We start from the raw sequence: 112426 nt of genomic DNA, 5'->3' as shown, positions 1-112426 counted from the left end.
TATCTGCAGTCGCTCACGCCGTAGTGGCAGCGCGCAGCGCGGACCACTGCAGGACGGCGAAGCCGGCGACGGTCAGCGCCTGCAACGGGATCCAGACGGCACCGGCGGTCGTCGGCTCGAGCCAGAGCGCGAGCGCGGCGATGCTGAGGACGGCCCACAGCAGATTCGCGTCGACGACGAGCTTCACAGGCAGCTGCGGCGGCTCCCGGCGGGAGGCGAGAAAGCCGACTCCGGCCCCGAACAGCACGAGAAATACGCCCAGTTCGACCAGGACGGTGGTATCGACGCCGAGGAACCGCCCCAGAGGGCCGAACGCCGCGACGTACGCCAGTCCGTTGACGCCGGTGACGAGGGCGTCGAGAGCGAGGAACCGGCGCAGCATCGTCTGCGGCTCGGTGGTGCGGGAGATCCCGGCGAGCAGAGTTGCGGACATGGCTGATCAGCCTCCATCGAGGTCGTACGGGCTGGTCGGGGACCCGGAGCTCGGACGGAGTACGCCGCCCGAGTTCCGGTACCGCAAGGGTGCCGAGCGAAGCAGGGGGCGTCGATTACTCGCGAGGTAATGACGAGAGGATGGAACGCCCAAGGGCGAGCGGAGGCGAACCACGCTCCTAGCAGGCGTACGCCGCACGGGCAACGGTCCGCGCACCGCCGTCCGCGGCCCTCGCTATGGGTCGTGTCACCATTCCGCGGGCAACCGGCCGGTTCCTACTGTGACCGGCACATCGGTACGCCTGCGGGAGGTCTCGGATGCGGTCATGCAAATACCCCAAGCCGGCCGGCATGGGCACTGTCCTCGCTCTGCTCGCGGCCCTTGTGTGGTTTGCCCCCGCGCCCGCCGCGCATGCGGCCGTTCCCCTGGAGAAGGTGGGCAACTTCGGTGCCAATCCGGGCGGTCTGAACATGTACGTGTACCGGCCGGCCGCCCTCCCCGCGCATCCCCCGGTCGTGGTCGCCCTGCACGGCTGCACCCAGAGCGCCCAGGTCTACGCCGACAACTCCGGACTGACGACGTTCGCCGACCGGCACGGGTTTGTGCTGGTGCTCGCCGAGACGACGCCGGCGAACAACATCAGCAGCTGCTTCAACTGGTTCCAGACGACCGACAACCGGCGCGGGCAGGGCGAAGCCGCGTCGATCCGGCAGATGGTCGCCCATGCGGAGAGTGCGTACGGGGCCGATGCGGCGCGTACGTACGTCACCGGGCTCTCGGCCGGGGGCGGCATGACCGCGGTCATGCTCGCCGCCTACCCCGACGTCTTCGAGGCGGGCGCGGTGATCGCCGGGCTGCCGTACGACTGCACCAAGGACACAGGGGCCCTCACCTGCATGGACCCGGGTGTGGACCGCACGCCGGCAATGTGGGCCCAGCGGGTCCGCGACGCCTATCCCGGGTACGCCGGGCCGTGGCCCCGGGTGGCGGTCTGGCACGGCGACAATGACCCGAAGGTCGTCCCAAGGAACGCGGATGAGCTGCGGGACCAGTGGACCGCTGTGCACGGCGTGGACCAGAATCCGGACCGCACGTCCACGATCGGGCCCGACCAGACGCGCCGGGAACAGTATCTGGGGACCGACGGCAGGGTCGTCGTCGAGGTCGACCGGGTGCCCGCCATCGGCCACGGCACGCCGGTGGATCCGGGCAGCGGGCCGCAGCAGTGCGGGCAGACCGGCACCGCGAACTTCATCGCTTCGATCTGCTCCAGCTACTGGATCACCGAGTTCTTCGGTCTGGGCGGCTCCACGCCGGATCCCGGTGGCCTGCCGGCCCCGGCCGGGCTCGCCGCCACGGGAGCGACCGACACCTCAATCACCTTGAACTGGAATGCGGTTGAGGGCGCGGCGGGCTACGCGGTGTACCGGGACGGGGCGCGTGTCGCCACTCCGGCGGGCTCGCCCTTCACGGACACGGGGCTGAGCCCGGGCACGGGCCACGGCTACAACGTGGCCGCCCGCGACGCGACAGGGACCGAAGGCGCACGCTCCGGCCTGGTCACGGCTGCCACCACGGGCTCCGCTGCGGCCTGCTGGACGGCCGACAACTACCGCCAGGTGGCGGCGGGGCGGGCCATCACCGACGGCAGCTATGCATACGCCAAGGGGTCCGCGCAGAACATGGGCCTCTACAACACCTTCGTCACCCACACGCTGAAGGAATCCCCGGCCGGCTACTACGTCGTCGACGGCAACTGCCCCTGACCCGAGGGTCCGTACACCCCCAGGAGGTTTCCCCGTGCGCTTCGCCCTTCCGTACGCGGCCGCGCTGCTGCTCGCCGTCACCGCCGCACCGGCCGTCGCCCGGCAGCAGCCGGAGACGGAGACCCACTGTGCGCGGATCGCGCGGCTGCACGTGCCCGGCGCCGAGCACCAAGAGGTCTCCTGTCTGGGCGAGTTGACGACGGCGGGGACGGTCGCCTCCGGCCATACCGATCAGGCCGACTGGGCCGGGCTGACCCCGGCGGGACTGGCCACGCCCAGCGGGGTGCCCGGCATCCAGATCGACGGCTATTTCTCCGACACCTCGACCGGCAACTCCAACCACGGCTGGAGCCATGACTCGCAGTTCGTCGTCCGGCTGCCCGACCGCTGGAACGGCGGCCTGGTCGTCGCGGGCTCCCCCGGCGTGCGCGAGCAGTACGCCAACGACCGCGCCATCGGCGACTGGGTCCTCTCCCGCGGCTACGCGTTCGCGGCCACCGACAAGGGCAACACGGGCGCGGGCTTCTACCGCGACGGCGCCGCCCCGGGCGCCGCGATCGCCGAATGGAACGAGCGGGTCACGCAGTTGACCAGGGCCGCCCGCGCGGTCGTCGCCCAGCGCTACCACCGCCCGCCGTCCCGCACGCTCGCCACCGGCATGTCCAACGGCGGCTATCTGGTGCGCTGGCAGCTGGAGAACCACCCCGAGCTGTATGACGGCGGCGTCGACTGGGAGGGGACACTCTGGCGGGCGAGCGGACCGCATCTGCTGACCTTCCTGCCGCCCGCGCTGCGCCACTATCCCGTGTACGCCTCCGGCGGCCCTGGCGCCGACGAGGCGCACAGAGCAATGGTCGCCGCCGGGTATCCGGCGGGGTCGGAGTTTCTGTGGCCCTTCCATCATCAGTACTACTGGGACCTGACCCAGCGGATCTACCGGGAGGAGCTGGATCCGGGTTACGACGGCACGACCGAGGCGGGGACTCCGTACTGCGCACCCGGCACGCCCGCGTGCGACGCGGACTACGACTACGCGTCCCGGCCGCCCGAGGTGCGCCGGGCCGTCGCGTCGATCGGGCTGACCGGCCGGATCGGCAAACCGCTGATCACCCTGCACGGCACCCTCGATGTGCTGCTGCCCATCGGCCGTGACTCCGATGTGTACGCAAAGATGGTGCGCAACGCCGGACGCGGCGGGCTCTTCCGCTACTACCGCGTCGAAGGCGGCACGCACGTCGACTCGCTCTACGACGTCTTTCCGGACAGGCTGCGGCCGTTGACGCCCTGCCACCGATCGGCGTTCACCGCCCTGGAGGGCTGGATCGGACACGGGAGGCAGCCGGTGTCCAGCCGCACGCTGGCCCGCCCGGAACCGGCCGATCCGCGCACGCTGCTCACCGACTGTCCGCTCGGCCGCACAATGGCCGGATCCTGAGCAATCCGGAGCTCGCCCGGCCCCGAATACCAGTCGTGCGGCAGCGCACCGGTCCGCGGTGCGCCGGACCCGGCTGCTGGGGGCACAGGTGCGAGCGACCATACGGGTACGAGTACTGGCGCTGGACGGGCCACAGGTGTGGATCGCCGTGAGCGGCCGACTGGCCAGGTCCACGGCTCCGATGCTCAGGCAGTTGCTGCGGCTCCGTGAGGCCGAGGGGTTCAGCGCGCTCTTCGTGGATGTCAGCAGCCTCGCCGACGACTGGGAGCTGACCCTCGATGAGATACGGGACGTGTTTCCGAGCGGCAAGAAGCTGACGTTCCACGTCATCGGCCCGGCCGGCGGCCTCCGATGGGAGCCGGACCACGATCCACGGTTCGTCTTCCATACAGGAGCCGCGGCGGCGTGGCATGCGTGGGAGAACGGGCCCTCGACGCGGGGAGTGGCCACGGCAGGGGTGTGGTGGCCACTCCCCGGCTTCAGGCTGCCGGCGGTGGGCGCGAGAGGCGGCGCGACCCCCGGGTGAGGGAGTGCCCGCCGATGGCCGCAGGGTTCAGGGGGCGCCGTCGTCTGATGTCGCGCGGCGTTCGTCGGATGCCGATCCGCCGGCTTCGGTATCGGGACCGGCGGCATGGGGCCCGTCCTCAGGTTCCGTGGAGCGGGCGGCTTCGGCGCGGATCATGGCGTTGAGCGCTGCGAGAGGGTCGATGGGCATGGCTGTGCACCTCGCGGTGTGAAGTGGCTGATGGCTGCGGACGGCTGTCGGTGGTTGTCAGCAGCGCAGGATCACACAGCGCACGGCGCGCAGCGGGAGGGCGAGTTCCGCCCACCGGCTCCTGCCGGGGCGGTACGGGACGGGCTCGGCCGTCGCCGGATCCGTATGGGTGTCCGGCGCGACGTACCGTGCCGCGGGACGGGCCCGGACCGGGCCCGAGGGCGACACGTCGGTGTCGGCCTCCTCCGGCTGGTCGCCGCCCGCCGGGCCGGACGGCACGGAGGGGGGCGCCCAGGTCGTGGCGCCCCCGGCCGCCGCGACGCCGGAGCCGAATGACGTACCGAGAAGAGCCAGCAGCACCAGCACGACGACCGCCACGGTCCGGCGCGTGGCCGTGCGGGCCGCGAACGCGGCGAGAGGCTGGGAATGGGGCTGGTTCATGGCGACGCGACCTCCTGGATGCGTCCACTGCCCCATGCCTGCCCGGGAAGTGCCCCGCCGTGCCGCGGTAGGGCCGAGATCCGCCCTACCGGGGTACACCCATTACGCCGAATTCACCGCCGCGTGCGGGGTGATCACGGTGACGCCGGTCCCCGAGGCGCTGCCCAGGCCCGCCAGCGCCGCGGGCACATCGTCCAGGCCGATCGCCGTCGTCACCAGCAGGTCGGGACGGAGAGCGCCGGAGGCGACCATCGCCATCATCTCCGGGTAGGCGTGCGCCGCCATGCCGTGGCTGCCGAGGATCTCCAGCTCCAGCGGGACCACCCGGTCCATCGGCAGGTGTACGCCCTGGGGCAGCAGGCCGACCTGCACATGGCGGCCCTGGCGGCGCAGGCTCTGGACGGAGTTGACGCAGGTCACCGGTGCGCCAAGGGCGTCCAGCGAGAGATGCGCGCCGCCGCCGGTCGCCTCACGGACCGCGTCGGCGACGCTTCCGGTCAGCGCGGAGGCGTCCACGCACACCTGGGCGCCGAACGTCCGGGCCAGCTCCAGCGCGCCCGGCGAGACGTCGACCGCGACGACCCTGGCCCCGCACGCCGCGGCGATCATCACCGCGGACAGGCCCACTCCGCCACAGCCGTGCACAGCGACCCACTCCCCCGGCCGCACCCGGCCCAGGCCCACAACGGCCCGGAAGGCGGTCGCGAACCGGCAGCCCAGACTCGCGGCCGTGGCGAACGACATCGACTCGGGCAGGGCCACCAGATTGGTGTCGGCATGGTGGACGGGAACGTACTCGGCGAAGGAACCCCAGTGGGTGAAGCCGGGCTGCTCCTGGCGCTCGCACACCTGCTGGGCACCGCGCGCACACGCCGCGCACCGGCCGCAGGCACAGATGAACGGCACCGTGACCCGGTCCCCGGGGAGCCAATTGGCGACGTCGTCGCCCACGGACTCGATCACTCCGGACAGTTCGTGGCCGGGGACGTGCGGGAGGGTGATGCCGGTGTCGTGGCCCATCCAGCCGTGCCAGTCGCTGCGGCACAGCCCCGTCGCCTCGACCCTGATCACGGCACCGTCGCGGGACGGCACGGGCTCGGGCACCTCTTGTACCTCGAGCGGCTTCCCGAACTCCTCGAACACCACAGCACGCAACGGGCCAACTCCTTCGTACGGGGGATTTTGCCTGGGCTCAGCCGTCTCAACGTATCCGGACGGATGGTTCTACGTCAGCCCCTGACCTGGCCCGTCCTGCCTGGCCGCCTCCAGCGGCCCGACCGGCACCTGCGGACCCTGGCACTCGCGCAGCCAGCGCCGCAGCACCCGGTGCACCCGCTCGGCGCCGACCAGTTCCGCGCCCGCACCCGGCGCACCCTGCGCACCCGCCGAGAGGGGCGCCGACAGGTCGAGCGGCGACAGCAGGAAGGGCTGGGACTGTTCGCCTCCGAGCCCGCCGTGCGAGCCGATCTGCTCCTCGAAGGCGTGCACGTTGCCCCTCCCGGGGTCGTACATCGAGTTGACCATGATGTCGGCGACGTGCGGGAAGCTGTCGGTACGGCGTACGGCTTCGGCCACGCCCGGGCCGAAGGCCGCCAGCGGCCCGTCGTCCAACAGCTCGGTGACGGGCACCTCCGCGCCGCCGGGGCAGAGCACCAGCGAGCCGTGCTCCTCGCTGCCCACCAGCAGGAAGCCGATGCCCGGGTGGTTGGCGAGCGTGCTCAGCAGCGCCGGGTGGCGGCGCTCGATCTCTTCGCGGCTGAGGCGCTCGGTCGCGTCGGGGAAAGAGATCAGCGCGAGGTTCCCGGAGGCGAGCACGATCGGGTCGGAGCCCGGCTCCGGATGCTCGTCCTCACCATCCGCAAGCCGCCGGTGCAGCGCGCTCCGCAGGGCGTCGCCCGCCGCGTCGCGGGCCTCCGCGCCGCTCTTGGAACGTTCCGCCCGGCGCGAGACGGGCAGCCCGCAACCCGCGCGCACGAGGTCCTTGAGGGTCAGTCCGTATGCGCCCTCGAAGGTCTCCCCCGGGCTCTGGCCGTGGTCGGAAAGCAGCACGATCCGGTAGCTGCGGGGCGCATGTTCGGCGACCTTCGCGATCAGCGCGATCGAACGGTCGAGGCGTTCGAGCACCAGCGACGCGTCCCGGCTGTGCGGCCCTGAGTGGTGCGCCACTTCGTCGTACGCGACGAGGTCGGCGTAGACGGCGGTGCGTCCGGCGAGCATGTCCCCCATCACCGCGGCGACCACCACATCCCGCTCGACGACTGTCGCGAACGCCCGGATGAAGGGGTAGAGCCCGCCGCGCCCGACCCGCGGCCGGTCGCCGCGCAGCCGCGACCGCGTCGACTGGCCGATCTCACGGGCTACTTCGGCGACGAAGGACAGCGCAGTGCGTACGGCGTTGGCGGGGTCGGAAAAGTACGCGAAGTAGCCGGCTCTGGAGCGGTTGGCCCGGCCGCGTCTGGCGGCCATGGACAGCACGAGCGCGAGCTCATCGGCGCCGCCGCTGAAGAGATTGCCGCGGCTGGCGCCGTCGACGGTGAGCAGCCCGCCGTCGCCGGTGCGCTCGATGGCGCGGCGCTGGAGTTCGGCGGCGCTCGCGGGCCGGTTGCAGACCATTACCCGGCCGCTGTCCTTCTCGTACCACCGGAAGGCCGGGACGTCGTGGTTGGAGCCGTGCAGGATGCCGAGCTGGCTGGCGCCGGTCTGGCTGGACCAGTCGGTGCGCCAGGGCGTGAGCCGGTGGGTCGTGCCGATCCAGCCGGCGACGGTGGGCATCACACCGTCCTCGGCCGCGCCCCGCAGGACCTCGTGCCCGACCCCGTCGAGCTGCAGAAAGACCGTGCCGGGCGGTCCCGCACGGCGGCCGTCCTCACCGCGGCGCCGTCTGCGCCGGTCGGCGAGCCGGGAGAGCCTGCGCCGGTAGGCGTTGTCGTCGCGGACGGCGAGCGCGGTGGAGGTCGCGGATGCGACGGCGGACATCACGGCGGCGACGACGACAGCGGTCTCCGGGTCGGCCGCGCCGCGCCCGTCGGGGATCAGCCAGAGCGCGATCAGCAGCAGCGAGCCGTTGAGGAAGAACACCAACAGGCCGAGCACCAGGGCGGATACGAGCAGCAGGGCCCGTACGACGACCGGCCAGACCAGCGCGGTCAGCAGACCGAAGGCGCCCGCGCCCCAGGCGGCGGTGACGGCGGTCCTGGTGATGCTGTCGCCGTCGTCGGACTGCAGCTGGAAGTCGGGCAGCAGCCCGGCGAGCGCCAGCATCGTCAGCGTGGACACCGCCCACACCACGATCACGCGCAACAGGGCTCTGCCGGCCGTACGCCATCGCCCTTCGCCCACGCTGTCTTCACCTCACCCTGTGATCAGGCCTCCAGCCTGGCACAGGGGCGGGCGCGATCCGGTGGCGCGCCCGGCGGCACCTTCAGCAGCCGTTGTAACCGGCCGTCGGCATGGAGAGTCTGCGATGGACACTGGCCTTCATCGCCGCGTCGTACGCCGGCTCGTCCAGGCCCGCGGTCTCCAGCGGCACGCCTCTGCGCTCGCACTCGGCGACGAAGCCCCGCACCGACGTCAACGCCCGTGCGAGCACTCGCTCGTTGGGCGCGACGAACATGTCCACGTGGCCGGCCGCGACATCGGTCCACAGCCCGCAGTGGTCGGGCCGCAGCCCGTAGAACAGTAGCTGCCGGGTGACGACGAAGCCCTTGTCGGCGGCCCAGCGGGCGCACATCGCGTGCTGCCTGCGGGTGTCCACCAGAAATGGATCGCGGTCGAGTTCCTCGAGGGGCGTCAGGCTGGCGATCGCCGCCACTTGTAAGCCGCCCATGGACATCCCCCCGTACGCTCGCCGTCGCCGCCGACCCTACTCCGCATCTACGCTCGTACGAGTACGAGGAACGGGACGGGCGAGCGGGATCGGCGAGCGGTAATCGGCGAGCGGGAACGAGGAGGCACTGCGTGCCGGTGGAGGTCACCTGGTGGGGTCATGCCACCTGCACGGTCGAGGACTCCGGCGTCCGGGTGCTGACCGATCCGCTGTTCGTTCGCCGGCTCGCGCATCTGCGCAGGCGGCGCGGTGAGCTGCCGCCGCCCGAGGCCGCGAGGGCCGAGGCCGTCCTCGTCTCCCATCTGCACTCCGACCATCTGCATCTGCCGTCGCTGGCCCGGCTCGCGCCGGGAACCCGTCTGGTGGTGCCGAGCGGTGCGGGGCGCTCGGTGCCGGGGCTGCGGCGGCTCGTCAGCTCCGCCGGGCTGCGGGTCACCGAGATGGCGCCGGGCGACGAGGTGCGGGTCGAAGACCTGGTGGTGCGGGCCGTGCCGGCGCTGCACGACGGGCGGCGGCTGCCGGTCGGGCCGCACCGTTCGCCCGCGCTCGGCTATGTGATCAGCGGTGAGGCGCGTACGTACTTCGCCGGGGACACCGGGCTCTTCGACTCGATGGCCGACGAGGTCGGCCCGGTGGATGTGGCGCTGCTGCCGGTCGGTGGCTGGGGGCCCTATCTCGGGCACGGGCATCTGAACCCGGACCGGGCGGCGCAGGCGCTGGCCTCGCTCGCGCCGTGCGCGGCTGTGCCGGTGCACTACGGCACGTACTGGCCGATCGGGATGGACGGGATCCGGCCGCACGAGTTCTACGCTCCGGGCGAGGAGTTCGTACGCAAGGCGGCGCGGCTGGCTCCGCAGGTGGCGGTGCACCGGCTGGTCCACGGCGAGCGGGTCAGACCGGAGGCCGCCCGGTGAGTTCGACGCTGTCGGATGTCCTCGGGCAGTTCTCGGAAGTCGTGGGCGGGCTGCCGCCGGAGTCGACACAGCAGGCCGTCGGCTACCCGTCGCTGTTTCTGCTGGTGGCGCTGGGATCCCTGGTGCCGGTGGTGCCGACCGGGGCCGTGGTGAGTTCGGCGGCGGTGGTGGCCTTCCATCAAACGGCTCCGCTGTCGTTGCTGTTCGTCTTTCTGGTGGCGTCGTTCGCCGCGTTCCTGGGGGATGTGACGCTCTACTGGCTCGGGCAGCGCGGGACCCGGTCCAAGAACGGCTCCCGGTGGCTGGCCGCGCTGCGCGACCGTGCCGCGCCCGACCGGATCGAGCAGGCGCAGCGCAAGCTGGACGAGCACGGGGTGACGGTGCTGGTGGTCTCCCGGCTGATGCCTGCCGGGCGGATACCGGTGATGCTGGCCTGCCTGCTCGCCAGGATGCCGCTGCGCGGGTTCGTCCGTGGGGACGTCCCGGCGTGCCTCGCGTGGGCGGCGACGTACCAGCTGATCGGGATTCTGGGCGGCTCGCTGTTCGACGAGCCGTGGAAGGGCGTGCTGGTGGCCGTGGCGCTTACGGTGGTGATCAGCGGGGCTCCGGCGCTGTGGCGCAGGGTGCGGCGGTCACCCGGCCAGCAGGCGTGAGCCGCCGACCGGCAGGTCCCACAGCTGCTCGCGCGGGCGGCCGGTGCGCTCCCAGGCGGCCTGCACCCGGGTGAGGGGCTCAAGGACCGGCTCGGCTGAGAGCACGAACGTCGCCCAGTGCATCGGGGCCATGTTCCGCGCTCCGAGGTCCTCGAAGGCGCACACCGCCTCCTCCGGATCGGTGTGCACATCGCTGAGCCACCACCGCGGGTCGTAGGCGCCGATCGGCAGCAGCGCCAGGTCGAGGTTGGGGTGGCGGAGGCCGATCTCCTTGAACCAGTGGCCGTAGCCGGTGTCGCCCGCGAAGTAGACGGACTGGCCGAGCGGGTCGGTGAGCACCCAGCCGCCCCACAGCGAGCGGCAGGTGTCGATGAGGGTGCGCTTGGACCAGTGGTGGGCCGGTACGAAGTCGAAGCGGACGGCGGCGAGTTCCGCGCCCTCCCACCAGTCGAGTTCGGTCACCCGGGTGAAGCGGCGGTGCCGGAACCAGCGGCCGAGCCCGGCCGGGGCGAACACCGGCGTATGGCGCGGGAGTCTTTTGAGGGTGGGGGCGTCCAGATGGTCGAAGTGGTTGTGGCTGATGACCACCGCGTCGACGGGCGGCAGGTCCTCCCAGCGCACCCCGACGGGCGTGATCCTGGCCGGGGTGCCGAAGATCCGGCGTGACCAGACGGGGTCGGTGAGGACGGTCAGCCCGCCGATGCTCAGCACCCAACTGGCGTGTCCGGCCCAGGTGACGGCGACGGTCGTGGTGTCCACGACGGGCAGCGGCCCCGGAGCGAAGGGCAGCTGCGGAATGTCCCTCAGCCCATCGGGGCCGGGGCGCACCGCGCCCTCCCTGGCGAGGCGGGCCATGGCCCGTACGCCGGGGAGCGGAGCGGTCAGCCGGTCGGCGAAGGATCTCGGCCAGCGGCGGATCTCGCCGAGGGGGCGGGGACGGGAACGGGGCCGTACGCCGCCCGGTGTGCTTGTCGTCTGTCCCGAGTGCTCTGTCTGCTCCGTCTGTTCCGTCATCCGGGGCTCCGTTCAACGCAGTTCGTCGAAGGCCGTTCCAAGAATGCTCAACGCCCCGGCCACATGCGGCAATTCCAGTGGTGCCGGTGAGGTGAGAGATTCCAGCCGCTGCTCGGGAGTCGCTCCCAGCAGCGGTCCGGTGGCCAGCCGCACCCGCAGCGCGCCCAGTTCGTCGCCGAACCGGTGTCCGCCGGGCACGGGCGCCCCTAGGCGGTGGGTCAGATACTCCTCCAGCTCCATGGAGTCGGTGACGCCCCGGTCGGCGAGACGGGCGCGCAGCGGCCCGAGGTCCGCGTACAGATGGCGGCCGGCCTGCGGAGGGCGCGCCAGCGCGCCGGAGACGAGCACCGCGTGGTGCGCCGCGGCCGCCACGCGCGCGTGCAGCGCGGCCGCCTGCTCTGCCCTGTCGGTGACCGGTCCCGGCTCGTCCAGTGCGTGTGCGGCGGCTGCGGCGATCGGTTCCGCCACCACCGCGCCGAGTGCGGTGAGGATGTCGAGGGTCCTGGCCCGCCGGACGGCGCCCTCCTCGGTGGGCGGGAAGCGGGCAACGGCCACCGGCCAGGAATCGGGCGTGAGCCCGCCCGCCAGATCGCTGATGACGGTGACGTCGCCGGGGCACATCTCGGCCGGGCTGACCAGCACCGTCTCGTGCGGCTGGTGGATGGTGTCCCGCCAGGTCTCGTCGCTGATGATGTGCAGCCCCTCGCCGACCGCGGCCTCGCACGCCTCGCGCACGGTCTCGGGCGGGGCAACGGTCGCGGTGGGGTCGTCGGCGACGGAGAGCAGCAGCAGCCGGGGTCTGCCGCCCTCGGCGCGAACTCTGCGTACGGTCTCGAGCAGCGCGTACGGATCGGGCACGCCGCCGCACTCCGCCGGGGTCGGCACATGGTAGGCGGGCCGGCCGAGCAGCCGGGCCTGCGGAGTCCACCAGGCGGGGCACGGGCGGGGCATCAGCACATCCCCGCCGTACGCGCCGATCAGCGCGAGCAGCAGGGGCTGCGCGCCGGACGCCGCCGCCACTTCCTCGGGGTGGGAGCGCAGCCCGCGCCGCCACCAGTAGCCGCAGGCCGCCTCGCGCAGCTCGGGGCCGCCGCCGGGCGGCTCGCCGACAGCCCGGTCCGATGCGGCCGCGAGCACCGCGGCGAGCTCGGGCAGCACGGGCAGTCCGGACTCGGGGGCGTGCGGTCCGTATCGGACGGGGCCGCGGTCTTCCGGATCCGTCCGCTGCATGCCGTCACCTCCGCTGCTCGCATCCCGGAACCACTGCCCGGCCCACGAGCCCTTTATACGGAGGTTTGCGCGACCTCGCCGCGCGGGAGCGTCGGACGGGCGGGCGTCAGACCACCGCCCGGGTGCGGTAGGTCGCCAGCCCCCACTGCTGATCCACGATCAGCGCCAGTCCGTGGTCGGCGAAGACGGGCAGCAGCCGTTGGATCCGCGCCTTGAGTGCCCGAAGCGTCATGGGAAGGCAGGGTGTTCCCAGGAGCAGTCTCAGATGGTGGCAGCAGACGGGAGCCTGCGCTCTGGTGATCACGTTGAACAGGAGGCGCTGGCTGGCGGTGCCCCCTGCGGACGTGCGCGGCACCGGCATTGGCGGGCAGCGTCTCAGGTCGGCATGGATGCGCCAGGCCAGCTCAGCGGCCGGCTTCTGCCGGTCGAGGACATCGAACGCCCCGGCGGTGAATGCGGCGACGGCATCCCGCCCTTCGTGCCGCAGGACGGCGACGGGGGCGATCAAAGACGCTGCCCGGACGAGCCTTGCCAGCCCGTCGGCCTCCGTCGTGGGCAGATCGAGCAGGATCATCGCCGGTCTTCGTTCCAGCATGGAGGCGCAGGCCGACTCGCTTCCCCAACGCGCAGCGGCGCCGAGGTCGAGACCCGCGTGCGCCACTCTCAGGGCCAACGTCGAACTCGAGGTCTCATCAACCGATACGAAGGCCGGCAGGTGTGCGCGGACCGGTGGGTCGGGATGGATGCGCCGTATTGTCTGGGTTTGCATCGTTTACGGGGCGATGTCGGTGGCGGCGGTGGAACCGATGTGCGGGTTCACGGCGGTGACTAGGCCGATGGAGTGCTCAACCGCAGCGCCCATGGCGCCGGTGTCGGCTGGGATTCCCGCCGCACAGCGTTCGGCGAGCATGAGGCAGGCGGCCCGGTGGCGGGTGATGGTCTCCGAGAGCGAGTGGAAGATGACCGGCTCGAAGACGTCGAGCTGGAGCTGTCCGTCCTCGGCGGCCATCGTGATGGCGGCGTCGTTGCCGATCGCTTCGAAGCCGACCTGGTCGACGACTTCCGGGATGACCTCGTCGACCTCGCCCGGCATGATGCTGGAACCGGCCTGCATGGCTGGGAGGTTGATCTCGTTCAGCTCTGCGCGGGGGCCCGAGGAGATCAGGCACAGGTCGCCGCAGCTCTCGGAAAGCATCACGGCGATGCGCTTGAGCACGCCCGGCAGACGGCCGAAGACAGCGCAGTCCTGGGTAGCTGCCACCAGGTTGCCGGTGGTCAACGCGGGCAGGCGGGTGATGTCGGCCAAGTGGCGGTGGGCGGCCTCGGCGTATCGGGTGGGAGCTTTGAGCCCCGTGCCGATGGCGGTGTATCCCAGGTTGATCTCGTGCACCGGGCTGACGGCCTCGGCGAGCAGACTCCGGTTCTCCTCCAGCATGGCCGCGTACGCCGAGAATTCCTGGCCGAGGGTCATCGGCTCCGCGTCCTGCAGCTGGGTGCGCCCCGTCTTGGCTACGTCGCGGAACTCCTCGGCCTTGGCGGTGAAAGCCTCACACAGGACGGACATCGCGGCCAGCAGTTCACTCACGGCGTTGATGGTGGCGACCTTGATCGCGGTCGGGTAGGCGTCGGCGGCGGAGTGACTGAGGTTGACTTCCTCGGTCGGGTGCAGGCTCTCGTAGTCGCCCTTGGCGTGACCGAGGATCTCCAGCGCCCGGTTGGCGATCACCTCGTTGGCGTTCGTGTTCGCCGAGGTCCCGGCTCTGCCCTGGATCACGTCGACGACGAATTGGCCGTGCAGGTGCCCGTTCCGGATCTCTCGGCAGGCGGCGACGATGGCCTGTGCCTTCTCCGGGGCGAGCAGGCCGAGTTCTTCGTTGGCGCGGGCCGCGGCCTCCTTCACCGCTGCAAGCGCGTCAACGAGGTCGGGGTAAGCGGAAATCGGCGTTCCGGTGGTGGGGAAGTTCTCGCACGCGCGCAGGGTCCGGATGCCCCAGTACGCGCCTGCGGGCACCTCGCGGTCCCCGAGCAGGTCGCGTTCGGTGCGGTGGCCGGGAGTCATCGGTGCAGTCCTCCTTGATCGGGTGTAGTGCGAGTGCTGCGCGTGCGGTGCTGCGGGCGGGTCCTGCACCCGCGGGTCTGTGCCTACGTCCAGAGGCCGGCGGTACGGCGGGGCCAAGGGCCAGTGCCCCGAGAGTCCTCAGGCTGCCGACCGTGGTCGCGCTGCTCATAGGGAAAACGCCGACCGGCGTGCCGGTCCCCACCTGTCTGGCTGTCTGACAGGTTTCGAGGCGATCCTGCGGGTCATCAGGAGGCGCTGTCAAGGGCTACGGCGGCGAGATCACGCCATCTCGGACCTCGGCGCCGCGGTGGCTGCGGCACCCGTCCCGCGTGGCGGCCGCGTCCACGGGGTACCCGCGATGCATGTCCGACGCTTACGCACACACAAATCCCCAGGTCCGGGTGCGCGTTGCGGCGCTGCTCAGGGGCTGGGACCGGCAACTCCTGCACGCCGTCGCCTCCCGTCACTGGCCCGGCGCCGAGCCGGTGCTGCCCCTGCTGAGCCGCAGCGCCAACCACGGCCTGCTGTGGTTCGGCGCGGCAGCCGGCATGGTGGCGCTGGGACGCGGGACACGCTCGCGCCGCGCCGCCGTACGGGGTGTGGCGTCCCTCGCGCTCGCCTCCGCCACCATCAACACCGTCGGCAAGCGTTCGGTGCGCAGGGCGCGGCCGGTACTCGACGCGGTGCCGGTGATACGGCGGCTGAAGCGGCAGCCGTTCACAACGTCGTTCCCGTCCGGGCACGCCGCGTCGGCGGCGGCCTTCGCGACCGGCGTCGCGCTCGAGTCGAAAGGCTGGGGCGCGGTCGTCGCGCCCGTGGCCGCCGCCGTCGCCCTCTCGCGCGTCTACACGGGCGTGCACTACCCGAGCGATGTGCTGGTGGGCGCGGCGCTGGGCGTGGGTGCGGCCTTCGCGGTACGGGGCGCAGTGCCGACCAGGTCGCAGCTGCCCACCCCGGGCCGGCCGTTGGCCGACGCGCCCGCGCTGCCCGGCGGGGAAGGGCTGGTGGTCGTGGTCAACCGGCATGCGGGCTCGGCGGGTTCGGCGGTTCTCGTGCGCGAGACGATGCCGCTCGCCGAGGTCGTGGAGTGCGCGCCCGACGAGTTGTCGGCGGAGCTGGAGAAGGCGGCGGGCCGCTGCCGGGCGCTGGGCATCGTGGGCGGAGACGGCACGATCAACAAGGCGGCGACCGTCGCGGCCGCGCAGGGGATTCCGCTGGCTGTCTTCCCCGGCGGCACGTTCAACCACTTCGCGTACGACCTGGGCATCGAGTCGGCCCACGACACCTGCCGGGCCGTCGAGGGCGGCGAGGCCGTCCGGGTCGACCTGGGGCGCTTCACACCAGGCCCGGACGGCAGGCAGGCGGGCCACTTCCTGAACACCTTCAGCCTGGGCGTCTATCCGGAGCTGGTGCGCATCCGCGAGCGCTGGTCGCCGCGGATCGGCGGCTGGTCCGCCGGGGTGCTCGCGGCGGCGATTGTGCTGCGCGGCGAGCATCCGCTGGAGGCCGAGGTCCAGGGTCAGCGACGCCCGATGTGGCTGCTGTTCGCCGGGAACGGCATCTACCAGCGGGTGGGTCCGACGCCGGGCCACCGGCTGGATCTGGCGGACGGCCTGCTCGATGTCCGGGTGGTGCACGGCGGCCGTTGGCCGGGGCTGCGGCTGCTGGCCGCCGCGCTCGCCGGTCCGCTGAGCCGCTCGCCTGTGCATGCGGCGCAGAAGCTGCGACAGTTGCGGATCTCCGGGTTCGCGCCGGGCACTTTGCTGGCCTACGACGGTGAAGTCGCGGTGGCTCCGCCGGAGTTGGTGGTGGACAAGGAGGTCGAGGCGCTCACGGTCTACCGCCCGCAAGCCCTGCTCTGAGCACTCGCAAGCCCCGCTCCGAGCGCTCGCGGGCCGCTGCGGACTTTCGCGGAAAACCCGATCGACGGGCTCAGGCTGCTTCGCGCACCATGAGCGCATGCAGATACGCCGCGCACAGACCCATGACGCAGCGGGCATCGCCGCGGTCCACGTACGGTCCTGGCAGGCGGCGTTCACCGGTCTCGTACCGCAGGAGCATCTCGACGCGCTCACCCCCGCGCGGGAGGCCCTGGTCTGGACGGGCCGGCTCACCGAGCCCCGCAGGCCGGACGCGGGGGTTCTGGTCGCCGAGACCGAGCAGGGGATCGTCGCCTTCGCCGGTTACGCACCGGCCCGCGCCGAAGGCACAGCGGAGATCGGCACGCTCTACGCCCTGCCCGAACTCTGGGGCACGGGGGTCGGCAGGCGTCTGCTGGCGGCCGTCGTGGACGAGCTCACCACGGCGGGCTGCACGCGCGCGCAGCTGTGGGTGCTGGAGGCCAATGACCGCGCCCGGCGGTTCTACGAGGCCGCGGGCTGGCGTGCGGACGGCGCGGTCGAGGTGGACACGACCGGCGGCCGCCCGCTGATCAAACTGCGGTACCAGCGGCCCCTGTTGCGGGCCGTCAGGGCCGAGCCCATCCGTAGCGAACGGCTCGTTCTGCTGCCGCTCGCCGTCGCCCACGCGGACGAGATGGCGAAGGTCCTCGCAGACCCTGCCCTGCACACCTTCATCGGCGGCGGGCCGGAGAGCGCCGATGCGCTGCGCTCGCGGTATGCCGGCATGCTCGCGGGCGCGCCCGATCCCGCCGTGTCCTGGTGCAACTGGGTCATCAGGCTGGAGGCCGAGTCCTGTCTCACGGGCACGGTCCAGGCGACGGTCGGCCCGTCAGGGCGCGGCCGCAGCGCGGAGATCGCCTGGCTCGTCGGCATGCCCTGGCAGGGGCGGGGCATCGCCACCGAGGCGGCGCGGGCGCTCGTCGGCTGGCTCGCCGGGCGGTCGGTCCACACGGCGGTCGCCCATGTGCACCCGGACCATCTCGCCTCGGCGGCCGTCGCCGCCGCGGCCGGGCTGACACCGACCGACCGGGTACAGGACGGCGAGGTGAGGTGGCAGGCGGCTCTCCCCGTGGGCACCCGGGCCTAGAGCCGTCGGCCGCGGCGAGTCTCGTCCATATGGCAAGACTCAGGTCTCGCAATGCGGAACATCCGCGTACCGTTGCCGTACCCGCTTCAGCAGAAGGAGTCCGGCCATGTCCAAGGAAACCGCCGTCTACACCCATGGGCACCACGAGTCGGTGCTGCGTTCGCACCGCTGGCGGACCGCCGCCAACTCCGCGGCGTACCTCATCGGTGAACTTGGCCCGGGACTGGACGTGTTGGACGTGGGCTGCGGGCCCGGCACCATCACCGCGGATCTGGCCGAGCTGGTCGCGCCGGGACAGGTGACGGCCGTCGACACCGCCGAGGGCGTACTGCACCAGGCGCGCGAGACCGCCGGCGAACGCGGCCTGGACAATGTCCACTTCGCGGTCGCCGACGTCCACGCACTGGACTTCCCCGACGACTCCTTCGATGTCGTCCACGCCCACCAGGTGCTGCAGCACGTCGGCGACCCGGTGCGGGCGCTGCGTGAGATGCGGCGGGTCTGCCGGCCCGGCGGCGTCGTCGCGGCGCGCGACAGCGACTACGGCGCCTTCACCTGGTTCCCCGAGGTCCCTGCGCTGGACGAGTGGCAGGAGCTCTACCAGCGGGTTGCCCGGGCGAACGGCGGTGAGCCGGACGCCGGTCGCCGGCTGCTGTCCTGGGCGCGCGCCGCGGGCTTCACCGACATCACCGCCACCGCCGCCGCCTGGTGTTTCGCCGCGTCGGACGAGCGTGCGTGGTGGAGCGGACTGTGGGCGGACCGTACAACCGCGTCGGCGTACGCGAAGCTCGCGGTCGACGGCGGTCATGCCACCGCCGGGCAGCTGGCGGCGATCGCCGACGGCTGGCGGGAGTGGGGCGGCCGGGCCGACGCCTGGTTCATGGTTCCGCACGGCGAATTGCTCTGCCGCGCATGACCGCAGGGTCAACGGCGTGCCGCGTGGGGACCGCTACGCGTCATGGCCGGCTGACGTCGGCCGGTTTGCGGGCCGGCAGGAATGCCTGTGGCGTCTTCTCCGGAAAGTCGCCGTCGTCGTCGGGCTCGCGCATCACCCGGGCGCGCACGACCAGCCCGGACCGAGTACCACGCCATGATGCCGACGAGAGCGCCGTCCGGCAGGTCCAGGGTCGGCATCGAACCCACGTCGAAAGGTTCGGTCACGGTCGGGCACCCTACTGCGCGGGTGCCCGAGCCACCCACAATCGGGCAACTGATTTCGCCTCCCGCCGCCGCCAACTACGCTCGCCCGTATGGAGATCCTCGGAACCACGCTCCGCATCTGCGTCGACGACCTGGAGGCCGCGGCAGCCTTCTACGAACGCCTCACCGGCGCCACACCACTGCGCTTCGAGCGCGGCGGGGTCTCGGTCGCCGCGGTCGGCTGCTTCCTGCTGATGAGCGGCCCGGAGTCGGAGCTGGAGGTGCTGCGCAAGGTGACGGCGACGATCGCGGTGAAGGACGTGGACGAGGCGTACTCCACGCTCTCCGAGGTCGGCGCCAGAATCGTCGCGGGCCCGGTGCCGACCCCGGTGGGCCGCAATCTGATCGCCGTCCACCCGGACGGGTCGGTCTTCGAGTACGTCGACCGGAAGGCGGCCGAATGACCACGCTGGGCGCCCCTCAGCTGTGAGAGGCCGTTGCCACTGGCTCGTTGCCGGTTGCCGGAGAACGCGTGCCCGCGATCTCCTCCGGGCGCAGCAGGGCAGCGAGCCGATCGGCCGGGAGCAGCCCGCGCTCCAGCACCAGTTCGGCAACGCCGCGCCCCGTGGCGAGGGCTTCCTGGGCGATTCCGGTCGCGGCGGTGTAGCCGATGTGCGGGTTGAGGGCGGTGACGAGCCCGATGGAGTTCTCCACGGTCGCGCGCAGGGTCTCGGTGTTGGCGGTGATGCCGGATACGCAGCGTTCGGCGAGGGTGAGGCAGGCGGCCCGCAGGTGGGTGATGCTCTCCGACAGTGAGTGCAGGATGATCGGTTCGAAGGCGTTGAGCTGCAGCTGCCCCGCCTCGGCTGCCATGGTGATGGTGACGTCGTTGCCGATCACCTCGAAGGCGACCTGGTTGACGACCTCGGGGATCACCGGGTTGACCTTGCCCGGCATGATGCTGGAACCCGCCTGGACCGGCGGCAGGTTGATCTCCGCCAAGCCCGCACGCGGGCCGGAGGAGAGCAGGCGCAGGTCGTTGCAGCTCTTGGAGAGCTTGACGGCGATGCGCTTGAGCACACCGGACAGATGGACGAAAGCCCCGCAGTCCTGGGTGGCCTCGACGAGGTTGGCCGCGGTGACCAGAGGGAGGCCCGTGATGGCGGCGAGGTGGCGGCGGGCGGCTTCGGCGTAGCCCGTGGGGGCGTTGAGGCCGGTGCCGATGGCGGTCGCGCCGAGGTTGATCTCGTGCACCAGGCTGACGGCCTCGGCGAGTCGGCTGTGGTCCTCCTCCAGCATCACCGCGTACGTGGAGAACTCCTGGCCCAGGGTCATCGGCACCGCGTCCTGCAGCTGGGTGCGCCCCATCTTGAGTACGTCGCGGAACTCCTCGGCCTTGGCTGCGAAGGCTTTACCCAGGACGCCCATCGCGTCGAGCAGTTCACGTACGGCGATGATCGTGGCGACCTTGACGGCGGTCGGGTAGACGTCATTGGTGGACTGGCTGAGGTTGACGTCCTCGTTCGGATGCAGGTGACCGTAGTCGCCCTTGTCATGGCCCAGAATCTCCAACGCCCGGTTGGCGATCACCTCGTTGGCGTTCATATTGGTCGAGGTGCCGGCGCCGCCCTGGATCACGTCGACGACGAACTGGTCGTGCAGGCGGCCGTCGTCCCGGATCTCCCGGCAGGCGGCGGCGATGGCGTCGGCCTTCCCCGGTGTGAGCAGCCCGAGTTCTTCGTTGGCGCGGGCTGCGGCTTCCTTGACGGCGGCGAGCGCGTTGATCAGATGCGGGTACGCGGATATCGCGGTACCGCTGATGGGGAAATTCTCCGAGGCACGCAGGGTGTGGACGCCCCAGTACGCATCAGCGGGTACGTAGCGGTCGCCGAGCAGGTCGTGTTCGCGGCGGTGGGCGACGGGATTCATGGTGCTGGTGTTCCTTCGTGAGGTGATGAGGGTGGTTGCCGCGGATGCAGGGCGGCACTGGGCGAGGGGCGTTACGCCAGGGGCGTTACGCGGCGGAAGAGGGCACTGGAGCGGACGGGGCGGAAAGTGTGGCCAGCGCGCCCACCGCCCGCAGGCTCCCGACCGCCGTCCCTCCCCCGATGACCGGCGTTTGGGCGAATTCGGCAAGAATCCGGGGGTCGACTCCGCACAGCGCGAGCGCCGCTGCTGTCACCGGCATCCGGGCACGGTCGGCGCCGTCGGCTATCTTCACGCCGACGGCCCGCCCATCCGGCAGCGCCGCGACCTGCACACCCTCGAACCCGTCCTTGGCAAGCAGGCCCGGCACCGCTTGCATCAGCCTGGCGACGTCCCGCCCGCTGCCGGAGGCCATCTCCGGGTGCTCGCGCATAGCGTGGGCGACCCGGCCCTCGTGAGTGTCGGGCTCGGCGGTCGCCAGCCGGGCGATGGCTCGGGTGAGGCCGTGCAGGGATACGGAGAACAGCGGCGCACCGCATCCGTCGACCGTCACCCGTGCGATGCCCTGCCCGGTGAGGTCCTCCACGGTCGCGGCGACGGCCCACTGCAACCGGTGCCCGGGGTCGAGGTAATTGTCCAGCGACCAGCCTCGGGCCCGGGCCGTAATCAGCATGGCGGCGTGCTTGCCCGAGCAGTTCTGAGCGAGCCGGGTGGGGCCGAGGCCCCGGCGGATCCACTCCTCGCGGACCGCCGGGCCGTACGGCAGATCGGGGACATTGCGCAGGTCGTCCTCGGTCAGCCCGGCGGTGTGCAGCATGCGCAGGGCCGTGGCCAGATGCCGTTCCTCACCGGAGTGGCTGGCCGCGGTGAGGGCCAGCGACTCGTCGTCCAGCGGCGGCAGTCCCGCACGCAGCAGGCCGACTGCCTGGACCGGCTTGAGCGCCGAGCGCGGGTAGAACGAGGCCTCGATGTCGCCCGCCCTGAACTCCACGCTGCCGTCCGCCGCCAGCACGACGACCGAGCCGTGGTGAACTCCCTCGATGATGCCTCCGCGCACTACATGGGCGAGGGGGACATGGGCGGGTTCGCGGACGGCGGGCGGCTCTGCCGGGGTGCGGCGCGGCGTGGAGATATGACTCATACTCAGCTCTCAAGTGCTATCGGTGCTGTTGTGCTGGGTGTTGTTGTGCTGGGTGATCTGACGCTCGTGCGCCGCCGACTCTCGTACAGTCCCGACCCGGCCCCGTACAAGGAACCAGCCCGCGACCAACGCCGCCCCGATCACGGGCAGGGACAGGACAGTCGTGCGGCCGGCCCCGCCGTCGGCCCACATCAGGACCAGTACCGATGCGAGGAAGACCAGCGTGACGATCTCGGTCCACGGCGAGCCGGGGAGCCGGTAGCCGGGGCGGCGGAGCTGCCCGGCCTCTGCCTTCCGCCAGAAGAGGAGATGACAGACCATGATCATGGCCCAGGTGCTCAGAATGCCGATCGCCGCGAAGTTCAGCACGATCTCGAAGGCCTCGCTCGGCACGACGAAGTTGAGGCCCACGCCCAGCACACAGAAGGAGGACGTGAGCAGGATGCCGCCGTACGGCACCTGGTTGCGGTTCATCACGCCGGTGAACCTCGGCGCGGATCCGGACATCGCCATGGAGCGCAGGATGCGCCCGGTGGAGTAGAGCCCTGAGTTGAGGCTTGACATCGCGGCGGTGAGGACGACGAGGTTCATCACGCCGCCCGCCGCCGGCACCCCGATGTTGGACAGCACGGTCACGAAGGGGCTCTCGCCGGCCGAGTACGCGTTCCAGGGAAGCAGCATCGTCAGCAGTACCACTGAGCCGACGTAGAAGAGAGCCACCCGCCACATGATGGAGTTGATGGCTTTGGGCATGATCTTCTCCGGTTCCGCCGTCTCACCCGCCGTGACGCCGACCAGTTCGACCGAGGCGTAGGCGAAGACGACGCCCTGGATGACCAACAGCATCGGGAGCGTCCCGGCCGGGAAGATGCCGCCGTTGTCCACGATCAGCGAAGGGCCGGGGGTGTGGCCGTCGACAGGCTGCTGGGTGACCAGCAAAGCGATGCCGATCAGCATGAACAGGACCAGCGCCCCGACCTTGACGATCGCGAACCAGAACTCCAGTTCGCCGAATATTTTCACGGATATGAGGTTCACGGCCAGCACGACCGCGAGCGCGATCAGTGCGATCACCCACTGCGGGACATCGGTGAACATGCCCCAGTAGTGCGTGTAGGTCGCCACCGCCGTGATGTCGGCGATTCCGGTGGTCGCCCAGTTCATGAAGTACATCCAGCCCGCGACGAACGCCCCCTTCTCGCCGAGGAATTCACGGGCGTACGAGACGAACGCTCCGGACGACGGCCGGTACAGGACCAGCTCCCCCAGGGCGCGCACAACGAGAAAGGCGAAGACGCCGCAGAGCGCATACGCCACGGCCAGAGACGGCCCGGCGCTCGCGAGCCTGCCGCCCGCGCCGAGAAACAGCCCGGTGCCGATGGCCCCGCCGATGGCGATCATGTTGACGTGCCGCGATTTCAGGGACTTGCTGTACCCGGCGTCGCCCGCATCGACGTGCACACCGTCGCGCCGCTGCCGTTCGTACTGCCCTTCCTGCTGTAACTCCTGCTGCCGTTGCTGTTCCGTCTTTCGGAGGGATTGCTCGCTCACGCCTGATCTTCGCCTTCCGTGAAGGGGTCGGTGCGGTGTGGCGGCCGCACGATGCTGGTCAGGGTCGACTCGACGCGGGCCAGATGGTGCGTCATGGCTTCCACTGCGTCTTGCTCGGAACGGTCGACAAGCGCCTCGACGATCGCCCGGTGCTCCTGGTTCGACTGCTCGCGCCGTCCGCCGAGCTCGTTGAGGAACGCGGACTGGCGGGCCAGCGCGTCGCGGATCTCCTCGATGACTCTGCGGAAGACCGGGTTCTGGGCCGCCTGGGCGACGGCGAGGTGGAAGAGGGTGTCCATCGCCACCCACGCGGTGGTGTCGGTCTCCTGCTCCATCCGTTCCAGCAGGTGAGAGAGGTGGTCGAGGTCTTCGGGGGTACGACGCGCGGCCGCGTACCCGGCCACCGGGATCTCCACGTGCCGACGGACCTCGAGGAGGTCGCTCGCCGAGTAGTCGCCGAAGGTCGGGTCCTCCACCGGGCCGTTGGAGAGGACGAAGGTGCCCTTGCCGGTACGGGAAGCCGTGAGCCCCATCGTCTGCAAGGCGCGCAGAGCCTCACGGAGCACAGGTCTGCTCACTTCCAGGCGGCGGCAGAGCTCCGCCTCGGAGGGCAGCTTCTCCCCCACCGCGTAGTCGCCCCGCTCGATGGCGCCGCGGAGATGGCTCAGCACCGCTTCCATCGCGCTGATCCGCCGAGGAACATCGCCAGCTGTCTGGCTGTCTGACAGGTTCACTCGGGGATCGTCTTCCGTGCAAGGGAAAACTGTCAAGGGCTGTGGATGAAGTCGAGTGAGCCTGATCGCGACCCACTACCCTCTGCGCGCCCCCACTGCCTCTTCGTGACCTCGCACGGGAGAGGGCGGGGCGAGGCACCGCCCCGCCCCGCCCCGCCCACTCCGGCTACGGCTACGGCGTCCGAGGCCGCATCCGGTAGTCGTACGCGTCGGGCAGCGGCTCGTCGGTGAACTGCGACCACACCTCGCCGAGGATTTCCGCGCCCTCGCGCAGGTCCGCCACCTCGAAGCCCGCGTCGAAGACGGCGCGGGCCTGCTCCGAGCGGCCCTCGGCGATGAGCAGTCGGGCGTCGATCAGGCGGAAGCGGCCGCGCTGCCGGACCGCCGGGCGGAGCCGGTCCCAGACCGCGCGGGCGTCCGCGGTGCGGTGCACGGCGAGCAGGGCGTCGATCGCCTCGCGGCCGAGGGCGGCCGTGGCCGATGTCCAGGTCTCGCCGTCGTCGCGGCGCTCCTGGCACAGGTCGTCGAAGGCCTCCGCGTAGCGGTCGGCGGCGCGCTCGGCATTGCCGCCCTCCTGGTCCGCGACGGCGAGGCAGCGCAGCAACGGCCAGCGGGATGGGGCGAGCCCGAGGCCGCGCTCCCAGCTGCGTACCGCCTGGGCGAGGTCGCCCGCGTGCCACTGGGCGACGCCGAGGTGGTACTCGGTGAGCGGTTCGGCGGGAGCGGTCTCCAGCATGTCGCGCCAGTGCGGCGCGACGAGCGAGGGGCCGGGCGGGGTGACCTTGCGGGGTGCGGGGAAGACACCGGTCTTCAGTAACTCCCGCCAGGGCTCCTGCTCTTCGCCGAGCGTTGCCTCGTCGAAGGGCGTGCCGGGCAGCTTGTGTCCGCCGCGCAACACCTCCAGCGCGCCCCACCCGGATCCGGTGGCGAGCAACTCGCCCGGTTCGGCGTCGGCGCAGGTCCGCCATGCCTCGTACGCGGCGTCCACCGCCGCCCGCGGCAGGGCGTCCGCCAGCCGCGCCTCGGCCTCGGCGCGCGCCGCGCCCCAGTCGTCGCCGTGCACCGCCGTGGGGTCGGCGGCGAGCGGTCCGTACGACTCCAGCCAGCTGAACTCCCCGCCCCCGTCCAGCCGTATGTGCTCCAGCTGTGTGCGCGCGAGCCCCGCCTGGATCTCGGCGTAGCCGCCCGTGCCCGGCTCGGTCAGCCACTCCTGCCAGCGCCGCCCGCCGCGCCCCGAACCCCAGAGGAAGAGCTTGCGGCCGCGCAGCGCATCGGTCGAGGTCTGTACGAGGCCCCGCCCGTCCGCATCGAGCGAGGCGATCCACTTACGTGCCCCGGCCGGCACCTCGTAGAAGTAGTCGGCGGGAAACTCGCTGCGCAGCGGGTACGTACGGTCCGCGCCGCGGAACTCCGGCACGGGCACCCGGCGCAGGCTCCGCTCGTAGCCGATGGGGGTACCTCCCACGCCCGCAGGGCTGTGGGGGAGCCAGGCTTCCTCGGCCGGTGCAAGCACGCGGGTCGTCTCATGCTCTTCGACGGCGATGTTGGACCACCAGTAGACCGGCGCGGGCCGCTCGTGCGGATTGCGTATCCGTACACCGACATGGAGGAAGTCGGAGTCGGCGGGCAGCCACAGGTCCACCTGGAAGGGCAGATCGCGCAGCCGCTCCCACTCCCAGAGCCTGACCATCTCGCCGCCGTCGGGCGCGGGCACGAGGGCGGCGTGCAGCGGGGCGCAGGACAGGGTGGTGTGGCCGGTCGCGCCGATGTTCCACTCGATGCCGCCGGAGTACCAGGCACCGTTGAGCGCGAAGTCGGCGGGCTGGAACACCGGGTTGCGGTAGAGGAGTTCACGCCCGGTGGGCTTGTGGTGCAGCGAGTGGATGCGGCCGCCGAGGCCCGGCAGCACGGTGACCCGCAGCCTTTCGTTCTCGATCACGATCGCGTCGAGACCGGTCCCGGTGCGCTCGCGGCCGTAGCCGTCGAGCACCCGCACCGGCAGCAGCGTGCGCAGCGGCTCGTATCCGATCTGCCGTGCCATCTCGCGCGGCAGTTCCTGCTTGGCGCGCTCGTCGATCGAGTGCATCTCGTCCAGCGGCCGCAGGGCGGGCAGCGGGTTCGGCGGCCCCACCGGGGCTGCCGGCAAGGTCAGTACGGTACGCCGCACGGTTGTGGCCAAGGCAACCTCGCTCCTCGCGCGGGCCGTCGGCAGCTCCTTTGGCCGGCGCCCCCCCCGTTGACCATGGAACACGGTGGGCTCCGGCCTGGCCAGGGGCTCCGTGGGTCAGCGTTCGGCAAAGGCGGCCGGCGGGCCGCACGGGTGAGGCGTGTGGTGCTCAGCCGATCGCAAGCGGTGTGAGGGCCGCACACCTGGTCCACCTTGTCAGACAAGTCTGCTCATCCCGACTGCGCTCTACCCGCGTAGAGTACCAAGTCCTTCACGCCGTGAATTGCGGATAAACAACAAATCGCAGGTCATCCCGGGTCCAAGCAACGTTGCCCTGTCGCGCGGGCTCGCATAGCTTGCTGACAAGTGAGCCGAGGAGGGCCAGTGGCAGTCAGCGGGCAGCAGCGGAGACCGGTCGTCGTTCTGTACGAGCGGATCGCGGACGCCATCCACGAGGGCACCTATCCGCCAGGCTCCACACTGCCGTCGGAGCCGCGGCTCGCGGCCGAGCTCGGGGTCAGCAGGCCCGCCCTGCGCGAGGCGCTGCTGCTGCTCCAGGAGGACGGGCTGCTCTCGGTACGCCGGGGGGTCGGCCGGACCGTCAACGACCGCCCGCCGCGGCGTGGTTACGAGCACATCCAGCCGCTGGAGAAACTGCTGTCCACCGGCTCGCCGCTCCTGGTGCGGCCGCTGCTGCGCGCCGTGGAGGAGCCCACCGACTTCACCACCCAGCACCTGCTCGCGCCGGCCAGGTCCGAGCTGCGGTTCTGGGAATCGCTGCTGGCCGGGGACGGCACGGCGGCGGCGCTCAGCCAGGAGTGGGCGGCCGCCGAGGAGGTACTGGACCGGGCACATCCGGCTTTCGCCGAGTCACTGCGGACCACGCCCGAGCCGGCCACCTCGATGCTCGCCGTGCTGGTCGCGGCCTCCCGCGGGGTGGCGCTCACCGGTCACAGCGGGGTGACCGCGACCCTGCTCGGACAGCGGCGCGGCGAACAGCTGGGCCGGGCGCCCGACACCCCCGCGGTGCTGGTCACGCAGGTGGTACGGGTCGGGGACACCCCGATCCTGGCGGCCAAGCACATGCTGCCGACGGGTGCGCCCGGCATGCCCGTACTGCAGTCGAACTGAGCGCTGCGCCGGAGCGGAGACCGCCGTCACGGCGCATCCCTCAGACGTGCCGTACACTTCCGGCGCATGCACTTGTCTGACATCCTCCGCGCACCCAAGGCGGTCCTCCACGACCACCTCGACGGCGGCCTGCGCCCCGCCACGATCATCGAACTGGCCCGGGAGTGCGGCTACCGCGAGCTGCCCACCGAGGACCCGGCCGCGCTCGCCATCTGGTTCCGCGACGCCGCGGACTCCGGCTCGCTGGAGCGCTACCTGGAGACCTTCGCCCACACCTGCGCGGTGATGCAGACCCGCGAGGCGCTGGAGCGCATCGCGGCGGAGTGCGCCGAGGACCTGGCGGCGGACGGCGTCGTCTACGCGGAGGTGCGGTACGCCCCCGAGCAGCATCTGGAGCGCGGCCTGACCCTCGACGAGGTCGTCGACGCGGTCAACGCGGGCTTCCGCGAGGGCGAGCGCCGCGCCGGCGGCCGGATCACGGTCCGCGCCCTGCTCACCGGCATGCGCCACACCGAACGCTCCCTGAAAATAGCAGAGTTGACGGTAGCCCACCGCGAGCGCGGCGTCGCCGGCTTCGACATCGCGGGCGGCGAGATCGGCAACCCGCCGGCCCGCCATCTGCCGGCCTTCCAGCATCTGAAGCGGCACAACTGCCACTTCACGATCCACGCGGGCGAGGCCGTCGGCGCCGAGTCGATCCACGAGGCGGTGCAGATCTGCGGCGCCGAGCGGATCGGGCACGGCGTCCGCATCACGGATGACATCACGGTGCACGACGACGGCACGGCGGACCTGGGTCATCTGGCCGCGTACATTCGCGACAACCGCATCACCCTGGAGGTCTGCCCGACGTCCAACCTCCAGACGGGCGCGGCGAAGGACTACACCACGCACCCCATCGATCTGCTGCGCCGCCTCGGTTTCCGTATCACGCTGAACACGGACAACCGCCTGGTCTCCGGCACCACCATGAGTGAGGAGTTCCAGCACATGGCGGACGCCTTCGGATATGGCCCCGAGGTCTTCGAGGAGTTCACGGTCGCCGCGGTCGAGTCGGCATTCCTGCCGCTGCCGGAGCGCCGCCGACTGATCGACGAGGTGATCCTGCCGGGGTACGCGGCACTGCTGGAGCAGGGCACGGTCCAGGAGCAGGGCACGGTCCAGGACCCGGGCACGGTCCAGGACCCGGGCACGGTCTAGGACCCGGTGTCGGCGGAAGCGGTCCGGGCGGAAGCGGTCCGGGCGGCGATGCCAGGTCCTTCAACGAAGGGGTCCCAGGAGGCGAGCGGCAGGACGACCGGGACTGGCGCGCGGAGTCGTCCGGGTCCAGCAGCTCGCGGGCGAAGCGCAGCGCCAGCACGGATTTGCCGGCTCCCGCGCCGCCCAGCACCACCCGTCTCGGCCCAACGCCCCGCGTACCACTGGTAGTTCAAGGACTCGCCGTCCCCCGGGCACGCGGCAACAGGTACGGGCTGCCCGCGAGGTGCCGGCCAGGCCCGCGGCCGACCCGCCTCCGGCCCGCAACCGGCTTCAGAGCAGCGCGGGCTCGTCCAGCGTCAGCGTCCTCGCCTCCGCGTCCAGCACCGCCGCAACCCCCAGCGGCATCGTCAGCGCCGTCTCACTGTGCCCGAACCCCAGCTCCTCGATCACCGGGACGCCCAGCCCGCCGAGCCGGTCGAGCAGCACCGCGCGCACCTGTTCGTACGGGCCGCACTCGGCCCAGGACCCGAGCGCGACCCCCGCCACCCCGTCCAGCCAGCCGGAGCGCAGGAGTTGGGTGAGGATGCGGTCGAGGCGGTAATCCTCCTCGCCCACATCCTCGATCAGGAGCAGGCCGCCGCGGGCGGACTGCCTGGCGTGCGGGGTGCCCAGATCCGCGGCGAGCAGGCTGACGCAGCCGCCGAGAGTGATGCCCCGGGCGCGTCCCGGCACCATCGTGCGGGCGGTGTCCAGGCCGAGGGTGCGTACCGACTCGGGCTCGAAGAGGGTGGCCCGCAGCGACTCCTGGGTGGGGGCGTCCTTGAGGAAGGTGGCGGCGCCGACCATGGGGCCGTGCAGGGTGGCCAGACCCGTCCGGACGGCGAAGGCTTCGTGGAGGGCGGTGACATCGCTGTAGCCGACGAAGACCTTGGGGCCGGCCGCGCGTATCGCGGTCCAGTCGAGTAGGTCGACCATGCGCTGGGCGCCGTAGCCGCCGCGGGCGCAGATGACGGCGGAGACCGACGGGTCGCACCAGGCCTCCGTCAGATCGCGGGCGCGGTCCCGGTCGGCCCCCGCGAGATACCAGAACCCGGGGTGCTGGTCGCGGACATGGGGCAGTACGACCGGGTCCAGGTCCCAGCCGCGCAGGATCTCCAGGCCCGCGTCGAGCCGTTCGCCGGGTACGGGGCCGCTGGGCGCCACGACGGCGACCTTGGCCCCGGGCCGCAGTCGCGCCGGGCGGGTCAAGGGCGTCAGGGGCGTGTGGGTCACTTCTTGAGCTCCAGCAGCGGGACGTCGGGGCGGCGGATGCCGAACGTCTGGGCGTACAGGGACAGTTCGGACTCCAGCGCGCGGATCACGGTCTCGGCTCTGCGGAACCCGTGGCCCTCGCCCTCGAAGGCGATGTACGCGTGCGGGATGCCGCGCCCCGCCATCCGCGCCAGGAACCGCTCGCACTGCACGGGCGGGCAGATCACATCGTCCAGGCCCTGGAGCAGCAGGAACGGTGTGCTGATCCGGTCGCTGTGCTGCAGCGGCGAGCGCTCGCGGTAGCGGCCCGGGACTTCGGCGAGCGGACCTATCAGCGACTGAAGATACTGCGACTCGAAGTCATGGGTCTCGTCGGTGGCCCAGCTCACCAGGTCGAGGACGGGATAGATGATGGTGCCGCAGGCGTAGACATCGGTGGTGGTGAGGGAGGCGGCGGTGGTCCAGCCGCCCGCACTGCCGCCGCGGACGGCGAGCCGCGCCGGGTCGGCCGTGCCCTCGGCGGCCAGCGCCTCGGCCACGGCCGCGCAGTCCTCGACGTCGACGACGCCCCACTGCTCACGCAGCCTGTCGCGGTACTCCCTGCCGTACCCGGTGGAACCGCCGTAGTTGACCTCGGCGACGCCGATGCCACGCGAGGTGAAGTAGGCGATCTCCAGATCGAGGACGAGCGGGGCATGGCTGGTGGGGCCACCGTGCGCCCACACCACGAAGGGCGGCAGCTCCTCGTCGGGCGCGATCCGGTCGGGGCTGTGGGGTGGATAGATATGGGCGTGGATCTCCCGGTTGTCGGGGCCGGTGAAGGTGCGGATCTGGGGCTCCGGGTAGTACACCGGGTCCACCGGGTCGTCGTGTGCCGAGCCGATGACCCGGGTCCGCCCGGTGGCGGTGTCGAGCTCGACGACCTCGTACGCGCTGCGGGGGCTGGCGGCGACCCCGATGACCCGGTCGCCGTGCACGGCGAGGGTGGACGCCCATTCGGTCCATGGCCCCGCGGCGTCGACGAGCTCGCCGGTCTCCGGGTCGAGTATCCCGAGGGCAGTGGCGCCCTTGCCGTGGATGACGGCGATCAGCCCGTTGTCCAGCGGGTGGAACCACTTGAGGCCGATCTTCCACAGCGGCCCGCCGAACTCCTCGCCGCGGCCCGGGCAGAGGCCGGTGCTCGGCACGACGCCGGGCGCGACGCCGGGGACCAGCGCCTCCGGCCGGATCCGCTGCAGCTCCCACCAGTTGCCGAGGTCGGAGACGAAGAGCAGCGAGCCGTCCGGGGCCCAGTCGACCTGGGCCACCGACTCGTCCGTGTCCCCGACGACCGGCCGCACGCCGCTGAACGGTGCGCCCGCCGTCACCTCGCCGAGCATCACGACCGTGCCGTCCCAGGGCATCTGCGGATGGTCCCAGGCGATCCAGGCGGCGTGCCTCCCGTCCGGCGAAAGCCGCGGCCCGGTGACGAAGCGGTGCCGGTCGTCGGAGAGCTCCCGCACCGCTCCCCGGTCCTCGGCAGCCGAGCCGTCCAACGGCACGGCTGCGATCACCCGGCGTACATCCGTGGGTGCTTCGCCGGTGAACTCCTCCAGTACGCACCAGACTTCGCCGCGCTCCAGCCGCAGCTGCGGGTCGACCCAGCGCAGCCCGTCGCCCAAGGCCGACACCGGGGTGAGCGGACGCGGCACGGCGTCGGGCACGTCGGGCTCATAGGCATACAGCCGCTGGTCGGGGAAGTGGACGAAGACGACGAGCGGGCCGCCGTCGGCGCGGCCGGCCCCGGCCCAGGGGTGCCCGCCGTACTCGATGACTCTGCTGCGAACATTCCACGGGGCGGGGAGCACCGACTCCTCGCCGCCGTCGGCCCGCCGGCGAATCAGGGCTCGTCTGCCGCCCTCGGTGGGGCGTGGCGCGGTCCACCACACCTCGTCGGCGACCATGCCGAGGAACTCCGGGCGCCCTTCGTGCGAGGCGGCAAGCGCCGCGTCGATGGGTGACGGCCAGGTTCCGTAGGCTCCCGTGGGTACCATTACCGACTCCCCCTATGCGGACCGCAGATAGTGGTCGAGAACCTTCACGCCGAAGTGCAGCGCCTCGACCGGAACGCGCTCGTCAACCCCGTGGAACAGTGCCGCGTAGTCGAAGCCGACCGGGAGCTTCAGCGGCGAGAAGCCGTAGCCCGTGATGCCGAGCCGGGAGAACTGCTTCGCGTCGGTGCCGCCCGGCATGCAGAACGGCACGACGTGCCCGTCCGGGTCGAAACGCTCGACAGCCGCGCGCAGCTTGGCGAATGTCGGGGAGTCGACGGGAGCCTGCAGGGCCACCTCGCCGTGGTGGAACTCCCACTCGACGTCCGGTCCCGTCAGCCGGTCCAGCGTTTCGCGGAACTCGGCCTCGCCGCCGGGCACCATCCGCCCGTCGACGTACGCGGTGGCATGCCCCGGAATCACGTTGATCTTGTAACCGGCCTCCAGCATGGTCGGGTTGGCGCTGTTGCGCACAGTCGGCTCGACCAGTGCGGCGGCCGGCCCGAGCTTCGCCATCAGAGCGTCCACGTCGAAGTCGTCAGCGTCCACATCGGTCTCGATGCCGTGCAGCACGGCCAGTTCGGCCAGAGCGGCCCGCACCGTCGGCGTGAGCCGCACCGGCCACTGGTGCTCGCCGATCCGGGCGACGACAGCGGCGAGCCGGCTCACGGCGTTGGCCCGGTTGACCTTGGAGCCGTGTCCGGCCCTGCCGTGCGCGGTGAGCTTGAGCCAGGCTGTGCCACGCTCCCCGGCCGCGATCGGGTAGAGCGCCATCCCGGGTCCGGCGTGGAAGGTGAAGGCCCCGGACTCGCTGATCCCTTCCGTACACCCCTCGAAGAGACCGGGGTGGTGGTCGGCGAGGAAGCCCGAGCCGTCGATGGCGCTGGCCTCCTCGTCGGCGGTGTACGCGATCACGATGTCGCGCCGGGGCCTGATGCCGGCGCGCGCCCAGGCCCGGACGACGGCGAGGACCATCGCGTCCATGTTCTTCATGTCGACCGCGCCGCGGCCCCACACCACCCCGTCCCGGACCTCACCGGAGAAGGGGTGCACGGACCAGTCGGCGGGCTCGGCGGGCACCACGTCCAGATGCCCGTGGACGAGCAGGGCATCGGCGGACGGGTCGGTGCCCTCGATCCGCGCGACGACATTGGTACGCCCCGGGGTGCGCTCCAGCAGGGTGGGCTCGATGCGGGCGCCGGCCAGCCGCTCGGCGGCATACTCGGCGGCGGGCCGCTCCTTGCAGTCGCCACCGCCGCGGTTGGTGGTGTCGATGCGGATCAGCTCGGAGGTGAAGGTCACCACCTCGTCGAGTGCCTGGCCGTCGATGTGCGTTGTCACGTCAGCCATACTGCTCCTCCACTGCCGCCGAGACGATCGTCGTGACCGCTTTGAAGGTGCGAATGCCCTCGTACATAGTCTCGCTGGTGTACGCGACGCGCCGCTCACCGCTGCCCGCCACTCCCGGCACTACGGTGGCGGCCGCCGCGAGATGTTCCGCGTCGAACTCCAGCTCCACGGTGAACGGGCCGCCCCGCACCGGCTCGTGCCGCATGGCGAGAGCCGCCGCTTCCTTCGCGGCGCCGCGGATGTCGGACGCGGTACGGCCGGGAGTGCGGCACACCGCCGCGTACCGCGAGACGTAGTCCTTCACCGCGACCTTGCGGGCCTGCGGCGCATAGCCGTCGGCGTCCACGCAGGTGAGATCGTCACCGGTCACCAGCACCACCGGCACGCCGTACTCCGCGACCACATGGGCGTTGAGCAGGCCCTCGCTCGCCCGCGCGCCGGCGAGCCAGACCCCCGTGATCGAGTTGGCGAGGTAGGTGTGGGCGAGTACCCCCTCCGTGCCGGCACCCGTGTGGTAGCCGACGAACGCGATGCCGTCCACGTCACCGTGCTGCACGCCCTCCACCATCGACAGCGACTTGTGCTTGCCGGTGAGCATCTCCACCCGCTCGTCGAGCCGCTCCAGCAGCAAATTGCGCATGGTCCAGTGCGCTTCATTGATGAGCACCTCATCGGCGCCGCCGTCGAAGAAGCCGAGAGCGGCTGCGTTCACATCGGAGGTGAACATGGTCCGGCAGCGCTCCCACTGGGGAGTGCCGGGCAGCACGTCGGCCGGCCAGGTCACACCGGTGGCGCCTTCCATGTCGGCGCTGATGAGGATCTTCATGCCCGGAACGTTACGCGGCGCCTCCCACCCCCACCAGGCCTGTGGATAAGTGGCGGGAGCGCCCGGAACACCGCTCAGGACCGCCCGACCACGAACCACCGCGCCGGCAGCTCGATCCGGGTGCCGTTCGCCAGATACTCCGTTTGCGCGAGTGCCGTGTCGCCGCTCGTGAAGATGTCCAGGCCCGCCTCCGCCAGCAGGGCGGGTACCTCCTCGTCCGAGGCGTCCGCGGGTTTCAGCCCGTGTGCGAAGACCCTACGCAGTTTGGGGGGTGGCCCGTCGGGTCCCTCGGCCGCCTGGCGCAGTACGTCCCTGGACGCCGAGACCAGCTCGACGACGAAGGCGCGCCCGCGCGTGCCCACGAGTTCGGCGACCGCATCGGCGACCGCCGCCCGGTTCTCCGGTCTGCTCTGGTGGATCACCGCACGCATGTAGATGTGGCAGTCCCCGAGGCGCCGGTGCAGTTCCCTGACCGCCGCCCCATCCACCAGATCGAGCTGCTCGAACTCGGCGACCCCCGCGGCGTCGGCGCGGCGTGCGTGCTCGATCGCCGCATGCGAGAGGTCCACGCCGACCGCCTTCGCGAACCGGCCGGCCAGATAGCGGGTCTGCGTCCCGTTCCCACAGCCCAGATCCACTATGGGCAGCGCGGTGTAGGCGTAGGGCAGCAGCAGTTCGGTGTGCGGCTCGGCGGTCAGCGACGGGGCGGAGTCCCAGATGGCCTCGCCCGGCGCGTCGGTCGTCTCGCGCCAGTAGCTTTCCCACGCGTTCCTGTAGTCCTCTGGCACATTCATGCGTGCGCTCCCCGGGTCCGGCACGGATGACGACGACGTACGGATACGACGGCGGCGTACCGATGTACGCCGGTACATCACGTTAAGATCGTTCTACCGTCCGGAAGTTGACCGTACAAGGGACCTCGCGCGTTCCCTTTCACCCTCGGCGTCCGCCCCGCGGCGCACGCGGGAGCGCCTGCTCGAACCACACGGCCTTGCCGGCCGCCGTGCGGCTGCTTCCCCATTCCGTCGCCAGGCTGCTCACCACCCGTAGCCCGCGCCCGAACTCGTCCCCAGGGCTCGCGCTGAGCAGTGTCGGCAAGGCGTGATCGTCGTCGGAGACCTCGCACAGCAGGGTGTCGGAACGCACCAGACGCAGCTCCACATGGCCCTCGTGCGCATGCCGCACCGCGTTCGTCACCAGCTCGCTCACCATGAGCTCGACGTTCCAGGACAGTTCCGCCAGACCCCAGTCGGCGAGCTGTTCGCGGATCAGCCGCCGGGCCCGCCCCACCTCGTGCGGCTCGGGCGACAGCCACCACTCGGCGACGTCCTCGGCGGCGATGCCGTTGAGCCGCGACATCAGCAGGGCCACGTCGTCGTTGCGCCCGCCCCGGGTGTTCAGCGCCCGGATGATGGTGTCGCAGGCGTCGTCCATGGAGGCGGCGGGGTGAGCGGCGGACTCGCACAGCGTGGCGAGGCCGACTCCGATGTCCTCGCCGCGCACCTCGACCAGTCCGTCGGTGCACATCACGAGGCGGTCGCCGGGCGCCACCTGGACTCGGACCGTCTCGAAGGCGACCCCGCCGACGCCGATGGGCGCGCCGGTGGGCAGCTCGAGCAACTCGCTGCGGCCGTCCTCGGCCCGGACCAGCACGGGCGGGATATGGCCCGCGTTGGCGATCTGAAGCTCGGAACGGATCGGGTCGTAGACGGCGTACAGACAGGTCGCCAGATACTGCTCGCCGAGTCGACGTGCCAGGTCGTCGAGGTTGCGGAGCAGTTGCGCGGGCGGCAGCTCCATGGCGGCCATGGTCTGTACGGCGGTGCGCAACTGTCCCATCATCGCGGCCGAGTTGAGGCCGTGACCCATGACGTCGCCGACGACGAGCGCGGTGCGCGAGCCGGACAGTTTGATGGTGTCGAACCAGTCGCCACCGACCCGGCCGAGCCGGGTGCCCGGCAGATAGCGGGTGGCGGCGTCGCAGCCCGCCCTGCGCGGGGCGACCTGCGGCAGCATGCTGTCCTGCAGCGTCTCGGCGACATTCTCCTGGTACGTGTACATGCGGGCGTTGTCGAGTACGAGACCGGCGCGGGCGGCGAGTTCGGCGCCGGTCGTCCGGTCCATGTCGTTGAACGCCTCCCGGCCCGGCCGCCGCATCAGCACCATGAAGCCGAGGACGACATTGCGCGCCTTGAGCGGCACGATCAGCATCGAGCGGTGGTTGATGAGGGGCCGCAGATCCCGCTTCTCGAACTGCCCCGAGATGCGGTTGCCCATCTCCTCGCTGATGAGCGGGATGAGCACCGGCTCTCCGGTGACCATGCACTGGAAGAACGGCGTGTGCTCGGGGAAGGCGATGGCTTCGCCGACCGGAACGGTGTCGTCCCAGCGGTTCGGTTCGTCGTTGTGCTCGACCCACACGCGGTGCCAGATGGTCCTCACGCCCGGCGGACCGTCCGGGAACCCCTCGCCCGCCAGCACCGCCGCACGCAGATGCGTCCCGGCGAAGTCCGCGAAGCGGGGCACGGCGGCGCTGGTGACCTCGCGGATGGTCCGGGCCAGGTCGAGCGACGTACCAATGCGCCCGCTGACCTCGTTGAGGAATTCGAGCCGCTCGCGCACCGCGGCATACTCGAGATCCTGTTCGAGGTCGGCCGTGTTCACCGGCCGCCCAGCCGCTGCGGCCGCTTCGGCGGCGCGCTGTCGCGCCTTGCGCTCCGCGCGCCGTGGCACGCCCCAGTCGGGGGTCACAGGCACCCGGTCGTGATGGCTGAACTCCAGCACCGGATAGCCCAGATCGAGGACCTGGGAGACGATCCGCGTCGACTCCTGGACGCTCATGTTCGGCAGGATCTCGGGGAGCTTGCGCGCCAGCTCGTCGAAGCCGGGAAACTCCGTGAATTCAGTGTGCAGGGCGAATCCGGGCGCGATGCGCTCGATGCTCTCGTCCTCGCCCCTGAACTGCACGGCGTCCGCGGCCAGTACCAGCAGGCGCTCGGGGCCGGGCCCGACCATGGGGTACGCCCACCACAGCACGTCGACCTGGTCGCGCCCCGGCTCGGAGAGGCGGGCCCGGCCGGCCGCCGGGTAGGCGGTGAGGCCGTTCAGCGAGGCGTCGAGTCCGGGGCCCAGACCGCCGTAGGCGTCGTACCCCTCGTACTCGCCGTCCCTCGCCAGCGCGCCGGAGATGGGGAGTAACTCGATGACGGGCTCTCCCACCGCCTCCTCCCGGGTGGGGCCGAAGAGCCGCCGCGCGCCCGTCGACCAGTGCGACACCAGGCCGTCGCCGTCCACGACGACCACGGCAAGCGGAATTCGGCCGGCCACTGCGTACTGCTGTGGCGGTGTCGGCGGAACACCACTGTCCATGGGTGTCAGGCTCCTTCCCCGCCGCCAGGATCTGCGGCCTTGTCACCACGGTACGGCGCTGTGCACGCCGTGCGCGGGGCAACGGCGGAATAGGCGGAACAGGTCGTGCGCCCGCGCCAACTGACCAGTAATCAGTCCTCGTGCCCCAGCTGGAGGTCGCGTTCGGTGCGCCCGCCCCCGGCGACCTGCAGGACTGTCGCCACCGGCGGGTAGCCGGCCGCGATCACCGTGTACTCCCCCGATGACAGGTCGACGAACCGGAAGGTGCCGTCGGGGCCCGTGGTGAGGGTGTCCATCACATTGCCGGCCGCGTCGAGCAGCGTGACGCGCGCCTCCTCGACCGGGCGGCCGTCGCCGGCCCGCACCGTGCCCCGCAGCACGGCTCCGCCCGCCAGCTCGACGTCCTGCCGGGTCTCGCGGGCCGCCTGCACGCTCACGGGGAGCGCGGCGGGCCTGAAGGCGGGGGCGCTCGCGGCGAGGGTGTACTCCCCCGCCACCAACTCCGTGATCACATAGCCGCCTTCACGGCCGCTGCGGGCGGTGGCGACGACATCGCCGCGTACGTCGGTGAGAGTCACCGCCGCGTCCCGCACGGGCGCGCCGTCCGCCGTCACCACGGTCCCGGCGAGCCGGCCCGCGCCGCCGAGGACCACATCGAGCTCGACCGGCCGCTCTCCGACGGTGACGGTGACTGCCTGTGGCTGGTGCCCGCCGGCCGCCGCGATCATGACGTACGAGCCGGCTCCGGGCACGCTCAGCGCATACCGTCCGTCCTCGCCGCTCGCGCCGCGTCCGATCTGGTGTCCCTGTACGTCGATGAGGGTGAGGGCGGCGCGCGGGACTGTGCTGCCGTCGTGGTGCTGGACGATGCCGCAGACCGGGACGCCCGAGGTGTACGCCGGTGCGCTGCGGGCCTGCGGTACGGATGCGGTCTCGGCGGCGGATGCGTTGTAGGACACCAGCGGTTTCTCCTTGAGGAAGAAGGCGATGAAGAGGCCGAGCGCGAGCACCGGCACCAGATGGAGGAAGATCCGCGGCATCGCGTCTGCGTACGCCTGGATGTAGCCGTCGCGCAGGGCGGGCGGCATGGCGTGAACCAGTTGCGGAGTGATGGATTGCGGGTCGGGCAGGCCGACGCCGGCCGGGAGGCGGTCGGCGAGCGCGTCGGTGAGGCGGTCGGCGAAGAGCGTGCCGAAGACGGCGGCGCCGACGCTGCCGCCGATCTGCCGGAAGTAATTACTGGCGCTGGTGGCGGCGCCGAGGTCGGCCTGCGGCACGGCGTTCTGCACGGCGAGGATGAGGACCGGCAGCACCAGTCCGATGCCGACGCCGAGCACGGCCTGCCAGATGCTGTATTCGAGCCGGGGCGTGTCGGCCTCGAGCCGCGACAGCAGCCACATACCGGCCATCGAAATCGCGCTGCCGAGTACGGGATAGATCTTGTAGCGGCCGGTACGGCTGATGAGCCGGCCGGAGACGATCGAGGCGACGACGATGCCGCCCATCATCGGGAGCATCAGCAGCCCGGACTCGGTGGCGCTGACGCCGTCGACCATCTGCAGGAAGGTCGGCAGATAGCCGGCCGTGCCGAAGAGCGCGACGCCGACGACCGCGCCGACGAGGCTGGTGATGTTGAAGATCGAGTCGCGGAACAGCCGCAGCGGGATGATCGGTTCGGGCGCGTAGTGCTCAACGACCGTGAAGAGCAGGATGGTTCCTGCCGCGCCGGCCGCCAGTCCCAGGATGACACGCGAGCCCCAGGCGTACTCCGTGCCGCCCCAACTGGTCAGCAGCACCAGACAGGTGGAGGCGGCGGCGAGGAACAGCGCGCCGAGAACGTCGAGCCGGGCGCGCGCGGCGGGCTTGGGGAGCTTGAGCACCACGGTGACGACGAGCAGGGTCACCACGCCGAAGGGGACGTTGAAGTAGAAGCACCAGCGCCAGGAGACATGGTCGGTGAAGAAGCCGCCGAGCAGCGGGCCCGCGACGGACGCGAATCCGAAGGCCGCACCGATGAGTCCCATGAACCGGCCGCGCTCCCGGGCCGGGACGATGTCCGCGATGATCGCCTGCACGCCGATCAGCAGACCGCCGGCGCCGATGCCCTGGATGGCGCGGAACGCGATGAGTTCGTCCATGCTGCGTGACCAGCCCGCAAGAGCGGAGCCGATGACGAAGACGACGATCGCGAACTGGAAGACGCCCTTGCGGCCGAAGAGGTCGCCGAGTTTGCCGTAGATCGGCAGGCCGATGGTGGCGGTGAGGAGATAGGCGGTGATCGCCCAGGGCATCCGGTCCAGGCCCTGGAGCTCGCCGACGATCTTCGGCAGGGCGGTGGCGACGATCATCTGCTCGAGCGCGGCGAGCAGCAGCGCGAGCATCAGGCCGAAGAAGACGAGGCGTACGCGGCGCGGGCTGAGTGCGGTGGCCTCTGCCGGATCGGTATGCGGAGGCGGTGCGGCCGCGGCCGGAGCCGCCCGCTCGTCCTTCACCAGAGTGATCCCGCCCACGTCCCTGCTCCCCTCGTCGCGCCTGCGCGGGCCCATTTCTCGCATTACGCGACAACTGCGGGCAAGCGCGACGAGCTGCCGCGGGAGACATGAGTGAGCGGCTTATGCGCCGGTCGGAGCCCCTACGGCGTACAACAAGCCCCGTACGGAAAACCACTCGAAACGGTGAGCGGGAGAATAATCCCGACGGGCTACTTCTCGACCTCGGCGGCGAGCTTGGCGAGCACCTCGTCGTAGATCCGCCCAAGTCCCTTGGGGGCGAAGGTCTTCTCGAAGAATCCGCCGATGCCGCCGGCGCCGTTCCAGACGGTGGTGACGACGGCTTTGGACTTCCCCTCGCCGGCCGGGGTGACGGTCCAGGTGGTGACCATCGAGGAGTTGCGGTCCTTCTCGACCAGCTGGCCTTCGGTCGGCTCGGCCACTTCGAGCAGGCAGTCGCGGACGCGCTTGCTGGTGGCCTGGAGCTTCCAGTGGACGAGCGTGCCCTCGCCGTCGCCGCCCTCCCGGACCTCGTACTCACTGAAGTGCTCGGACAGGAGCTTCGCGCGGGTGTTCTCGTAGTCGGCCAGCGCGTCGAACACCTTCTCCGCGTCCGCCGAGATGATCCGTTCCGTGGTGGCCTCGACCTGCGCCATTCCTGTTCCTCCAGCACTCGGTTCTTCGGGGGGTGCGGCTAGCCAACCACCTCGGGTGCGGCCGACAGAAATTGGGGTTGCAGCGATCAAGGGAACAGGTGTTCTATTCTGGGGTCACTGCTACCCAGGAGGCGCCATGCGCTGGGACAATCTGGTCGAGAACCCCACCACGGCCGGGGACACCGCGCTTTTCGGTACGTCAGCGGTGACGACCCGGACCTTCGACACGCCCGAATTCCGCGGCATCACCTTCCACGAGGTCCGCGCCCGCTCGATCCTGAACCGGGTGCCGGGCGCCTCACGGATGCCGTTCGAGTGGACCGTCAACCCCTACCGGGGCTGTACGCACGCGTGTGTGTACTGCTTCGCCCGCAAGACACACAGCTATCTGGACCTCGACACCGGGCTCGGCTTCGACTCCCAGATCGTCGTGAAGATCAACGCGCCGGAGCTGCTACGCCGGCAGCTGGCCTCACGGCAGTGGCAGGGCGCGCATATCGCGATGGGGACGAACGTCGACTGCTATCAGCGCGCGGAGGGACGCTACCGACTGATGCCGGGCATCATCACGGCCCTGCGCGACCACGCGAATCCGTTCTCGATCCTCACCAAGGGCACGTTGATCCTGCGCGATCTGGATCTGCTGCGGCAGGCGGCACAGGTGACGGAGGTCGGGATCTCGGTCTCGGTCGGCTTCACGGACCCCGAGTTGTGGCGCACGGTCGAGCCGGGCACGCCGTCGCCCGAGCGCCGTCTCGATGTCGTACGCACGCTCACCGATCACGGCATCGGCTGCGGGGTGCTGATGGCGCCGGTCATCCCCTTCCTCGGCGACCATCCTGACCAGCTGCGCGCGACCGTACGCGCGATCGCCGCGTCCGGGGCGACGTCGGTGACCCCGCTGGTGCTGCATCTGCGGCCCGGCGCGCGTGAGTGGTTCACGGCATGGGTGGCGCAGCACCATCCGCATCTGGTGCGGCGGTACGAGCGGCTGTACGCGGAGGGGGCGTACGCGCCGAAGTGGTACCAGCGCCGGATCACCCGCCATGTCCACGAACTGGCCGCGGAGTTCGGGATAGGCCCGGCGGACCGGGGCGTGCCGCGGCGTATCCCGATGCCGCCGGAGCCGGATCCGGTGGGGCCTGAACCGACCCAGCTCACCCTGCTCTGAGCCTGGCGGCCGGATTGTCAGTGGCGTGCGCAAGGATGCCCGCATGACTGTTCAGCTCACCCACGTGAGGGCCCCCGAAGGCGTCGCCCCCGGCACCGGCTACAGCCATGTCGTCTGGGGGACCGGGCGGTTCGTCGCGATATCGGGGCAGTGCGCCTTCGACGAGGACGGCAACGTGGTGGGCGAGGGCGACCCGGCGGCTCAGGCGCGGCAGGTCTTCGAGAACCTCCGCCGCTGTCTGGCGGCGGCGGGCGCGACCTTTGACGACGTGGTCAAGCTGACGTACTTCGTCACCGATGTGGCACACCTCCCGGCGGTCCGGGCAGCGCGCGACGAGGTGATCGACGCCGGACGGCTCCCGGCGAGTTCGGCGGTCCAGGTCGCCGCGCTGTTCCGGCCCGGACTGCTCGTCGAGATCGAGGCGTTCGCGCTGCTCGGGGAGGAGGGCTAGCGGATCGTCCAGAGGCGGGCCAGCGACGCCTCCGCCGCTGCCGTGAGTCTGGGGTGTGTGCTTGCCAGTCTCAGCACGTCCCCCGCTCGCTTGTCGCCCAGGGCGCCGAGACCCTCGACGCAGGCCAGGGCCAGGCGCCAGTGGGGGTCGCCCGGGGTCAGGCGGCGGCGGAGGACCGTGATCAGCGCTGGGACCGACTCCGGGGCCCGTAGGCGGGTGAGCAGCCGGACCGGGACCAGGGCGTAGGCGACGCGCAGCTCATTCGTGGCAAGCGCCGCCGCCGCGCGGGGGGTGCGGGGGTCCGCCAGGCGGGACAGGGCGTGGGCCGCCGAGACGCAGCGTTCCGGGTCTCGGTGGTTCAGGAGCAGCACCAGCGCTTCGAAGGCCCGCCGGTCCCCCGCGCAACCCAGCCGGAAGGCGGCAATCTCCCGTGCCCACAGGGGCCGTTCATGTTCGGTGAGGACTCCCGCGAGCTCCTCCCGGTCCTCCGTGGCCAGCAGCCGTTCGTACGCAACCGAGCCGCCCGATTCGCCCCGCAGCCGCCGCGCCACCGACCGTAACTCCTCATCCATGGTGGCCAGCGTATCGGCGACGCCAGCGATCCAGATCACACCCGCCCAGGTCTGGCGCGCTCGTTACCCGCGGGTTAACCTCAATTGAGCGGGTAACCCCCGCACAGCTCACGGTGGCCTGGTGACGCAGCCGCCGCGAGCGCGCCGCGAGTGTTTGTCGGTTCGGTAGTTCTGCACACGCGTGGGTACGACGCGACTCCGGGACAGAGTCCGTCGGCTCCGCACCACGACACGCAATTGGCGTGCGCCTCAGCGTTCTCGCCCGCGCCCCTCATCAGTCGTCACTCATCCCTGGAGTCCCCCGATGGACACCCCTCTGCACACCATTGCCGTCGTCGGCCTCGGCACCATGGGCACCGGCATCGCCGAAGTGCTCGCCCGCGCCGGCCGTGAGGTCATCGGCATCGACATCAGCGACGCCGTCGCCCACCAGGCCGTCACCGCGCTCGAAGCCTCCACCGCCCGCGCCGTGGAGCGCGAGCGGATCACCGAGGAGGAGCGGCGTAACACCCTCGCCCGCTTCCGCACCTTCTCCGATCTGCAGGCCGCCGCCGACGCCGATCTCGTGATCGAGGTCGTGTCCGAGTCGTACGAGGCCAAGCAGCAGGTCTTCCGTGCCCTGGACTCCATCGTGCGCCCCGGCACCATCCTCGCCACCGGCACCAACGCCCTCTCGGTGACCCGGCTGGCCGCGGACTCCGCCCACCCCGAGCGCGTGCTCGGCCTGCACTTCTTCAACCCGGCACCGGCGATGAAGCTGGTCGAGGTCGTCTCCTCGGTGCTGACCTCGCCGAAAGCCGTGGAGGCCGTCACCGCGCTCGCCCGCGAGCTCGGCAAGGAGCCGGTCGCGGTCGGCGACCGGCCCGGTTTCGTCGCGGACGGGCTGCTGTTCGGCTATCTCAACCAGGCCGCCGCGATGTACGAGGCGAAGTACGCCTCCCGCGAGGACATCGACGCCGCAATGAAGCTGGGCTGCGGGCTGCCGATGGGCCCGCTCGCGCTGCTCGACCTGATCGGCATCGACACCGCGCGTACCGTCCTGGACGCGATGTACGCGGAGTCCCGCGACCGGCTGCACGCCCCCGCCCCCATCCTCAAGCAGCTCAGCGAGGCGGGCCTGACCGGCCGCAAGTCGGGCCGCGGCTTCTACACCTACGCCGCCCCCGGCACCTCGGACCTGGTCCCGGACGCCCTCACCCCGCAGCCGGCGGCCGAGGCGGCAGCCGGCCGCGAGGTCAGCTCGGTCGGCGTCGCCGGCTCCGGCACGATGGCGAGCGGCATCGCGGAGGTCTTCGCCAAGGCCGGTTACGAGGTGGTGCTCGCCGCCCGCGGCCTGGAGAAGGCTGAGACGGCGAAGTCCCGTATCGCCAAGTCTCTCTCCCGCTCGGTCGACAAGGGCCGGATGACGGCCGAGGCCCGCGATGCGACGCTGGCCCGCATCGCCCCGGCCGGCTCGCTCGACGCGTTCGCCGAGGTCGACCTCGCAGTGGAGGCGGTGGCCGAGGATCTGGAGGTCAAGCAGCAGCTCTTCGCCACCCTCGACAAGATCTGCAAGCCGGGCGCGGTGCTCGCCACCACCACTTCCTCGCTGCCCGTCGTCGCCTGCGCCCGCGCCACCTCGCGCCCGCAGGACGTCATCGGCATGCACTTCTTCAACCCCGCGCCGGCGATGAAGCTGGTCGAGGTGGTCCGTACGGTCCTGACCTCCGACGAGGTCCACGCCACCGTCCGCGCGGTGACCACGAAGATCAAGAAGCACCCGGTGGACTGCGGCGACCGGGCCGGTTTCATCGTGAACGCCCTGCTCTTCCCGTACCTCAACAACGCGATCAAGATGGTCCAGGAGCACTACGCCACGCTGGACGACATCGACGCCGCGATGAAGCTGGGCGGCGGCTATCCGATGGGCCCCTTCGAGCTCCTCGACGTGGTCGGGCTCGACGTCTCGCTCGCCATCGAGAAGGTTCTGCACCGCGAGTTCCGCGACCCGGGCCTGGCACCCGCGCCGCTGCTCGAGCACCTGGTGGCCGCGGGCTGCCTCGGCCGGAAGACGGGGCGTGGCTTCCGCGAATATGCCCGGCGCTGATCACACCGCGGGCTGGGGCGGGCTGCTCGATCCTTCGGACGGCCCGCCCCCCGCCTCGGGCGGGGGCGTCCCCGGCCCGCAGGCGCGCTCGGCTGCACGAATGCAGTACGTTCAGCTCATGCCCCAGCCCGCCAAGCCCACCCGTGCCAAAGCCACGTCAGACGCTCCGGAAAGTGCCGCAGGCAGTCGCGCCGCCGCGCAGCGCCTCAAGATGCGGCGCGAGCTGGCGGCCGCGGCGATGGAACTGTTCGCGACGAAGGGGTACGAGGCGACGACCGTCGACGAGATCGCCGCCGCGGCCGGGGTCGCCCGCCGGACCTTCTTCCGCCACTTCCGGTCCAAGGAAGAGGCGATCTTCCCGGACCACGACGACACGCTCGTACGCGCCGAGGCGGTGCTGAACGCGGCACCGGCCCACGAGCACCCGCTGGACACCGTGTGCCGGGGCATCAAGGAGGTCATGCGGATGTACGCGGCCTCCCCGGCGGTCTCCGTGGAGCGCTATCGCCTCACCCGTGAGGTGCCCACCCTGCGGGAGCGGGAGATCGCCTCGGTGGCTCGCTACGAGCGGCTGTTCACGCGCTATCTGCTGGGCCATTTCGACGAGCGCGACCACCACGACGGCAACGACGACCCGCTGCTGGCGGAGGTGGCCGCGTCCGCGGTCGTCACCGCGCACAACCATGTGCTGCGCCGCTGGCTGCGGGCGGGCGGGCAGGGGGATGTGGAGTCCCAGCTGGACCATGCGTTCGCGATCGTCCGCGACACGTTCGGCACGGGCATCGGCGCGGGCCGCGCCCCGAGCGAGCGGACCGGTCCGGCGGCGGTGTCGACGCGGACCAGCGGCGACGTGCTGGTCACGGTGGCGCGTACCGACGCACCGCTCGACGAGGTCATGCGCACCATCGAGCGGGCGCTGGGCGCAGGGGCTGACCCCGGGCTCCGCCCCTGACCCCGCGCCTCAAACGCCGACGAGGCTGAAATTGGCCCCGTCCGACCTGGGGCTCTGCCCCCACGCGGCGGAGCCGCAAATCGGTACAGCGGGAAGGGGCGGGGCGGGGAAAAGGCCCGCCGCAGGCGTCAGCCCGCGCCGTCCGCGCCGGGTCGAACGTCGCCGCTAGGCCCGGGTCCGCCTCACCGGTCAGCAGGCCCGTGACCAGCCGTCCGGTCGCCGGGCCCAGCATCAGCCCGAGCATGTTGTGGCCGGTGGCCAGGAGCACCCCCCGGCTGCCGGGTACGCGCCCGATGAGCGGCAGCCCGTCCGGGGTCATCGGGCGCGGCCCCATCCGGCTCGGCACTGGCCCCGGGGGCGAGGGTCTTCGCGGTCTCCGAGCTACGGGTGCCGCAGCTGGTGGCCGCCGCGGTGCGCCAGGAGCGGTTCCGGTACACCGAGTCGGTGCTCGGGACCCTGCGCGAGCGCGGCGACTGGCCGGCGCTGCGCGAGACCCTGATCGCCTGGGCCGAGGGCGGCTTCAGCCTGCTGCGCGCGGCGGAGCGGCTCGGGGTGCACCGCAACACGCTGCTGTACCGGCTGGACAAGATCGATCAGCTGTCGGGGCAGCGGGTGCGCGAGCCGGGGGCGGCGATCGCGCTCTATCTGGCGTGTCTGGGGGATCTGCTGGACACCCGGCCCGAGTGAAATCTGAGCGCGCACAGCAGCACACGGAACGTAACGGTCACCCCTCCAGAGGCGGCCATTGTTGCTCATACGTGCCCGCCAGATGACGACTGAGAGAAACTCCTGGCACCCAGTGTCTTGCGAGCTGGCACAGCGTGCCATACGTTGAAGGGGTCCGGGCGGCCGGCGTGCAGAGACCATTCGTACGTCGGCTGTCCCCGCAAACCATCGTGTATGCGCGCCCGGACGCCTGCGTCACAGGCAACCTCCCGCGCCCACCAGCGCTGCCACAGCACCACCCGCCGAACCGACGGCACACCTCCACAGCAGCAGCATCCCGACGTTCCCCTCAGCGTTCCCGCAACGCGCTTCGCCGGAGGCACCCCGTGAAGGAAATCCTGGACGCGATCCAGTCGACGGACAGCACGCCCGCCGACTTCGCCGCACTGCCCATCCCCGACTCGTACCGCGCGGTGACCGTGCACAAGGACGAGGTCGAGATGTTCGCCGGCCTCGAAACCCGCGAGAAGGACCCCCGCAAGTCCCTCCATGTGGAGGACGTGCCGGTGCCCGAACTCGGCCCGGGCGAGGCCCTGGTGGCAGTCATGGCCAGTTCGGTGAACTACAACTCCGTCTGGACCTCGATCTTCGAGCCGATGGCCACCTTCGGCTTCCTGGAGCGGTACGGAAAGCTCTCCGAGCTCACCAAGCGGCACGATCTGCCGTACCACGTCATAGGCTCCGACCTCTCGGGCGTCGTACTGCGCACCGGCCCTGGCGTGAACGCCTGGAAGCCCGGCGACGAGGTTGTCGCGCACTGTCTCTCCGTCGAGCTCGAGTCGTCCGACGGTCACAACGACACGATGCTCGACCCCGAGCAGCGGATCTGGGGCTTCGAGACCAACTTCGGCGGTCTGGCCGAGGTCGCACTCGTCAAGTCCAACCAGCTGATGCCCAAGCCCCAGCACCTGAGCTGGGAGGAGGCGGCGGCGCCCGGTCTCGTCAACTCCACCGCCTACCGCCAGCTCGTCTCGCGCAACGGCGCGGGCATGAAGCAGGGCGACAACGTGCTGATCTGGGGCGCGAGCGGCGGACTCGGTTCGTACGCCACCCAGTTCGCACTGGCGGGCGGCGCCAACCCGATCTGTGTGGTCTCCAGCCCGCAGAAGGCGGACATCTGCCGCGCGATGGGCGCCGAGGCGATCATCGACCGCAACGCAGAGGACTACAAGTTCTGGAAGGACGAGCACAACCAGGACCCGCGCGAGTGGAAGCGCTTCGGCAAGCGCATCCGTGAACTCACCGGCGGCGAGGACGTGGACATCGTCTTCGAGCACCCGGGCCGCGAGACCTTCGGCGCCAGCGTGTACGTGACCCGCAAGGGCGGCACGATCGTCACCTGCGCCTCCACCTCCGGCTACAACCACGAGTACGACAACCGCTATCTGTGGATGTCGCTGAAGAAGATCGTGGGCTCGCACTTCGCGAACTACCGCGAGGCGTGGGAGGCCAACCGGCTGGTCGCCAAGGGCAAGATCCACCCGACGCTGTCGAAGGTCTACTCGCTCGACGACACCGGCCAGGCGGCCTACGACGTGCACCGCAACCTCCACCAGGGCAAGGTCGGCGTGCTCGCCCTCGCTCCGCGCGAGGGTCTGGGCGTGCGCGACGAGGAGCTCCGCGAGAAGCACATCGACGCCATCAACCGCTTCAGGAATGTCTGAGGTTTCATAGATGACTGAGCGTCAGAAGGACCGGCCCTGGCTCATGCGGACGTACGCCGGTCACTCGACCGCCGAGGCGTCCAATGAGCTCTACCGGCGCAACCTCGCCAAGGGCCAGACAGGCCTGTCCGTCGCATTCGATCTGCCGACACAGACGGGCTACGACCCCGACCACATCCTCGCCCGCGGCGAGGTCGGCCGGGTCGGGGTCCCCGTCTCGCACCTCGGCGACATGCGGCGGCTGTTCCAGGACATCCCGCTGGAGCAGATGAACACCTCGATGACGATCAACGCCACCGCGATGTGGCTGCTGGCGCTCTACCAGGTGGTCGCCGAGGAGCAGGGCGTCGACATCACCAAGCTCCAGGGAACGACGCAGAACGACATCGTCAAGGAGTATCTGTCGCGCGGGACGCATGTCTTCCCGCCCGGTCCTTCGCTGCGCCTGACCACCGACATGATCACGTACACGGTGGCCAACATCCCCAAGTGGAACCCGATCAACATCTGCAGCTACCACCTGCAGGAGGCGGGAGCCACTCCGGTCCAGGAGATCTCGTACGCGATGTCCACCGCGATCGCCGTGCTGGACGCGGTCCGGGACTCCGGCCAGGTGCCCGCCGAGAAGTTCGGCGATGTGGTCGCGCGTATCTCCTTCTTCGTGAACGCGGGCGTCCGCTTCGTCGAGGAGATGTGCAAGATGCGCGCCTTCGGCCGCATCTGGGACCAGGTCACCCGCGAGCGGTACGGCATCGAGAACGAAAAGCAGCGCCGCTTCCGCTACGGCGTCCAGGTCAACTCCCTCGGTCTGACCGAGGCCCAGCCGGAGAACAACGTCCAGCGCATCGTCCTCGAGATGCTGGCCGTCACCCTCTCCAAGGACGCACGCGCCCGGGCCGTACAACTCCCCGCCTGGAACGAGGCGTTGGGGCTTCCGCGTCCCTGGGACCAGCAGTGGTCGCTCCGTATCCAGCAGGTGCTGGCGCACGAGAGCGACCTGCTGGAGTACGAGGACATCTTCGCGGGCTCGCACGTCATCGAGGCCAAGGTGAAGTCCCTGGTCACCGAGTGCCTCGCCGAGATCGGCCGGATCCAGGAGATGGGCGGCGCGATGGCGGCCGTCGAGTCCGGCTATCTCAAGTCGCAGCTGGTCTCCTCGCACGCCGAGCGCCGCGCCCGGATCGAGGCCGGCGACGAGAAGATCGTCGGCGTCAATATCTTCGAGACGACCGAGGAGAACCCGCTCACCGCGGATCTCGACACGGCGATCATGACGGTCGACCCGGCGAACGAGGCGCGCGTCGTCACGAAGCTCCACGAGTGGCGCGACAACCGTGACGAGGCCAGGGCGACGGAGGCCCTGGCCGTGCTGAAGAAGGCCGCCGCGGGGTCCGAGAATCTCATGGCCGCGACCGTGGAGTGCGCCCGTGCGGGTGTCACGACCGGCGAGTGGTCGTGGGCGCTGCGGGATGTCTTCGGCGAGTTCCGCGCGCCGACGGGCGTCTCCAGCGCACCCGTCGCGGTGACCGCCGAGGCGGGCACGCCGCTCGCTGTCGTACGGGAGAAGGTGTCCCGTACGGCCGATGAGCTCGGCTCCGGAAGGCTGCGGCTGCTGGTCGGCAAGCCCGGCCTCGACGGGCACTCCAACGGCGCCGAGCAGATAGCCGTACGCGCCCGCGACGCGGGCTTCGAGGTGGTCTACCAGGGCATCCGGCTGACACCCGAGCAGATCGTCAACGCCGCCCTCGCGGAGGACGTGCACTGCGTGGGCCTCTCCATCCTGTCCGGTTCGCACGCCGAGCTGGTGCCGGATGTGCTGGACCGGCTGCGCGAAGCCGGCGCGGCAGACATTCCGGTGATCGTCGGCGGGATCATCCCGAACGCCGACGCCGCCGATCTGAAGGCGGCGGGTGTGGCCGCCGTCTTCACCCCGAAGGACTTCGGCATCACCGAGATCATCGGCCGTATCGTCGACGAGATCCGGAAAGCGAACAAGCTCGACCCTCTGGAGGTCCCCGCATGACCGTCAACCGTCTCCGCCCGCGTCGCTCGTGCCTGGCGGTTCCCGGCTCGAACCCGCGCTTCCTGGAGAAGGCCCAGGGCCTGCCTGCCGACCAGGTCTTTCTGGACCTGGAGGACGCCTGCGCGCCGCTGGCCAAGCCGGAGGCCCGGCACACCATCGTGAAGTTCCTGAACGAGGGTGACTGGACGGGCAAGACCAGGGTCGTACGGGTGAACGACTGGACCACCGAGTGGACCTACCGCGACGTCGTCACGGTCGTTGAGGGCGCGGGGCATAACCTCGACTGCATCATGCTGCCGAAGGTCCAGGACGCCCAGCAGGTCGTCGCGCTCGACCTGCTCCTCACCCAGATCGAGAAGACGATGGGCTTCGAGGTCGGGAAGATCGGCATCGAGGCGCAGATCGAGAACGCCAAGGGCCTGGTGAACGTCGACGAGATCGCGGCCGCCTCGCCGCGTGTCGAGACGATCATCTTCGGCCCGGCCGACTTCATGGCCTCCATCAACATGAAGTCCCTGGTCGTGGGCGAGCAGCCGCCCGGCTACCCGGCGGACGCGTACCACTACATCCTGATGCGGATCCTGATGGCCGCCCGTACGCACAACCTCCAGGCGATCGACGGTCCCTACCTGCAGATCCGCAACCAGGAGGGCTACCGCGCGGTCGCGCAGCGCGCCGCCGCCCTCGGCTTCGACGGCAAGTGGGTGCTGCACCCGGACCAGGTCGCCGCTGCCAACGAGATCTTCTCGCCCTCCCAGGAGGACTTCGACCACGCCGAGCTGATCCTGGACGCCTACGAGTACTGCACGTCCGAGGCGGGCGGCAAGAAGGGTTCGGCGATGCTCGGCGACGAGATGATCGACGAGGCCAGCCGCAAGATGGCCCTCGTCATCTCGGGCAAGGGGCGGGCCGCCGGCATGCAGCGCACGTCCAAGTTCGAAGCTCCGGAGGCGTAAGCATCATGCAGTTCGGCCGCACCTACGAAGAGTTCACCGTCGGCGACGTCTACAAGCACTGGCCCGGGAAGACGGTCACGGAGTACGACGACCACCTGTTCTGTCTGCTCACCATGAACCACCACCCCCTCCACATGGACACCAACTATGCGGAGAAGACGACGGACTTCGGCAAGAACGTCGTCGTGGGCAACTACATCTACTCGCTGCTCCTCGGCATGTCGGTCCCGGACGTCTCGGGCAAGGCCATCGCCAACCTGGAGATCGAGTCGCTCAAGCACGTCGCGCCGACCTTCCACGGCGACACGATCTACGGCGAGACGACGGTCCTCGACAAGACGCCGTCCCGCTCGAAGAGTGACCGGGGAATCGTCTACGTCGAGACCAAGGGCTACAAGCAGGACGGCACCCTCGTCTGCGTCTTCCGGCGCAAGGTGATGGTCCCGACCGAGACGTACATCAAGGAGCGCGGCGGCGAGCAGCCCGGCCGCCCGGAGCTGCTGGACACTCCGAAGAAGACGCAGGAGAAGTAACCATGAGCCGACTTGCCCAGACTCACGGTCTGACCGACGTCCAGCAGGAAATCCTGGCCACCGTGCGGGACTTCGTCGACAAGGAGATCCTCCCGGTCGCGACCGAGCTGGAGCACCGCGACGAGTACCCGACGCAGATCGTCGAAGGCCTCAAGGAACTCGGCCTGTTCGGGCTGATGATTCCGGAGGAGTACGGCGGTCTGGGCGAGTCGCTGCTCACGTACGCGCTGTGCGTCGAGGAGATCGCCCGCGGCTGGATGTCCGTCTCGGGCATCATCAACACGCACTTCATCGTGGCGTACATGCTCAAGCAGCACGGCACGCAGGAGCAGAAGGACACCTTCCTGCCGCGGATGGCGCTGGGCGAGGTGCGTGGCGCGTTCTCGATGTCCGAGCCGGCTCTGGGCTCCGACGTGTCGGCCATCACGTCCAAGGGCGTCAAGGACGGCGACGAGTACGTCCTCACCGGCCAGAAGATGTGGCTCACGAACGGCGGAACGTCCAATCTGGTCGCCGTTCTGTGCCGGAGTGACGAAGGACACCCGGAGGGCACTGCCCCCCACAAGTCGATGACGACCTTCCTCGTCGAGAAGGAGCCCGGCTTCGGAGAGGTCCGCCCCGGCCTCACCATCCCGGGGAAGATCGACAAGATGGGTTACAAGGGCGTCGACACGACCGAGCTCATCATGGACGGACTGCGCATTCCAGCTGATCGGGTACTCGGCGGCACCACCGGCCGAGGGTTTTACCAAATGATGGACGGCGTCGAAGTCGGCCGCGTCAATGTCGCGGCCCGTGGCTGTGGCGTCGCGCAGCGTGCCTTCGAGCTGGGCGTGTCATACGCCCAGCAGCGTCACACTTTCGGCAAGGCGATCGCCCAGCACCAGGCCATCCAGTTCAAGCTGGCCGAGATGGCTACCAAGGTCGAGGCCGCCCATGCGATGATGGTGAACGCGGCACGCAAAAAGGACTCCGGGGAGCGAAACGACCTGGAGGCAGGGATGGCGAAGTACCTCGCCTCCGAATACTGCAAGGAAGTCGTCGAGGACGCCTTCCGTATCCATGGCGGTTACGGCTTCTCCAAGGAGTACGAGATCGAGCGCCTCTACCGCGAGGCGCCGATGCTGCTGATCGGTGAAGGTACCGCCGAGATCCAGAAAATGATCATTGGTCGTCGGCTGCTCGAGGAGTACCGATTCCAGGGTTGATTGTCGCACTTGAGTCGGTACGGCCGCGAAGAGGATCACACCCTGTCATCATCTTCCGGCCGCCGACTCGGCCGTCGGCTTTCCCAGTTGTGGCTCACAACCGATAGCATCCCCGAAAGCCGCCGTCCCCCGTTGCCAGCGCGGCATCATCCGCTACGAAGGTCATCCATGCCCCACAGCCAAACCTCTGCACCACGCGGCCGCGTCCGCCTTGCGCGCGGAGCATCGCCGTGGCTTCTGCCGACCGTCGCCACCGCTGCACTCAGCCTGGCCCGCTCGCGCCGCTCGAGGCGTGCCGCGGCCATCGCCGTGCCCACCACCGCGCTTGCGGCGGGCATGCTGTGGTTCTTCCGCGACCCCGAGCGTGAGATCGCCCAGGGCCGGGTCATCTCCCCCGCCGACGGTGTGGTGCAGAGCATCATGCCGTGGAAGGACGGACGCACTCGCGTCGCGATCTTCATGAGCCCGCTGAACGTCCACGTCAACCGCGCTCCCCTCGCGGGCACAGTGACGTCCGTCGAGCACATCCCCGGCGGTTTTGTGCCGGCGTTCAACAAGGAGAGCGAGAACAACGAGCGCGTTGTCTGGCACTTCGACACCGAGCTCGGCGACATCGAGATGGTGCAGATCGCGGGTGCTGTCGCCCGCCGCATCGTCCCGTACATCCCGCAGGGGACCAAGGTCGAGCAGGGCGAGCGCATTGGTCTGATTCGCTTCGGATCGCGCGTTGACATCTACCTTCCGGAAGGTGTCGACGTCGCTGTCGAGGTCGGTCAGACCACGACCGCGGGGGTGACTCGAATTGACCGTGATTGATCCTGACACGCAGGCCGGCTGGGTCGCCGAGGCAGCGGACGAGGACGACGCGGAGGACATGCCGCTGTCGCTGCGGCTGTCAATAGCGGACACCCTCACGCTCGGAAATGCCACGTGTGGCTTCATGGCGGTGTACTTCACCACCACCGGGATTCTCATCCCGCACCTCACCGGCAGCAACGAGAGCGGCATGGCGCGCAACAGCGCCGCCACCGCAGTGATCCTGATGCTGCTGGCAGCGATCTTCGATCTCTGTGACGGGCTGGTGGCGCGCAAGCTGCGCAGCTCGCCGATGGGCGCGGAGCTGGACAATCTCTCCGACCTGATCAGCTTCGGGCTGGCCCCCGCGTACTTCGTACTCGTGTACGGAATGGTCGCGGACGACGCCCAGCAGAAGGTCTCGGCGGTGGCCGCGATCGTCGTGCTGCTGGCGGTGGTGCTGCGGCTTGCGAGATTCTCGTGCGTGACCATGAAGGACGGCATGTTCCAGGGCATGCCGAGCCCCTTCGGTGCGCTCACGGTCGTCTCGATCATCCTGCTCGAGCTGCCGTTCATCCCGACGCTGCTGGCGATCATCGGTACGGCATGGCTGATGGTGAGCCGGGTCGAGTACCCCAAGCCGCGAGGTGTCCTCGCTGTGGCGATGCTTGGCTGGATCGTCTCCGCGATGGGGATGCTGGCGGCGTGGGCGTTCGACGCTCCGGGCGGACAGGTGCTGCTCCAGACCGGCTGTGCGCTGCAGATCGTGATGGCGGCGACGATCCCGCTCTTCGCGACGGCGCGCCGTGTGAACACGTTCCGCGACAACCGCCGCGAGAGCCGCGAAGCAAGGGCGGCTCAGCTCCCCTAGAGCAGGGCAGCCAGAACAGTGCATACGCCCCCTATGCCCTGGCGGGCATGGTGGGACCCCCAGACGAGGGCCCGGGTGCGATCCGCACCCGGGCCCTCGTCATGCCCCGCGTCTTCTGGAATGATCGACCGTCATGTCAGGGGGGGAACGCTTCACCAGTTGTTCGAGGACCGGGTGCGGATCGAGCCGGACCGTACCGCCGTGATCACCGACCGCGCCCGGCTGAGCTACCGGCAGCTGGACGCAAGGGCCAACCGGCTGGCCCGGCATCTCGTCGAGACTCTGAGGCTGCCGGCCGGTGGCCTCGTCGCCATACGCACCTTGCGGGCGCCCGATGTGCTGGTCGCCGTCCTGGGCGTGCTCAAAGCGGGCGGTGCGTACGCCGTCATCGGGCCCGATCAGTCGGAGCCGCCGTTCCTGGCCGATGCCAGGGCGGTCATCACGCATCAGGCGCATCTGGCCCGCATCGACGACGGCAGGGGGCGGCGGTTCATCACTCTGGACGGCGACGCCGCGGCCATCGGGGCCCACTCGGGCGAACCGTTCGACGAACCCGCCGCCACCGGCTGGAGAGCCGTCGTGCTGTTCACCGCCGGGACCACGGGTGTGCGCCGCCCCGTCACCGCCTCGCACGAGCAGCTGCGGGCGGCGTACGACGCCTGGACCGAGGTCTACCGGCTCACGCCGGAGGACCAGGTGCTGGTGACGGCGGCGCCGGACACGACCGAGTTCACCGGCGGCTGGATACGGACCCTCGGCTCGGGCGCCACACTGGTGCTCTCCCGGCGCGAAGCGATCACCGTCGCCGACACCGATCCCCTCACCGCGGCCTCCCTGCTCGACGGCCGCAAGGAACCGCCGGGCCTGCGGCTGGTCGCGGTGAGCGGGGAACGGCTGCGGCTCGACGAACAGATGCGCCTCCAGCAGCGGCTCGCGCCCGGCGCGCGGCTGATCAGTGTGTACGGGCCGACCGAGGCCGCCGGATGCGGCACCTGGTTCGAGACCGGCCAGCTGCCGGGCCCGGTCGAGGATCCCGAGCGGCACGCGTATCTCGGGCAGCCGTTCCCCGGCTGCGAGGCGCGCATCCGCAAGGGGCAGATCTGGCTGACGCCTCCCGGCGGCGGTGACGCCGTGCCCACCGGGGATCTGGGGCGGCGGGACGGCGAGGGCCCTCTGGAGTTCCGGGGCCGGATGGCGCACCGGGTCAAGGTCGATGGGCGGTCCGTCGACACCTACCGCGTGGAGGCCGCGCTGGCCGGGCATCCCACGATCCACGAGTCCGTCGTGGACGCGGGCGGCGGGCAGCTGATCGCCTATGTGGTGCCGTCCCCGAGAAGTGCGTCGCCGGGGCCGGAGACCGTACGGAGCCATCTCACCGGCGCCGTACCAACGGCGGACATCCCGCGCACCGTGGTGCCGATCAAGTCCCTGCCGCGCAACAGCGCAGGAAAGGTCGACCGCAAGGCGCTGGTGAAGCCGCCGGTGCGGTCCGCGGCGAGCAACAAGAGCGGGAGCAAGGGCGGCGGCCCGCTCACGTCCGAGGACCGGGCGGCCACCGGGCTGGCCGTGGCGCTCCCGGTCGCGATCATGTCGTTCTTCTTCACCGACGTCATCTGGCCCGGCTCCACCGATCTCTCCCTGGTGCCCGACCCTTGGGCGTGGTTCTTCCGCGGTCTGTATCTCGCCGAGAGCCTGGCCCTCGCGGCCGGTGTGGCGTTCCTGATCGGCGGGCGGCGGCTGATGTCGAGCCGGGGCAGGCCGCGGGGGCTGACGACGGCGGCCCATCTGGCCATCGTCTGGCTGCTCGCCTCCTGGTGGCCGCAGGACAATCTGTACCGGCTGGCGGCCAAGCAGGACTGGCCGCGGCAGGCAGCGCTCGTCTACACGTTCAATGTCCCGCTGATGATCGCGGCGGGTGTGGTGGCGGCGTGGGCGGTGTGGGGCGGGCTGAAGTCCGACGCCGAGGAGTGAGGGCTGAGGCCGAGGAGCGAGCGGTCAGCCGAACAGCCGGGCCAGGTCCGCGCTCGCGGCGCGCACCAGCGCTTCGGCGGCGTCCAGCCGGCCGGCCGTACGGGCCGCGATGAGCACGCCCACGTACGGATCCGGCTCGTAGCCCGCCGTGGGGATCGACGGGATGAGGACCGCGTCGATCCCAGCGCAGCGCTCGGTCATCTCCCGTAGGAACGCGATCAGTTCGGGCTCGGGCAGGCGTGCGCCGAGCGGGACGCGGTCGAGGGAGCGTACGAGGTGGTCGCCGCCGCGGGTCTCGTCGAGGCGTAGTTTCGCCATGAAGGCCGCGGACGGCCCGGTGAGACGGAGGTTGATCTCGGTCGGGGCGAGCCTGCCTCCGGGGCCGGTCACGAAGTCGACGTCGTACCAGCCGCGGTAGCCGGTGACGGCGAGCTCCCGGCCGACCGCGTGCCCGAACCGCAGGGCGTGCGCGGCGAGTTCATCCGGTACGACACCGGGGCCCACCGTGGCCCCCTGATAGGCCGTGTCCGCGACGTACATGGCCGCGACGCCCACGTCGTGTACCTGGCCCTCGCCGTCCACCAGGCCGTCGTACGTCGGATCGCTCGGCGTTCCGTCGCCCGCCACGTACTCCTCGAGCAGCAGCGGACCGCGCGGCAGTGAGCGCGCCCGGGCGCGGCGCGTCAGCACGCGGGTGCCCGAACCTCCCGCGCCGTGCTCGGACTTGACGACGGTGGCCGCTCCGGAGCGGGCCCGGGCAGCGATCAGCCGGGCCGCCTCACGGCGGGTGGCGGGCGTCCACTGCTCGGGCACGGCGATGCCGGGATGGTCCGGGGCCAGATGCTGGAAGAGGGTGTGGGAGGCCCTTTTGGACTCGTACCGCAGCGCCTGGGAAGGGAGCCCGCATTCGGACAGCTCGCCGGACGCCGCGGTGTGGCCCCAGGGCACGAAGGGCAGACCGAGCCCGCGCAGATGCCGGACCAGGGCGGGGCGGGTCAGCACATCGGGTCCTGCGAGGTCCTCGTACACCTCGACCTGGCCCCAGCCGAGCTGCCGCGCCACCAGGGCGATCCACTCGCCGGGTACGGGTCTGGGCAGGACGAGCGCCGTCGGGTGCGGGCTCGCGAAGGCGGCCAGGCAGGCGTAGTGCCCGGCCGCCCGGCGCGCCTCGTCCGTCACCTCGCCGAACTGGCCCTGGAACTCCGCGACATTGCCCAGGTGCACCGCCCGCCGCCCGCCCGTCCAGGCCTGCGCCCAGTCGGCGCGGGGTGTCAGCGTCACCTCCAGGCGCGGCAGCGGCCCCTCTCCGGCCGGGACCGGTCGTGCGCCCAGCGCGCGGTAGAAGGGCTCGGCGTGCGGGTCGGAGTCGATGGTCAGCCGCTTGAAGCCCAGCTCGCGGGCGGTGTCGAGGACATGCGCGTAGAGCGTTCTGCCGATGCCGCCGCCGATCGCCGACGGTTCGACGAAGAGCAGCCCGAGCATGCCGTCCGGCGGCTCGCCCTCCAGTGACGTGACGCCGAGGACCGCGGTGTCGTCCTCGGCGACGACGATCCGGCGTGCCGTCAACTCCCCTGGTGCGATGGTGAGTTCCTCACGGCAGGCCGCCAGGAACGCCGCGTCGTAGCCCCAGTGCGCCTTGGAGCGCAGCACCAGGGCCGTCAGCTCCGCCGCCTCGTCCGGGCGACCGTCACGTATCCACATCCCCACACCGCGACACTAGCCGCCAGTCTTGTACGACTCCGCCGCCTTCGCCGGGGGCCTGCGGGGTGCGGGCTGGGCGACCGGGGCTGTCCCGGTCCCGGGGCCGGGAAAAGACCCGCTCGCACCCAGCCCTCCTACCTCAGGAAATCCCTCGCAATGTTCTCCGCAACCCGCTCCAGCAGCGGTCCCGCCTCCGCCATGCTCCGCGCCGGGTCCGGCTCCAGTTCCGTCAAGGCGTACGCCCGCCGGATGCCCGCGCGGCCCAACGCCTCGGGCGGCAGCGCCAGGCGGCCGCAGACCGCCACCACCTCGATGTTCTGCGCGCGGGCCGCCGCCGCCACGCCCGCCGGGGCCTTGCCGTGGAGGGTCTGTTCGTCGAGGGAACCCTCGCCCGTGATCACCAGCGTCGCCCGCGACAGCGCTGGGGCGAAGCCGAGCACGTCGAGCATGACCTCGATACCCGCCCGGAAGCTCGCGCCGAGGCCGACCAGCGCGCCGTAGCCGATCCCGCCCGCCGCGCCCGCGCCGGGCGAGAGCGCGTACTCGGCGGCCTTGGGGCCGACGGACGACTCCAGGACGGACGCGTAATGGGCGAGCGCCGCGTCCAGCGTGGCGACGTCCTCGGGGCTCGCGCCCTTCTGGGGGCCGTACACCGCCGGTGCCCCCTTCGGCCCCGTCAGCGGGTTGTCCACGTCGCTCGCGAGGACCAGCTCCACGTCCTTGAAGCGTGGGTCGAGACCGGACAGGTCCGCCGACGCCAGGTCGCGCAGACCGCCGCCGCCCGGGCCGACCGGCTCGCCGGCCGCGTCCAGGAAGCGCGCGCCGAGCGCCGCCAGCATGCCCGCGCCGCCGTCCGTCGTCGCGCTGCCGCCGACGCCGAAGACGATCGTCCGCGCCCCCGCGTCGAGCGCGGCGCGCAGCAGCTCGCCCGAGCCGTACGTCGTCGAGGTGAGCGGCGCGAACACACCCGCCGGGAGGTGCTGGAGGCCCGACGCCTCCGCCATCTCCACCACCGCGGTGCCGTCCCGCAGGGCATACGCCGCCGTCAGGGGCTCCCCGAGCGGTCCGGTCACCCGGACCTCGCGGCGTTCGAACCCCGCCGCCACCGCCGCCGCGACCGTGCCGTCGCCGCCGTCCGCGACGGGCAGGGTCTCGACCGCCAGACCGGGCACCACCCGCTGGAGGCCTGCCGTCACCCGCTCCGCGACCTGTACGGCCGTGAGCGAGCCCTTGAACTTGTCAGCCGCGACGAGCACGTGCGCGGGCCGAATAACTGCTCCGTTCGTCACCTTGCTATCCCTTGCTTTCGAACAGGCAGTCGCGCCGCCCCGACCCTATCCGCACGGTCAGCGGGCGTGCCACCCCACGCGCCCTGGTCAGTCGCCCGAGCCCACCACCGCGCAGATCCGGCGGCATTTCGGTAAACCGGACCTATGGGCCTACCTCACTCGGAGCTCGCCGACCGGATCCACGGCGGCTGGCTGGGCAGAGTCGCCGGCAACATGCTCGGCAAGCCCGTCGAGCGCGGCGACTACTGGACCCGCGAGCGCATCGACCGCTATCTGCGCCGCACCGACGCCCTCCCGCTCACCGACTACCTTCCCGAGCCCCCGCCGGACGCGGACGCCGACGACTTCGAGCTGCGTCCCGAATGGCGCCAGTGCGTGAGGGGACGGATCCACGGCAGCTGCCGCGACGACGACGTGGACTACACGATCCTCGGCCTTCATCTTCTCGAGACCCACGGCTTCGGCTTCACCACCGAGCAGGTGGGCGACGCGTGGCTGCTGCACCTCCCGGTCCTGCAGACGTTCACCGCCGAGCGCGTCGCCTACCGCAACCTCGCGAACGGACTCAAACCCCCGCTCACCGCCTCCCACGACAATCCCTACCAGGAGTGGATCGGGGCCCTCATCCGCGCCGACATCTTCGGCTGGACCTGCCCCGGCTCCCCGCACCGCGCCGCCGCGCTCGCCCGCCGCGACGCGGTCCTCTCGCACACCGGCAACGGCGTGTACGGCGCGATGTGGGCGGCCGCCCTGATCTCCGCCGCCTTCACCGCGAACAGCCCGCGTGAGGCGATCGAGACGGCGCTGGATCGCATCCCCGCGAGCTGTCGCCTCGCCCGCGCGGTACGCCACACCACCGCTCTGCATGCCTCCGGAACACCCTGGTCCGACACGCTCACCGAGATGGCCGCGGAGACGGGCCACCTGGGCTGGATCCACACCGTTCCGAACGCGGCCGTCATCACCGCCGGACTGCTGTACGGCGCCGGTGACTTCACCTCCACCATCAGCCTCACGGTCCGCGGCGGACTGGACACCGACTCCAACGGAGCGACGGCGGGCTCGGTGGCAGGTGTGCTGTGCGGCGCCGCCGCCATCCCCGCCCACTGGACAGACCCCCTCGAGGACCGAGTACGTAGCGCGGTGTTCGGGTTCGACGGCGTAAGGATCAGCGAACTGGCCGAGCGTACGGTGCGGTTGGCGGCGGTCTCTGCGGGTTGACGCGAACCCGCTGCCGTGGTGCGGCCCCTATTACGCTTCCCCGAGTGACTACTTCTGACTACGCCACGTACATCGCATCCCTCCCCCGCATCCTCGCCGGCGCCGCCGTGCTTTTCCGTGACGGCCAGGGGCGTGTGCTGCTCGTGGAGCCCAACTACCGCGAGGGGTGGGCACTGCCCGGCGGGACCGTCGAGTCGGACTTGGGCGAGACCCCGCGGCGGGCGGCGCGGCGGGAGACGCTCGAAGAGATCGGGCTCGACGTGGAGCTCGGCGCGCTGCTGGCGGTCGACTGGGTGCCGGGCGTGGCGCGGCCCCCGATCGCCGCGTATGTGTACGACGGCGGGGTGCTGACCGAGTCGCGGATCGAGGCGATCCGGCTGCAGGAGGAGGAGCTGGTCTCCTGGCGGCTGGTGCCCCGTGACGAGATCCGCGAGTATCTGCTGGGCTCGCTGGGCCACCGAGTGCTGGCCGCTCTCGACGCGCTGGAGGCGGGCACCGGGACGGTGGAGCTGGAGAACGGCCTGCCGCCCGCCTGACCTGCCGCCCCGCCGGCACTGCCGCCCGCCGGGCAGTACGGGCTCGTCTCGCTCGACGAGGGCACCGGGCCAAATCGGCTCGCCGCCGCGGGGGCCCGCTGCGTACGCTCGCGGCATGACTCTCGTCGCGATCCTCAGCGGCGCCGGCATCTCCACGGACTCCGGCATCCCCGACTACCGCGGGCCGAAGGGCCTGTGGCGGCGCGATCCGGAGGCCGAGAAGCTCGTCACGTACGACTACTACATGGCCGATCCGGAGATCCGCCGCCGCTCCTGGCAGATGCGGCGCGACAGCACTACCTGGCGCGCCCAGCCGAACGCCGCGCATCTCGCCGTCGCCGAGCTGGACCGGCAGTCCGGGGTCGCGGTCCGGGTGATCACCCAGAACGTCGACGGGCTGCACCAGCTGGCGGGCATGCCCGAGCGCAAGGTGCTCGAACTGCACGGCACGGCACGGACGGTGACCTGCACCCGCTGCCACGCCCGCTCACCGATGGCTCAGGCGCTGGAGCGGGTCGAGGCCGGCGAGGAGGACCCGCCGTGCCGTGCGTGCGGCGGGATCCTGAAGTCGGCGACGGTGATGTTCGGGCAGCGGCTCGATCCGGCGGTGCTGGCCGAGGCGATGGCGATCGCCAAGGCCAGCGAGGTCTTCATCGCGGTCGGCACGAGCCTGCAGGTGCAGCCCGCGGCCTCGCTTGCGGGGATCGCCGCGGAGCACGGGGCGCGGCTCGCGATCGTCAACGCCGAGCCGACCCCCTACGACGAACTGGCGGACGAGCTCGTCCGCGAGCCGATCGGCACCGCGTTGCCCGCGCTGCTGAGGCGGCTGAATTCAAGCCCCGACAGCGAATGAGGAGAGGGCTCCGGCGCGGAGCCCCGGCTAGAACAGCGCGTCGTCCGGCGTGCCGCTCTCGAACGCCAGCAGCCGCTGCTTGCGGTCGAGTCCGCCGCCGTAGCCGATGAGGCTGCCCGTCGAGCCGATGACCCGGTGGCACGGGACGATGATCCCGATCGGGTTCTTGCCGTTGGCCAGGCCCACCGCGCGGGAGGCCCCGATATTGCCGAGCGCCTCGGCCAGTTGCCCGTACGTCCGCGTCTCGCCGTACGGGATCTGCCGCAGCTGGTTCCAGACGCCCCGCTGGAAGGGCGTTCCTTCGAGCCGCATCGGCAGGTCGAACTCCTTGAGCTCCCGGGCGAAGTACGCGTCGAGCTGGCGGATCGTCTCGCCGAAGGGAGCGGGGTCCGGCTCGCCGAAGGTCTCCTCGTCGGGGCGGTGGCGCTGCGCGGTCATATAGAGGCCGCTCAGCACGCCGTCGGTGGCGACGAGGGTGAGCGGGCCGTACGGGCTGTCCGTGACGGTGTGCTGTTTCACCGGACTTCCTTACGCGGGGAGGTGGTTGATGGGATGGCCGTCGGTGGCCCAGAGGTACTGGACGGCGTACGCCCGCCAGGGCCGCCAGGCGGCGGCGCGCTCGGTGAGAGCGGCGGGCGTGGAGGGCAGCCCGAGATCGGCCGCCGCGCGCCGCATCCCGAGGTCGCCCGGCAGGAACGCGTCGGGATCGCCCAGTGCCCGCATCGCGATCACCTCGACCGTCCAGGGGCCGAAGCCGGGCAGCGCGATCAGCTGGGCGCGGGCCTTCTCCCAGTCGCTGTCGAGGCCGAGCTGCAGCGATCCTTCGGCCAGCGCGCCGACGAGGGTCGTCAGAGTGGTGCGGCGGCTGCGGGGCAGCGCCAGCGTCTCCGGGTCCAGCGCCGCCAGCGCCGCGGAGGACGGGAAGAGGTGGGTGAGGCCGCCCTCGGGGTCGTCGATCGCCCGGCCGTGCGCGGTGACCAGCCGGGCGGCGTGGGTGCGGGCCGCGGCGGTCGAGACCTGCTGGCCGAGCACCGCCCGTACCGCGAACTCCGCCGCGTCGACGGTGCGCGGGACCCGTCGGCCGGGTGCCTTGTCGACCAGCGGGGCGAGCAGCGGATCCGTACGCAGCTGGTCGTCGACGGCGACCGGATCGGCGTCCAGGTCGAGCATCCAGCGGCAGCGGCTGATCGCGATGGTGAGGTCGCGCGGGTCGGTGAGGGAGAGCCGGCAGGCGATGTGGTCGGGGTGCGGGGTGAGAGCGACGATGCCGTGTCCGTACGGGAGGCGCAGGGTGCGGCGGTACGCGCCGTCCCGCCACTCCTCGATGCCGGGGACGCCCGTCGCGGCGAGGTGTCCGAAGAGGTTGCTCGGGTTGAGCGGTGCGCGGTACGGCAGCCGCAGTGCGATGACGCCGGGGGTCTGCGGGGGTGTGGACCTGCTGCGGGCGGCGCGGGTGCGCAGTTCGCCCGGGGCGAGCGCGAAGACTTCGCGGACGGTGTCGTTGAAGGTACGGATGGAGGAGAAACCGGCCGCGAAGGCGACCTCGGCCATGGGGATGCCGGTGGTTTCGATGAGCAGGCGCGCGGTCTGGGCGCGCTGTGCGCGGGCCAGGGCGAGCGGTCCCGCGCCCAGCTCGGCGAGGAGCTGGCGCTCGATCTGGCGGGTGGAATAGCCGAGGCGCGCGGCCAGGCCGGGCACGCCCTCGCGGTCGACGACGCCGTCCCGGATGAGGCGCATGGCGCGGGCGACGGCGTCGGCGCGGGCGTTCCACTCCGGCGAGCCGGGGCTGGTGTCGGGGCGGCAGCGCTTGCATGCCCGGAATCCGGCCTGCTGGCAGGCAGCGGCACTCGGGTAGAAGGTCATGTTCTCGACCTTCGGCGGCACGACTGGGCAGCTGGGGCGGCAGTAGATCCGCGTGGTCAGCACGGCCGTGAAGAACCAGCCGTCGAAGCGGGCGTCCTTCGACTGGACGGCGCGTACGCAGCGCTCGGTGTCGGTGTGCATGGCTCAAGCATCGGGCACGAGGGGGGCCAGGGCTAGCGAGAAAACGACATCAACCCTGCCCGGCCAGGGCCGTCTCGAAGGCCTTGTACGCCTGGTCGTCGAAGAGCACGAACCGTACCTCGGTGACGGGCGCCGCGGCCGCCTCGCGCACTGTACGGATCGCGATGCGCGCGCCGTCGTCCATCGGCCAGCCGTAGATGCCGGTCGAGATGGCAGGGAAGGCGACGGTCTCGGCTCCCAACTCCTGTGCCACGCGCAGCGATTCGCGGTAGCAGGAGGCGAGGAGGGCGGACCGGTCCTCCTCCCTGGACCAGACGGGGCCGACGGTGTGGATCACATGTCCGGCGTCGAGGCGGCCCGCGGCGGTGGCGACGGCCTGGCCGGTGGGCAGGCCCTTGCCGTAGTGCGAGGCGCGCAGGGCGCGGCACTCGGCCAGGATCTCGGGGCCGCCGCGGCGGTGGATGGCGCCGTCGACTCCGCCGCCGCCGAGGAGTGAGGAGTTGGCGGCGTTGACGATGGCGTCGACATGCTGCTGGGTGATGTCTCCCCGTACGAGGACGATGTCGGGCGACTGCTCTGTCATACCGCCATCATCTCTCCGACGGCGTCACCCGGCCGCCCTCAGACGCCGCCACACCGCCTTCGCCGCGTGATGGCCCGACATGCCGTGCACGCCGGGGCCCGGCGGGGTCGCGGACGAGCAGATGAAGACCGAGGGGTGCGCGGTGGCGTACGGGACGCGGGCGAGCTTGGGACGGATCAGCGTCTGGAGCCCTGCGAACGCCCCGCAGGCGATGTCCCCGCCGACGTAATTCGCGTTGCGCTGGGCGAGTTGGGGCGGTCCCGCGACGGCGCGGGCCAGCACGAGGTCACGGAAACCGGGCGCGAAGCGTTCCAGCTGCCGCTCGATGGCCTCGGTGGCGTCGCCCTCCCAGCCGGCCGGCACATGCCCGTACGCCCACAGGACGTGCTTGCCCGCCGGGGCCCTGGACGGGTCGATCACACTCGGCTGGGAGGTGATCAGGAAGGGCACCCGGGGGGCGGCACCCGCGACGGCCGCGCTGAGGGCCGTCTCGATCTCGCCGGCGGTGGCGCCGAGGTGCACGGTCCCCGCCACACGGGCCTCCTTCGCCGTCCACGGCATCGGACCCGACAGGGCGTAGTCGATCTTGAACGCGGAGGCGCCGTACCGATAGTGCTGATACGCCTGGCCGAGATCCGCGATCCTGGCGAGCGCGGTCGGCGAGGTGTCGAAGATGTACGCCCGGGCCGGTGGCAGCTCGTCCAGCCGCTTCACCTCCGTGCCCGTGTGGATCGCACCGCCCTGTTCGCGCAGATACGAGGCGAGGGCGTCGGAGATCGACTGCGAACCGCCGCGCGGCACCGGCCAGCCCTTCTCGTGGGCGGCGAGGGCGAACATGAGGGCGATCCCGCCGGTGGCCAGCCCGCTGGTGGGGGCAATGGCATGGGCGGCGAGCCCCGCGAACAGGCCACGTGCCCGCTCGCCCTGGAATCGGCGGGAGAGCCAGGTGGAGGGCTGGATCGCGTTCAGTCCGAAGCGGGCGAAGCGGTACGGGTCGCGGGGCAGCCCGTCCCAGGGGGTGCGCAGGAAGTCTGCGGCGAGGGTGTCCCAGTGACCGATGTAGGGGGCGACGAGCCTGCGGTACGCCCCGGCGTCACCGGCTCCCAGCGACATCGCGCTCTCGCCGACCGAACGGCTCAGCACGGCGGCGGTGCCGTCCGGGAAGGGGTGGGCGAGCGGCAGTTCGGGGTGCAGCCATTCCAGGCCGTGCCGCGCGAGCGGCATAGCGGCGAAGGCGGGCGAGCCGATGCCGAGGGGGTGGACCGCGGAGCACGGGTCGTGGCGGAAGCCGGGGAGGGTGAGCTCCTCGGTCCTCGCTCCGCCGCCGATCGTGTCCAAGGCTTCGTACACCGCCACGGAGAACCCGCGGCGGGCCAGTTCGACAGCGGCGGTCAGTCCGTTGGGTCCCGCCCCCACGACGACGGCATCGAGCATCGACGGCACCTTCGGACTCCTTTGTCAGCCGATGGCCAAGGTCCCCAGGATATTCCGGGGCGCCGACAGCGGGGGCCGGGGTAGTGTCCGGCGCGATGAATTCCAAGATCGAAGCGATGGCGCAGCAGCTCACGGCGGTGCGCGGGGTGCGTGCGGTGACCCTGGGCGGCAGCCGCGCCCGCGGATCGCACCGCCCGGACTCCGACTGGGACCTGGGCGTCTACTACCGGGGTTCGGTGGATGCCGGAGCTCTGGCGTCCCTCGCCGCGGAGATTACCGGCGAGCCGGTGGAGGTCGCCGGGCCCGGGGGCTGGGGCCCGTGGGTCAATGGCGGCGCGTGGCTGTCCGTGGACGGCACGCCGGTGGACTGGATCCTGCGCGACCTGGACCGGGTGGAGCGGGTCTGGGCGGACTGCCGGGCCGGGCGCTACGAGACGGGCGTACAGCCGGGGCACCCGCTGGGCTTCTGGTCGCCCGCGTACGCGGGCGAGGTGGCCCTGTGCCGCGTACTGGCCGACACCGAGGGCGAGTTGGCAGCGCTGCGGGCGGAGACGCAGGAGTACCCGGAGGCCTTGCGCCGGGCGCTGATCAACGCCGCGTGGGAGGCGGACTTCTCGGTTACGGCGGCACGGAAGACGGCAGGCTCGGGCGATGTGCTGCATGTGTCGCTGTGCCTGTCCCGGGCGTTCGGCGTCCTGGTGCAGTCCCTGCACGCGCACGCCAGGGTGTGGTGCCTGAACGAAAAGGGCGCGCTGACGACGGCGACGGCGCTGCGGGCCGCGCCGGAGGGGTTCGCGGGGCGGGTCGAGGCGGCGCTGAGGGGGCTCGACGTGGGAGCGGTCGAGGCGGCGGGGGAACTGGTCCGCGAGGTGCGGGCGGCGTTGAGCTGACCCGCGCGGTGCGGGCCGCGTCGGGCTGACCCGCCCTGCGCGGGCGGCGTCGGGCTGACCCGCGCGACGGCGGGCAGATGCGCACCCGTCGGGACCCGCGGCCGCGCGGGGGCGTTCCTGTCACCCCGCCAGCAGGCTCCGTACCCGCTCCGCCGTCTCCGCGTCCCTCGCCGCCGTGAACGGGAGCGCGTTCCCGCCCGCGATACGGAACGGCTCGCCCGCCACCGTCATGTGCGCCCCGCCCGCCTCCGTCACCAGGAGCAGGCCCGCCGCGTGGTCCCACGCGTTCTCCCAGGAGAAGGCAACCGCGTCCAACTCGCCCCGTGCCACGCGCAGATACTCCAGGCCCGCCGAGCCGCAGGGCCGCGCGTGCACTCCCTCCACGTTCAGGCCGAGCAGCGCCTGCTTCTGGTCGGGGGTCGTGTAGTCCGGGTGGGACATGGCCACCTCCAGCGCCACCCCCGGCGCCGGTGAACCCGCCCGTAGCGGCGTGCCGTTGAGGTGGGCGCCGCCGCCCCGTATCGCTGTCGCCATTTCGTCGAGCACCGGTGCGTACGTCCAGGAGGCGAGCACCTCGCCGCGCTGGGCGAGGGCGACCAGCGTGCAGAACCCCGGATCCCCGTGGGCGAAGTGCCAGGTTCCGTCGACCGGGTCGACGATCCACACGGGCGCGTCGCGGCGCAGCGCCTCGTACACGGACGGGTCCGCGTGCACAGCCTCCTCGCCGACCACCACGGAGCCGGGGAGCAGGGCCGTCAGGGACGCGGTGAGGTGCTCCTCGGCGAGACGGTCGGCGGTCGTCACCAGATCGTGCGGCCCGCTCTTCTCGACGATCTCGTGCGCGGCGAGCTGGCGGTAACGCGGCATGATCTCGGTGGCGGCCGCCTTGCGGACCGCCTCCTCGACGTCGGACAGATCACCGTTCAGAAAGTCATCGATCATTCCCCCAGCTAAGCACGGCCCGCTGACACAGGGCTGTCCGCTCAGCGCCCCACCGCGTAACCCTGCATTCCCCTGGGGTTCGCCGCGGCGGACAGCACACCCCTGCGCGGGTCCCTGGCGACCGCGCACAGCCTGCCCTCCGACCAGGCGTCGCCGACGGTGACGTCATGGCCACGCAGCCGCAGACCGGCGATGACGCCCGGATCCATGCGGGACTCGACGGTGACGCTGCCCGGCCGCATGCCGCGCGGGTAGAAGGAGCCGGGGAAGCTGTCGCTGTGCCAGTTCGGCGCGTCGATCGCGCCCTGGAGGTCGAGCCCTCCGCGCACCTTGGGGCGCAGTGCGACGGCCAGGAAGAAGTGGAGCTGCCACTGGTCCTGCTGGTCGCCGCCCGGCGTGCCGAACGCCATCAAGGGCACGCCGTCGCGCAGCGCCAGGGAAGGCGTGAGGGTGGTGCGGGGCCTGCGGCCGGGGGTGAGGGAGTTCGGCAGCCCGGCTTCCAGCCAGGCCATCTGGAGGCGGGTACCGAGGGGAAAGCCGAGCTCGGGCACGACCGGGTTGGACTGGAGCCAGCCGCCGCTGGGCGTGGCGGCGACCATGTTGCCCCAGCGGTCGACAATGTCGAGGTGGCAGGTGTCGCCGCGAGTGCCGCCGTCCGCGGCGACGTCCGGCTCGCCGGGCAGCGGCGAGGCGCCGCTCCTGGCGGCCGTCGGCTCCCCCGCGCCCGCCGCCGCTGTCCCCATCACGTCGAAGCCGGGCTCGCCCGAGGCCACCGCGGTGGCGTGGGCGCTCAGTCTCGGGGTCCGTCCTCCCGGACTGCCCGGCCGTAGCTCGTACGAGGCTTTCTCGCCGATGAGCGCGCGGCGGCGGGCGTTGTACGGCTCCGAGAGCAGCTCGCCGAGCGGGACCTCGGCCGCGTCCCCGTACCAGGCCTCCCGGTCGGCCATCGCCAACTTGCAGCCCTCGATGAGCAGATGGACGTACTCCGCCGACCCGTACTCCGGCAGCTCGTCGGGGAGCAGCGCGAGCTGCTGCAGCAGGGCGGGGCCCTGGCTCCAGCCGCCCGCCTTGCACAGCGTCCAGCCGTTCCAGTCGTACGTGGCAGGGGCTTCGTAGGCGGCGGACCATCCGGCGAGGTCGGCCGCGGTCAGCGTGCCCGTGTGCCGTTCACCGCTGGTGTCCAGGGTGGGGCGGGCGGCCTGCCGTACCAGCGCATCGGCGATGAATCCCTCGCTCCACACCTTCCGCGCGGCCTCGATCTCGGCGACCCGCCCGCCGCCGGACGACTCGGCGATCAGCCTCCGCCAGGTCGCGGCGAGGGCGGGGTTACGCAGCAGCTCGCCCGGCGCGGGGGCCTTGCCGCCCGGCAGATAGACCTCGGCGGACGAGGTCCACTCGGTCTCGAAGAGTTCGCGGACACTCTCCACGGTCTCGCCGACGCGCTCGACGGGCGCGTGCCCGTCCTCGGCGTACCCGATCGCATAACGCAGCACTTCGGCAAGCGGCTTGGTGCCGTGGTCGCGCAGCAGCACCATCCACGCGTCGAACGCGCCCGGCACGGCAGCGGCGAGCGGCCCGGTCCCGGGCACGAGGTCGAGCCCCAGGGAGCGGTAGTGCCCGATGCCCGCCCCGGCCGGCGCGGTCCCCTGCCCGCAGAGCACCCGCGCCTCGCCGCCCGCCGACGCGAGGATGATCGGCACCTCGCCCGCGGGACCGCACAGATGCGGCTCGACGACATGCAGCACGAACCCGGCGGCCACGGCGGCGTCGTAGGCGTTGCCACCGTCCTCGAGCACGGCCATCGCGGACTGCGAGGCGAGCCAGTGGGTGGACGACACCATGCCGAAGGTGCCCTGGAGGGTGGGACGGGTGGTGAACACGGTCGCGGCTCCTTCACTGGTGCTCGTCCACTGGTACTCGCCCAATCAACCGGTACTCGTCGAACGGCCCGCGCGGCACCGCGAATTCATCGGGCACGGAGAAAATGTTCGGCGTCCGTGCAGGCTAGCCGCCTACGATCCCCGGCCATGAGCCAGTCCCCCGCCCCATCCTCTTCCGTGCTCGCCGCCTTCGGGGCCGCCGGAACACCGGTCCCCCTCCCCGGCGGCCAGGGCTCCACCTGGCGCTCCGGCGCGCTGGTGCTCAAGCCCGCAGCGATGGAACCGGAGACCGCGTGGCGCGCGGGCGTCCTGCACCATCTGCCCGAGGCCCCCGGCTTCCGGGTCGCCCGCCCGGTCCCGACGACGGACGGATCCTGGGCGACGCACGGCTGGGAGGCGTGGCGGCTGGTCGGCGGATCCACCGATCCGCATCGCGCCGACGAGGTCATCCGGGCGGGCGAAGCCTTCCACGCGGCACTGGCGCACCTGCCCAGGCCGCGCTTTCTCCGCGTACGCGACACCCCCTGGTCCCGCGCGGACCGGCTGGCCTGGCAGGAGACCGAGCAGGCCCCGGACTTCCCCCTGCTCAAGCCCCTCCTCGCCGAGCGCGGCACCGTCGACGCCCCCGCCCAGATCATCCACGGCGATCTGCTGGGCAATGTCCTCTTCGAGCCGGGCCGGCCTCCCGCGATCATCGACTGGCCGCCCTACTGGCGTCCCGCGGCCTACGCCTCCGCGGTCGTCGCCGTCGACGCGCTGTGCTGGTACGAGGCCGATCCCGCGCTGCTCGAGCGGTGGTCGCATCTGCCCGACTGGCGCCAAATCCTCATCCGCGCCCTGCTCTTCCGTATCGCCACCCACGCGATGCTGGGCGGCGAGCGGGAGAGCGCTTACCGCCCGGTCGTTGACCTCGTCCTCGACGCCGGCTGACCGGGCCGGAGCGGTTCGTCGCTGCGTACTGGCGCCCCGCAGCGGATCGCCGACATGGTCCACTGCGCAGCTCTGCTCACCCGTGTGGCGTGCGTGGGACTGTCCTCAGCCCGCCACCGCGCTCCACTGGAGGTGGCAGCGCATGTTCCAGGGAACGTGCAGCCGCCACCCGCACACCGGCGCATGGAGTGAGATGGCAATGGTCGATATTTCGGTCGTCGTGCCGTGTTTCAACGAGAGCGAAGTGATCGACGCCTTTCATGGCGCTCTGATCACCGCCCTCGAACCGACCGGGGCGACCTTCGAGATCTGCTACGTCGACGACGGCAGCAGCGACCGGACCATGGAGCGTCTGAGAAACCTCGCGGGAGCTGCTCCGCGGGTGCGCTACACCTCCTTCAGCCGGAACTTCGGCAAGGAATCCGCCATCCTCGCCGGAATGCGCATGTCCCGCGGTGCTGTGGTCGTCCTCATGGACGCCGATCTGCAGCATCCCCCCGAGCTCCTTTCCCGCATGCTGGAGCTGCACCACCACGGCTACGACCAGGTCGTGGCCCAGCGCGACCGTACGGGCGAAGGTGTCCTGCGGACCGCCCTCAGCAGGGCCTACTACCGCCTTGTACGTCACTTCATGGACGTCGAGATCGCCGACGGGGCGGGCGATTTCCGGCTCTTGTCGCGTCGTGCGGTCGACTGCGTCCTGTCGCTCCCGGAGAGCAACCGATTCTCCAAGGGACTCTTCTCCTGGATCGGCTTCGACACGGTCAGCTTCACGTACCAGAACGTCCAGCGAGCTGCCGGGCAGTCCAAGTGGGGCGGCCGGCGTCTGCTCGACTACGGCATCGACGGGCTGCTCTCCTTCAACAGCCGTCCGCTGCGGCTGGCCGTCCACACCGGTTTCTGGCTCTTTCTGTCCGCGCTCGCCTACGCCCTGTGGATCGTCGCGAATGTCGTACTGAACGGTGTCGAGACCCCCGGTTACGCGACACTCATCACCGCCATCGTCGCGCTCAGTGGAATCCAGCTGGCCACTCTCGGCGTCATCGGGGAGTACGTGGGCCGGATCTACCACGAGTCGAAGCGTCGGCCGCACTATGTGGTCCGCGAAACGGACGACTCCGCCGCAGTCCGTAACTCCGGCAACTCCGGCCTCTCGCTGGAAGGCGCCGGACACGTACGGCCGGAGTCATGAACGCTCCGCCCGCCCTCCGGCAGTTCACCGTCTTCGCCGCGATCGGCCTCGCCAACACGGCCGTCTACTACGCCGTATACGCCGCGCTGAACATCTGGATGCCCTATCTGGCAGCCCATGTCGTGGGCTACGCGGTGAGCATCACCGGATCGTTCCTGCTCAACTCGTATGTCACCGTCCGTACGCGGCCGACCTGGCGTGCCTTCGCCCGGTATCCGCTGTCGGGCGCGGCCAACATCGTGGGCGGCGGAATCCTTCTCCATCTCGCCGTGAGCAGGCTGGGCATGGACGAGAACCTCTCCGCCATCGTCGCGGGTGTCCTCGTCACGCCGCTCTCGTTCCTGCTCGCCCGATGGGCCCTCACCCCCGGCGCGGCTGCCACCCCACGTTCCAAGCCGCAGCCCCCGCAATCCCCGCAGCGATCGCCGGAGCAGGTCAGGGGAGCTGCACCGAATGAGTGACCCGGTCCAGGTGGTAGTAGTCGGCGACGCACCGGGCCGGCCAGATCCTGCGCCCTTCCGAGCCGAACGGCTCCAGCATCCCGCTGACTGAGAGCGGCTTGTACGGAAGAACCTTCGCGCCGCGCGCCGCCTGGTCGCGCAGCCAGTGGTCCTGACGGTCCCACTGGCGAGCCCGTACCTGCATTTCCTGGCCCAGGTGGTGGAGCGGGGCGAGCAGGCCCCCTACGGCCGCGGCGCACACCGTCGCGGCCGCTGCCGTCGCCACGCCCATCAGCCGCCCACGCAGACGCAGCGCGCGTCCCAGGAAGGCGCCGACGCCCACGAGCAGCAGGACATACAGCAGGAGGTAGTCGTTCCACGTCCGCTCCGCGGCCACCACCCGTGCGCCGAAGACCGGGTAGGTGATGACGGTGCAGAGGTAGCCGGAAAGGAGGAAGGCCAGTGCGCCGAAGGATGTCAGCAGCAGCGGTCGGCACGGCAGCAGGACCGCCCGATTCCCTCCCGGGCCCCGCGCCAGCAGGCCCAGCAGTACTCCGGCCGCGAACGCTCCCGCATACTGCCAGGTCGTGAGGATCGTCTCCAGGATGTGCACGTACCCGCGCAGCGAGGCGATCAGCGATTCGGGGGCAAGCATGGAGTCGGTCCCGGCGCCGAATCGCGCACGCCGGTTGCGCGACCCCGGGGACGTCACCAGCACGAGCGTTCCGATGCCGATCCCGGCCATGCCGGCCAGGGACCAGTCACGGGCGAAGGCCCGGGCCCGCTCGGTGAAGAGCCGACGGCTGAGCAGTACCACCCCCGAAAGCGCCACCAGGGCGACGACCGATGTCTCCTCGGAGAGCGTCCCCATGAAGACCCCCACCACCAGCACGACGGCCAGAGCAGCGATCCGGCCCCGCCGACTGCGGGCCCGCAGCAACGGGATGGCCGCCGCGCAGGCCAGCACCGGAGCCACGGTGTGCGAGACCGAGGCGGCGGGCCAGTAGAACGTCTTGTACGTATTGGGGGTGGCGAAGAGGAAGACCGCCGTGATCATGGACGCCACGAGCAGCACGGCTCCGCGTGGCACCGTCTGGCCGGCCATGCGAAGCAGTTGCACGGTCAGGGCCCACAGCAGGACCAGCATGAGAACACCGCTGATCAGAGCGAACCACTGATGGCCGGCGACCGGGAATTTCGTGTACAGCCCGATGAGCAAGCCATTGCCGATCCTCCCGTTGTCGGTGACGTAGAACTTCGCGATCAGTCCCGAGACGCCGTGGTCACGCACGGTGGGCAGGAAGCACCACTCATCCGCACTGGGGCGGACGTGGCGGCCCAGCCACGAGGCCAATGCGAGCAGCCCGAGAGGCAGCAGGGAGAGGCCCACCGTCCAGGCGGTCGTCCACGAGCGCAGGAGACGTCGGCGGCCCTTCCACAGCCGCGGGCCGGGGCCGTCACCCGGTTCCCGCGGGATGGTGACGCTCGATGCGCCGACGGCCACTTTCACCACTGCCTCTCGGGAACCCCCGGTCCGACACCGTAGAGGTGAATTTTCGCGGTGCCGACCCACGGTCCGCACGGCAAGACCGGCGAATGGGTCAGCTGCCCGAGAAGCCGGCCCGCCCGGCGTCGTGGCCGACCGCTCCCCGCGCGAGCAGCAGCAGCGCGTCGACCAGGTCGTCGGCCGGGTCACCCGTCGCCAGTCTGCGCAGTTGAAGGCCCATCACCAGCGCGACTGTGGTGGCGGCGAGGCGTTCGGCGTCCGGGACGCCGAGGCCGGTGAGGATCTGCGCCGCGAGCCGGTCGTACGCGGCGAAGGCCTCGGCGGCCGCTTCCCGCAGCCGCTCGTCGCGCCCGGCCTGGACGTACAGCTCGAAGGGCGCGATGTGCTCGCTGTCGAAGGCGGTGCCTCCCGCCACCTGGCCCGCCAGGGTGGCGGCGCCGTCGATGTCGACGCCGTCACTCTGGCACTGGTCTGCCAGTTCGGTGAAGCGGCGGGTCTCCTCGCGCACGAAGTGCAGCAGGCTCTCGCGCAGCAGCTCGTGCTGGGTCTCGAAGTGGTACGTGACCGAGCCGAGCGAGACCCCGGCCTCCTTGGCGATCCGCCGGTTGGTGACCGCCGCGACCCCGTCCTTGCCGATGATCTGCAGGACGGCGGTGATGATGCGCTGCCGGGTCGGGGCGGAGCGGGCCGGATTGGACATGGCGGTCATTGTTCCACCGGCACGCTCCCGGGGATCACCGGGGCGGGCGGCCGCTTCTCGTACCACCGCTGGTCCGCTTCCAGTTGGGCGGCAAGCGAGATCAGCCGTTCCTCGCTGCCCGCAGGGCCGAGCAATTGGGCGCCGACGGGCAGTCCGTCGGCCGTGAGTCCGGCGGGGACGTTGACGCCAGGCCAGCCGAGGACGTTCCAGGGCCATGCGTAGGGGCACGCGGCCGCCATCGTCGCGTCGGTGCGCCAGGCGCTGAGTCCGTCGAAGGCACCGATGCGCGGGGGCGGGGCCGCCGTGGTCGGCGTGAGGACGATGTCGTACGAGTCGAAGATCGCGCCGATCCTTGCGTGCTGGCGGGCCTCGCGGGCGCGGGCGGCACGCACGACGCGGCCGCCGAGCCGGCGGCCGTTGCGCATGGCATGGCGGGTGCGCGGGTCGAGCAGGGCCGGGTCGGGGTGCAGGGCGGCGACCTCCGCGATGCCCGCGGTGGCGCGCGGCACGAACGCGAGGCCGATCAGGCCGTAGCGCGGCCGGGCCTCCTCCACGTGGTGGCCGAGGCGGGCGAGCGCTTCGGCGAGCGCGGTGACGGCGCGGCGCACCTCTGGGTGGGGCGCGGTGCGGGTGAGGGTGAGCGGGGGCCGCCAGGCCAGGGCGATGCGCAGCCGGCCAGGGTCGCGGCGGGCGGCGGCGGAGGCGTTGATGGCGTCCGGGCGGTGCAGGTCCTCGGGGTGCGGGCCCTGCACCACGTCGAGCAGCAGCGCGGCGTCGGCGACGGTGCGGGCGAGCGGGCCGTTGACGGCGAGACCCTGGAAGGCGTCGGCGTAGGGGTGCAGGGAGACGCGTCCGCGCTGCGGTTTGATGCCCACGAGGTGGGTCCAGGCAGACGGGATGCGGACCGATCCCGCACCGTCGGAGCCGAGCGCGGCGGGTACGAGCCCGGCGGCGACGGCGGCCGCGGAGCCGCCGGACGAGCCGCCCGGGGTGTGGTCGGTGGACCAGGGGTTACGGGTGGCGCCGAAGGCGGGCCCCTCGGTGAACGGCCACTGGCCGAGTTCACAGGAGTTGGTCTTGCCGACGATCACGGCTCCGGCCGCGCGGAGGCGGCGTACCGCTTCTCCGTCCGTCGCGGCCGGAGCGAGCTCGCCGCAGCAGCCGAAGAGGGTGGGCAGCCCTGCCACATCGGTGTCGTCCTTGACGGCGAGGGGCACGCCGAGGAGCGGCAGCCGCTCCCCCGCCGCGAGGCGCCGGTCCGCGTCCCTGGCCTCCGCGAGCGCTGCATCGCCGCGTACCCAGCGGAAGGCGTTGATGGTGGACTGGCTTGCCTCGATGCGCTCGATCGCCCTTTTCACCAGCGCTTCGGACGTCGTCCGACCGTCCGTCAACTCACGTGTGTGCTCCGCCAGTCCGCCGGAATCTTCTGTGGACACGACCGCCCCGCCTCCCTATTGTTCGTTCGAACGAACAGAACTGGAGGGTAACCAGATGCGCATCACCGGAGCAACCGTTCTGCTCACCGGGGTCACCGGCGGCATCGGCGGCGCGCTCGCCGCCGAACTGGCCGCGATGGGAACGAAGTTGATACTGAGCGGCCGCCGCCGCGAGGCACTGGAACCGCTCGCCGGCCGCTATGGCGCGCGCACGGTCGTCGCCGATCTCGCCGACCCGGACGACGTGGAACGGCTCGCTCGCGAGGCCGCCGGCACGGACATCCTGATCGCCAACGCCGCCCTGCCCTCCAGCGGTGAACTGCTGGACTACACCCCGGACCAGATCGACCGTGCCCTCGCTGTCAACCTCCGCGCCCCGGCCATGCTCGCCCGGCTGCTCGCCCCGGCGATGGTCGAGGCGCGGCGGGGCCATCTGGCGTTCGTCGGCTCGATGTCGGGCAAGACGGCGACGAAGTACTCCGCGCTGTACGACGCCACCAAGTTCGGCCTGCGCGGCTTCGCGCTCTCGCTGCGCCAGGATCTGCACGACCACGGGGTCGGCGTGTCGATCGTCCAGCCCGGGTTCGTACGGGACGCGGGCATGTTCGCGGCGACCGGAGCGGATGCCCCGGCGGGGCTGCGCACGGTCTCACCCCGGCAGGTCGTCGCCGGCGTCGTCCGCGCCATCGAGCAGGACCGGGCCGAAGTGAACGTCGCCCCCGTCGAGATGAAGGTGCTCACCGCGATCGGCGGCCAGTTCCCGGGCTTCTCCGAACGCGTCCAGCGGCGCGCGAGCGGCGCGGACCGCACGGTCCGCCACATCGTGGAGGCACAACGCGAAAGCCGCTGACCCCTGGCCGCCGGGCCCTGAATGCCCGGAGCTTCAGTGCCGGGCGGCGCGGGCAACCGGCAGCATCAGCACCACATAGAGCACCAATGCCGCGGCGAGGCCCACCGCCCAGCCGTAGTTCGCGAGGGGCTTGAGGAAGGGGATCAGTCCCTCCTCGGGGAACGGCCCCTTCCCTTCCGCCGAGTGCGAGCCGCCCACCGCCAGCACTCCGCCGACCGCGAACGCGGCAACGGCGCGCAGATTCCAGCCGGAGGTGTACCAGTAGCGGCCGCCAGGGGTGTAGAGACCGGGCAGGTCGAGGACGGTGCGGCGGATGACCCAGTAGTCGGCGATCAGAATGCCCGCGACCGTGCCGAGCAGACCGCCGACCAGGCCGAGCCAGGTGAAGATGTAGAGCTCGGGTGTCTCGGTCAGCTTCCACGGCATGATCAGGACGCCGACGACACCCGTGATCAGCGCTCCCCTACGGAAGTTGATCAGCTTCGGCGCCAGGTTCGCCAGGTCGTACGCGGGTGAGACGACGTTGGCCGCGATGTTCACCGAGATCGTCGCGATCAGCACGGTCACCAGGGCGAAGAGCAGACCGAAGACGTTGTCGGTCTTGGCGGCGAGCGCGACCGGGTCCCAGACCGCCGCGCCGTACACCGCCTGGGAGCCGGAGGTGACGAAGACCGACAGCAGTGCGAAGAGGGTCATTGTCGTCGGCAGACCGAGCGACTGGCCCCAGATCTGCGCGCGTTGGCCCGCGCCGAAGCGGGTGAAGTCCGGGATGTTCAGGGACAGCGTCGACCAGAAGGCGATCATCCCCATCAGCGAAGGGAAGAAGACCGGCCAGAAGTCGGCGCCCCAGCCGAGCTTCGAAGGCTGGTCGAGGAGCGGTCCGAGGCCGCCCGCCTTGGCCGTTATCCACACCAGCAGCACCAGCGCGCCGACGATGACGAACGGCGCGGCCCAGTTCTCGAACCGTCGCAGCGTCTCCATCCCCCGGTAGATGATGGCCAGTTCGAGCGCCCAGAAGAGCACGAAGCACACCCACAGCGTCCACGGCTGCCCGCCGATCTCCGCCGCCTTCGCCCAGCCGCCGAAGATCTTGCCGAGCAGGATGAAGATGCCCTGCCCGCCGATCCACGTCTGGATGCCGAACCAGGCACAGGCCACCCCGGCCCGGACCAGCGCCGGCAGATTCGCTCCGCGCAGCCCGAAGGAGGCGCGCGCGAGGACGGGGAAGGGAATGCCGTACTTCGGTCCCGCGTGCCCGGTCAGCAGCATCGGTGCGAGCACGATCAGATTGGCGAGGGCGATGGTGAACACCGCCTGCTTCCAGTCCATGCCGAGGGCGACGAGGCCGGAAGCGAGCAGCCAGGACGGGATGTTGTGGGCCATGCCGACCCACAGCGCGGCGAAGTTGTACGTCGTCCAGCGGCGTTGCGCGACAGGGACGGGCAGCAGATCGTCATTGACGAAGCGGCTGTCGGTGGGAACCGCGCCGGGCGCGAGCTCGACGCGGCCCGCAGAGTCGTTTATCGAGCCGCTGGACGGCGCGGGTGAAACGGTCTCGGTCATGGGCTGTGGCTCCTTCAGCGGTTGAGTGCCGGGATGATCTCGGAGCCGTACGCGTCGATGGTCGCTTCCTTCGCGTCGTGCATGTTGTAGACGGCGAACTGGTCGACACCCAGCTCGCGCAGCGCCTTCAGCTTCTCGATGTGCGCCTCGGCCGGGCCAAGCAGACAGAAGCGGTCGACGATCTCGTCCGGGACGAAGTCCGTGGACGGGTTCCCGGCGCGGCCGTGGTGGCTGTAGTCGTAACCCTCGCGCGCCTTGATGTACGAGGTGAGGGCGTCGGGCACCAGGTCGGAGTGCTCGCCGTAGCGGGTCACGAGGTCGGCGACGTGGTTGCCGACCATTCCGCCGAACCAGCGGCACTGCTCGCGGGCGTGCTCGATGTCGTCGCTCACGTACGCGGGCGCGGCGACGCAGATGGTGACGGAGTCCGGGTCGCGCCCGGCGTCCGACGCGGCGGTGCGGACCGCCTTGACCATTGACTCGGTCAGATACAGGTCGGCGAGCTGGAGGATGAACCCGTCGGCTTTCTGGCCCGCGAGAGCCAGCGCCTTGGGCCCGTACGCCGCCATCCACACCGGCAGCTTTCCGTCCCGGACCCACGGCAGCCGGAGGGGCTGCCCGTCGACGACGGCCTCCCGGCCCTCGGCGAGGTCGCGGATGACGCCGATCGACTCGCCCAGCCTGGCAAGGGTGTTGGGCTTGCGGCCCGCGACCCGCATCGCGGAGTCGCCGCGCCCGATGCCGCACACCGTGCGGTTGCCGTACATGTCGTTCAGCGTCGCGAAGGTGGAGGCGGTCACCTCCCAGGTCCTGGTCCCGGGGTTGGTCACCATGGGTCCGACGTGGAGCTTCTGGGTGTGCTCGAGAATCTGGCTGTAGATGACGAAGGGCTCCTGCCAGAGCACCGCCGAGTCGAAGGTCCAGCCGTAGCGGAAGCCGTTGCGTTCCGCGCGCCGCATCAGTGAGACGACGGCCGAGGCCGGCGGGTCGGTCTGCAGGACGAGTCCGAAGTCCATGACGTGGAGCTCCTAGTTCAGATACTGACAAGTGCCTCGGGGGGTGTACTGGCCGTGTCCCGCCCGGCCGGTGAACTTGCGCTGGTCGATGACCACATCGCCGCGCGAGAGCACGGTCTCCACCTGGCCGGTGATCCGCTTGCCCTCGTATGCCGAGTAGTCGACGTTCATGTGGTGGGTCTCGACCGACAGGGTCTGCTCGGCGTGCGGGTCGTAGATGACGACGTCGGCGTCCGCGCCCGGCGCGATGGTGCCCTTCTTCGGGTAGAGGCCGAACATCCGGGCGGGGGTCGCGCAGGCGACCTCGATCCAGCGGCGGCGGGTGAGGTGTCCGTCGACGACCGCCTGGTGAAGGAGGTCCATCCGGTTCTCCACGCCCGGCAGCCCGTTGGGAATCTTGGAGAAGTCGCCACGGCCCAGTTCCTTCTGGCCGACGAAGCAGAAGGGACAGTGGTCGGTGGAGACGACCTGGAGGTCGTTGGTCCGCAGTCCGCGCCAGAGCGCGGCTTGATGTTCCTTGGGGCGCAAGGGAGTTGAGCACACATACTTCGCGCCCCCGAAGTCCGGCTCGGCGAGGTTGTCGGTGGAGAGGAAGAGGTACTGCGGACAGGTCTCGCCGAAGACGTTGAGTCCCTTGTCGCGGGCGGCGGCGAGCTCGGCGACGGCTTCCTCGGCCGACACATGGACGACGTAGAGGGGGGCGCCTGCGACCCGGGCGAGCTGGATGGCGCGGTGGGTTGCCTCCGCCTCGAGAAGGGCCTTGCGCACCTCGCCGTGGTAGCGCGGGTCCGTGTGGCCCGCGGCGAGCGCCTGTTCCACCAGGACGTCGATGGCGATGCCGTTCTCCGCGTGCATCATGATCAGCCCGCCGTTGGTGGCGGAGCGCTGCATGGCGCGCAGGATCTGCCCGTCGTCGCTGTAGAAGACGCCGGGGTAGGCCATGAAGAGCTTGAAGGAGGTGATGCCCTCCTCGACCAGCAGATCCATCTCCTTCAGCGACGACTCGTTGACGTCGGAGAGGATCATGTGGAAGGCGTAGTCGATGGCGCATTTGCCGTCGGCCTTGGCGTACCAGGCATCCAGTCCTTCACGCAGGGCGTGCCCGACCGACTGCACGGCGAAGTCGACGATGGTGGTGGTGCCGCCCCAGGCGGCGGCCCGGGTGCCGGTCTCGAAGGAGTCGGAGGCGAAGGTCCCGCCGAACGGCAGCTCCATATGGGTGTGCGCGTCGACGCCGCCCGGGATCACGTATTTGTTGGCCGCGTCGATGGTGCGGTCCGCGGTCCAGGCATCGGCGACGGCGGAGCCGTGCGCGGCGATCGCGACGATCCGGCCGTCCTCGATCAGTACGTCGGCATGGACCTCGTCCGCGGCCGTGATGACCAGGCCGCCGCGGATCAGGGTGCGGGTGCTGCTCATGCTGGTGCGCTCCCTCTTGTGCAGTCGATCTAGACGCTGTGCAGGGCCTGTTCGAGGATGGCGGCGCCCTCTTCCGCCTCGGCGACGGTCAGCGAGAGCGGCGGGGCGATGCGCAGGGCGCTGGTGTTGTGGCCGCCGCCCTTTCCGATCAGCAGCCCGCCCTCGCGGGCGGCCTCCAGGACGGCCGATGCCGCTTCGGGGTTCGCCTCGTCGGTGCCTGGCTTGACCAGCTCGATGGCGATCATCAGACCCCGGCCGCGTACTTCTCGTACGGCGGGCACACCCGCGCCGATGGCCCGCAGCCGCTCGATCAGCAGGCCGCCGACGCGGCGGGCGTTGCCCTGGAGGTCGTGCTCCAGCAGATACGAGAGGTTGGCGGCGCCCGCCGCCATGGTGACCGGGGAGCCGCCGAAGGTCGAAATGGAGTTGGCGTCCAGGGAGTTCATGATCTCTGCGGGGGCGACGACGCCGCCGATGGACATGCCGTTGCCGATGCCCTTGGCGAAGGTGAGGATGTCCGGCGGACCGTTCTCGGCGTGCGCCTGCCAGCCCCAGAAGTGCTCGCCGGTGCGGCCCCAGCCGGTCTGCACCTCGTCGGAGATCCACAGGATGCCCTGCCGGCTGAGGACTTCGCGGAATGCGGCGTAGAGACCGTCGGGCGGGGATGTGAAGCCGCCGACGCCCTGGATGGGTTCGGCGATCAGCGCGGCGACTCCGCCACGGGTCTGGCCGAGGACGTCCTCCAGGTCCGCCACGCACGCCTCGATGAACTGCGCGTCGGACAGCTGGGCGTAGGGGCCGCGGGTGCGGACGCCGCCGTGCACGTACAGCGTCTGCAGCGGGGAGAGGCTGGTGGGCGACCAGCTCCGGTTTCCGGTGATGGAGACCGCCGAGAAGGACCGGCCGTGGTAGCTGTTGCGCATCGCCAGGATCTGGTTGGAGCGGCGGTGGCCGGTCGCCAGCAGCAGGGCGGTGTCATTCGCCTCGGTACCGGAGGTGGTGAAGAAGACCCGTGCGTCGGGGATGCCGGACAGAGTGGCAACCCGCTCGGCGAGCTCGACCATCGGGCGGTTGAGATAGAGCGTCGAGGAGTGAATGATCCGCCCGGCCTGCTCGCTCACCGCCTTGGTGACCTCAGGGAGGGCGTGGGCGGTCATCGTGGTGAGGATGCCGCCGAAGAAGTCGAGGTAGCGGTTGCCGTCCGCGTCCCAGACATGGCGGCCCTCGCCGTGGGTGATCTCGATGGGCTGCTTGTAGTAGAGCGCGACCCAGTCGGGGATGACGGCCTTGTGACGGTCGTACAGATGGGTCATGGCTGCACCAGCCCCTCGTACGCGTCGGGGCGTCGGTCCCGGTAGAACGCCCACTGCTGTCGCACGACGTCGATCAGGTCGAAGTCGAGGTCCCGTACGAGCAGTTCCTCCTCCTTGTCGCTGGCGACGTCGCCGACGAACTGGCCTCGTGGGTCGACGAAGTAGCTGGTGCCGTAGAAGTCGTTGTCGCCGTACTCCTCCTGGCCGACGCGGTTGATGGCGGCGATGAAGTACTCGTTGGCGACGGCGGACGCGGGCTGCTCCAGCTGCCAGAGGTACCCGGAGAGACCGCGCGAGGTGGCGGACGGGTTGTAGACCAACTGGGCGCCGTTCAGGCCGAGTTGACGCCAGCCCTCCGGGAAGTGCCGGTCGTAGCAGATGTACACCCCGACCTTGCCGACGGCGGTGTCGAAGACGGGCCAGCCCAGATTTCCCGGCTTGAAGTAGTACTTCTCCCAGAAGCCCTTGACCTGGGGGATGTGGTGCTTGCGGTATTTGCCGAGGTAGGAGCCGTCGGCGTCGATCACGGCGGCGGTGTTGTAGTAGAAGCCGGCGCCCTCGATCTCGAAGACCGGGACCACGATCACCATGCCGGTCTCGCGGGCGAGCTCCTGCATCCGGCGGACGGTGGGACCGTCCGGGACGGGCTCGGCCCAGCGGTAGTGCTCGGGCTCCTGGACCTGGCAGAAGTAGGGAGCGTTGAAGACCTCTTGGAAACCAATGATCTTGGCACCCCGGCGGGCGGCCTCGCGGGCGTGTTCCTCATGTTTGGCAATCATGGATTCGGTGTCGCCGGTCCAGGTCGCCTGGACGAGTGCGGCGCGTACGACGTTAGCCATGAGCTGCTCCTTCGGCGGGGCGTCAGAGAGCCTCTACGCACGTAGATGCTCGTGCGTAGGAGGAGAACGTAAGCCCCGTCACACACTGGGGCAAGACCATCGTCGTTAACCCGCAGAGTCGATCATGTTTCACACCCGAGCGGTCCACACCGAACGGCTTCAGGCGCCGAGATGACCTGCTACGCGCAGTGCGTGGACGATATCCCGCTCGTGATCGGCGGAGATCGCACGGGCGACGTCGAGCAGCTGCGGCACGAGGCGGCGGGGGTCGAGGTCGGCGATCCGGGCGGTGTCCTCTGCGGCGTGGATCTGTACGTAGGCGGCCAGTAAGGCCCGTGCTTCCGGCTCCCGGCCCTCGTCCTCGAGGGCGAGTACGGCGTCGGCGATGTCGTCGGCGGGGCGGGTGACGCCCTGGCGCAGCAACTGCCGGCTGTCCTCGGTACGGCCGGCCGCGGCGAGTGCGCCGGCGGCGGCGGCCAGCCTCAAGGCGGGCTGTGACGCGGTCTCCCAGAGCAGGGTGGCCCAGTCGGCGTCGAGGCCGGCGCGGTGCAGCTCGGCGGCGAGGAGGGGCAGCCAGGGGGCGGGCCGGGCGGCAGCCTCGACGAGCACGGCATGCGCCTCACCGCTGCGGCCCTCGGCTCTCAGTCGCCCGAGCTCGGCGACGGTCTCGCGGGCGGCCCGGCCCGCTCCGGCGGGCGCGACGGGCGGTGCGGGCGCCTGCGGCTCGGGGCCCGCCCCGCCGTACCGCGCCCCGCGCGGCACATCACCGGCGACGGGCAGCATGGGCACGGCCGCGATCTCCTCGCCGTCGTCCTCGACCCCGGCGAACCGGGCGCCACGGGGACGCCGCTTCTTGGCGGCGGGTACGGGGGGTTCGGTGGGTGCGGGGGGTGCAGGGGGTTCGGTGGGTGCGGGGGGCGTCGGGGGTCCCTCGGCAAAGGCGCCCGCGGCGCCCGGCCCCGGGGTGGCCTCCGACTCCGGCCGGAACCAGCCGTCGGGAAGGGCGGGCTCGCTCGCGGCGTCCGGGACCGGGGCGGCCTCCGACTCCGGCCGGAACCAGCCGTCGGGGAGGGCGGGCTCGCCGGGGCGCTCGTAGGCCCCGTACGACCCGTCCGGACCGGGCGTATCCCGTACGTCTGTCCCGGCGTCCGGCGCGGCGGAGGCGTCCCCGCCTCCGGGCCACCTGGCGTCCGGCTCGTACCAGTCGTCCACCGGTCCGGCCTGCGCGGGAACGTACCCCACGGGCGTCCCGCTCCCGCCGGGCCCCGGCCCGTACCCGGCGTCCGCGACGCCCGGCGCCCGGCGTTGGCCGCGCGTCGACGCGTCCAGCGCGCCGAGCCTCGAACGCAGCTCCGCGACGCGCGACGTCGCTCGCGCGTAGTCGTCGCGGGTCCACTCCAGCTCGTGGGCCAGCTGCTCCGCCGTGGGCGTCCCCTCCGGCTCGCCCGCCAGGCGGCGCAGCAGCTCCTCCGCCCGGCCCGTCGCGTACACCTCTTCCCGGAGCATCAGCTCCAGCCGCTCCCCCAGCGCCTCGCGGCCGCCGGGCCGCCGGTCGTGGGCCGCCGCCGACGCCGCGTGGAGGTGTCTCGCGCGGACGGACTCCTGTTCCGCGACGCCCGCCCCGCGCCGTGCCGCGAGGTCGTGGAGCAGCGACTCCACCACGTCCCAGGGCGGGATCTCGACGCCGTCCAGACAGGCGTGCATCCCGTCGGGGTCACGCTGCCAGAAGATGCCGTACCAACCGCTGCTCCGGTCGAGGAGCGCGGTCAGACCCTTCAGATACCGCGCGAACACTCCGGCCTCTACCGGAAGTTGATGCACCGCCATCGCCGCCCCTGCCCAACCGCCGCCTGGAACCTTTCAGTCCGCATGCATTCGACCCCAGGCGTGTTACAGCTGTGCTACGCGCTGTTTTCAGATCGTCACCGCGATGCCGGTCTGCGGCCGCTTGCCCCGCCGCACGACCGTGGCCGGCCAGTCGACCAGCCAGAACTGCCAGGTGTACTTGCGGGCGAGCAATTTGCGGATCGCGCCCGTCCCGGCCGCGTCCAGCAGTCGCGCCGTACCCTCCGCGCTGAGTGCGCCGTCCGCGATCCGGCCGCGCGCGTCGCAGACGGTGACGACAACGCGGCTGTCGTTGCGCAGCCGCTTGATCTTCCAGGAGTCGGAGTTGGTCCACACGAACAGTTCACCGCCGTCCACCGCGAACCAGACGGGCGTGGCGACGCCCGTCCCGTCTTTGCGGAACGTGGTCAGACTGATGTACCTGGCGTCTGCGAAGTCCTCGGGAGTCACGCGGGGAGCCTATGCCTTACCGGAGTTCGAGTCGCGCGTCAGGGTCTGCGCTCGTACGCCTCCCGCGCCTCGGCGAGCTCCGGCAGATGCGTACTGGCCCACTCGCACGCCGCGTCCATCGGCCCGAGTGCCGAGCGGCCGAGCGCGGTGAGTTCGTACTCGACGCGCGGCGGGTTCTCGTCGTGCGCGGTCCTGGTCAGGAAGCCGTTGCGTTCCATCGCGCGCAGCGTCTCGGTGAGCACCTTGGGGGTGATCCAATGCAGCGGAACCCTGAGCTCGGAGAAGCGGCGCGGACCGCACTGCAGGCAGCGCAGCACCATCCCGGACCACTTGTCGCCGAAGCGGAACGGCTGCAACCGGCCCGCGCAGTCCGGATCGCCGAACATGTCGGCCCGCAGCGGCTCTCTCGTCGTCATCGTCGTCCTCCTGAAGGCGGCTCAGTACCTTTGCAGTAACCGGGAGGGTCCGTTCTACCGTCCCGGACATGAGCGACATCATTGTTTTCGGAGCAGGCGGACGGGTGGGCCGGGCGGCCGTGGCGGAGGCGGTGGCCAGAGGCCATGCGGTGACGGCGGTGGTGCGCGACCCCGCGAAGTACCCCGATCTGGCGGCGGACGGTGTCACGGTGGCGCGGGGCGACGCCACGGACGCCGGGTCGGTTGCCGAACTCGCCGCGGGCCACGACGCCGCCATCAACGCATCCGCACGGCTGGACGTACCGTCCGAGGAGTTCTTCGTCCCAGCGGCGAAGGCGCTGGTCGCGGGTCTGACGAAGGCGGGCGTGCGCCGCTTCCTGACGCTGGGCATCGCCTCCACCCTTCAGACCTCGCCGGGTGTACGGATCATGGACGCGCCGGACTTCCCCGAGCCGTACCGGGTCTTCAGTCAGGGGCATGCCGCGGAGTTCGAGACCCTGCGGGAGACGGCCGCGGGTCTTGACTGGCTGATGGTGATGCCGCCGCTGGAACTGGACGCGGAGGGCCCGCGTACCGGCCGCTACCGCACGGCCGACGGCATGGTCATCGACGGGACTGGTCATATCGCGCACGCGGATCTGGCCATCGCGCTGCTGGACGAGATCGAGCACCCGCGCCACCACCGCATCCAGCTGGCGGTGGCCGACTAGCTACGCCGCGGGCACCAGGGCGCAGCGAACCACCAGCTCGTCCATGGACAGGCCGAGCACAGCGGCGAGCGCGGCGACGGTGAAGAAGGCGGGGGTCGGGGCGCGGCCCGTCTCGATCTTGCGCAGTGTCTCGGGGGACAGCCCGGCGGCCGCGGCCACCTCCACCATGCTGCGGTCGCCGCGCGCCCGGCGCAGCAACTGACCGAGCCGCTCGCCGCGTTCGCGCTCTTGGGGAGTGAGGGGGGTGCGCACCATGCCGTTATTCTAATGCCGGTATTCAAATACCGGAAGGACCGGTATAGTAATTGGCATGGTGGAGATCAAGACCGATTCATCGATCGAGGCGATGCGCGAGGCGGGCCGGATCGTCGCCCAGGCGCTCACGGCGGTCCGCGAGGCCGCGGCCACCGGCGTCTGTCTGCGTGACCTGGACCGGGCCGCCCGCGCGGTCCTCGACGAGGCCGGGGCCGACTCGCCTTTCCTCGACTACCGCCCCCAGTGGGCGCCGATCCCCTTCCCCGCCGTCATCTGCACCTCCGTCAACGACGCGATCGTGCACGGCATCCCCGACGACTACCGCCTGCGCGACGGCGACCTGGTGAGCATCGACTGCGGCGCGATCCGGGGCGGCTGGGTCGGCGACGCGGCCGTCAGCTTCACCGTCGGCCGCGCCCGCCCCGAGGACGTACGACTGATCGCCACCGCCGAAGCGGCCCTGGAGGCGGGCATCGCGGCGGCCGTCGTCGGCAATCGCATCGGCGACATCGCCCACGCCATCGGCCGCGTGTGCCGCTCGGCGGGGTACGGCATCCCGGACGGCTTCGGCGGCCACGGCGTGGGCCGCCACATGCACGAGGACCCCGGCGTGCCCAACGAGGGACGCCCGGGCCGGGGCATGCCGCTGCGCCACGGCATGGTGCTGGCGATCGAGCCGATGGTGATCGGCAGCGGCACGGACGGCCACTACACGGCGCGCGACGGCTGGACGGTCCGTACGGCGGACGGCAGCCGGGCCTCCCACGCGGAGCACACGGTGGCGATCACGGACGACGGCCCCCGCATCCTCACTGCCCTGTAGCCCCGGATCTAGTTGTTCTGCAGGAAGTCCCTGGCAAGGGCCTCACCGAGGGTCACGGCACCTTCGTGGCTCTCGATCGGCGACACCACGGAGTTCTCGAACAGGATGTACGTGACCCCCGACTCGACGCCGCCGCCCATGGGGTCGGGGTTGATGCCGAGGGCCTCGGCGGTGGCGTACGAGGCCTCGCCGATGATCCCTGTGGGTCCTGTGTCGCCCACGACCGCGTACTGCACCCGGCCCTCATAGATGACGGCGGCGACAGTTCCGCCCATGATCCTCGACGAGCCGTAGTCCCAGATCCCGCTCTCGACGGGCACGACGATGTACGGCAGTGTCTCGGCGTTCAACTGCGCACCGTCGGACTGCTGGAAGGTGGTCGCGTCCTGGAACCACGGGTCGGTCGCGGCATTGCACCGGTCGGTCGGCTGGCCGTCGCAGTCGATGTCCATGTCGGCCTGCCAGAACACGGCCCCGTTCTTGGCGCAGACCGGTATGTTCGCGGGCGCGCTCTCGTCTGTCCGGTATCCGCCGTTCGATATCTGCTGGCAGTCATTGACCTTGGCGAGCAGGTCGGACGCGCTGACTGACCCCTCGTAGCTCGCGAAGTCGTTGCTGGCGGCACCCCAGGGGTTGGGGTTGGGGTCGGCGAGGGCATCGGCCGGCAGCGCAGCCGCCGCGAGCAGGGCGGAACCGGCGGCCGCGGCGAAAGCGGCATGTCGTATGCACACAGGGAGCCTTTCGTTCGAAAGTGTACGAAAGGCTCCCTACCCGTTCGCGGGCCCGGCGCGTCCGATCAGCCGCCGGACGGGTTACGCAGGCCTGCCGGTGCAGCACCGCTCGGGTGGACGACCATCGCGGATCCGCCGCCCCTGCGCTCCTTCTCGGCGGCCGCGAGCCACCGCCCGTCGGGCAGTCGCTGGACGCCCGTCGCCGCGCCGATCTCGGGGTTCTGCCGGAAGGCGTGGCCGATGGCTTCCAGCTCGGCGCGCAGCGGGCTGTTCCACAGCGCCGGTTCGAGCTCCGTCGTCGCCTGGTTGCGCTGGCTGGCGCGCGGCGCCGCGATCGCCTCGACCAGGGGCAGGCCCCGGTCCAGATGGCCCGTCAGCGTCTGCAGCACCGTCGTGATGATGGTCGCGCCGCCCGGGGAGCCGACGGCGAGCACCGGACGGCCGTGGTCGAGCACGATCGTCGGGGACATGGACGAGCGCGGACGCTTGCCGGGGCCGGGCAGATTCGGGTCGTGGACCGCGGGGTTCGCCGGAGCGAAGGAGAAGTCGGTCAGCTCGTTGTTGAGCAGGAAGCCGCGTCCCGGCACGGTGATGCCGCTGCCGCCGGTCGACTCGATGGTCAGGGTGTACGCGACGACGTTGCCCCACTTGTCGGCGGCCGTCAGATGGGTGGTGTTCTCGCCCTCGTACGTGGTGGGCGCGGCCGGGCCCGAAGTCCCGCACGCCGCGGGCTTGCGCGGGTCGCCCGGAGCCAGCGGGCTGGTGAGCACCGCGTCGTCCTTGATCAGGCAGCCACGCGAGTCCGCGAACCGCTGGGACAGCAGCTCCCTGACCGGTACGTCCTCGAAGGCCGGGTCACCGACCCAGCGCCCCCGGTCAGCGAACGCGATCCGGCTCGCCTCGATGAAGCGGTGCAGATACTGCGCCTGCGTGGCTGTCGAAAGGTCGGTCCGCTCCAGAATGTTGAGCGCCTCGCCGACGCTCGTGCCGCCCGATGAGGACGGCGCCATGCCGTACACGTCGAGCCCGCGGTAGGAGAGCCTGGTGGGCGCGCGCCGTTCCGTCTCGTACGACCGCAGGTCCCGCACCGTCAGATCGCCGGGCCGCACGACCCGCGTCGCACCCTCCCGCACGGGAGGCTTCCGTACCGTGTCGACGATGTCCTCGGCCAGCTCGCCGCGGTACAGCGCACCGACGCCCTTGCGTCCCAACTCCTTGTACGTGCGCGCCAGGTCGGGGTTCTTGAAGACCGAGCCGACCACCGGCAGCTGACCGCCCGGCAGAAAGAGCTCCGCCGTGGCGGGGAAGTCCTCGAAGCGCGCCTGGTTGGCCTGGGTCTGCGAGCGGAAGGTGGCGTCGACGGTGAAGCCGTCCTTCGCCAGCCGCTCGGCCGGCTGCAGCAGCTGCCGCAGCGGCCTGCTGCCCCAGGCATCCAGTGCCGCGTCCCAGGTCGCAGGTGTGCCCGGGGTGCCGACGCCCAGGCCGCTCGTCATGCCCTCCTCGAAGGGTATGGGCTTGCCGTTCTCGAGGAAGAGAGAGGAGTCGGCGGAGCGGGGTGCGGTCTCGCGGCCGTCAATGGTCTGGACCGTACGGGTCTTCGCGTCGTAGTAGACGAAGAAGCCGCCACCGCCTATGCCCGCCGAATACGGCTCGGTGACACCGAGGGCCGCCGCGGTCGCCACCGCCGCGTCCACGGCATTGCCGCCCCGCCGCAGCACCTCGATCCCGGCGGCCGAGGCGTCCGGGTCGACGCTCGCCACCGCCCCGCCGTACCCGGCCGCCACCGGCGTTTTCGCGGGAGTCCTGACCGGCGGGGAATCCGCCGGCGGCGCGGCCGCGCCGATCGAGACCACGGCCGCCGAAACGGCAAGAACCGACACATACCGTGCGGTGGAGCGACGCATCCGTACCTCCAGTCAACCTACGTCCGCGCAGCGTAACTTCACCACCGCCTCGTGAGGGCCACCTCGAACAATGTTCCAACAACCCCGCTAACATGCGCGCCCATGACTGACGACGTACGCAACATCGTGCTCGGCGTGCTGGCCGCCGGCATCAGCGCCACGCTCGGCTGGCTCGCGCGCACATACCTGTGGAAGCGCAGACTCCGCCGCAAGCAGGCCTTCTTCGGGCTGCCGGGAAATTCCGAATCTCTGCTTGTCGTCAACCGCGAGGCCGGGCGGGACGGCTCCGTGCACCGCTTCGACGTCTTCGCGCTGATCGAGCTCTCCGCGCTGATCAAGGACTGCGGGGCGAACGCCCAGATCATCTGGCACGACATAGCCCAGCAGGGCTTCGGCGAACGTACGGAATTCTGTGTGGGCGGTCCGTTCTCCAATCGCCGGATGGCCGCGCATCTGCACTCGCTGCTCCCCGGCGTGAAGGTCAACACGGACCCCGAGCCGGGCCCCGACCAGGGCGCCTTCCAGATCGGCTCGGAGCGCTACCGCATGGAGCCGGGCCTCGCCGAGTACGTCATGCTGGCGCGGCTCACGGCGGGGCAGGACGCCCGGCCCGTCTTCCTCTTCTGCGGCCAGCGCGCCATCACCAACCAGGCGGCCACCCGCTATCTGGCCCGCAACCACGAGAAGCTCGCCCGCAAGCACGGCGCCAACTCCTTCTGCCTGCTGCTCAAGGTCGTCAACTCCACGGCGTACGGCCCCGATGTGGTCGAGCTGGTCGCCGATGTGACCCGGACGGCGCAGGCGCAGGCCCCGGCCCCCGCCGCACGCAACTCCCACCGCTCCGCGAGCTGACCCGCCCGGCCGGTCAGGCCGCCGTCAGCGGCAGCGACTTGATGCCGTTGATGAAGTTGGACACCAGCCGCCCGGGCGGTCCGGCGGTCACCAGCGGCGGCAGCACATCCAGCGCCTGCTCATGCAGTACGCGCAGCTGGAGCCTGGCGAAGTGGGCACCTAGGCAGACATGCGGCCCGTCCCCGAAGGAGACATGCGGATTCGGGGAACGGCCGAGGTCGAGCCCGTACGGCGCATCGAAGACCCGCTCGTCGTAGTTGGCGGATGCGTGGAAGACGACGACCTTGTCGCCCGTACGGATCTGCTGCCCGGCCAGTGTGGTGTCGCGGGTGGCGGTGCGGCGGAAGCTGAGGACGGGCGGGTGGCGGCGCAGCAGTTCGTCGACGGTCCGGTCCAGGTCGGCCTCGCCCGCCCGCAGTCCGCGCTGTTCGTCCGGGTGCTCCGCCAGCGTCAGAAAGCCGCCGGGGGCGGCGCTGCGGACGGTGTCGTTGCCCGCGACCGTCAGCAGAAAGAAGAACATCTCCAGCTCGGCGTCGGAGAGTTCCGACTGCGCGAGCGAGGTCATGACGTCGTCGGCGGGCCTGCGCCGTTTGTACGCGGCGAGCTCCTGGGCGTATGTGAACATCTCCTGGAGCATGGCCGGCGAGCGCGGGTTGACGGGCCGCCCGTCGGGTCCGAGCACCGGCGGCTCGTCGGGGTCCTGGTAGGCGATGACGCGCTCGGTCCACTTCAGCAGCAGGCCGCGGTCGCCCTCCGGGACGCCGAGCAGGTCGGCGAGGTTGAGCAGTGCGTAGTCGTCGGTGACGGCGGAGACGAGGTCCACGACAGGCCCCGTGTCCCGTGCGGCGGTGAGCAGTTGGCGGGCCCGGGTCCGGGCGGCCGTGGTGAAGCGGTCGATGCGGCCGGGGGTGAAGGCGCGGCTCACCAGACGCCGCAGCCGCCCGTGGTCCGGAGGGTCCTGGTTGAGCATCATCCGCCGGATGAAGGGCAGGTCGGCCGGGTCGGGGTCGCGGATCTGGGTGGCCCCGAGGTGCGAGGAGTACGTTCCCGAGTCCTTGAGGACCCGTACGACGTCGGCGTGCCGGGTGACCGCCCAGAAGCCGGGTCCGGCGGGCCAGCCCAGGACTTCGTACTCCTGCTGCCAGGCCACCGGGTGGCGGTCCCGCAGCTCGCGGAACGCCTCGTGCGGCAGCCCGGCGGCGTAGATCCGCGGATCGAACACATCGGGCACGGTCTGATCGGGCCTCGTCATACAGGCATTGTCAGCCGTGGACGCCCGCGCGAAGGAAGTCCTCGACGGTACGGATGAGCTGGAGCGGGGTCTCGTCCATCGCGTGGTGCCCGGCGCACGCCGGCTCCACCAGCTCGCCGCGCGCGTAGCAGCGCAGCCAGGTCTGGCGCATGAAATCCGCGCTGATCGCCGGTCGAGCGCCCCGGTCACCGCGAGCGCCGACGTCAGCGAATGGGCCATCAGGGGGCCCACGGCTTCTCCGTTCGCCGACACAGGCCTACACCACCACGGTGGTGTCAACTGCCCTTCCGGGCAAGCCCGGGAAGGGGCCCCGTGGGAGGCTGCTGGCGCGTTTGGTCCGTGGCCGTGAGCCCTACCGGCGCGTACTGCCTGACGGCGTCGAGCAGTTCGGCCGGATCCAGATCGAAGATCTGTGTCTCGAAACAGAGCCCGCGGCCGTCTGCGGGGCGGCCAGGTCCGGGGCGAGTCTTCTGCACACGGCCCGCACCCGGCAAGTCCGCGGCTCGCCCCGCTCACTGACACCGCGTCCAATAATCGTTACCCTCGCGTAACTTACCGGGGAGTTACCCCAAGTAAGTCCCCGAGGTTACCGTCAGGTCACATTGGCAGTTACACGTGTGAGGAGTGACCCGTGGGACAGCACCGCCATGCCCTGCGCACGACCGCGATCGGTACGGTCTCCGCCGCGCTTCTCGCGGGACCCGGCGTCGGCGTGGCACCCGCCGCCCCGACGGCACAGCCCCAGGCCCGGGCTCAGGCCCAATCCACGGCCGCGGACGTGCGGTTCGTCGACATCGAGGGCGACGGCGGCACCGTACTCAAGGCCAATGTGGTCACCCCGGCCGGCGCGGACGGCAGCCGCAGCTACCCCGTGATCGTGCTGCCCACCAGTTGGGCCACGCCCCAGATCGAGTACCTCGCCCAGGCGAAGAAACTCGCCGACTCCGGCTATGTGGTGGTGAGTTACAACGCCCGCGGCTTCTGGCAGTCGGGCGGCTACATCGAGGTGGCAGGACCGCCCGACATCGCCGACGCGTCCAAGGTGATCGACTGGGCGCTGGCGAACACCCCCGCCGACCCCGGCAAGGTCGGTATGGCCGGAGTCTCGTACGGCGCGGGCATCTCTCTGCTGGCCGCCGCCCACGACAAGCGGATCAAGGCGGTCGCGGCGCTCAGCGGCTGGGCCGACCTCGTCGAGTCCATCTACAGCGGCCGCACCCAGCATGTGCAGGCCACGGCGCTGCTCACCGGGGCGGGATATCTCACCGGCCGGCCGAGCGAGGAGTTCCAGCAGATCACGGCGGACTTCTTCTCCTCCAATCTCGCCAAGGAGCAGGGGATGATCGACTGGGGGAAGAAGCGCTCCCCCATCACCTACCTGGACCGGATCAATGCCAACGGCGCCGCCATCATGCTCGGCAACGCCTGGGGGGACACGATCTTCCCGCCCAACCAGTACGCGGACTTCTACGAGAAGCTCACCGGCCCCAAGCGCCTGGAGTTCCGCCCCGGCGACCATGCGACGGCCGAGGGCACCGGTCTGCTCGGTCTGCCCAACGACACCTGGACCAGCGCCCGTCGCTGGCTCGACCACCACCTCAAGGGCGTCGACAACGGCGTCGACCGCGAGCAGCCGGTCCGCATCAAGTCCCGTTCCACCGGCGCCTATGAGAACTACCCCGACTGGAAGTCGGTGGCCGCGACGGAGCGCAAGATCGGCCTCGGCGGCAGCAAGAGGATCTTCGCCAATATCGACTCCGGCGCCAACGGCGGGGTCACCATCCTCTCCAGCGTCCTGGACCAGTTCGCCAAGCTGCCGCCCATGGCGTCGATCCCGCTGCTGCCGCGCCTCTTCGCCACCGTCTGGCAGTCCGAGCGCTACGCCTCCGCGCAGCAGATCCGCGGCACCGCCAGGCTGCACACCACGGTCACCAGCACCGAGGAGAGCGGCACCCTCGTCGCATATCTCTACGACGTGGGCCCGCTCGGCCTCGGCAAGCTGGTCAGCAATGCGCCGTACACCTTCCACGGCAAGACGCCCGGAAAGCCGTTCGCCGTCGACCTGGAGCTGTTCTCCACCGCCTACGACGTTCCGGCGGGCCACCGTCTCGCCCTGGTCGTCGACACCGTCGACCCGCTCTACATCGAGCACAACCCGTCCGGCGCGCAGCTGACCTTCTCCTCGTCCGCAGCCGACCCGTCCTATCTGTCGGTCCCGCTGCGCGAGAAGTGATCACCGGCTGCCGCCGGGCGGGTACTGCCCCTGAGCCACTGCTCCCCCTACGACCTGGGGGCCGTGGGGCGACCCCCACCCGGCAGCAGCGTTCCTGGTTCGGCCGGGGCGACATCCACGGCCTCTTTTCGGGCGTAGCCCGATGTAGATCGGCGAGATCACCGTCACCACTGGGATGAACGACAAATCGTAGTGGCTGAGCCGGCCCTGTGGCGAGAATCCCCCCGTCAGTGCTTGAGGATCTTGGAAAGGAAGTCCTTGGCACGGTCGCTCTCGGGGTGGGTGAAGAAGTCGTCCGGGGTACGGTCCTCGATGATGCGGCCGTCCGACATGAAGACGACGCGGTTGGCGGCGGAGCGGGCGAAGCCCATCTCGTGGGTGACGACGACCATGGTCATGCCGTCGCGTGCGAGCTGCTGCATCACCTCCAGCACTTCATTGATCATTTCCGGGTCGAGGGCCGAGGTCGGCTCGTCGAAGAGCATGACCTTGGGATCCATGGCGAGCGCGCGGGCGATGGCCACGCGCTGCTGCTGGCCGCCGGAGAGCTGGGCCGGATACTTGTCGGCCTGGTCGGCGAGGCCGACGCGTTCGAGGAGCTGGCGCGAGCGCTTCTCCGCCTCGTCCTTCTTGCGCCCGCGGACCTTGATCTGTCCGAGCGAAACATTGGCCAGGACGGTCTTGTGTGCGAAGAGATTGAAGGACTGGAAGACCATGCCGACGTCGGCACGGAGTCTGGCGAGCGCCTTGCCCTCTTCGGGGAGCGACTGGCCGTCGATGAGGATGGCGCCCGATTCGATCGTCTCCAGGCGGTTGATCGCCCGGCAGAGCGTGGATTTCCCGGAGCCCGACGGGCCGATGACCACCACCACTTCTCCGCGGCCCACCGTGAGGTCGATGTGCTGGAGGACGTGCAACTGTCCGAAGTGCTTGTTGACGTCACGCAGCTCGATCAACGGATCGCCGGCCATACGCTGCCCCACCCACTCTCAGCTGTGTCGGGTCAGCGCAAACTATCCAGCCGGACAAGGGACTTCACACCCGACACGCATAAATAGGGCATAAGCCGTATTAATAGCGACTTCGCAGGTCAGGCCTCGGCGGCTTCCGCGTAGACCTGCGACAACTGGGGCGCTCCATTGACCGCCCACTCGAGGCCCGCCTCCACCACGCTGATCTCGCGGCCGGAGGCGAGCCGCACCACGGGATGGCCGCCCGGCCAGATGTGCCAGGCCGCGCCCCGCACCGTACGGACGATCACGGTGCCGAGGTAGAGGCCCGCGTCATTGCCCAGCCAGGGCAGCTCCTCCGGGTCGTCGCGCCAGCGCGGCGGCAGCTGGTCGAGGGCGGCCAAAGAGGCCGGGGAGTCGTCCAGTTCGAGCCCCGCCTGCCCCGCTCGGACACGCAGCAGCTCACACTCGGAGAGCAGCTCGGCAACGGCCGCCGCGCGCTCCGGGTCGTACTCGGCGGAGAGGTCGTCCTCCTCCTGCTCAGCGACGTGCCGCTTGAGCCAGTTGTCCAAGAAAGGGATGTTCATACCGCTCAGCCTCGCATCCCTGCCGCCGCACGCACCACAAGGCGCGCGTCAACAAGCGTCAGATGTCCAGATCGACAACAACCGGGGCATGGTCCGAGGCGCCCTTGCCCTTGCGCTCCTCGCGGTCGACATAGCTGTCCTTCACCGCATTGGCGAAGGGTTCGTTGCCGTAGACCAGGTCGATGCGCATGCCACGGTTCTTGGGGAAGCACAGCTGGCGGTAGTCCCAGTACGTGAACGGGTGCTCGTACTTCAGGGGGCGCGGCACCACGTCGGCGAGCCCGGCCTTGCGCAGGGCCTCCAGCGCCGCACGCTCGGTCGGGGTTACGTGGGTCATCCCCTCGAAGAACGACGGGTCCCACACATCGTCGTCGGTCGGCGCGATGTTGAAGTCGCCGAGGACCGCGAAGGGACGGCTCCCGGACGCGTCCGTGGCCACCGCCGCCTGCAGCGCCTCCAGCCAGCGCAGCTTGTAGGCGTAGTGCTCATGGGCGATCTCGCGGCCGTTGGGCACATAGACCGACCAGAGGCGGACCGGGCCGCAGGTCGCCGCGATCGCCCTCGGCTCCTGCAGCCCCTCGTAGTCCGGACCGCCGGGCAGACCCTTGACGACGTCGTCAAGACCGACCCGGGAGACCAGCGCCACGCCATTCCACCTGCCGGAGGCGTGGACCGCGGATTCATAACCGAGCTCGCGCAGCTCGTCGGAGGGGAACTGCTCCGCGGTGCACTTCGTCTCCTGGATGCACAGCACGTCCGTGCCGGTGTTCTCCAGCCAGGCCAGCAGTCGGGGCAGCCGAGCGGTGATCGAGTTTACGTTCCAGGTCGCGATACGCATGTGCGACAGCCTAGCTGTGGGGTCTGACAGTCAGGAGGGCGGCAGTCACAGGTCCGCCGTCTCGCCCGGGGCCAGCCGGCCGTGCTCGGCGCCGCCGAGCGAGCCGATTTGGCTGTCGTAGATCGGCCGCGCGAGATCGGTGAGCAGGGCGTCGTGGATGTCGAAGGCACGCTGCGGCTTCACCTCGCGCACGTAGTCGATGATCTCGGAGATCTTGTTCCACGGGGCATGCACAGGGATCAGCAGCGTGTGGACCGGCTGGTCGGGGACGGTGAGGGCGTCGCCCGGGTGGAAGACCGAACCGTCCACCAGATAGCCGACGTTGGTGATCCGCGGGATGTCCGGGTGGATCACCGCGTGCAGCTCACCGTGGACCTCGACGTCGAAACCGGCCGCGGTGAAGGTGTCGCCGTGGCCGACCGTGTGGACGCGGCCCGGGAAGGCCGCCGAGATCTTCTCGGCGACGCTCCGCAGCGTCCAGATTTCGGCGGCCGGGTTGGCTTCGAGGCCGGCGCGCAGCCGGTCCTCGTTGAAGTGGTCGAGATGCTCGTGCGTGACGAGGATGGCGTCCGCGCCGACGGCGGCGTCCTCCTCACTGAAGGTGCCGGGATCGATGACGAGCGTCAGCCCGTCCTTCTCCAGTCTGATGCAGGCATGCGTCTTCTTCGTGAGCCTCATGCCTCCATCCTGCTACGGCTCGGGAGTGGTCTCCTCCTGGATGACGGCGTGGGCGACCCTGAAGGCGGAGTTCGCCGCCGGGACGCCGCAGTACACGGCCGCGTGGATCAGGACTTCCTTGATCTCGGCGGGGGTCAGGCCATTGCGCAGGGCGGCCCGGGTGTGGAACGCCAGCTCGTCCAGATGCCCGCCCGCGACCAGCGCGGTCAGCGTCACCACGCTGCGGGTGCGTCTGTCCAGACCCCCGCGGGTCCAGACCTCGCCCCAGGCGTAGCGGGTGATCAGCTCCTGGAAGTCGCCGGTGAAGTCGTCGGCGGCGGCCGTCGCCCGGTCCACATGCGCGTCGCCGAGGACCTCGCGGCGTACCTTCATGCCCGCGACGTACGGATCGGGGCGGCCCGAATGCACCGCTTCGGGCTGCGCGGGCGAGGCGGACGCGATCTCGCCGACGGGCGCCACCGGGGCGGAGATCGCGGGTGCGACCGGCGGGGCCGCGATGGCCGAGAGTGTGTCGTTCCAGGCGGTGGAGAAGTGGCGTACGAGAAGGTCGGTGACGGCGGCGGGCTGCTCGACGGGCGCGAGGTGCGAGGCGCCGGGCACCAGCGCGAGCCGGGCGTCCGGAATCCCGGCGACCAGGGTGCGGGCCTCGGCGGGCCCGGTGACCTGGTCCTCGGAGCCGACCAGGACGAGGGTGGGGACGCCGACCAGACCGAGTTCGCCGCGTACGTCGAAGGCCGCGAGCGCCTCGCAGGCGGCGATGTAGCAGCCGGGGTCGGTGGTGCGGACCATCTGGACTGCCCACTCGACGATGGCGGGCTGGGCGGCGGCGAAACCGTGCGTGAACCAGCGCTCGGGCGCGCTGCGGGCCATCGGGTCCAGACCGTTGGTACGGACGATCACGCCGCGCTGGCGGAACTCGTCGGCGGTCCCGAACCGGGGCGAGGCGGCGACCAGCGCGAGGGAGGCCAGCCGGTGCGGATGACGCAGCGCAAGCTCGACGCCGATCGCGCCGCCGATGGAGCAGCCGGCGTAGCCGAAGCGCTGGATGCCCAGTTCGTCGAGGGTGGCGAGCAGCCGGTCGGCGAGTTCGGCGACGGCGGTGGCGGGGTGGGCGGGGGCGCCGCCGTGGCCCGGCAGGTCGAAGCGGAGCACCCGCCACTGGCGGGACAGATCGTCGATCTGCCGGTCCCACATGTGCCAGGTGGTGCCTAGGGAGGGGCCAAGGATGAGCACGGGGGCGTCGTCCGGACCGTCGATCCGGTACTGCAGGGTCTTCGGGGGCGTCTGCGTCTCACTCACCTGCCCCACGGTAATGAGTGGAGGCCCAGCCTCCGGTCAGGGGGTCGCCGTCGATACGACATACACCTTGGGACGGGAGCCATAAGTCATGTCCACGGTGATGTCCTGCGAGGGCCGCGGGTCCTTCTGCGCATGCGTGGTGCCCGCCCAGTCACTCCCCGCGCTGAAGTCCCAGCCCACCGTCTCGGCGTCCCGCGCGCTGATGGTGACCACGCCGTCGTCGAGCTGGGAACGGCTGGTGCCCACGCCTTTCAGGAACCGGTCGAGCCCGGCGGATGTGGTGCGGAACTGCACGTACAACCGGCTGGTCTTCCAGTTGCTCGTCTCGTAGTAGGCGACGTCGGTGGACTTCTCGGGGATCGGCACCTCGAATACGCGGCGCTTCATCTGCGACGGCCAGCTTTCGCGCAGGCCGGTCGCCGAGGACTCCGACTCCTTGTCGCGGCCGCTGTCGCGGCTCTGCTCGGCGGAGATGACCAGATAGCCGGCCGGGATACCGACGAGCAGCACGATGATGATGGCCGTCAGCCAACGGCGAAGGAGCATATGGCGCCGGTCCTCGGGGGGACGGGCGCTCTCGTCCGGGGACGTGGACTGGCGGGGCACGGTCATGGCTACGGTTCCTGGGTGGGGCGGGCAGTGCTGGAGTTACGGATGGCCTGCGCATAGCGCTCGTACCGCTCGTGGCGCTCCACCCGGCGCCGGTTGGCGCGGCGGAAGCGGCGGGCCACAAGCCGCGCGAGGTCTGCGGCGCCGACCATACCTGCCTCGGGGCCGAGCTGGGCCTTGACGATGCGAGCCTCGGGGCGGTAGCCGCGGCCGGTCAGATGCCGCCGGAAGGCATCCCGGGCGGGGCGGATGAGCAGGTCGTCGGCAGCGCTGACGCCGCCGCCGATGACGAAGCAGGAGGGGTCGAGGGCGGCGGCGAGATTGGCGATGCCGATGCCGAGCCACTGGCCGATGTCCTGGAAAAGCTCGATGCACATGGCGTCGCCCTCGCGGGCGAGCTCGGTGATGATCGGTCCGGTGATGTCGCCGACGTTGCCGCCGACCCGGTCGATGAGGCTGTACGCGACCGGGGAGTCGGCCGCGGCGAGCTCGCGGGCCTCCCGTACGAGGGCGTTGCCCGAGCTGTACTGCTCCCAGCAGCCGCGGTTGCCGCAGGGGCAGCGGTGGCCGCCGGGCACGACCTGCATATGGCCGAATTCGCCGGCTACTCCGTACTTGCCGCGCTTGACCTGGCCGTCCTCGAGGATCGCGCCGCCGATGCCGGTGCCGAGGGTGATCATGACGAGGTGGTCCTCGCCGCGGCCCGCGCCGAAGCGCCATTCCGCCCAGGCGGCGGTGTTGGCGTCGTTGTCGACCAGCACGGGGACGGCGAGCCGGGCCGACAGGGCGTCGCGCAGGGGCTCGTTGCGCCAGGCGAGGTGGGGGGCGAAGAGGACCTTGGAGCGGTCGGCGTCGACCCAGCCGGCCGCGCCGATGCCCACGGCGTGCACATCGTGCCGGTCGGACAGGTCCAGGACGAGCTCGCAGATGGTGTCCTCGACGACCTTCGGGCTCTTGGACTTGTCCGGCGTCTCGGTGCGGATCTTCTCCAGGATGACCCCGTCGGCGTCGACGACGCCCGCCATCACCTTCGTACCGCCGATGTCGATGCCGACGGTGGGGACGCGGGGCGCGGTCAGGTGCGAGCGCCGCTCGCGGGTGCCGATGGTCTTCAGGACGGTGGCCCGTGCGGAGCCGCGGTGCGCGAAGTCGCGGTAGGTGCTCATGTCCCTGCGGGGTCTCGGAGGCGGGTGGGTGGTTCACCGGCGATTCTGCCAGGCACCGCGCCCGCCGGTGCGCGTGCGGGTTGCCGCCCGCCCCGGGGCTCCGCCCCGGAACCCGGGTATGCGGCCTTCGGCCGCATGTCCTCAAGGGCCGGACGGGCTGGAAATGTCGGCCAGGGCCGCACCATCAAGCCCGTCCGGCGTTTGAGGACCGGGGGTCCGGGGGCGGAGCCCCGGCAGGCACTAGGCAGCGGGCGGCTCGTCCTTCACCGGATGACCGCCCAGATGCGTCGGCGTCGGCGCACGCTCCAGCTCGTGGCGCAGGTCCTCCAGCTCGCTGCCGCCCGCCATCTGGCGGGTGAGCTCGTCCAGGGTGACCGAGTCCTTGGTGTGGCTGCCCGACATGGTGCCGCGCTTGAGCAGTACGAAGCGGTCGCCGACCAGATACGCGTGGTGGGGGTTGTGGGTGATCAGCACCACGCCCAGTCCCGCGTCGCGTGCCGCCGCCACATACTTCAGCACCACGCCCGACTGCTTCACCCCGAGCGCGGCCGTCGGCTCGTCCAGCACCAGGACCTTCGCGCCGAAGTAGACGGCCCGGGCGATCGCCACGCACTGGCGCTCACCGCCCGACAGCGTCCCGATCGGCTGGTCGACATCGCGCAGGTCGATGCCCATGCGCAGCAGTTCGGACCGGGTGGTCTCGCGCATCAGCTCGACATCGAGACGCTTGAAGGGACCGACCCCCTTCGTCGGCTCGGAGCCGAGGAAGAAGTTCCGCCAGACCGGCATCAGCGGTACGACGGCGAGGTCCTGGTAGACCGTGGCGATACCCCGGTCCAGCGCCTCGCGCGGGTTGGCGAGGCTCGCCTGCTCGCCCTCGATGAGGAAGGTGCCCGCGTCGTGCCGGTGCAGACCCGCGATGATCTTGATCAGGGTGGACTTGCCCGCGCCGTTGTCGCCGAGGACGCAGGAGATGTGCCCGGCGTGGACCTCGAGCGAGACGCCTTCCAGGGCACGGATGTTGCCGTAGTACTTACTGACGTTGTCCAGCTCGACGAGGGCGGTCATTTGCTTGCCTCCGCACGCTTGCGGACCCATGCGTTGAGCAGGGTGGCCAGAAGGAGCATCGCTCCGAGGAAGAACTTGAACCAGTCCGGGTTCCACTCCGCGTACACGATGCCCTTGCTGGTCATGCCGAAGATGAACGCACCGACCGCCGAGCCGATCGCGGAGCCGTAGCCGCCGGTGATCAGACAGCCGCCGATGACGGCCGCGATGATGTACGTCAGCTCATTGCCGACGCCCTCGCCGGACTGCACCACGTCGAACGAGAACAGCAGATGCTGGCCGGAGACCCAGGCGGCGAAGGCGACGCCCATATACAGGCCGATCTTGGTCTTGTTGACCGGGACGCCGACCGCGCGAGCCGCGTCGGCGCCGCCGCCGACCGCGAAGATCCAGTTACCGAAGCGGGTACGCAACAGGATCCAGGTGGCCAGCGCGACCAGTGCGAACCACCACAGGATGGTCACCTTCAGCGTGACGTCGCCGAGGGTGAGCTGGGAGGCGAAGAGCTTCTTCGCCGAGGCGAAGCCCTCCATGTCGCCGATGGACTTGGTCGAGACCGTGCCGCTGATCAGCTTGGTGAAGCCGAGGTTGAGGCCGGTCAGCATCAGAAACGTACCGAGCGTGATGATGAAGCTGGGAAGTTTCGTACGGGTCAGCATGAAGCCGTTGAAGACCCCGACCGCGAGCGTCACCAGCAGCGAGACGAAGATGCCGACCCAGACGTTCGCCGTCATCTGGTAGCTGAACATCGCGGAGATCAGCGCGGAGCTGGTCACCAGGACGCCGGCCGAGAGGTCGAACTCGCCGCCGATCATCAGCAGCGCGACCGGCACGGCCATGATGCCGAGGGTCGACGCCGCGTACAGGACGGTGGAGAGGCTGGACGCCCGCAGGAACGAGTCCGCCACGATCGAGAAGAAGATGAAGACCGCGGCGGCGCCGACGACCGAGCCCAGCTCGGGCCGGCCCATCAGCTTGCGCAACGGCGAGGTGCGTAGCAGCCGCTCGTCACCCTTGTCGGGCTGCCGGGTGTCGGCAGGTGGTGCGGTCGCACTCATCGGGTCCCCCGCTCTGTGTATTCCTCCAGCTCCGCGGCGTCCGTCTTGGAGATGATCTGCGGTCCGGTGAGGACGGGCCGCCCGCCGCCGAGCACATCGGCGTTGTACTTGTAGAGCCACAGCAGGTCCACGGCCTGATACCCCTGGAGGTACGGCTGCTGGTCCACGGCGAAGCCGAGGGTCCCGGCCTTCAGACCGGCGGCGACCTTGGCGTTCAGATCGAAGGTGTCCACCTCGGCCTTGCTCTCCGCGGTCTTCCCCGCCTGCACGGCGGCGTCCGCGAACGGCGCGCCGAGCGTGACGACGGAGTCGATGGAGCGGTCCGACTGGAGTTTCGCCTCGATGGACGCCTGAACGTCGGGCATGTTGGTTCCGTCGACGTACAGGTTCTGCAGCTCCCCGCCGAACGTCTTCTTCGCGCCGGCGCAGCGCTGCTCATGGCCGACGTTGCCCTGCTCGTGCAGCACGCACAGGGCCTTCTTCCTGCCCCGCTTGTCGAGTTCGTCGCCGACGGCCTCGCCGGCGATCGTCTCGTCCTGGCCGATATGGGTGAGCGCGCCGTACGCCTTGGACTGCTCGGAGCCCGAGTTGACGGTGATCACCGGGATGCCGGCCTTCTCCGCCTCGGCGATGACGCCCTTCATGGCGTCGGGCTTGGCGAGCGTGACGATCAGTCCGTTGACCTTCTTGTCGATGGCCGCCTGGACGAGCTGGGCCTGCTGCTGGCCCTCGTCGCTGTGCGAGTACAGAAAGTTGATGTTGTCCTTGACCGCGGCCTGCTCGGCGCCGCTCTGGACGATGTCCCAGAAGGTGTCGCCATCGCCCGAGTGGGTGACCATGGCGAAGGTCCAGCGGGGGGTGGTGACGGCGGACTTGCCGGCTGCGGCCTGGGCCTTGCGGGCGTCCTCCGCGCGCTTGCCGCCCGTGCTGCTGCATCCCGCGAGGGAGGCTCCGAGTACCGCTGCCAGCACCGCGCCGAGCGCGCGTACCCCTGTCCTTGCCCTAGCCACGACGCCGTGCCCTTCTTGCCGTACTCGCTGTACTTCTCGGTGCGGCCGGGAGTCGTCACGACTCTCCCCGGCCGCCCAAGTATGTGTCACAGCAGGTCGGCGGGTGGGCATCGGGTGCGCCGGGTACGTCATCGGGTGCCGTCGGCGGTCAGCTTCTCCAGCGCCGGCACGTCCTTCTCGGTGACGAGGGCCGGGCCGGTGAGGATCGGCTTGCCGCCGCCGATCACATTGCCGTTGGTCTTGTTGAGCCAGAGCTCGTCGATGGCGAGGTAGCCCTGGAGATAGGGCTGCTGGTCCACGGCGAAGCCGATCTCGCCGGCCTTGAGCTGCTTGACCACCTCGGCGTTGAGGTCGAAGGTGTTGACCTCGGCGCTGGAGCCCGCGCCCTCCTTGGCCTTGACGGAGGCGGCGGCGAAGGGTGCGCCGAGCGTGACGACGGCGTCGATGTCCTTGGCGCTCTGCAGCTTCGCCTCGATGGAGGAGGTGGATGCGGGCATGTTGGTGCCCTCCACGTTGAGGTTCTCGACGGTGCCCTTGAAGGTCTTCTTCACACCGGCGCAGCGGGCTTCGAGCGAGACATTGCCCTGCTCGTGGATGACGCAGATGGCCTTCTTCTTGCCGCGCTTGTTGAGCTCCTCGCCGACCGCCTCGCCGGCCACCGTCTCGTCCTGACCGATGTGGCTGAGTGCGCCGACCTCTTTGGAGAACTCGGCGCCCGAGTTGATCGTGACGACGGGTATGCCGGCCGCGACGGCCTTCTTGACGACGTCCTTGACGGCTTCCGGCTTGGCGAGGGTGACGATGATGCCGTTGACCTTCTGGTCGATGTAGGTCTGGATGAGCTGGGCCTGTTCCTTGCCTTCCTTGTTGGCGGCGTAGAGGAACTCGACGTTGTCCTTGCGGGCCGCGACCTTGGCGCCGCTCTGGACGATGTCCCAGAAGGTGTCGCCCTCGCCGGAGTGCGTCACCATCGCGATCTTCAGCCGTTGGGTGGTGGCGGGCTCGCCGCCGCCTTTGGAGGGGCTGTCCTTCGCCTCCTTGCCTCCGGAACTGCTGCATCCGGCGACGACGACCAGGGCACATGCGGCGAGCAGCGCTGCTGCCCTGCGGGTGGTACGCATGGTGGATCCGCCTTCTCTCCCGGCCGCCCGGTTGCGGCTGGGTGAGTTTTTACGGCGGTCGCGGGACCCAGTCAAGACTTTGTCCGAACATTCTTACGCGAACGACATTCTTACGTGACCCTACGGCGAACGGCGGACCGGGTCGCGGCCGGGCTACGGCCGGGGCTACGGCTACGGCTACGGCTACGGCCGGACGAGCAGCTGGAACTCGAAGGCGTAGCGCGAGGCGCGATAGATGTGCGAGCCGAACTCGACCGCGCGGCCGGTGTCGTCGAAAGTGGTGCGCTCCATCGTCAGCACCGGAGCGCCGGTCGCCTCGGTGAGCAGTTCGGCCTCCATGGCCGTGGCGGCCCTCGCCCCTACCGACTGGCGGGCGCTGTGCAGGGTGATCCCCGCGGCCCGCATCATCCGGTACAGGCCGGTGGCCTCAAGCCGTTCGGTGTCGCAGTCGAAGAGGCCCGCGGGCAGATGGTTGCGCAGCCTGGCCATCGGCTCGCCATGGGCGTACCGCAGCCGTTCGACGAGCTGGACGTCGCTGCCCTCCGCCACACCAAGGGCGGCCGCGACCTCCGCGCTCGCAGGCTCGATGGCGTTGCGCAGCACGATGGTGGCCGGGCGCTGGCCGGCCGCCTCGAGGTCGTCGTACAGGCTGCTGAGCTCCAGCGGGCGCTTGACCTGGCTGTGCACGACCTGGGTGCCGACGCCGCGGCGGCGGACCAGCAGGCCCTTGTCGACGAGGGACTGGATGGCCTGGCGGACGGTCGGGCGGGACAGGCCGAGCCTGCCCGCCAGCTCGATCTCGTTGCCGAGCAGGCTGCCGGGGGTGAGGGTCCCTCTCTCGATGGCCGCTTCCAGCTGTTGCGACAGCTGGAAGTAGAGCGGGACCGGGCTGGTGCGGTCCACGCTCAGCTGGAGAGACAGAGACGGGTCCGTCACGTGTCTGGGCTGCTTGGGCACGGAGCGAGAGTAGTCGCAGGAAATGTTGACGGGAAGTCGTGAAGTTCGGTTGTCAGGACAAAGTCTTGACAGGGAGGCGCCTCCCCGCCACCTTTGGGCCATGCGCATCGGACTCATCGGAACGGGACGTATCGGCACCTTTCACGCGGGCGTGCTCAGCCGCCACCGGGAGGTGGGTTCGCTGGTCGTGGCGGATGCCGACCCGGCACGGGCGGCCCAGGTCGCCGAGCGCACGGGGTCCACGGCCGCGCCCAGCGCGGACGAGATCTTCGCCTGGGGCGTGGACGCCGTGGTGATCGCCTCCGCCACCGCCGCCCACGCCGAACTCATCGCCCGCGCCGCCCGCGCCGGGCTCCCCGCCTTCTGCGAGAAGCCGATCGCCCTGGATCTGCCGGGCACGCTCGCCGCGCTGCGCGAGGTCGAGTCGGCGGGCACCTTGCTCCAGCTGGGCTTCATGCGCCGTTTCGACGCCGGATACACCGCGGCCCGTGAGCTGGTGCGCTCCGGGCGGCTCGGCCGGCTGCACACCGTACGGGCGATCACCTCGGACCCGGCCCCGCCGCCCGCCGCGTATCTGCCGCTCTCCGGCGGCCTGTACCGGGACTGCCTGGTCCATGACTTCGACATCCTGCGCTGGGTGACCGGGCGCGAGGTGGTCGAGGTGTACGCGACCGGCTCGGACGCGGGCCCGGCGATGTTCCGCGACGCGGGCGACGTCGACACGGCGGCCGCGCTGCTCACGCTGGACGACGGCACGCTGGCCACGGCGACGGCCACCCGGTGCAACGGCGCGGGTTACGACGTACGGATGGAACTCGCGGGCGATCTCGACCAGGTCGCGGTCGGCCTGGACGACCGTACGCCGATCACCTCGACCGAGCCGCAGGGCCCTCCGCCGGCCACCAAACCATGGCCCGGGTTCCTGGAGCGGTTCGCCCCCGCGTACGAGGCGGAGCTGGACACCTTCGTCCGGGTGGTGCAGGGCGAGGCCGAGAACCCCTGCGACGGCCGCGAGGCGCTGACGGCGCTGCGGATCGCGGAGGCGTGCGAGCTGTCCCGGCGGGAGCACCGGCCGGTGCGGCTGGCTGAGATCCCGGCGGACTGACTCCCGGAGCGTTCTCAGGACTGTTGCGCGGACGGTGCGGACAGTACGGTGCCCTGCGCGACGGCGCAGAGCGTCTCGTCGCCGTCGGCGTTCTCGGTGAAGAGGTCGCACCGTACGACGGCCTGACGGCGGCCGCTGTGCACGACGGACGCCCGGGCCACCAGTGTCACGCCGGTGGCCGGGCGGATGTACTGGACGGAGAACCCACCGGTCAGCACGGCGGGACCGAGTGTCGTACCGGCGGCGAAGGTGATCGAGTTGTCGGCGGCGTACGCGATCACTCCCCCGTGCAGATAGCCGTTCTGCTGGTGCAGTTCTTCCCGGACGTCGACTTCGAGCACGGCCTGTCCATTGCCGAACGCGGTGATCCGCGCCCCCAGCAGACGGCTGAACGGCTGGCTGTCGAGGACCTTCTGGGCCATCGCGAGGTCAAGTCCCGGCACGGTGCGGCTCCTTGGACGATCGGTGAAGGGGGTCAGCGGGGTCGCGGTCGGGGCTACCAGCTCACCGGGAGTCTGCGCACGCCGCGCATCAGCAGCCCCGGCAGCAACGGATGCGGGTTCGCGGTGAAGTCCGCTCCGCACTCCCCCCAGATCGACAGTCGTCATCACCCCAGCCTACGTGGGCCCTCCTCGTCGAGCAGGCCCGCGTCATGCGCCAACAGAGCGATCTGGACACGGTTGTTGAGGTCCAGTTTGGCCAGGATGCGGGAGACATGGGCCTTCACGGTCGGCACGCTCATATAGAGGGGTCGCGGCGATCTCTGCGTTGGACTGGCCATGGCCTACCGCGACGGCCACCTCCCGTTCGCGTTCGGCGAGGGAGGTGAGGCGGCGCGCCGCCTCACTCCGGCGCGTTTCGGGGGCGCGGTCTGCGACGTGCGTCATCAACTGGCGAGTGACGGCAGGGGACAGCACCGGGTCGCCCGCCGCGACGCGCCGTACCGCGGCGACGATGTCGGCGGGCGGGGTGTCCTTCAGTACGAACCCGGCGGCACCCGCGCGCAGCGCCCGCAGCACCTGTTCGTCGGCGTGGAAGGTGGTGAGGACGACGATCTCGGGGGCGTCGGGGCGGCGGCGCAACGCCTCGGTGGCGGTGAGGCCGTCCATCGTCGACATCCGGATGTCCATCAGGACCACGTCGGGCGCGAGTTCGTCGACGAGCGCCGCGACCTCGGAGCCGTCGGTTCCCTCTCCCACGATCTCGAGACCGTCGGCGCCGCCGAGCATGAGGGCGAGTCCCGCGCGTACGAGAGGGTCGTCATCGACGACGAGCAGCCGGATAGTCATGCGAATCTCCTATGTCAAGCCGCGGCGGCGAAGTAAGCGTCCGCCGTGTGGGCTTGGGGTTGCTGGTCTTGGAGCAGGCGGCGGTAGACGACGTCGGAGAGATGCCGCTTGAGGACGCGCAACGCCTCGGACTTGGTCTTGCCGGCCGCGCGCAGCCGGTCGTACAGCTCGCGGGCGGGTGGATGGATCCCGGTCCTGATCTGGGTGACCGCGATGCGGTGCAGGGCGGTGTTGAGCTGGCGGTTTCCGCCCCTGTTGAGCCGGACACGGACTTTGTTGCTGCTCCAGACCGGGATGGGTGCCACCCCGGCGTGCATGGCGAAGGCCGCTTTGCTGCGGAACCGGTCCGCGCCCGCGGTCTCCCCCACCAACTTGGCCGCGGTCAGCGCCCCCAGGCCCGGGATGGCCAGCAGGGACGGCACCAGCGACACCACGCGCCGGGCCAGTCGCCGCTCCAGCCCCAGGATGCGCCCAGTCAGCTCACGCACCCGTTCCACCAGCTCAAGGGCGATCTCCTGCCGGAACGAAAGCTGACCGGGGACACAACTCAGTCGGGGGATGCCCCACTCTCCTATCAGGCCACATCCGGTCAGCCCGAGCCACAGCCGACGGGGACAATTCGCATGAAAGTCCCTACGGGACACCCACGGTATGAGTCACCCGCCGACTACAGCCGACCATGCACCGCCCAAGACGGTGAGGCGAGAGCCAGCTTCACACTGAGGCCCACGGTAGCCAGGCCCGGACGTGGAACCCGCCGTCGCCCGTCGCTCCGTGCTCCAGCCGCCCGCCCGCGAGCGTGGCTCGTTCGGTCAGGCCGATCAGCCCTTGGCCGGAGCCGGGGACCTTCTCGACCTCGCCGATCGGGGCGGGGTTGTCGACGTCGACGGTCAGGCCGCTTCCCGGTCCGCCGCCGACGACGACGGTTACCTCGGAGCCGGGCGCGTGCTTACGGGCGTTGGTAAGTCCCTCCTGCGCAATGCGGTAGACGGTCCGTCCGGTGGCGGCGGGAACGGCTGCCGGGTCGGTGATGCGGTTGTCGAGGGTGACCTTCATGCCTGCCTCACGGGACTCTGCGACCAGTGCGTCGAGGGTGGCGAGCGTGGGCTGCGGCCGGTCGGCCCCGTCGCCGTCGCCGGGTGCGCGCAGCACGCCGATGATCTCGCGCAGGTCCTGGAGCGCCTCGTGCGCGCTGTCGCGGATCACTCCGGCGGCTCGGGCGACTTCGGCCGGTGGCGCGTCCGGCCGGAATTCGAGGGCGCCCGCGTGGACGCTGAGGAGGGTCAGCCGGTGAGCGAGCACATCGTGCATCTCTCGGGCGATGGCCTCCCGGGCGAGCCGCTGAGCGTGCTCGGCACGCAGCTCGGCCTCGGTCTCGGCCCGCCGGGCGCGCTCGCGCAGCGCGACCACGAGCTGGCGTTGGGCGCGTACGAGCATGCCCCAGCCGATCACCAGCAGGATGAGGATCACGCTGGTGACGAGCGAGGCCAGGTAGGACATGCTCGGATCGGGGCGGACGGCGGCGGCGACGGCCGAGCCCGCGAAGGCGAGGGCCCCGACGATCGCGACGGGCTTGAAGGGGCGGTGCACGGCGAGGCTGAACAGAGCCACCAGCATCGCGCCGGCGGCGACCGGTGACACCACGGCCACGACGAGCAGAGTGATGGCGAGCCCGAGCGGCGCCCGCCGCCGCGCCCACAGCGCACAGCAGGCCGCGGCGCCCGCCAGCTGATCGGCGAAAACGACGAGTTCGGAGTTGCCCGCCTGTTGGCCGGCCTCGGAGGCGAGCAGGCCGACGATGGCGGCGAGGACGAACGCGAGGGTGTCGACGACCCAGTCGCGTACGGTACGGCGCGGCCTGGTCCTGCCCCGGCCGCCGCCATCGCCGGGGCTGTCCGGGTCCAGGGGATCGGACATGGCTGAGGGCAGCAGCCAGGGGTACTCCGTGCGCGCCATATCGATAAATCTACGCAGGTGGGAACCGTCCGGTGGCCGCCTGGACGAGGGAAGCTACCAAAGTCGCGCAGGCTCAGACTTTCGGCGCGAAGATCGTGCCGGCGGCTCTGGCCCGGTCTCAACCACCGGTTTCCTTGTTTCAACTGGTGAGGATGGCGATGCGGCGGGACCAGGTCGGGTCGTTGAGCTGCGAGAGCATGAAGTGGGCAACGTCCGCCCGGCTGATGCGGGGCATGCCCTTGAAGTCGAAACGCTCACCGACTCGGTAGGCGCCGGTGAAGGGCTGGTTGGTCAGCGTCACCGGGTAGACGAGGGTCACGTCGAGGGCACTGGCGAGGAGCTTGCGGTCCGCCTGCTCCTTGTCGGCGAAGAGCTTCCTGAGCATCGTGCGGTAGAAGAGCCGCTGCGGCAGCGAGGCTTGCGCGTAGGTCCGGCCGACGCCGAAGGCGGAGAGGAAGATCAGGCGGCCGACTCCCGCTTCGTGCAGGGCGGGGATGATCGCGTCCACGGCGCGGCCGACGATGTCGGACGTCAGGCTCTTCCCCGACCCCATCGTGCTCAGTACCGCGTCCTGGCCCACGGCGGCGTTGGCGACCTCCTGTTCGTCGGTGACATCACCGACGCGCACGGTCAGCCGGTCGTCGGGCCGGGAAAGCTTTTCCGGACTGCGTACGAGCGCGGTGACGTGATGGCCCTCGTCGACGGCCTGGGCGGCCACCTGCAGACCGGTGGGCCCGGTCGCGCCGAGAAGCAGGAGTTTCATGCCGGACTCCCGAGCGGGTACAGGTCAACCCATCTGCGCTTTGACATGATCGACCACGTCGTTGAACTCCTTGGTCGGTGAGAAGTCGATGTACTCGCAGTCCTCGAGCGCTTCCGGGACATGACCCGGCGGCCAGTAGAAGGCCTGTCCTGCTTCGTAGATCTCGTCGCCGTGCTGCGTCCGCATCTTCAGCCGCCCCTTGAACAGGTAACCCCAGTGAGGGCAGGGACAAAGATCCTCGGGCATGCCCTTCATTGCCGGCCCCATGTCCGCGCCCTGGGGAAACCGCACAAAGGCGACGGTCATGTCTCCCCCCACGTCCTGCATCCGCAGCTCCACACCGCCCCCTTCAATCGCGATGGGAGTGTCGTTCCGCGTCGTCGCCGTCATGGCTGCGCTCCTCCTTCTCCGGCTTCTCATCCTTCTCCGGCTTCTCATCCTTCTCCGGCTTCTCCTCCTTCTCCGGCTTCTCATCCTTCTCCGGCTTCTCCTCCTTCTCCGGCTTCTCCGGCCTCTCCGGCATCACCGGTCTGCTGGAGCCCGGGAAAGCTCCCTCTCCTCCAGCCTGTGCCCGACGGCTGCCGTGCGCGACATCTGGGTCACTTCCGGTCGGCGGCCTCGTTGAGCCGGGCGACCTCCGCAGCGTGCTCGCTCATGCGGTTGCTGACGCTGCCCCCCGTATAGAGCGCGGCCCCGACGACGGAGACGGGCACGGACAGCCCGATCACCCCGAGGAGTTCGGGCCAGTCCCGCTCCGCCGTGCACTTCGAGCCGTTCCCGGCCCCCTGTTGGCGGTGGACTGGTCTGTGAAGAGCCGAGCCTCGCACTCCGTGTCGCCGTACTTGCCCTCGATCTCGTACGGCATGAGCAGCAGTACGGCGAACCACACCCACAGCAGCGCGGCGACCGAGAGCAGACCGAAGCCCCAGCTCTGGGCCCGCTTGGCACGGTCGCGGAACTCTATGTCGTACGTCAGTGATCGCATGGCGCAGGAACCTAGCAAGCGGTCCGGTCGGCCCGCGCGGCCGCCCAGCAGCCCCGGCTTGAGTGCTACACGCCTTCGTTGAGCTCGTACGTGCCGTACTGGGGGCGGCCCTCCAGCCCGTACGTGTGGATGGCCACGCCGGTGCCCGTGGTGCGCGATGCGGCATGCCGGAACGCGGTGGGAACCGCGCCGTCCGCGAAGAAACGACGGCCCTTTCCCAGCACGACGGGGAAGACGAGCAGATTGAGCGTGTCGATCAGGTGTGCTTCATAATGGACTGGGCAAGGCCGCCGCTGCCGTGGATCTGCAGCTCCCCGTCCGTGCGCTCCTTGATCGCGGCGACCTCCTTGACGAGGTCGCCGCCGATGACGGTGGTGCCCTCCCAGTCGGCCTGGTCGAGCGGCGGCCACGCGGCGTAACGCCTGCGGCGGGCGTTCCCCTCCCCGCCCCTTCCCGAACTGGGGGCAAGCCCCCAGACCCCCGTACGCCCTCCGGGCGTTGTCCTCAAACGCCGGACGGGCTTGAGTTTCCGCCGGACGGGCGGAAACTCAAGCCCCGTGGGGG

General features: G+C 70.7%; 107 protein-coding genes and 5 pseudogenes (1 of these 112 cut by a window edge). 39 read left to right on the top strand and 73 right to left on the bottom strand.

Annotated features, from left to right (window positions below; genetic code table 11):
* Positions 1-24 carry the end of a helix-turn-helix domain-containing protein gene (locus tag ACZ3H8_RS03135; RefSeq protein ID WP_467396703.1) on the top strand. 786 nt of this gene lie to the left of the window's left edge, so the window shows 24 of its 810 coding nt (coding positions 787-810); its start codon lies beyond the left edge, outside the window; it ends in the stop codon at positions 22-24.
* On the opposite strand, the gene ACZ3H8_RS03130 is transcribed toward ACZ3H8_RS03135, so the two are convergent.
* Complete coding sequence (locus tag ACZ3H8_RS03130; RefSeq protein ID WP_467396701.1) at positions 14-433, bottom strand: hypothetical protein; 420 nt, start codon at positions 431-433, stop codon at positions 14-16. The two genes, ACZ3H8_RS03135 and ACZ3H8_RS03130, sit on opposite strands and share 11 nt — an antisense overlap.
* Before the next feature lie 350 nt (positions 434-783).
* On the opposite strand from ACZ3H8_RS03130, the gene ACZ3H8_RS03125 reads away from it, so the two are divergent.
* The 3 genes from ACZ3H8_RS03125 (at position 784) to ACZ3H8_RS03115 (ending at position 4160) form a co-directional block, all read left to right on the top strand.
* Positions 784-2199, top strand: coding sequence for an extracellular catalytic domain type 1 short-chain-length polyhydroxyalkanoate depolymerase (locus ACZ3H8_RS03125; RefSeq protein ID WP_467396699.1), 1416 nt, complete (start codon positions 784-786; stop codon positions 2197-2199).
* A gap of 34 nt (positions 2200-2233) precedes the next feature.
* Positions 2234-3634 (top strand): tannase/feruloyl esterase family alpha/beta hydrolase, encoded by a 1401-nt coding sequence (locus ACZ3H8_RS03120; protein ID WP_467396697.1) that lies wholly within the window; start codon positions 2234-2236, stop codon positions 3632-3634.
* A gap of 88 nt (positions 3635-3722) precedes the next feature.
* On the top strand, positions 3723-4160 hold the full coding sequence (locus ACZ3H8_RS03115) for a hypothetical protein (protein WP_467396695.1): 438 nt from the start codon (positions 3723-3725) through the stop codon (positions 4158-4160).
* A 27-nt stretch (positions 4161-4187) separates the two neighbouring features.
* Here ACZ3H8_RS03115 and ACZ3H8_RS03110 read toward each other — a convergent pair whose 3' ends face one another.
* From ACZ3H8_RS03110 to ACZ3H8_RS03090, 5 genes are all read right to left on the bottom strand, one after another.
* A complete protein-coding gene (locus ACZ3H8_RS03110; RefSeq protein WP_467396693.1) occupies positions 4188-4349 on the bottom strand; it encodes a hypothetical protein in 162 nt (53 codons plus the stop codon).
* A 57-nt stretch (positions 4350-4406) separates the two neighbouring features.
* Positions 4407-4790, bottom strand: coding sequence for a hypothetical protein (locus tag ACZ3H8_RS03105; protein ID WP_467396691.1), 384 nt, complete (start codon positions 4788-4790; stop codon positions 4407-4409).
* A gap of 102 nt (positions 4791-4892) precedes the next feature.
* On the bottom strand, positions 4893-5945 hold the full coding sequence (locus tag ACZ3H8_RS03100; protein ID WP_467396689.1) for a zinc-dependent alcohol dehydrogenase family protein: 1053 nt from the start codon (positions 5943-5945) through the stop codon (positions 4893-4895).
* Positions 5946-6014: 69 nt separating this feature from the next.
* The gene (locus ACZ3H8_RS03095; RefSeq protein ID WP_467396687.1) at positions 6015-8129 is read right to left on the bottom strand and encodes a phage holin family protein; all 2115 of its coding nucleotides are present in this window, start codon (positions 8127-8129) and stop codon (positions 6015-6017) included.
* A gap of 82 nt (positions 8130-8211) precedes the next feature.
* Entirely contained in the window at positions 8212-8616 is a 405-nt protein-coding gene (locus tag ACZ3H8_RS03090) for a hypothetical protein (protein ID WP_398982019.1), read from the bottom strand.
* A 131-nt stretch (positions 8617-8747) separates the two neighbouring features.
* Between ACZ3H8_RS03090 and ACZ3H8_RS03085 the strand changes: the two genes are divergently transcribed.
* The gene (locus tag ACZ3H8_RS03085) at positions 8748-9530 is read left to right on the top strand and encodes an MBL fold metallo-hydrolase (protein WP_467396684.1); all 783 of its coding nucleotides are present in this window, start codon (positions 8748-8750) and stop codon (positions 9528-9530) included.
* Positions 9527-10183 (top strand): DedA family protein, encoded by a 657-nt coding sequence (locus ACZ3H8_RS03080; protein ID WP_467396682.1) that lies wholly within the window; start codon positions 9527-9529, stop codon positions 10181-10183. Before ACZ3H8_RS03085 ends, ACZ3H8_RS03080 begins: the two co-directional genes overlap by 4 nt.
* On the opposite strand, the gene ACZ3H8_RS03075 is transcribed toward ACZ3H8_RS03080, so the two are convergent.
* The 4 genes from ACZ3H8_RS03075 to ACZ3H8_RS03060 all read right to left on the bottom strand — a co-directional run bounded on the left by ACZ3H8_RS03075 (position 10163) and on the right by ACZ3H8_RS03060 (position 14486).
* A complete protein-coding gene (locus tag ACZ3H8_RS03075; RefSeq protein ID WP_467396680.1) occupies positions 10163-11197 on the bottom strand; it encodes an MBL fold metallo-hydrolase in 1035 nt (344 codons plus the stop codon). The two genes, ACZ3H8_RS03080 and ACZ3H8_RS03075, sit on opposite strands and share 21 nt — an antisense overlap.
* Before the next feature lie 12 nt (positions 11198-11209).
* Positions 11210-12427, bottom strand: a complete 1218-nt coding sequence (locus tag ACZ3H8_RS03070; protein WP_467396678.1) for an aminotransferase class I/II-fold pyridoxal phosphate-dependent enzyme — start codon at positions 12425-12427, stop codon at positions 11210-11212.
* Between the two features lie 106 nt (positions 12428-12533).
* Positions 12534-13100 (bottom strand): response regulator transcription factor, encoded by a 567-nt coding sequence (locus ACZ3H8_RS03065; protein ID WP_467396676.1) that lies wholly within the window; start codon positions 13098-13100, stop codon positions 12534-12536.
* Between the two features lie 99 nt (positions 13101-13199).
* Positions 13200-14486 (bottom strand): aspartate ammonia-lyase, encoded by a 1287-nt coding sequence (locus ACZ3H8_RS03060; protein WP_467396674.1) that lies wholly within the window; start codon positions 14484-14486, stop codon positions 13200-13202.
* Positions 14487-14848: 362 nt separating this feature from the next.
* Between ACZ3H8_RS03060 and ACZ3H8_RS03055 the strand changes: the two genes are divergently transcribed.
* The 5 genes and pseudogenes from ACZ3H8_RS03055 to ACZ3H8_RS03035 all read left to right on the top strand — a co-directional run bounded on the left by ACZ3H8_RS03055 (position 14849) and on the right by ACZ3H8_RS03035 (position 19078).
* Positions 14849-16348, top strand: coding sequence for a phosphatase PAP2 family protein (locus ACZ3H8_RS03055; RefSeq protein WP_467396672.1), 1500 nt, complete (start codon positions 14849-14851; stop codon positions 16346-16348).
* Between the two features lie 97 nt (positions 16349-16445).
* Positions 16446-16871: pseudogene (locus ACZ3H8_RS03050) on the top strand (GNAT family N-acetyltransferase); the annotation flags it as partial.
* Between the two features lie 72 nt (positions 16872-16943).
* Complete coding sequence (locus ACZ3H8_RS03045; protein ID WP_467397922.1) at positions 16944-17474, top strand: GNAT family N-acetyltransferase; 531 nt, start codon at positions 16944-16946, stop codon at positions 17472-17474.
* 106 nt (positions 17475-17580) lie between these two features.
* Positions 17581-18390 carry a class I SAM-dependent methyltransferase gene (locus ACZ3H8_RS03040; protein WP_467396670.1) on the top strand — a complete coding sequence of 270 codons (810 nt, stop codon included), beginning with the start codon at positions 17581-17583 and terminating at the stop codon, positions 18388-18390.
* 334 nt (positions 18391-18724) lie between these two features.
* Entirely contained in the window at positions 18725-19078 is a 354-nt protein-coding gene (locus ACZ3H8_RS03035) for a VOC family protein (protein ID WP_467396668.1), read from the top strand.
* Positions 19079-19094: 16 nt separating this feature from the next.
* Here the strand turns inward: ACZ3H8_RS03035 and aspA are convergent, their stop codons facing one another.
* The 5 genes from aspA to ACZ3H8_RS03010 all read right to left on the bottom strand — a co-directional run bounded on the left by aspA (position 19095) and on the right by ACZ3H8_RS03010 (position 26145).
* Positions 19095-20543: an aspartate ammonia-lyase gene (gene aspA / locus ACZ3H8_RS03030; RefSeq protein ID WP_467396666.1), complete on the bottom strand. Its 1449-nt coding sequence runs from the start codon at positions 20541-20543 to the stop codon at positions 19095-19097.
* Between the two features lie 85 nt (positions 20544-20628).
* Positions 20629-21681: an asparaginase gene (locus ACZ3H8_RS03025; protein WP_467396664.1), complete on the bottom strand. Its 1053-nt coding sequence runs from the start codon at positions 21679-21681 to the stop codon at positions 20629-20631.
* Positions 21682-21690: 9 nt separating this feature from the next.
* Positions 21691-23142, bottom strand: coding sequence for an amino acid permease (locus ACZ3H8_RS03020; RefSeq protein ID WP_467397919.1), 1452 nt, complete (start codon positions 23140-23142; stop codon positions 21691-21693).
* A gap of 86 nt (positions 23143-23228) precedes the next feature.
* Positions 23229-23966, bottom strand: coding sequence for a FadR/GntR family transcriptional regulator (locus tag ACZ3H8_RS03015; RefSeq protein ID WP_467396662.1), 738 nt, complete (start codon positions 23964-23966; stop codon positions 23229-23231).
* Positions 23967-24138: 172 nt separating this feature from the next.
* Positions 24139-26145 (bottom strand): DUF5107 domain-containing protein, encoded by a 2007-nt coding sequence (locus tag ACZ3H8_RS03010; RefSeq protein WP_467396660.1) that lies wholly within the window; start codon positions 26143-26145, stop codon positions 24139-24141.
* 372 nt (positions 26146-26517) lie between these two features.
* Between ACZ3H8_RS03010 and ACZ3H8_RS03005 the strand changes: the two genes are divergently transcribed.
* Both ACZ3H8_RS03005 and ACZ3H8_RS03000 read left to right on the top strand, forming a co-directional pair.
* The gene (locus ACZ3H8_RS03005) at positions 26518-27264 is read left to right on the top strand and encodes a GntR family transcriptional regulator (protein ID WP_467396658.1); all 747 of its coding nucleotides are present in this window, start codon (positions 26518-26520) and stop codon (positions 27262-27264) included.
* A 66-nt stretch (positions 27265-27330) separates the two neighbouring features.
* Complete coding sequence (locus ACZ3H8_RS03000; protein WP_467396656.1) at positions 27331-28464, top strand: adenosine deaminase; 1134 nt, start codon at positions 27331-27333, stop codon at positions 28462-28464.
* A 330-nt stretch (positions 28465-28794) separates the two neighbouring features.
* On the opposite strand, the gene ACZ3H8_RS02995 is transcribed toward ACZ3H8_RS03000, so the two are convergent.
* The 8 genes from ACZ3H8_RS02995 to ACZ3H8_RS02960 all read right to left on the bottom strand — a co-directional run bounded on the left by ACZ3H8_RS02995 (position 28795) and on the right by ACZ3H8_RS02960 (position 40435).
* Complete coding sequence (locus tag ACZ3H8_RS02995) at positions 28795-29736, bottom strand: S66 peptidase family protein (protein WP_467396654.1); 942 nt, start codon at positions 29734-29736, stop codon at positions 28795-28797.
* Complete coding sequence (locus ACZ3H8_RS02990; RefSeq protein ID WP_467396652.1) at positions 29733-31748, bottom strand: S9 family peptidase; 2016 nt, start codon at positions 31746-31748, stop codon at positions 29733-29735. Before ACZ3H8_RS02990 ends, ACZ3H8_RS02995 begins: the two co-directional genes overlap by 4 nt.
* Before the next feature lie 12 nt (positions 31749-31760).
* The gene (locus ACZ3H8_RS02985; protein WP_467396650.1) at positions 31761-33095 is read right to left on the bottom strand and encodes a M20/M25/M40 family metallo-hydrolase; all 1335 of its coding nucleotides are present in this window, start codon (positions 33093-33095) and stop codon (positions 31761-31763) included.
* Positions 33088-33921, bottom strand: a complete 834-nt coding sequence (locus ACZ3H8_RS02980) for a M55 family metallopeptidase (protein ID WP_467396648.1) — start codon at positions 33919-33921, stop codon at positions 33088-33090. Before ACZ3H8_RS02980 ends, ACZ3H8_RS02985 begins: the two co-directional genes overlap by 8 nt.
* A gap of 74 nt (positions 33922-33995) precedes the next feature.
* On the bottom strand, positions 33996-34715 hold the full coding sequence (locus tag ACZ3H8_RS02975) for a class I SAM-dependent methyltransferase (protein WP_467396646.1): 720 nt from the start codon (positions 34713-34715) through the stop codon (positions 33996-33998).
* Positions 34716-34854: 139 nt separating this feature from the next.
* Positions 34855-37290, bottom strand: a complete 2436-nt coding sequence (locus tag ACZ3H8_RS02970) for an ATP-binding SpoIIE family protein phosphatase (protein WP_467396644.1) — start codon at positions 37288-37290, stop codon at positions 34855-34857.
* A 131-nt stretch (positions 37291-37421) separates the two neighbouring features.
* Positions 37422-39800, bottom strand: a complete 2379-nt coding sequence (locus ACZ3H8_RS02965) for an MFS transporter (protein WP_467396642.1) — start codon at positions 39798-39800, stop codon at positions 37422-37424.
* A 191-nt stretch (positions 39801-39991) separates the two neighbouring features.
* Positions 39992-40435, bottom strand: a complete 444-nt coding sequence (locus ACZ3H8_RS02960) for an SRPBCC family protein (protein WP_467396640.1) — start codon at positions 40433-40435, stop codon at positions 39992-39994.
* Between the two features lie 136 nt (positions 40436-40571).
* On the opposite strand from ACZ3H8_RS02960, the gene ACZ3H8_RS02955 reads away from it, so the two are divergent.
* Positions 40572-41606, top strand: a complete 1035-nt coding sequence (locus ACZ3H8_RS02955) for an Rv2578c family radical SAM protein (RefSeq protein ID WP_467396638.1) — start codon at positions 40572-40574, stop codon at positions 41604-41606.
* 43 nt (positions 41607-41649) lie between these two features.
* The gene (locus tag ACZ3H8_RS02950; RefSeq protein WP_467396636.1) at positions 41650-42057 is read left to right on the top strand and encodes a RidA family protein; all 408 of its coding nucleotides are present in this window, start codon (positions 41650-41652) and stop codon (positions 42055-42057) included.
* Here the strand turns inward: ACZ3H8_RS02950 and ACZ3H8_RS02945 are convergent.
* Positions 42054-42629 carry an adenylosuccinate lyase gene (locus ACZ3H8_RS02945; RefSeq protein WP_467396634.1) on the bottom strand — a complete coding sequence of 192 codons (576 nt, stop codon included), beginning with the start codon at positions 42627-42629 and terminating at the stop codon, positions 42054-42056. The two genes, ACZ3H8_RS02950 and ACZ3H8_RS02945, sit on opposite strands and share 4 nt — an antisense overlap.
* A gap of 304 nt (positions 42630-42933) precedes the next feature.
* On the opposite strand from ACZ3H8_RS02945, the gene ACZ3H8_RS02940 reads away from it, so the two are divergent.
* Together ACZ3H8_RS02940 and ACZ3H8_RS02935 are read left to right on the top strand one after the other, a co-directional pair.
* On the top strand, positions 42934-44715 hold the full coding sequence (locus ACZ3H8_RS02940) for a 3-hydroxyacyl-CoA dehydrogenase family protein (protein WP_467396632.1): 1782 nt from the start codon (positions 42934-42936) through the stop codon (positions 44713-44715).
* A 118-nt stretch (positions 44716-44833) separates the two neighbouring features.
* Positions 44834-45667 carry a TetR family transcriptional regulator gene (locus ACZ3H8_RS02935; protein WP_467396630.1) on the top strand — a complete coding sequence of 278 codons (834 nt, stop codon included), beginning with the start codon at positions 44834-44836 and terminating at the stop codon, positions 45665-45667.
* Here the strand turns inward: ACZ3H8_RS02935 and ACZ3H8_RS02930 are convergent.
* The gene (locus tag ACZ3H8_RS02930) at positions 45609-45986 is read right to left on the bottom strand and encodes an FAD-dependent oxidoreductase (protein WP_467396628.1); all 378 of its coding nucleotides are present in this window, start codon (positions 45984-45986) and stop codon (positions 45609-45611) included. The two genes, ACZ3H8_RS02935 and ACZ3H8_RS02930, sit on opposite strands and share 59 nt — an antisense overlap.
* Before the next feature lie 68 nt (positions 45987-46054).
* Here ACZ3H8_RS02930 and ACZ3H8_RS02925 point away from each other — a divergent pair, with 68 nt between their 5' ends.
* The 9 genes from ACZ3H8_RS02925 (at position 46055) to ACZ3H8_RS02885 (ending at position 56414) form a co-directional block, all read left to right on the top strand.
* Positions 46055-46354, top strand: a complete 300-nt coding sequence (locus tag ACZ3H8_RS02925; RefSeq protein WP_467396626.1) for a helix-turn-helix domain-containing protein — start codon at positions 46055-46057, stop codon at positions 46352-46354.
* A gap of 365 nt (positions 46355-46719) precedes the next feature.
* Positions 46720-48057 (top strand): crotonyl-CoA carboxylase/reductase, encoded by a 1338-nt coding sequence (gene ccrA, locus ACZ3H8_RS02920; protein ID WP_467396624.1) that lies wholly within the window; start codon positions 46720-46722, stop codon positions 48055-48057.
* A 10-nt stretch (positions 48058-48067) separates the two neighbouring features.
* The gene (locus ACZ3H8_RS02915; protein ID WP_467396622.1) at positions 48068-50080 is read left to right on the top strand and encodes a protein meaA; all 2013 of its coding nucleotides are present in this window, start codon (positions 48068-48070) and stop codon (positions 50078-50080) included.
* The gene (locus tag ACZ3H8_RS02910) at positions 50077-51036 is read left to right on the top strand and encodes an HpcH/HpaI aldolase/citrate lyase family protein (protein WP_467396620.1); all 960 of its coding nucleotides are present in this window, start codon (positions 50077-50079) and stop codon (positions 51034-51036) included. The genes ACZ3H8_RS02915 and ACZ3H8_RS02910 overlap by 4 nt, the downstream gene beginning before the upstream one ends.
* A 5-nt stretch (positions 51037-51041) precedes the next feature.
* Positions 51042-51569: a MaoC family dehydratase gene (locus ACZ3H8_RS02905; protein ID WP_356220361.1), complete on the top strand. Its 528-nt coding sequence runs from the start codon at positions 51042-51044 to the stop codon at positions 51567-51569.
* A 2-nt stretch (positions 51570-51571) separates the two neighbouring features.
* A complete protein-coding gene (locus ACZ3H8_RS02900) occupies positions 51572-52777 on the top strand; it encodes an acyl-CoA dehydrogenase family protein (RefSeq protein ID WP_389184733.1) in 1206 nt (401 codons plus the stop codon).
* 168 nt (positions 52778-52945) lie between these two features.
* Positions 52946-53593: a phosphatidylserine decarboxylase gene (locus tag ACZ3H8_RS02895; protein ID WP_467396616.1), complete on the top strand. Its 648-nt coding sequence runs from the start codon at positions 52946-52948 to the stop codon at positions 53591-53593.
* A complete protein-coding gene (pssA, locus tag ACZ3H8_RS02890; protein ID WP_307660263.1) occupies positions 53586-54443 on the top strand; it encodes a CDP-diacylglycerol--serine O-phosphatidyltransferase in 858 nt (285 codons plus the stop codon). Before ACZ3H8_RS02895 ends, pssA begins: the two co-directional genes overlap by 8 nt.
* A gap of 159 nt (positions 54444-54602) precedes the next feature.
* Positions 54603-56414, top strand: coding sequence for an AMP-binding protein (locus ACZ3H8_RS02885; RefSeq protein WP_467396614.1), 1812 nt, complete (start codon positions 54603-54605; stop codon positions 56412-56414).
* Positions 56415-57683: 1269 nt separating this feature from the next.
* Here ACZ3H8_RS02885 and ACZ3H8_RS02880 read toward each other — a convergent pair.
* Positions 57684-58115 (bottom strand): annotated as a pseudogene (locus ACZ3H8_RS02880) (GNAT family N-acetyltransferase); the annotation flags it as partial.
* Positions 58116-58249: 134 nt separating this feature from the next.
* Positions 58250-59404 carry a glycerate kinase gene (locus ACZ3H8_RS02875; protein WP_467396612.1) on the bottom strand — a complete coding sequence of 385 codons (1155 nt, stop codon included), beginning with the start codon at positions 59402-59404 and terminating at the stop codon, positions 58250-58252.
* Between the two features lie 144 nt (positions 59405-59548).
* On the opposite strand from ACZ3H8_RS02875, the gene ACZ3H8_RS02870 reads away from it, so the two are divergent.
* From ACZ3H8_RS02870 to ACZ3H8_RS02860, 3 genes are all read left to right on the top strand, one after another.
* On the top strand, positions 59549-60625 hold the full coding sequence (locus tag ACZ3H8_RS02870; RefSeq protein ID WP_467396610.1) for an ADP-ribosylglycohydrolase family protein: 1077 nt from the start codon (positions 59549-59551) through the stop codon (positions 60623-60625).
* A gap of 44 nt (positions 60626-60669) precedes the next feature.
* Entirely contained in the window at positions 60670-61161 is a 492-nt protein-coding gene (locus ACZ3H8_RS02865; RefSeq protein WP_467396608.1) for an NUDIX domain-containing protein, read from the top strand.
* 115 nt (positions 61162-61276) lie between these two features.
* Positions 61277-62014, top strand: coding sequence for an SIR2 family NAD-dependent protein deacylase (locus ACZ3H8_RS02860; RefSeq protein WP_467396606.1), 738 nt, complete (start codon positions 61277-61279; stop codon positions 62012-62014).
* 27 nt (positions 62015-62041) lie between these two features.
* Here the strand turns inward: ACZ3H8_RS02860 and ACZ3H8_RS02855 are convergent, their stop codons facing one another.
* The 4 genes from ACZ3H8_RS02855 to ACZ3H8_RS02840 are packed head-to-tail and all read right to left on the bottom strand — an operon-like array spanning position 62042 to position 66044.
* Positions 62042-62533 carry a methylated-DNA--[protein]-cysteine S-methyltransferase gene (locus ACZ3H8_RS02855; RefSeq protein ID WP_467396604.1) on the bottom strand — a complete coding sequence of 164 codons (492 nt, stop codon included), beginning with the start codon at positions 62531-62533 and terminating at the stop codon, positions 62042-62044.
* A 9-nt stretch (positions 62534-62542) separates the two neighbouring features.
* The gene (locus tag ACZ3H8_RS02850; protein ID WP_467396602.1) at positions 62543-64018 is read right to left on the bottom strand and encodes an AlkA N-terminal domain-containing protein; all 1476 of its coding nucleotides are present in this window, start codon (positions 64016-64018) and stop codon (positions 62543-62545) included.
* 49 nt (positions 64019-64067) lie between these two features.
* A complete protein-coding gene (locus ACZ3H8_RS02845) occupies positions 64068-64601 on the bottom strand; it encodes an O-acetyl-ADP-ribose deacetylase (protein ID WP_467396600.1) in 534 nt (177 codons plus the stop codon).
* Positions 64602-64625: 24 nt separating this feature from the next.
* Complete coding sequence (locus ACZ3H8_RS02840; RefSeq protein ID WP_467396598.1) at positions 64626-66044, bottom strand: phytoene desaturase family protein; 1419 nt, start codon at positions 66042-66044, stop codon at positions 64626-64628.
* An 86-nt stretch (positions 66045-66130) separates the two neighbouring features.
* Here ACZ3H8_RS02840 and ACZ3H8_RS02835 point away from each other — a divergent pair, with 86 nt between their 5' ends.
* On the top strand, positions 66131-66925 hold the full coding sequence (locus ACZ3H8_RS02835) for a nucleotidyltransferase domain-containing protein (RefSeq protein WP_467396596.1): 795 nt from the start codon (positions 66131-66133) through the stop codon (positions 66923-66925).
* A gap of 120 nt (positions 66926-67045) precedes the next feature.
* Here ACZ3H8_RS02835 and ACZ3H8_RS02830 read toward each other — a convergent pair whose 3' ends face one another.
* Both ACZ3H8_RS02830 and ACZ3H8_RS02825 read right to left on the bottom strand, forming a co-directional pair.
* On the bottom strand, positions 67046-67867 hold the full coding sequence (locus ACZ3H8_RS02830; RefSeq protein ID WP_467396594.1) for an inositol monophosphatase family protein: 822 nt from the start codon (positions 67865-67867) through the stop codon (positions 67046-67048).
* Positions 67868-67908: 41 nt separating this feature from the next.
* A complete protein-coding gene (locus ACZ3H8_RS02825; RefSeq protein WP_467396592.1) occupies positions 67909-69747 on the bottom strand; it encodes a gamma-glutamyltransferase family protein in 1839 nt (612 codons plus the stop codon).
* Positions 69748-69894: 147 nt separating this feature from the next.
* On the opposite strand from ACZ3H8_RS02825, the gene ACZ3H8_RS02820 reads away from it, so the two are divergent.
* From ACZ3H8_RS02820 to ACZ3H8_RS02810, 3 genes are all read left to right on the top strand, one after another.
* Positions 69895-70677, top strand: coding sequence for a TIGR02569 family protein (locus ACZ3H8_RS02820; RefSeq protein ID WP_467396590.1), 783 nt, complete (start codon positions 69895-69897; stop codon positions 70675-70677).
* A gap of 142 nt (positions 70678-70819) precedes the next feature.
* Entirely contained in the window at positions 70820-71869 is a 1050-nt protein-coding gene (locus ACZ3H8_RS02815; protein ID WP_467396587.1) for a glycosyltransferase family 2 protein, read from the top strand.
* Positions 71866-72330, top strand: coding sequence for a GtrA family protein (locus ACZ3H8_RS02810; RefSeq protein ID WP_467396585.1), 465 nt, complete (start codon positions 71866-71868; stop codon positions 72328-72330). Before ACZ3H8_RS02815 ends, ACZ3H8_RS02810 begins: the two co-directional genes overlap by 4 nt.
* On the opposite strand, the gene ACZ3H8_RS02805 is transcribed toward ACZ3H8_RS02810, so the two are convergent.
* From ACZ3H8_RS02805 to ACZ3H8_RS02795, 3 genes are all read right to left on the bottom strand, one after another.
* Positions 72305-73813 (bottom strand): DUF6056 family protein, encoded by a 1509-nt coding sequence (locus tag ACZ3H8_RS02805; RefSeq protein WP_467397916.1) that lies wholly within the window; start codon positions 73811-73813, stop codon positions 72305-72307. The genes ACZ3H8_RS02810 and ACZ3H8_RS02805 overlap by 26 nt on opposite strands.
* Positions 73814-73910: 97 nt before the next feature.
* Positions 73911-74516: a TetR/AcrR family transcriptional regulator gene (locus ACZ3H8_RS02800; protein WP_467396583.1), complete on the bottom strand. Its 606-nt coding sequence runs from the start codon at positions 74514-74516 to the stop codon at positions 73911-73913.
* Between the two features lie 5 nt (positions 74517-74521).
* Positions 74522-75952, bottom strand: a complete 1431-nt coding sequence (locus ACZ3H8_RS02795) for an amidase (protein WP_467396581.1) — start codon at positions 75950-75952, stop codon at positions 74522-74524.
* A 55-nt stretch (positions 75953-76007) separates the two neighbouring features.
* On the opposite strand from ACZ3H8_RS02795, the gene ACZ3H8_RS02790 reads away from it, so the two are divergent.
* Positions 76008-76802: an SDR family NAD(P)-dependent oxidoreductase gene (locus tag ACZ3H8_RS02790; RefSeq protein WP_467396579.1), complete on the top strand. Its 795-nt coding sequence runs from the start codon at positions 76008-76010 to the stop codon at positions 76800-76802.
* A 33-nt stretch (positions 76803-76835) separates the two neighbouring features.
* Here the strand turns inward: ACZ3H8_RS02790 and ACZ3H8_RS02785 are convergent, their stop codons facing one another.
* From ACZ3H8_RS02785 to ACZ3H8_RS02750, 8 genes are all read right to left on the bottom strand, one after another.
* The gene (locus ACZ3H8_RS02785; RefSeq protein ID WP_467396577.1) at positions 76836-78365 is read right to left on the bottom strand and encodes an NCS1 family nucleobase:cation symporter-1; all 1530 of its coding nucleotides are present in this window, start codon (positions 78363-78365) and stop codon (positions 76836-76838) included.
* A 14-nt stretch (positions 78366-78379) separates the two neighbouring features.
* Entirely contained in the window at positions 78380-79381 is a 1002-nt protein-coding gene (locus ACZ3H8_RS02780; protein ID WP_467396575.1) for a TIGR03842 family LLM class F420-dependent oxidoreductase, read from the bottom strand.
* Between the two features lie 12 nt (positions 79382-79393).
* Complete coding sequence (hydA, locus tag ACZ3H8_RS02775; protein ID WP_467396573.1) at positions 79394-80800, bottom strand: dihydropyrimidinase; 1407 nt, start codon at positions 80798-80800, stop codon at positions 79394-79396.
* A gap of 29 nt (positions 80801-80829) precedes the next feature.
* Positions 80830-82113: an aspartate aminotransferase family protein gene (locus ACZ3H8_RS02770; RefSeq protein WP_307660287.1), complete on the bottom strand. Its 1284-nt coding sequence runs from the start codon at positions 82111-82113 to the stop codon at positions 80830-80832.
* Entirely contained in the window at positions 82110-82952 is an 843-nt protein-coding gene (locus tag ACZ3H8_RS02765) for a nitrilase-related carbon-nitrogen hydrolase (RefSeq protein WP_307660288.1), read from the bottom strand. Before ACZ3H8_RS02765 ends, ACZ3H8_RS02770 begins: the two co-directional genes overlap by 4 nt.
* A gap of 159 nt (positions 82953-83111) precedes the next feature.
* The gene (locus ACZ3H8_RS02760) at positions 83112-84779 is read right to left on the bottom strand and encodes a hypothetical protein (RefSeq protein WP_467396569.1); all 1668 of its coding nucleotides are present in this window, start codon (positions 84777-84779) and stop codon (positions 83112-83114) included.
* A gap of 87 nt (positions 84780-84866) precedes the next feature.
* Positions 84867-85247, bottom strand: a complete 381-nt coding sequence (locus ACZ3H8_RS02755; RefSeq protein WP_467396567.1) for a PPOX class F420-dependent oxidoreductase — start codon at positions 85245-85247, stop codon at positions 84867-84869.
* 38 nt (positions 85248-85285) lie between these two features.
* Positions 85286-85663, bottom strand: coding sequence for a winged helix-turn-helix transcriptional regulator (locus tag ACZ3H8_RS02750; protein WP_467396565.1), 378 nt, complete (start codon positions 85661-85663; stop codon positions 85286-85288).
* Between the two features lie 68 nt (positions 85664-85731).
* On the opposite strand from ACZ3H8_RS02750, the gene ACZ3H8_RS02745 reads away from it, so the two are divergent.
* On the top strand, positions 85732-86373 hold the full coding sequence (locus ACZ3H8_RS02745; protein ID WP_467396563.1) for an NAD(P)-dependent oxidoreductase: 642 nt from the start codon (positions 85732-85734) through the stop codon (positions 86371-86373).
* On the opposite strand, the gene ACZ3H8_RS02740 is transcribed toward ACZ3H8_RS02745, so the two are convergent.
* Positions 86374-86628, bottom strand: coding sequence for a helix-turn-helix domain-containing protein (locus ACZ3H8_RS02740; protein WP_467396561.1), 255 nt, complete (start codon positions 86626-86628; stop codon positions 86374-86376).
* A 55-nt stretch (positions 86629-86683) separates the two neighbouring features.
* Here ACZ3H8_RS02740 and map point away from each other — a divergent pair, with 55 nt between their 5' ends.
* The gene (map, locus tag ACZ3H8_RS02735; protein WP_467396559.1) at positions 86684-87451 is read left to right on the top strand and encodes a type I methionyl aminopeptidase; all 768 of its coding nucleotides are present in this window, start codon (positions 86684-86686) and stop codon (positions 87449-87451) included.
* A gap of 8 nt (positions 87452-87459) precedes the next feature.
* Here the strand turns inward: map and ACZ3H8_RS02730 are convergent, their stop codons facing one another.
* A complete protein-coding gene (locus tag ACZ3H8_RS02730) occupies positions 87460-88182 on the bottom strand; it encodes a glycoside hydrolase family 75 protein (RefSeq protein ID WP_467396557.1) in 723 nt (240 codons plus the stop codon).
* Between the two features lie 65 nt (positions 88183-88247).
* Complete coding sequence (gene ggt / locus ACZ3H8_RS02725) at positions 88248-90086, bottom strand: gamma-glutamyltransferase (RefSeq protein ID WP_467396555.1); 1839 nt, start codon at positions 90084-90086, stop codon at positions 88248-88250.
* 102 nt (positions 90087-90188) lie between these two features.
* Between ggt and ACZ3H8_RS02720 the strand changes: the two genes are divergently transcribed.
* Positions 90189-90938 (top strand): hypothetical protein, encoded by a 750-nt coding sequence (locus tag ACZ3H8_RS02720; protein ID WP_467396553.1) that lies wholly within the window; start codon positions 90189-90191, stop codon positions 90936-90938.
* Between the two features lie 13 nt (positions 90939-90951).
* Here the strand turns inward: ACZ3H8_RS02720 and ACZ3H8_RS02715 are convergent, their stop codons facing one another.
* Both ACZ3H8_RS02715 and ACZ3H8_RS02710 read right to left on the bottom strand, forming a co-directional pair.
* Complete coding sequence (locus ACZ3H8_RS02715) at positions 90952-92190, bottom strand: cytochrome P450 (protein WP_467396551.1); 1239 nt, start codon at positions 92188-92190, stop codon at positions 90952-90954.
* 10 nt (positions 92191-92200) lie between these two features.
* The gene (locus ACZ3H8_RS02710; RefSeq protein ID WP_467396549.1) at positions 92201-92341 is read right to left on the bottom strand and encodes a hypothetical protein; all 141 of its coding nucleotides are present in this window, start codon (positions 92339-92341) and stop codon (positions 92201-92203) included.
* A 480-nt stretch (positions 92342-92821) separates the two neighbouring features.
* On the opposite strand from ACZ3H8_RS02710, the gene ACZ3H8_RS02705 reads away from it, so the two are divergent.
* Positions 92822-94423, top strand: coding sequence for a CocE/NonD family hydrolase (locus ACZ3H8_RS02705; protein ID WP_467396547.1), 1602 nt, complete (start codon positions 92822-92824; stop codon positions 94421-94423).
* Between the two features lie 47 nt (positions 94424-94470).
* On the opposite strand, the pseudogene ACZ3H8_RS02700 reads toward ACZ3H8_RS02705, so the two are convergent.
* From ACZ3H8_RS02700 to ACZ3H8_RS02640, 13 genes and pseudogenes are all read right to left on the bottom strand, one after another.
* Positions 94471-94615, bottom strand: a pseudogene (locus ACZ3H8_RS02700) (amino acid ABC transporter permease); the annotation flags it as partial.
* A 35-nt stretch (positions 94616-94650) separates the two neighbouring features.
* On the bottom strand, positions 94651-95394 hold the full coding sequence (locus tag ACZ3H8_RS02695; RefSeq protein WP_467396545.1) for an amino acid ABC transporter ATP-binding protein: 744 nt from the start codon (positions 95392-95394) through the stop codon (positions 94651-94653).
* A gap of 119 nt (positions 95395-95513) precedes the next feature.
* The gene (locus ACZ3H8_RS02690) at positions 95514-95960 is read right to left on the bottom strand and encodes a DUF6278 family protein (RefSeq protein WP_467396543.1); all 447 of its coding nucleotides are present in this window, start codon (positions 95958-95960) and stop codon (positions 95514-95516) included.
* A gap of 58 nt (positions 95961-96018) precedes the next feature.
* Complete coding sequence (locus ACZ3H8_RS02685; protein WP_467396541.1) at positions 96019-96798, bottom strand: exodeoxyribonuclease III; 780 nt, start codon at positions 96796-96798, stop codon at positions 96019-96021.
* A gap of 45 nt (positions 96799-96843) precedes the next feature.
* Complete coding sequence (locus ACZ3H8_RS02680) at positions 96844-97476, bottom strand: MBL fold metallo-hydrolase (protein WP_467396539.1); 633 nt, start codon at positions 97474-97476, stop codon at positions 96844-96846.
* A 12-nt stretch (positions 97477-97488) separates the two neighbouring features.
* Positions 97489-98775, bottom strand: a complete 1287-nt coding sequence (pcaDC, locus tag ACZ3H8_RS02675; RefSeq protein ID WP_467396536.1) for a bifunctional 3-oxoadipate enol-lactonase/4-carboxymuconolactone decarboxylase PcaDC — start codon at positions 98773-98775, stop codon at positions 97489-97491.
* A 36-nt stretch (positions 98776-98811) separates the two neighbouring features.
* Positions 98812-99387 (bottom strand): hypothetical protein, encoded by a 576-nt coding sequence (locus tag ACZ3H8_RS02670; RefSeq protein WP_467396534.1) that lies wholly within the window; start codon positions 99385-99387, stop codon positions 98812-98814.
* Positions 99388-99389: 2 nt separating this feature from the next.
* Positions 99390-100550 carry an ROK family glucokinase gene (locus ACZ3H8_RS02665; protein ID WP_467396532.1) on the bottom strand — a complete coding sequence of 387 codons (1161 nt, stop codon included), beginning with the start codon at positions 100548-100550 and terminating at the stop codon, positions 99390-99392.
* 240 nt (positions 100551-100790) lie between these two features.
* A complete protein-coding gene (locus ACZ3H8_RS02660; protein WP_467396530.1) occupies positions 100791-101618 on the bottom strand; it encodes an ATP-binding cassette domain-containing protein in 828 nt (275 codons plus the stop codon).
* Positions 101615-102676, bottom strand: coding sequence for an ABC transporter permease (locus ACZ3H8_RS02655; protein ID WP_467396528.1), 1062 nt, complete (start codon positions 102674-102676; stop codon positions 101615-101617). The genes ACZ3H8_RS02660 and ACZ3H8_RS02655 overlap by 4 nt, the downstream gene beginning before the upstream one ends.
* Positions 102673-103686, bottom strand: a complete 1014-nt coding sequence (locus tag ACZ3H8_RS02650) for a sugar ABC transporter substrate-binding protein (RefSeq protein WP_467396526.1) — start codon at positions 103684-103686, stop codon at positions 102673-102675. Before ACZ3H8_RS02650 ends, ACZ3H8_RS02655 begins: the two co-directional genes overlap by 4 nt.
* A 128-nt stretch (positions 103687-103814) precedes the next feature.
* The gene (locus ACZ3H8_RS02645) at positions 103815-104807 is read right to left on the bottom strand and encodes a sugar ABC transporter substrate-binding protein (protein ID WP_307660317.1); all 993 of its coding nucleotides are present in this window, start codon (positions 104805-104807) and stop codon (positions 103815-103817) included.
* A 183-nt stretch (positions 104808-104990) separates the two neighbouring features.
* Positions 104991-105710 carry a GntR family transcriptional regulator gene (locus ACZ3H8_RS02640; RefSeq protein WP_398983241.1) on the bottom strand — a complete coding sequence of 240 codons (720 nt, stop codon included), beginning with the start codon at positions 105708-105710 and terminating at the stop codon, positions 104991-104993.
* 154 nt (positions 105711-105864) lie between these two features.
* Here ACZ3H8_RS02640 and ACZ3H8_RS02635 point away from each other — a divergent pair, with 154 nt between their 5' ends.
* Entirely contained in the window at positions 105865-106869 is a 1005-nt protein-coding gene (locus ACZ3H8_RS02635) for a Gfo/Idh/MocA family protein (protein WP_467396524.1), read from the top strand.
* Positions 106870-106883: 14 nt separating this feature from the next.
* Here ACZ3H8_RS02635 and ACZ3H8_RS02630 read toward each other — a convergent pair whose 3' ends face one another.
* The 11 genes and pseudogenes from ACZ3H8_RS02630 to ACZ3H8_RS02580 form a co-directional block, all read right to left on the bottom strand.
* Positions 106884-107291 (bottom strand): PaaI family thioesterase, encoded by a 408-nt coding sequence (locus tag ACZ3H8_RS02630; RefSeq protein WP_467397912.1) that lies wholly within the window; start codon positions 107289-107291, stop codon positions 106884-106886.
* 185 nt (positions 107292-107476) lie between these two features.
* Positions 107477-108158, bottom strand: a pseudogene (locus ACZ3H8_RS02625) (response regulator).
* A 14-nt stretch (positions 108159-108172) separates the two neighbouring features.
* Complete coding sequence (locus tag ACZ3H8_RS02620) at positions 108173-108646, bottom strand: transposase (RefSeq protein WP_467396522.1); 474 nt, start codon at positions 108644-108646, stop codon at positions 108173-108175.
* A 226-nt stretch (positions 108647-108872) separates the two neighbouring features.
* On the bottom strand, positions 108873-110114 hold the full coding sequence (locus ACZ3H8_RS02615; RefSeq protein WP_467396521.1) for a sensor histidine kinase: 1242 nt from the start codon (positions 110112-110114) through the stop codon (positions 108873-108875).
* A 139-nt stretch (positions 110115-110253) separates the two neighbouring features.
* Complete coding sequence (locus ACZ3H8_RS02610) at positions 110254-110877, bottom strand: NAD(P)-dependent oxidoreductase (RefSeq protein WP_467396520.1); 624 nt, start codon at positions 110875-110877, stop codon at positions 110254-110256.
* A 24-nt stretch (positions 110878-110901) separates the two neighbouring features.
* The gene (locus tag ACZ3H8_RS02605) at positions 110902-111267 is read right to left on the bottom strand and encodes a hypothetical protein (RefSeq protein WP_398981752.1); all 366 of its coding nucleotides are present in this window, start codon (positions 111265-111267) and stop codon (positions 110902-110904) included.
* Positions 111227-111400, bottom strand: coding sequence for a hypothetical protein (locus ACZ3H8_RS02600; protein ID WP_467396516.1), 174 nt, complete (start codon positions 111398-111400; stop codon positions 111227-111229). The genes ACZ3H8_RS02605 and ACZ3H8_RS02600 overlap by 41 nt, the downstream gene beginning before the upstream one ends.
* Before the next feature lie 76 nt (positions 111401-111476).
* Positions 111477-111605, bottom strand: coding sequence for a hypothetical protein (locus ACZ3H8_RS02595; RefSeq protein WP_467396514.1), 129 nt, complete (start codon positions 111603-111605; stop codon positions 111477-111479).
* Positions 111602-111862, bottom strand: coding sequence for a hypothetical protein (locus tag ACZ3H8_RS02590; RefSeq protein ID WP_467396512.1), 261 nt, complete (start codon positions 111860-111862; stop codon positions 111602-111604). Before ACZ3H8_RS02590 ends, ACZ3H8_RS02595 begins: the two co-directional genes overlap by 4 nt.
* 65 nt (positions 111863-111927) lie before the next feature.
* Positions 111928-112086, bottom strand: coding sequence for a hypothetical protein (locus ACZ3H8_RS02585; protein ID WP_467396510.1), 159 nt, complete (start codon positions 112084-112086; stop codon positions 111928-111930).
* Positions 112087-112118: 32 nt separating this feature from the next.
* Positions 112119-112426, bottom strand: a pseudogene (locus ACZ3H8_RS02580) (hypothetical protein); the annotation flags it as partial.

It is taken from the genome of Streptomyces sp. NPDC002868, assembly GCF_055563295.1.
This window is presented reverse-complemented; position numbering and strand designations above follow the sequence as displayed.

Coding starts and splice junctions, on each gene's coding strand:
- ACZ3H8_RS02740 (WP_467396561.1), bottom strand. CDS start 86,628: ATGGTGCGCACCCCCCTCACTCCCCAAGAGCGCGAACGCGGCGAGCGG.
- ACZ3H8_RS02835 (WP_467396596.1), top strand. CDS start 66,131: ATGAATTCCAAGATCGAAGCGATGGCGCAGCAGCTCACGGCGGTGCGC.
- ACZ3H8_RS02760 (WP_467396569.1), bottom strand. CDS start 84,779: ATGGCGGTGCATCAACTTCCGGTAGAGGCCGGAGTGTTCGCGCGGTAT.
- ACZ3H8_RS02605 (WP_398981752.1), bottom strand. CDS start 111,267: ATGACGGCGACGACGCGGAACGACACTCCCATCGCGATTGAAGGGGGC.
- ACZ3H8_RS02655 (WP_467396528.1), bottom strand. CDS start 102,676: ATGAGTGCGACCGCACCACCTGCCGACACCCGGCAGCCCGACAAGGGT.
- ACZ3H8_RS02895 (WP_467396616.1), top strand. CDS start 52,946: ATGCCCCACAGCCAAACCTCTGCACCACGCGGCCGCGTCCGCCTTGCG.
- ACZ3H8_RS02945 (WP_467396634.1), bottom strand. CDS start 42,629: ATGGATGAGGAGTTACGGTCGGTGGCGCGGCGGCTGCGGGGCGAATCG.
- ACZ3H8_RS02600 (WP_467396516.1), bottom strand. CDS start 111,400: ATGCCGGAGAGGCCGGAGAAGCCGGAGAAGGAGGAGAAGCCGGAGAAG.
- ACZ3H8_RS02990 (WP_467396652.1), bottom strand. CDS start 31,748: ATGGTACCCACGGGAGCCTACGGAACCTGGCCGTCACCCATCGACGCG.
- ACZ3H8_RS02830 (WP_467396594.1), bottom strand. CDS start 67,867: ATGATCGATGACTTTCTGAACGGTGATCTGTCCGACGTCGAGGAGGCG.
- ACZ3H8_RS02950 (WP_467396636.1), top strand. CDS start 41,650: ATGACTGTTCAGCTCACCCACGTGAGGGCCCCCGAAGGCGTCGCCCCC.
- ACZ3H8_RS02765 (WP_307660288.1), bottom strand. CDS start 82,952: ATGGCTAACGTCGTACGCGCCGCACTCGTCCAGGCGACCTGGACCGGC.
- ACZ3H8_RS02750 (WP_467396565.1), bottom strand. CDS start 85,663: ATGACGACGAGAGAGCCGCTGCGGGCCGACATGTTCGGCGATCCGGAC.
- ACZ3H8_RS02815 (WP_467396587.1), top strand. CDS start 70,820: ATGTTCCAGGGAACGTGCAGCCGCCACCCGCACACCGGCGCATGGAGT.
- ggt (WP_467396555.1), bottom strand. CDS start 90,086: ATGCGTCGCTCCACCGCACGGTATGTGTCGGTTCTTGCCGTTTCGGCG.
- ACZ3H8_RS02635 (WP_467396524.1), top strand. CDS start 105,865: ATGCGCATCGGACTCATCGGAACGGGACGTATCGGCACCTTTCACGCG.
- ACZ3H8_RS02955 (WP_467396638.1), top strand. CDS start 40,572: ATGCGCTGGGACAATCTGGTCGAGAACCCCACCACGGCCGGGGACACC.
- ACZ3H8_RS03075 (WP_467396680.1), bottom strand. CDS start 11,197: ATGACGGAACAGACGGAGCAGACAGAGCACTCGGGACAGACGACAAGC.
- ACZ3H8_RS03040 (WP_467396670.1), top strand. CDS start 17,581: ATGTCCAAGGAAACCGCCGTCTACACCCATGGGCACCACGAGTCGGTG.
- ACZ3H8_RS03000 (WP_467396656.1), top strand. CDS start 27,331: ATGCACTTGTCTGACATCCTCCGCGCACCCAAGGCGGTCCTCCACGAC.
- ACZ3H8_RS02800 (WP_467396583.1), bottom strand. CDS start 74,516: ATGTCCAATCCGGCCCGCTCCGCCCCGACCCGGCAGCGCATCATCACC.
- ACZ3H8_RS02975 (WP_467396646.1), bottom strand. CDS start 34,715: ATGAATGTGCCAGAGGACTACAGGAACGCGTGGGAAAGCTACTGGCGC.
- ACZ3H8_RS02970 (WP_467396644.1), bottom strand. CDS start 37,290: ATGGACAGTGGTGTTCCGCCGACACCGCCACAGCAGTACGCAGTGGCC.
- ACZ3H8_RS03110 (WP_467396693.1), bottom strand. CDS start 4,349: ATGCCCATCGACCCTCTCGCAGCGCTCAACGCCATGATCCGCGCCGAA.
- ACZ3H8_RS02870 (WP_467396610.1), top strand. CDS start 59,549: ATGGGCCTACCTCACTCGGAGCTCGCCGACCGGATCCACGGCGGCTGG.
- ACZ3H8_RS03090 (WP_398982019.1), bottom strand. CDS start 8,616: ATGGGCGGCTTACAAGTGGCGGCGATCGCCAGCCTGACGCCCCTCGAG.
- ACZ3H8_RS02695 (WP_467396545.1), bottom strand. CDS start 95,394: ATGGCCGGCGATCCGTTGATCGAGCTGCGTGACGTCAACAAGCACTTC.
- ACZ3H8_RS02785 (WP_467396577.1), bottom strand. CDS start 78,365: ATGACCGAGACCGTTTCACCCGCGCCGTCCAGCGGCTCGATAAACGAC.
- ACZ3H8_RS02770 (WP_307660287.1), bottom strand. CDS start 82,113: ATGACCCATCTGTACGACCGTCACAAGGCCGTCATCCCCGACTGGGTC.
- ACZ3H8_RS02790 (WP_467396579.1), top strand. CDS start 76,008: ATGCGCATCACCGGAGCAACCGTTCTGCTCACCGGGGTCACCGGCGGC.
- ACZ3H8_RS02645 (WP_307660317.1), bottom strand. CDS start 104,807: ATGCGTACCACCCGCAGGGCAGCAGCGCTGCTCGCCGCATGTGCCCTG.
- ACZ3H8_RS02630 (WP_467397912.1), bottom strand. CDS start 107,291: ATGGCCCAGAAGGTCCTCGACAGCCAGCCGTTCAGCCGTCTGCTGGGG.
- ACZ3H8_RS02715 (WP_467396551.1), bottom strand. CDS start 92,190: ATGACGAGGCCCGATCAGACCGTGCCCGATGTGTTCGATCCGCGGATC.
- ACZ3H8_RS03130 (WP_467396701.1), bottom strand. CDS start 433: ATGTCCGCAACTCTGCTCGCCGGGATCTCCCGCACCACCGAGCCGCAG.
- ACZ3H8_RS03055 (WP_467396672.1), top strand. CDS start 14,849: ATGTCCGACGCTTACGCACACACAAATCCCCAGGTCCGGGTGCGCGTT.
- ACZ3H8_RS02680 (WP_467396539.1), bottom strand. CDS start 97,476: ATGAGGCTCACGAAGAAGACGCATGCCTGCATCAGACTGGAGAAGGAC.
- ACZ3H8_RS02670 (WP_467396534.1), bottom strand. CDS start 99,387: ATGACCGTGCCCCGCCAGTCCACGTCCCCGGACGAGAGCGCCCGTCCC.
- aspA (WP_467396666.1), bottom strand. CDS start 20,543: ATGAATCCCGTCGCCCACCGCCGCGAACACGACCTGCTCGGCGACCGC.
- ACZ3H8_RS02905 (WP_356220361.1), top strand. CDS start 51,042: ATGCAGTTCGGCCGCACCTACGAAGAGTTCACCGTCGGCGACGTCTAC.
- ACZ3H8_RS02610 (WP_467396520.1), bottom strand. CDS start 110,877: ATGAAACTCCTGCTTCTCGGCGCGACCGGGCCCACCGGTCTGCAGGTG.
- ACZ3H8_RS02940 (WP_467396632.1), top strand. CDS start 42,934: ATGGACACCCCTCTGCACACCATTGCCGTCGTCGGCCTCGGCACCATG.
- ACZ3H8_RS03025 (WP_467396664.1), bottom strand. CDS start 21,681: ATGAGTCATATCTCCACGCCGCGCCGCACCCCGGCAGAGCCGCCCGCC.
- ACZ3H8_RS03035 (WP_467396668.1), top strand. CDS start 18,725: ATGGAGATCCTCGGAACCACGCTCCGCATCTGCGTCGACGACCTGGAG.
- ACZ3H8_RS02660 (WP_467396530.1), bottom strand. CDS start 101,618: ATGACCGCCCTCGTCGAGCTGGACAACGTCAGTAAGTACTACGGCAAC.
- ACZ3H8_RS03125 (WP_467396699.1), top strand. CDS start 784: ATGGGCACTGTCCTCGCTCTGCTCGCGGCCCTTGTGTGGTTTGCCCCC.
- ACZ3H8_RS02860 (WP_467396606.1), top strand. CDS start 61,277: ATGACTCTCGTCGCGATCCTCAGCGGCGCCGGCATCTCCACGGACTCC.
- ACZ3H8_RS02960 (WP_467396640.1), bottom strand. CDS start 40,435: ATGGCGCAGGTCGAGGCCACCACGGAACGGATCATCTCGGCGGACGCG.
- map (WP_467396559.1), top strand. CDS start 86,684: ATGGTGGAGATCAAGACCGATTCATCGATCGAGGCGATGCGCGAGGCG.
- ACZ3H8_RS02980 (WP_467396648.1), bottom strand. CDS start 33,921: ATGAAGATCCTCATCAGCGCCGACATGGAAGGCGCCACCGGTGTGACC.
- ACZ3H8_RS02810 (WP_467396585.1), top strand. CDS start 71,866: ATGAACGCTCCGCCCGCCCTCCGGCAGTTCACCGTCTTCGCCGCGATC.
- ACZ3H8_RS03070 (WP_467396678.1), bottom strand. CDS start 12,427: ATGCAGCGGACGGATCCGGAAGACCGCGGCCCCGTCCGATACGGACCG.
- ACZ3H8_RS02720 (WP_467396553.1), top strand. CDS start 90,189: ATGACTGACGACGTACGCAACATCGTGCTCGGCGTGCTGGCCGCCGGC.
- ACZ3H8_RS02820 (WP_467396590.1), top strand. CDS start 69,895: ATGAGCCAGTCCCCCGCCCCATCCTCTTCCGTGCTCGCCGCCTTCGGG.
- ACZ3H8_RS02910 (WP_467396620.1), top strand. CDS start 50,077: ATGACCGTCAACCGTCTCCGCCCGCGTCGCTCGTGCCTGGCGGTTCCC.
- ACZ3H8_RS03105 (WP_467396691.1), bottom strand. CDS start 4,790: ATGAACCAGCCCCATTCCCAGCCTCTCGCCGCGTTCGCGGCCCGCACG.
- ACZ3H8_RS02690 (WP_467396543.1), bottom strand. CDS start 95,960: ATGAACATCCCTTTCTTGGACAACTGGCTCAAGCGGCACGTCGCTGAG.
- ACZ3H8_RS02710 (WP_467396549.1), bottom strand. CDS start 92,341: ATGCGCCAGACCTGGCTGCGCTGCTACGCGCGCGGCGAGCTGGTGGAG.
- ACZ3H8_RS02615 (WP_467396521.1), bottom strand. CDS start 110,114: ATGGCGCGCACGGAGTACCCCTGGCTGCTGCCCTCAGCCATGTCCGAT.
- ACZ3H8_RS02930 (WP_467396628.1), bottom strand. CDS start 45,986: ATGACCCCGGACGGGCTGCCGCTCATCGGGCGCGTACCCGGCAGCCGG.
- ACZ3H8_RS02985 (WP_467396650.1), bottom strand. CDS start 33,095: ATGGCTGACGTGACAACGCACATCGACGGCCAGGCACTCGACGAGGTG.
- ACZ3H8_RS02845 (WP_467396600.1), bottom strand. CDS start 64,601: ATGACAGAGCAGTCGCCCGACATCGTCCTCGTACGGGGAGACATCACC.
- ACZ3H8_RS02745 (WP_467396563.1), top strand. CDS start 85,732: ATGAGCGACATCATTGTTTTCGGAGCAGGCGGACGGGTGGGCCGGGCG.
- ACZ3H8_RS02850 (WP_467396602.1), bottom strand. CDS start 64,018: ATGCACACCGACACCGAGCGCTGCGTACGCGCCGTCCAGTCGAAGGAC.
- hydA (WP_467396573.1), bottom strand. CDS start 80,800: ATGAGCAGCACCCGCACCCTGATCCGCGGCGGCCTGGTCATCACGGCC.
- ACZ3H8_RS03060 (WP_467396674.1), bottom strand. CDS start 14,486: ATGACTCCCGGCCACCGCACCGAACGCGACCTGCTCGGGGACCGCGAG.
- ACZ3H8_RS02915 (WP_467396622.1), top strand. CDS start 48,068: ATGACTGAGCGTCAGAAGGACCGGCCCTGGCTCATGCGGACGTACGCC.
- ACZ3H8_RS02900 (WP_389184733.1), top strand. CDS start 51,572: ATGAGCCGACTTGCCCAGACTCACGGTCTGACCGACGTCCAGCAGGAA.
- ACZ3H8_RS02590 (WP_467396512.1), bottom strand. CDS start 111,862: ATGCGATCACTGACGTACGACATAGAGTTCCGCGACCGTGCCAAGCGG.
- ACZ3H8_RS02780 (WP_467396575.1), bottom strand. CDS start 79,381: ATGGACTTCGGACTCGTCCTGCAGACCGACCCGCCGGCCTCGGCCGTC.
- ACZ3H8_RS02665 (WP_467396532.1), bottom strand. CDS start 100,550: ATGAGCACCTACCGCGACTTCGCGCACCGCGGCTCCGCACGGGCCACC.
- ACZ3H8_RS02935 (WP_467396630.1), top strand. CDS start 44,834: ATGCCCCAGCCCGCCAAGCCCACCCGTGCCAAAGCCACGTCAGACGCT.
- ACZ3H8_RS02685 (WP_467396541.1), bottom strand. CDS start 96,798: ATGCGTATCGCGACCTGGAACGTAAACTCGATCACCGCTCGGCTGCCC.